General features: G+C 58.1%; 104 protein-coding genes and 11 pseudogenes (1 of these 115 running past the window's edge). 53 read left to right on the top strand and 62 right to left on the bottom strand.

Going from position 1 to position 113,027, the window contains the following annotated elements; genetic code table 11:
- A protein-coding gene (locus BJF91_RS24515) for an aromatic ring-hydroxylating dioxygenase subunit alpha (protein WP_075617158.1) crosses the window boundary here: on the top strand, positions 1-874 show its 3' portion. The gene continues 170 nt to the left of window position 1, outside the view; only the last 874 of its 1,044 coding nucleotides appear in the window; its start codon lies off the left edge, out of view; the stop codon is at positions 872-874.
- A 483-nt stretch (positions 875-1,357) separates the two neighbouring features.
- Entirely contained in the window at positions 1,358-2,329 is a 972-nt protein-coding gene (locus BJF91_RS24510; protein ID WP_075617157.1) for a PDR/VanB family oxidoreductase, read from the top strand.
- A gap of 185 nt (positions 2,330-2,514) precedes the next feature.
- On the opposite strand, the gene BJF91_RS24505 is transcribed toward BJF91_RS24510, so the two are convergent.
- Positions 2,515-3,282 (bottom strand): coniferyl-alcohol dehydrogenase, encoded by a 768-nt coding sequence (locus BJF91_RS24505; RefSeq protein WP_075617156.1) that lies wholly within the window; start codon positions 3,280-3,282, stop codon positions 2,515-2,517.
- Positions 3,283-3,370: 88 nt separating this feature from the next.
- Positions 3,371-4,843: a benzaldehyde dehydrogenase gene (locus BJF91_RS24500; protein ID WP_139310846.1), complete on the bottom strand. Its 1,473-nt coding sequence runs from the start codon at positions 4,841-4,843 to the stop codon at positions 3,371-3,373.
- A gap of 301 nt (positions 4,844-5,144) precedes the next feature.
- Between BJF91_RS24500 and BJF91_RS24495 the strand changes: the two genes are divergently transcribed.
- On the top strand, positions 5,145-6,941 hold the full coding sequence (locus BJF91_RS24495) for a sigma-54-dependent Fis family transcriptional regulator (protein ID WP_083943475.1): 1,797 nt from the start codon (positions 5,145-5,147) through the stop codon (positions 6,939-6,941).
- A 26-nt stretch (positions 6,942-6,967) separates the two neighbouring features.
- On the opposite strand, the gene BJF91_RS24490 is transcribed toward BJF91_RS24495, so the two are convergent.
- From BJF91_RS24490 to BJF91_RS24470, 5 genes and pseudogenes are all read right to left on the bottom strand, one after another.
- Positions 6,968-7,849, bottom strand: coding sequence for a dihydrodipicolinate synthase family protein (locus tag BJF91_RS24490; RefSeq protein ID WP_083943478.1), 882 nt, complete (start codon positions 7,847-7,849; stop codon positions 6,968-6,970).
- Between the two features lie 51 nt (positions 7,850-7,900).
- Positions 7,901-9,499, bottom strand: a pseudogene (locus tag BJF91_RS24485) (ABC transporter ATP-binding protein); the annotation flags it as partial.
- Positions 9,492-10,415, bottom strand: a complete 924-nt coding sequence (locus BJF91_RS24480; RefSeq protein WP_075617155.1) for an ABC transporter permease — start codon at positions 10,413-10,415, stop codon at positions 9,492-9,494. The gene BJF91_RS24480 and the pseudogene BJF91_RS24485, both read right to left, overlap by 8 nt.
- A gap of 10 nt (positions 10,416-10,425) precedes the next feature.
- Positions 10,426-11,340 carry an ABC transporter permease gene (locus BJF91_RS24475; RefSeq protein WP_075617154.1) on the bottom strand — a complete coding sequence of 305 codons (915 nt, stop codon included), beginning with the start codon at positions 11,338-11,340 and terminating at the stop codon, positions 10,426-10,428.
- A 59-nt stretch (positions 11,341-11,399) separates the two neighbouring features.
- Positions 11,400-12,908, bottom strand: coding sequence for an ABC transporter substrate-binding protein (locus BJF91_RS24470; RefSeq protein WP_075617153.1), 1,509 nt, complete (start codon positions 12,906-12,908; stop codon positions 11,400-11,402).
- Between the two features lie 338 nt (positions 12,909-13,246).
- On the opposite strand from BJF91_RS24470, the gene BJF91_RS24465 reads away from it, so the two are divergent.
- Genes BJF91_RS24465 through BJF91_RS24455 form a run of 3 tightly spaced genes read left to right on the top strand, consistent with a single transcriptional unit; the run spans position 13,247 to position 16,520 of the window.
- Positions 13,247-14,443 carry a sialidase family protein gene (locus BJF91_RS24465; RefSeq protein WP_075617152.1) on the top strand — a complete coding sequence of 399 codons (1,197 nt, stop codon included), beginning with the start codon at positions 13,247-13,249 and terminating at the stop codon, positions 14,441-14,443.
- Positions 14,440-15,396: a 4-hydroxythreonine-4-phosphate dehydrogenase PdxA gene (gene pdxA / locus BJF91_RS24460; protein ID WP_075617151.1), complete on the top strand. Its 957-nt coding sequence runs from the start codon at positions 14,440-14,442 to the stop codon at positions 15,394-15,396. The genes BJF91_RS24465 and pdxA overlap by 4 nt, the downstream gene beginning before the upstream one ends.
- Positions 15,397-15,401: 5 nt before the next feature.
- On the top strand, positions 15,402-16,520 hold the full coding sequence (locus BJF91_RS24455; protein ID WP_139310845.1) for an iron-containing alcohol dehydrogenase: 1,119 nt from the start codon (positions 15,402-15,404) through the stop codon (positions 16,518-16,520).
- A 48-nt stretch (positions 16,521-16,568) separates the two neighbouring features.
- Here the strand turns inward: BJF91_RS24455 and BJF91_RS24450 are convergent, their stop codons facing one another.
- The 3 genes from BJF91_RS24450 to BJF91_RS24440 form a co-directional block, all read right to left on the bottom strand.
- The gene (locus BJF91_RS24450) at positions 16,569-17,276 is read right to left on the bottom strand and encodes a FadR/GntR family transcriptional regulator (protein ID WP_075617149.1); all 708 of its coding nucleotides are present in this window, start codon (positions 17,274-17,276) and stop codon (positions 16,569-16,571) included.
- Between the two features lie 2 nt (positions 17,277-17,278).
- Positions 17,279-18,310: a four-carbon acid sugar kinase family protein gene (locus BJF91_RS24445; RefSeq protein ID WP_075617148.1), complete on the bottom strand. Its 1,032-nt coding sequence runs from the start codon at positions 18,308-18,310 to the stop codon at positions 17,279-17,281.
- A 398-nt stretch (positions 18,311-18,708) separates the two neighbouring features.
- The gene (locus BJF91_RS24440) at positions 18,709-19,734 is read right to left on the bottom strand and encodes a GlxA family transcriptional regulator (RefSeq protein WP_075617147.1); all 1,026 of its coding nucleotides are present in this window, start codon (positions 19,732-19,734) and stop codon (positions 18,709-18,711) included.
- Between the two features lie 229 nt (positions 19,735-19,963).
- On the opposite strand from BJF91_RS24440, the gene BJF91_RS25215 reads away from it, so the two are divergent.
- Positions 19,964-20,935, top strand: coding sequence for an alpha/beta fold hydrolase (locus BJF91_RS25215; RefSeq protein ID WP_075617169.1), 972 nt, complete (start codon positions 19,964-19,966; stop codon positions 20,933-20,935).
- 252 nt (positions 20,936-21,187) lie between these two features.
- Positions 21,188-21,421 (top strand): annotated as a pseudogene (locus tag BJF91_RS24645) (DUF983 domain-containing protein); the annotation flags it as partial.
- A gap of 32 nt (positions 21,422-21,453) precedes the next feature.
- Here BJF91_RS24645 and BJF91_RS24425 read toward each other — a convergent pair.
- The 6 genes from BJF91_RS24425 to BJF91_RS24400 all read right to left on the bottom strand — a co-directional run bounded on the left by BJF91_RS24425 (position 21,454) and on the right by BJF91_RS24400 (position 26,691).
- Positions 21,454-22,344: a LysR family transcriptional regulator gene (locus BJF91_RS24425; RefSeq protein ID WP_075617146.1), complete on the bottom strand. Its 891-nt coding sequence runs from the start codon at positions 22,342-22,344 to the stop codon at positions 21,454-21,456.
- A gap of 74 nt (positions 22,345-22,418) precedes the next feature.
- Positions 22,419-22,724, bottom strand: a complete 306-nt coding sequence (locus BJF91_RS24420) for a hypothetical protein (protein WP_075617145.1) — start codon at positions 22,722-22,724, stop codon at positions 22,419-22,421.
- A gap of 24 nt (positions 22,725-22,748) precedes the next feature.
- Complete coding sequence (locus BJF91_RS24415) at positions 22,749-23,213, bottom strand: nuclear transport factor 2 family protein (protein WP_075617144.1); 465 nt, start codon at positions 23,211-23,213, stop codon at positions 22,749-22,751.
- Positions 23,214-23,289: 76 nt separating this feature from the next.
- Positions 23,290-23,838, bottom strand: coding sequence for a carboxymuconolactone decarboxylase family protein (locus BJF91_RS24410; RefSeq protein ID WP_075617143.1), 549 nt, complete (start codon positions 23,836-23,838; stop codon positions 23,290-23,292).
- 124 nt (positions 23,839-23,962) lie between these two features.
- Positions 23,963-26,020 (bottom strand): 2Fe-2S iron-sulfur cluster-binding protein, encoded by a 2,058-nt coding sequence (locus tag BJF91_RS24405; RefSeq protein WP_075617142.1) that lies wholly within the window; start codon positions 26,018-26,020, stop codon positions 23,963-23,965.
- 59 nt (positions 26,021-26,079) lie between these two features.
- The gene (locus BJF91_RS24400; protein WP_075617141.1) at positions 26,080-26,691 is read right to left on the bottom strand and encodes a glutathione S-transferase family protein; all 612 of its coding nucleotides are present in this window, start codon (positions 26,689-26,691) and stop codon (positions 26,080-26,082) included.
- 85 nt (positions 26,692-26,776) lie between these two features.
- Between BJF91_RS24400 and BJF91_RS24395 the strand changes: the two genes are divergently transcribed.
- Positions 26,777-27,049: an MBL fold metallo-hydrolase gene (locus BJF91_RS24395; protein WP_075617140.1), complete on the top strand. Its 273-nt coding sequence runs from the start codon at positions 26,777-26,779 to the stop codon at positions 27,047-27,049.
- 135 nt (positions 27,050-27,184) lie between these two features.
- Here the strand turns inward: BJF91_RS24395 and BJF91_RS24390 are convergent, their stop codons facing one another.
- Positions 27,185-28,099, bottom strand: a complete 915-nt coding sequence (locus tag BJF91_RS24390) for a LysR family transcriptional regulator (protein WP_075617167.1) — start codon at positions 28,097-28,099, stop codon at positions 27,185-27,187.
- Between the two features lie 99 nt (positions 28,100-28,198).
- On the opposite strand from BJF91_RS24390, the gene BJF91_RS24385 reads away from it, so the two are divergent.
- Positions 28,199-29,614, top strand: coding sequence for an aldehyde dehydrogenase family protein (locus BJF91_RS24385; protein WP_075617139.1), 1,416 nt, complete (start codon positions 28,199-28,201; stop codon positions 29,612-29,614).
- A gap of 224 nt (positions 29,615-29,838) precedes the next feature.
- Here the strand turns inward: BJF91_RS24385 and BJF91_RS24375 are convergent, their stop codons facing one another.
- The 4 genes from BJF91_RS24375 to BJF91_RS24360 form a co-directional block, all read right to left on the bottom strand.
- Complete coding sequence (locus BJF91_RS24375) at positions 29,839-30,255, bottom strand: organic hydroperoxide resistance protein (RefSeq protein WP_075617138.1); 417 nt, start codon at positions 30,253-30,255, stop codon at positions 29,839-29,841.
- A 184-nt stretch (positions 30,256-30,439) separates the two neighbouring features.
- Complete coding sequence (locus BJF91_RS24370) at positions 30,440-31,771, bottom strand: sensor histidine kinase (protein WP_075617137.1); 1,332 nt, start codon at positions 31,769-31,771, stop codon at positions 30,440-30,442.
- On the bottom strand, positions 31,768-32,508 hold the full coding sequence (locus tag BJF91_RS24365; protein WP_075617136.1) for a response regulator: 741 nt from the start codon (positions 32,506-32,508) through the stop codon (positions 31,768-31,770). The genes BJF91_RS24370 and BJF91_RS24365 overlap by 4 nt, the downstream gene beginning before the upstream one ends.
- A gap of 123 nt (positions 32,509-32,631) precedes the next feature.
- Complete coding sequence (locus BJF91_RS24360; RefSeq protein WP_075617135.1) at positions 32,632-33,690, bottom strand: alpha/beta fold hydrolase; 1,059 nt, start codon at positions 33,688-33,690, stop codon at positions 32,632-32,634.
- 345 nt (positions 33,691-34,035) lie between these two features.
- On the opposite strand from BJF91_RS24360, the gene BJF91_RS24350 reads away from it, so the two are divergent.
- Together BJF91_RS24350 and BJF91_RS24345 are read left to right on the top strand one after the other, a co-directional pair.
- On the top strand, positions 34,036-35,808 hold the full coding sequence (locus tag BJF91_RS24350; RefSeq protein WP_075617133.1) for a cytochrome c biogenesis protein DipZ: 1,773 nt from the start codon (positions 34,036-34,038) through the stop codon (positions 35,806-35,808).
- Between the two features lie 36 nt (positions 35,809-35,844).
- A complete protein-coding gene (locus BJF91_RS24345; protein ID WP_075617132.1) occupies positions 35,845-36,603 on the top strand; it encodes an alpha/beta fold hydrolase in 759 nt (252 codons plus the stop codon).
- Between the two features lie 53 nt (positions 36,604-36,656).
- Here BJF91_RS24345 and BJF91_RS24340 read toward each other — a convergent pair whose 3' ends face one another.
- Complete coding sequence (locus BJF91_RS24340) at positions 36,657-38,249, bottom strand: ABC-F family ATP-binding cassette domain-containing protein (RefSeq protein WP_075617131.1); 1,593 nt, start codon at positions 38,247-38,249, stop codon at positions 36,657-36,659.
- 224 nt (positions 38,250-38,473) lie between these two features.
- Here BJF91_RS24340 and BJF91_RS24335 point away from each other — a divergent pair.
- The 13 genes and pseudogenes from BJF91_RS24335 to BJF91_RS24280 form a co-directional block, all read left to right on the top strand.
- Positions 38,474-38,668 (top strand): annotated as a pseudogene (locus tag BJF91_RS24335) (epoxide hydrolase N-terminal domain-containing protein); the annotation flags it as partial.
- Positions 38,669-39,013: 345 nt separating this feature from the next.
- Positions 39,014-39,829 carry a DeoR/GlpR family DNA-binding transcription regulator gene (locus BJF91_RS24330; RefSeq protein ID WP_075617130.1) on the top strand — a complete coding sequence of 272 codons (816 nt, stop codon included), beginning with the start codon at positions 39,014-39,016 and terminating at the stop codon, positions 39,827-39,829.
- Between the two features lie 57 nt (positions 39,830-39,886).
- Positions 39,887-41,035, top strand: a complete 1,149-nt coding sequence (locus tag BJF91_RS24325; RefSeq protein WP_234801719.1) for an ABC transporter substrate-binding protein — start codon at positions 39,887-39,889, stop codon at positions 41,033-41,035.
- Positions 40,999-41,451: a periplasmic substrate-binding domain-containing protein gene (locus tag BJF91_RS25415; protein ID WP_234801718.1), complete on the top strand. Its 453-nt coding sequence runs from the start codon at positions 40,999-41,001 to the stop codon at positions 41,449-41,451. The genes BJF91_RS24325 and BJF91_RS25415 overlap by 37 nt, the downstream gene beginning before the upstream one ends.
- 68 nt (positions 41,452-41,519) lie before the next feature.
- On the top strand, positions 41,520-42,467 hold the full coding sequence (locus BJF91_RS24320; protein WP_075617129.1) for an ABC transporter ATP-binding protein: 948 nt from the start codon (positions 41,520-41,522) through the stop codon (positions 42,465-42,467).
- Positions 42,464-43,477, top strand: coding sequence for an oligopeptide/dipeptide ABC transporter ATP-binding protein (locus BJF91_RS24315; RefSeq protein WP_075617128.1), 1,014 nt, complete (start codon positions 42,464-42,466; stop codon positions 43,475-43,477). Before BJF91_RS24320 ends, BJF91_RS24315 begins: the two co-directional genes overlap by 4 nt.
- Positions 43,477-44,394, top strand: coding sequence for an ABC transporter permease (locus BJF91_RS24310; RefSeq protein WP_075617127.1), 918 nt, complete (start codon positions 43,477-43,479; stop codon positions 44,392-44,394). Before BJF91_RS24315 ends, BJF91_RS24310 begins: the two co-directional genes overlap by 1 nt.
- A gap of 1 nt (position 44,395) precedes the next feature.
- Positions 44,396-45,262, top strand: a complete 867-nt coding sequence (locus BJF91_RS24305) for an ABC transporter permease (RefSeq protein WP_075617126.1) — start codon at positions 44,396-44,398, stop codon at positions 45,260-45,262.
- A gap of 15 nt (positions 45,263-45,277) precedes the next feature.
- Positions 45,278-46,081: a glycerophosphodiester phosphodiesterase gene (locus BJF91_RS24300; RefSeq protein ID WP_075617125.1), complete on the top strand. Its 804-nt coding sequence runs from the start codon at positions 45,278-45,280 to the stop codon at positions 46,079-46,081.
- Positions 46,074-46,880, top strand: coding sequence for an inositol monophosphatase family protein (locus BJF91_RS24295; protein WP_075617124.1), 807 nt, complete (start codon positions 46,074-46,076; stop codon positions 46,878-46,880). The genes BJF91_RS24300 and BJF91_RS24295 overlap by 8 nt, the downstream gene beginning before the upstream one ends.
- Positions 46,881-47,060: 180 nt before the next feature.
- Entirely contained in the window at positions 47,061-47,663 is a 603-nt protein-coding gene (locus BJF91_RS24290; protein WP_234801717.1) for an NUDIX hydrolase, read from the top strand.
- Entirely contained in the window at positions 47,660-48,019 is a 360-nt protein-coding gene (locus BJF91_RS24285) for a hypothetical protein (protein ID WP_075617123.1), read from the top strand. Before BJF91_RS24290 ends, BJF91_RS24285 begins: the two co-directional genes overlap by 4 nt.
- 185 nt (positions 48,020-48,204) lie before the next feature.
- On the top strand, positions 48,205-48,435 hold the full coding sequence (locus tag BJF91_RS24280) for a hypothetical protein (RefSeq protein ID WP_075617122.1): 231 nt from the start codon (positions 48,205-48,207) through the stop codon (positions 48,433-48,435).
- Here BJF91_RS24280 and BJF91_RS25610 read toward each other — a convergent pair.
- Positions 48,349-48,531 (bottom strand): annotated as a pseudogene (locus BJF91_RS25610) (Tn3 family transposase); the annotation flags it as partial. The gene BJF91_RS24280 and the pseudogene BJF91_RS25610 overlap by 87 nt on opposite strands.
- 8 nt (positions 48,532-48,539) lie before the next feature.
- Positions 48,540-48,943 (bottom strand): annotated as a pseudogene (locus tag BJF91_RS25605) (Tn3 family transposase); the annotation flags it as partial.
- 13 nt (positions 48,944-48,956) lie between these two features.
- On the opposite strand from BJF91_RS25605, the gene BJF91_RS25460 reads away from it, so the two are divergent.
- The gene (locus tag BJF91_RS25460; RefSeq protein WP_267890194.1) at positions 48,957-49,085 is read left to right on the top strand and encodes a hypothetical protein; all 129 of its coding nucleotides are present in this window, start codon (positions 48,957-48,959) and stop codon (positions 49,083-49,085) included.
- A gap of 293 nt (positions 49,086-49,378) precedes the next feature.
- Here BJF91_RS25460 and BJF91_RS24270 read toward each other — a convergent pair whose 3' ends face one another.
- Together BJF91_RS24270 and BJF91_RS24265 are read right to left on the bottom strand one after the other, a co-directional pair.
- Entirely contained in the window at positions 49,379-52,492 is a 3,114-nt protein-coding gene (locus BJF91_RS24270) for an efflux RND transporter permease subunit (protein WP_075617120.1), read from the bottom strand.
- A complete protein-coding gene (locus BJF91_RS24265) occupies positions 52,492-53,601 on the bottom strand; it encodes an efflux RND transporter periplasmic adaptor subunit (RefSeq protein ID WP_075617119.1) in 1,110 nt (369 codons plus the stop codon). The genes BJF91_RS24270 and BJF91_RS24265 overlap by 1 nt, the downstream gene beginning before the upstream one ends.
- Before the next feature lie 97 nt (positions 53,602-53,698).
- Between BJF91_RS24265 and BJF91_RS24260 the strand changes: the two genes are divergently transcribed.
- Complete coding sequence (locus BJF91_RS24260; protein ID WP_075617118.1) at positions 53,699-54,289, top strand: TetR family transcriptional regulator; 591 nt, start codon at positions 53,699-53,701, stop codon at positions 54,287-54,289.
- A 76-nt stretch (positions 54,290-54,365) separates the two neighbouring features.
- Positions 54,366-55,634: a beta-ketoacyl-ACP synthase II gene (gene fabF / locus BJF91_RS24255; protein ID WP_083943474.1), complete on the top strand. Its 1,269-nt coding sequence runs from the start codon at positions 54,366-54,368 to the stop codon at positions 55,632-55,634.
- Positions 55,635-56,578: 944 nt separating this feature from the next.
- Here the strand turns inward: fabF and BJF91_RS24250 are convergent.
- A complete protein-coding gene (locus BJF91_RS24250; protein ID WP_075617116.1) occupies positions 56,579-57,130 on the bottom strand; it encodes a TetR/AcrR family transcriptional regulator in 552 nt (183 codons plus the stop codon).
- A gap of 78 nt (positions 57,131-57,208) precedes the next feature.
- Here BJF91_RS24250 and BJF91_RS24245 point away from each other — a divergent pair, with 78 nt between their 5' ends.
- Positions 57,209-57,955 (top strand): SDR family NAD(P)-dependent oxidoreductase, encoded by a 747-nt coding sequence (locus BJF91_RS24245; protein ID WP_324615732.1) that lies wholly within the window; start codon positions 57,209-57,211, stop codon positions 57,953-57,955.
- Between the two features lie 344 nt (positions 57,956-58,299).
- Positions 58,300-58,389 (top strand): annotated as a pseudogene (locus BJF91_RS24905) (transposase); the annotation flags it as partial.
- On the opposite strand, the gene BJF91_RS25150 reads toward BJF91_RS24905, so the two are convergent.
- From BJF91_RS25150 to BJF91_RS24220, 6 genes are all read right to left on the bottom strand, one after another.
- Complete coding sequence (locus BJF91_RS25150) at positions 58,365-58,595, bottom strand: hypothetical protein (protein WP_162843922.1); 231 nt, start codon at positions 58,593-58,595, stop codon at positions 58,365-58,367. The pseudogene BJF91_RS24905 and the gene BJF91_RS25150 sit on opposite strands and share 25 nt — an antisense overlap.
- A 210-nt stretch (positions 58,596-58,805) precedes the next feature.
- Positions 58,806-60,473, bottom strand: a complete 1,668-nt coding sequence (locus BJF91_RS24235; protein WP_075617115.1) for a glycoside hydrolase family 13 protein — start codon at positions 60,471-60,473, stop codon at positions 58,806-58,808.
- Positions 60,474-60,579: 106 nt separating this feature from the next.
- Entirely contained in the window at positions 60,580-62,241 is a 1,662-nt protein-coding gene (locus BJF91_RS24230; RefSeq protein WP_075617114.1) for an alpha-amylase family protein, read from the bottom strand.
- Positions 62,242-62,303: 62 nt separating this feature from the next.
- On the bottom strand, positions 62,304-63,281 hold the full coding sequence (locus BJF91_RS24225; protein WP_075617113.1) for a TIGR03885 family FMN-dependent LLM class oxidoreductase: 978 nt from the start codon (positions 63,279-63,281) through the stop codon (positions 62,304-62,306).
- Positions 63,282-63,418: 137 nt separating this feature from the next.
- The gene (locus tag BJF91_RS25455) at positions 63,419-63,541 is read right to left on the bottom strand and encodes a hypothetical protein (protein ID WP_267890193.1); all 123 of its coding nucleotides are present in this window, start codon (positions 63,539-63,541) and stop codon (positions 63,419-63,421) included.
- A 78-nt stretch (positions 63,542-63,619) separates the two neighbouring features.
- Entirely contained in the window at positions 63,620-63,916 is a 297-nt protein-coding gene (locus tag BJF91_RS24220) for a PRC-barrel domain-containing protein (protein ID WP_075617112.1), read from the bottom strand.
- Positions 63,917-64,490: 574 nt separating this feature from the next.
- Between BJF91_RS24220 and BJF91_RS24215 the strand changes: the two genes are divergently transcribed.
- From BJF91_RS24215 to BJF91_RS24200, 4 genes and pseudogenes are all read left to right on the top strand, one after another.
- Positions 64,491-65,285 (top strand): SDR family NAD(P)-dependent oxidoreductase, encoded by a 795-nt coding sequence (locus tag BJF91_RS24215; RefSeq protein WP_075617111.1) that lies wholly within the window; start codon positions 64,491-64,493, stop codon positions 65,283-65,285.
- Between the two features lie 178 nt (positions 65,286-65,463).
- Entirely contained in the window at positions 65,464-67,491 is a 2,028-nt protein-coding gene (gene tkt, locus BJF91_RS24210) for a transketolase (protein WP_075617110.1), read from the top strand.
- Positions 67,492-67,654: 163 nt separating this feature from the next.
- The gene (locus BJF91_RS24205; RefSeq protein WP_075617109.1) at positions 67,655-68,950 is read left to right on the top strand and encodes a cation:proton antiporter; all 1,296 of its coding nucleotides are present in this window, start codon (positions 67,655-67,657) and stop codon (positions 68,948-68,950) included.
- Positions 68,951-69,047: 97 nt separating this feature from the next.
- Positions 69,048-69,427, top strand: a pseudogene (locus BJF91_RS24200) (response regulator transcription factor); the annotation flags it as partial.
- A 190-nt stretch (positions 69,428-69,617) separates the two neighbouring features.
- Here the strand turns inward: BJF91_RS24200 and BJF91_RS24195 are convergent.
- The gene (locus BJF91_RS24195; RefSeq protein WP_075617108.1) at positions 69,618-70,313 is read right to left on the bottom strand and encodes a FadR/GntR family transcriptional regulator; all 696 of its coding nucleotides are present in this window, start codon (positions 70,311-70,313) and stop codon (positions 69,618-69,620) included.
- A gap of 173 nt (positions 70,314-70,486) precedes the next feature.
- Between BJF91_RS24195 and BJF91_RS24190 the strand changes: the two genes are divergently transcribed.
- The 5 genes from BJF91_RS24190 (at position 70,487) to hydA (ending at position 75,493) form a co-directional block, all read left to right on the top strand.
- Positions 70,487-71,266: an ABC transporter substrate-binding protein gene (locus tag BJF91_RS24190; protein WP_407639908.1), complete on the top strand. Its 780-nt coding sequence runs from the start codon at positions 70,487-70,489 to the stop codon at positions 71,264-71,266.
- Positions 71,267-71,330: 64 nt separating this feature from the next.
- Positions 71,331-72,002: an amino acid ABC transporter permease gene (locus BJF91_RS24185; RefSeq protein ID WP_075617106.1), complete on the top strand. Its 672-nt coding sequence runs from the start codon at positions 71,331-71,333 to the stop codon at positions 72,000-72,002.
- Positions 72,002-72,751: an amino acid ABC transporter ATP-binding protein gene (locus tag BJF91_RS24180; RefSeq protein ID WP_075617105.1), complete on the top strand. Its 750-nt coding sequence runs from the start codon at positions 72,002-72,004 to the stop codon at positions 72,749-72,751. The genes BJF91_RS24185 and BJF91_RS24180 overlap by 1 nt, the downstream gene beginning before the upstream one ends.
- A gap of 28 nt (positions 72,752-72,779) precedes the next feature.
- Positions 72,780-74,042 (top strand): cysteine desulfurase-like protein, encoded by a 1,263-nt coding sequence (locus BJF91_RS24175; RefSeq protein ID WP_075617104.1) that lies wholly within the window; start codon positions 72,780-72,782, stop codon positions 74,040-74,042.
- A gap of 29 nt (positions 74,043-74,071) precedes the next feature.
- Positions 74,072-75,493, top strand: a complete 1,422-nt coding sequence (gene hydA, locus BJF91_RS24170) for a dihydropyrimidinase (RefSeq protein ID WP_075617103.1) — start codon at positions 74,072-74,074, stop codon at positions 75,491-75,493.
- A 155-nt stretch (positions 75,494-75,648) separates the two neighbouring features.
- On the opposite strand, the gene BJF91_RS24165 is transcribed toward hydA, so the two are convergent.
- Both BJF91_RS24165 and BJF91_RS24160 read right to left on the bottom strand, forming a co-directional pair.
- On the bottom strand, positions 75,649-76,902 hold the full coding sequence (locus BJF91_RS24165) for a type II toxin-antitoxin system HipA family toxin (protein ID WP_075617165.1): 1,254 nt from the start codon (positions 76,900-76,902) through the stop codon (positions 75,649-75,651).
- Positions 76,895-77,206 carry a helix-turn-helix domain-containing protein gene (locus BJF91_RS24160; RefSeq protein ID WP_075617102.1) on the bottom strand — a complete coding sequence of 104 codons (312 nt, stop codon included), beginning with the start codon at positions 77,204-77,206 and terminating at the stop codon, positions 76,895-76,897. Before BJF91_RS24160 ends, BJF91_RS24165 begins: the two co-directional genes overlap by 8 nt.
- Positions 77,207-77,470: 264 nt before the next feature.
- Between BJF91_RS24160 and BJF91_RS24155 the strand changes: the two are divergent.
- Positions 77,471-77,740 (top strand): annotated as a pseudogene (locus tag BJF91_RS24155) (hypothetical protein); the annotation flags it as partial.
- Positions 77,741-77,744: 4 nt separating this feature from the next.
- A pseudogene (locus BJF91_RS24150) lies at positions 77,745-78,423 on the top strand (acyl-CoA dehydrogenase family protein); the annotation flags it as partial.
- Positions 78,424-78,856: 433 nt separating this feature from the next.
- Here the strand turns inward: BJF91_RS24150 and BJF91_RS24140 are convergent.
- The 10 genes and pseudogenes from BJF91_RS24140 to BJF91_RS24095 all read right to left on the bottom strand — a co-directional run.
- A pseudogene (locus BJF91_RS24140) lies at positions 78,857-79,090 on the bottom strand (LLM class flavin-dependent oxidoreductase); the annotation flags it as partial.
- Positions 79,091-79,123: 33 nt separating this feature from the next.
- Positions 79,124-79,549, bottom strand: coding sequence for a DUF1622 domain-containing protein (locus tag BJF91_RS24135; protein ID WP_075617101.1), 426 nt, complete (start codon positions 79,547-79,549; stop codon positions 79,124-79,126).
- A 47-nt stretch (positions 79,550-79,596) separates the two neighbouring features.
- The gene (locus BJF91_RS24130) at positions 79,597-80,274 is read right to left on the bottom strand and encodes a YoaK family protein (RefSeq protein WP_075617100.1); all 678 of its coding nucleotides are present in this window, start codon (positions 80,272-80,274) and stop codon (positions 79,597-79,599) included.
- A gap of 820 nt (positions 80,275-81,094) precedes the next feature.
- Complete coding sequence (locus BJF91_RS24125; protein WP_075617099.1) at positions 81,095-81,577, bottom strand: DoxX family protein; 483 nt, start codon at positions 81,575-81,577, stop codon at positions 81,095-81,097.
- Positions 81,578-81,601: 24 nt separating this feature from the next.
- The gene (locus BJF91_RS24120) at positions 81,602-82,228 is read right to left on the bottom strand and encodes a hydrolase (RefSeq protein ID WP_075617098.1); all 627 of its coding nucleotides are present in this window, start codon (positions 82,226-82,228) and stop codon (positions 81,602-81,604) included.
- A 144-nt stretch (positions 82,229-82,372) separates the two neighbouring features.
- Positions 82,373-84,355, bottom strand: a complete 1,983-nt coding sequence (locus BJF91_RS24115) for an amidohydrolase (protein WP_075617097.1) — start codon at positions 84,353-84,355, stop codon at positions 82,373-82,375.
- On the bottom strand, positions 84,355-84,642 hold the full coding sequence (locus tag BJF91_RS24110; RefSeq protein ID WP_075617096.1) for a XapX domain-containing protein: 288 nt from the start codon (positions 84,640-84,642) through the stop codon (positions 84,355-84,357). The genes BJF91_RS24115 and BJF91_RS24110 overlap by 1 nt, the downstream gene beginning before the upstream one ends.
- A 68-nt stretch (positions 84,643-84,710) precedes the next feature.
- On the bottom strand, positions 84,711-85,400 hold the full coding sequence (locus BJF91_RS24105) for a hydrolase (RefSeq protein ID WP_075617095.1): 690 nt from the start codon (positions 85,398-85,400) through the stop codon (positions 84,711-84,713).
- Positions 85,401-85,877: 477 nt separating this feature from the next.
- Positions 85,878-86,571 (bottom strand): annotated as a pseudogene (locus BJF91_RS24100) (LysR substrate-binding domain-containing protein); the annotation flags it as partial.
- Between the two features lie 90 nt (positions 86,572-86,661).
- Positions 86,662-87,594 (bottom strand): VOC family protein, encoded by a 933-nt coding sequence (locus BJF91_RS24095; protein ID WP_075617094.1) that lies wholly within the window; start codon positions 87,592-87,594, stop codon positions 86,662-86,664.
- 117 nt (positions 87,595-87,711) lie between these two features.
- On the opposite strand from BJF91_RS24095, the gene BJF91_RS24090 reads away from it, so the two are divergent.
- Positions 87,712-88,611: a LysR family transcriptional regulator gene (locus BJF91_RS24090; protein ID WP_075617093.1), complete on the top strand. Its 900-nt coding sequence runs from the start codon at positions 87,712-87,714 to the stop codon at positions 88,609-88,611.
- Positions 88,612-88,630: 19 nt separating this feature from the next.
- Here the strand turns inward: BJF91_RS24090 and BJF91_RS24085 are convergent, their stop codons facing one another.
- The 4 genes from BJF91_RS24085 to BJF91_RS24070 form a co-directional block, all read right to left on the bottom strand.
- Entirely contained in the window at positions 88,631-89,350 is a 720-nt protein-coding gene (locus tag BJF91_RS24085; protein WP_075617092.1) for a gamma-glutamylcyclotransferase, read from the bottom strand.
- Positions 89,351-89,424: 74 nt separating this feature from the next.
- Positions 89,425-89,883, bottom strand: a complete 459-nt coding sequence (locus tag BJF91_RS24080; RefSeq protein WP_075617091.1) for a RidA family protein — start codon at positions 89,881-89,883, stop codon at positions 89,425-89,427.
- Positions 89,884-89,986: 103 nt separating this feature from the next.
- Positions 89,987-90,967, bottom strand: a complete 981-nt coding sequence (locus BJF91_RS24075; protein WP_075617164.1) for an alpha/beta fold hydrolase — start codon at positions 90,965-90,967, stop codon at positions 89,987-89,989.
- A 260-nt stretch (positions 90,968-91,227) separates the two neighbouring features.
- Positions 91,228-92,757 carry an MFS transporter gene (locus BJF91_RS24070; protein WP_075617090.1) on the bottom strand — a complete coding sequence of 510 codons (1,530 nt, stop codon included), beginning with the start codon at positions 92,755-92,757 and terminating at the stop codon, positions 91,228-91,230.
- A 146-nt stretch (positions 92,758-92,903) separates the two neighbouring features.
- On the opposite strand from BJF91_RS24070, the gene BJF91_RS24065 reads away from it, so the two are divergent.
- A complete protein-coding gene (locus BJF91_RS24065; RefSeq protein WP_075617089.1) occupies positions 92,904-93,833 on the top strand; it encodes a LysR family transcriptional regulator in 930 nt (309 codons plus the stop codon).
- Positions 93,834-94,003: 170 nt separating this feature from the next.
- On the opposite strand, the gene BJF91_RS25525 is transcribed toward BJF91_RS24065, so the two are convergent.
- From BJF91_RS25525 to BJF91_RS24035, 7 genes are all read right to left on the bottom strand, one after another.
- Positions 94,004-94,141, bottom strand: a complete 138-nt coding sequence (locus BJF91_RS25525) for a hypothetical protein (protein ID WP_184412788.1) — start codon at positions 94,139-94,141, stop codon at positions 94,004-94,006.
- Between the two features lie 178 nt (positions 94,142-94,319).
- On the bottom strand, positions 94,320-94,913 hold the full coding sequence (locus BJF91_RS24060; protein WP_075617088.1) for an alpha/beta hydrolase: 594 nt from the start codon (positions 94,911-94,913) through the stop codon (positions 94,320-94,322).
- A 67-nt stretch (positions 94,914-94,980) separates the two neighbouring features.
- Positions 94,981-95,238, bottom strand: coding sequence for a hypothetical protein (locus BJF91_RS24055; RefSeq protein WP_075617087.1), 258 nt, complete (start codon positions 95,236-95,238; stop codon positions 94,981-94,983).
- Entirely contained in the window at positions 95,238-95,411 is a 174-nt protein-coding gene (locus BJF91_RS24050; protein WP_075617086.1) for a DUF3606 domain-containing protein, read from the bottom strand. Before BJF91_RS24050 ends, BJF91_RS24055 begins: the two co-directional genes overlap by 1 nt.
- Before the next feature lie 418 nt (positions 95,412-95,829).
- A complete protein-coding gene (locus tag BJF91_RS24045) occupies positions 95,830-96,501 on the bottom strand; it encodes a GNAT family N-acetyltransferase (RefSeq protein WP_075617085.1) in 672 nt (223 codons plus the stop codon).
- A 187-nt stretch (positions 96,502-96,688) separates the two neighbouring features.
- Positions 96,689-97,480 (bottom strand): aldolase, encoded by a 792-nt coding sequence (locus BJF91_RS24040; protein ID WP_075617084.1) that lies wholly within the window; start codon positions 97,478-97,480, stop codon positions 96,689-96,691.
- A gap of 14 nt (positions 97,481-97,494) precedes the next feature.
- Complete coding sequence (locus BJF91_RS24035; protein ID WP_075617083.1) at positions 97,495-98,196, bottom strand: haloacid dehalogenase type II; 702 nt, start codon at positions 98,194-98,196, stop codon at positions 97,495-97,497.
- Positions 98,197-98,283: 87 nt separating this feature from the next.
- On the opposite strand from BJF91_RS24035, the gene BJF91_RS24030 reads away from it, so the two are divergent.
- The gene (locus tag BJF91_RS24030) at positions 98,284-99,138 is read left to right on the top strand and encodes a LysR substrate-binding domain-containing protein (RefSeq protein ID WP_075617082.1); all 855 of its coding nucleotides are present in this window, start codon (positions 98,284-98,286) and stop codon (positions 99,136-99,138) included.
- A gap of 550 nt (positions 99,139-99,688) precedes the next feature.
- Here BJF91_RS24030 and BJF91_RS24025 read toward each other — a convergent pair.
- The 4 genes from BJF91_RS24025 to BJF91_RS24010 form a co-directional block, all read right to left on the bottom strand.
- Positions 99,689-99,919, bottom strand: a complete 231-nt coding sequence (locus BJF91_RS24025; protein ID WP_075617081.1) for a hypothetical protein — start codon at positions 99,917-99,919, stop codon at positions 99,689-99,691.
- A 261-nt stretch (positions 99,920-100,180) separates the two neighbouring features.
- Positions 100,181-102,325 (bottom strand): catalase, encoded by a 2,145-nt coding sequence (gene katE, locus BJF91_RS24020; RefSeq protein ID WP_075617080.1) that lies wholly within the window; start codon positions 102,323-102,325, stop codon positions 100,181-100,183.
- A gap of 94 nt (positions 102,326-102,419) precedes the next feature.
- On the bottom strand, positions 102,420-102,923 hold the full coding sequence (locus BJF91_RS24015; protein ID WP_075617163.1) for a YciE/YciF ferroxidase family protein: 504 nt from the start codon (positions 102,921-102,923) through the stop codon (positions 102,420-102,422).
- 198 nt (positions 102,924-103,121) lie between these two features.
- Positions 103,122-104,492 (bottom strand): aminotransferase-like domain-containing protein, encoded by a 1,371-nt coding sequence (locus BJF91_RS24010; protein WP_075617079.1) that lies wholly within the window; start codon positions 104,490-104,492, stop codon positions 103,122-103,124.
- Between the two features lie 263 nt (positions 104,493-104,755).
- On the opposite strand from BJF91_RS24010, the gene BJF91_RS24005 reads away from it, so the two are divergent.
- From BJF91_RS24005 to BJF91_RS23965, 9 genes are all read left to right on the top strand, one after another.
- Complete coding sequence (locus tag BJF91_RS24005) at positions 104,756-105,238, top strand: MSMEG_0572/Sll0783 family nitrogen starvation response protein (protein ID WP_075617078.1); 483 nt, start codon at positions 104,756-104,758, stop codon at positions 105,236-105,238.
- A gap of 72 nt (positions 105,239-105,310) precedes the next feature.
- A complete protein-coding gene (locus tag BJF91_RS24000; protein ID WP_075617077.1) occupies positions 105,311-106,300 on the top strand; it encodes a Nit6803 family nitrilase in 990 nt (329 codons plus the stop codon).
- Complete coding sequence (locus tag BJF91_RS23995) at positions 106,293-107,414, top strand: MSMEG_0568 family radical SAM protein (protein WP_075617076.1); 1,122 nt, start codon at positions 106,293-106,295, stop codon at positions 107,412-107,414. The genes BJF91_RS24000 and BJF91_RS23995 overlap by 8 nt, the downstream gene beginning before the upstream one ends.
- Positions 107,411-107,950 (top strand): MSMEG_0567/Sll0786 family nitrogen starvation N-acetyltransferase, encoded by a 540-nt coding sequence (locus BJF91_RS23990; protein WP_075617075.1) that lies wholly within the window; start codon positions 107,411-107,413, stop codon positions 107,948-107,950. Before BJF91_RS23995 ends, BJF91_RS23990 begins: the two co-directional genes overlap by 4 nt.
- The gene (locus BJF91_RS23985; RefSeq protein WP_075617074.1) at positions 107,950-108,921 is read left to right on the top strand and encodes a sll0787 family AIR synthase-like protein; all 972 of its coding nucleotides are present in this window, start codon (positions 107,950-107,952) and stop codon (positions 108,919-108,921) included. Before BJF91_RS23990 ends, BJF91_RS23985 begins: the two co-directional genes overlap by 1 nt.
- On the top strand, positions 108,914-109,192 hold the full coding sequence (locus tag BJF91_RS23980) for an MSMEG_0570 family nitrogen starvation response protein (protein ID WP_075617073.1): 279 nt from the start codon (positions 108,914-108,916) through the stop codon (positions 109,190-109,192). The genes BJF91_RS23985 and BJF91_RS23980 overlap by 8 nt, the downstream gene beginning before the upstream one ends.
- Before the next feature lie 11 nt (positions 109,193-109,203).
- Complete coding sequence (locus tag BJF91_RS23975) at positions 109,204-110,460, top strand: MSMEG_0569 family flavin-dependent oxidoreductase (protein ID WP_075617072.1); 1,257 nt, start codon at positions 109,204-109,206, stop codon at positions 110,458-110,460.
- Positions 110,457-111,299 (top strand): Pnap_2097 family protein, encoded by an 843-nt coding sequence (locus tag BJF91_RS23970; protein ID WP_324615731.1) that lies wholly within the window; start codon positions 110,457-110,459, stop codon positions 111,297-111,299. Before BJF91_RS23975 ends, BJF91_RS23970 begins: the two co-directional genes overlap by 4 nt.
- Positions 111,300-111,997: 698 nt before the next feature.
- On the top strand, positions 111,998-112,387 hold the full coding sequence (locus BJF91_RS23965) for a BRA0787 family protein (protein WP_075617071.1): 390 nt from the start codon (positions 111,998-112,000) through the stop codon (positions 112,385-112,387).
- 193 nt (positions 112,388-112,580) lie between these two features.
- Here the strand turns inward: BJF91_RS23965 and BJF91_RS23960 are convergent, their stop codons facing one another.
- Positions 112,581-112,997 (bottom strand): alpha/beta fold hydrolase, encoded by a 417-nt coding sequence (locus tag BJF91_RS23960; protein WP_139310844.1) that lies wholly within the window; start codon positions 112,995-112,997, stop codon positions 112,581-112,583.
- Positions 112,998-113,027 lie beyond the last annotated feature (30 nt).

The raw sequence follows: 113,027 nt of genomic DNA, 5'->3' as shown, positions 1-113,027 counted from the left end.
GTCTAAGGGTGAATTGCACGGTGATAATGTCATCTGCGGCTATCACGGCCTTGAATTCGACGACACGGGCCGCTGTGTATACATGCCGTCGCAAGACACGATCAATCCATCTGCCTGCGTGAAGAGTTACCCTCTGGAGGAGCGGCATCGGTTTCTGTGGATATGGATGGGTGACCCGGCTCTTGCCGATCCGGCCAAAATTCCGGATCTGCATTGGAATGACGATCCTGCTTGGACCGGCGACGGCAAAGTTATTCAGGTCAAATGCGACTATCGCCTCGTCGTCGACAATCTTATGGATCTCACGCATGAGACTTTTGTCCATGGTTCCTCCATAGGAAATCGTGCCGTAGCAGAAGCGCCATTCGAAGTTACCCATTCCGACACGAGAGCGACCGTGACGCGCTGGATGGAGGGGATTGATGCGCCTCCTTTCTGGTCTGCTCAATTGCAGAGGCCGGGAAAGGTCGATCGCTGGCAGATCATCCACTTCCAGGCGCCGTCGACGGTGGCGATCGACGTGGGTGTGGCTGTGGCCGGCACCGGTGCTCGTGATGGCGACCGCAGCCAAGGGGTCAACGGTTTCGTTCTCAATACAATGACTCCGGAAACGGACGGCACCTGCCATTATTTCTGGGCTTTCGTTCGCAACTGGGAACTTGGCGACCAGGCTTGGACCCATAAATTGCGCGAGGCGGTCGCCGGCGTTTTCATGGAGGACGAAGTGATTCTCGAAGCGCAGCAAAAGGCGATCGAGGCGAACCCCGATCATGTTTTCTACAATCTCAATATCGATGCAGGCTCGATGTGGGCAAGGCGGCTTATCGATCGTATGATTGACAGCGAGCAAGTGACGCGCCTCGCAGCTGAATAACGTATGCAAGTCGTTGAACGCAGAGGGGATCCAGACACTGAAGGCGCCATTGGCTGCTCTTAATCTGGTGCTGGTTGGTCGTATGGCGGATTGGCGGCTGGCGGCAATTGAAGCTTCGCCTCAGGTCCTCCGCATATCGGTTGGAAAACCTGCGGTGGGTCAGCCACGTGGAGCTCGACACGCTGTTTCTTGCCCCATTGGCGAGCAGTGAGACGTTGCGGCGGCTCCACGGTCGCTCGCGCGCCCGCAGGATGCGTCACCGAGCGGTTTGTTGGAAAGGCAGGAGGGCGCATCGGCCCTTTGCCATTCTTCGATTTGTTTCGCTTGCGCAAGCACAGGGATGTCGTTCACGTCGTAGTATGGATTTTATCTTGGGCTTGATCCGCAGCCTTATGACACGGCTGGCTTGCCAAGTTCTGGTTTTGCAATGAGCGCCGGCATTCGCTGAAGGGTCGGCATAGCAAAGCATTTAGGGAGGAAGTTATGCGTATGAACATGGATTGGCGCCAGGCGCAGGTCTCTAGTGTAGAGGAGATCGCACAGGACGTCAGAAAGGTCGAGTTCAATATCGAGGGACTGTTGCCGACATTCGATCCCGGTTCACACACCAATGTCATCGTGATGATCGAAGGCCAACGCGCGGTAAGGACTTATACGTGCATTCCGGCAGCTCCTGGCAGGCTTGCGATTGCGGTCAAACGACATGCCAATAGCCGCGGTGGATCGCGGTTTATTTGGTCGCTCAACCCCGGCGACCATGTTGAGATGACTGTACCGGAGAACCGGTTTGAGCTTTCCTGGCGGGCGGGCCACTATTTGCTGATTGCGGGCGGTATCGGTGTTACGCCGATTTACGGCATGGCAAAGACGCTCGCTGGGTCGGCACAATCCTTGCGGATGGTCTATGGCGCAAATTCTCTGGCGGCGATGCCGTTTCGCGCCGAGCTTCAAGATCTGCTCGGCGACAAGCTGGCGGTTTTCCCAGCCGATCAAGATATGTTCATTGATCTTGATGCCGAAATCGCGGTGCTGCCAGACGATGCCGAGCTTTACGTATGCGGGCCAATTGGAATGTTGAACGCTGTCAAGGAGGCTTGGGCGAAGGCTCGTCGCCCTGTTAGTCGTTTGCGCTACGAGGTGTTCGGCGACAACGGCAAGTTTGCCGAAACATCCTTCGAAGTTTCCGTCGCCAACAGGGGCGTCACTGTTCAGGTCAGGCCCGATCAGTCGTTACTCGATGCGTTGATCGGTGCAGGAGTGGAGATGATTTACGACTGTCAGCGCGGCGAATGCGGACTATGCGCCGTTAAAATCCTCGAACTCGAGCACGCAGTGGTCGATCATCGGGATGTTTTCTTCAGCGAAGAGGAAAAGCATGAAAGCCGAAACATGTGCAGTTGTGTATCGAGATTGACGGCCGGGCGGGCGGTCATTGATGTTGGCTACAGGTTATAGGGGCCAGAGCATCCTGCCCAACACCCTTCTGCAAACAGAGGTTCTCAGGTGGTCTAGAGCGTCGGGCGATCAATCGGAAACTGCCCGCCGCTCTAGAGTCTTTGTTGTCGCACCGGGTTAACGCAAAGCCGGTTTCCACTTTCGCGACGCGCCACGTGTTGGTGGCGGGTGACGATCCGTGAAGGTCACACGCCAGCTGCGGCAACGCCTCCGTCAATGGGAAGGTTTGCGCCCACAACCCAGCGCGCCTCATCGGAACACAGGAACAAGACTGGCCCTGCAATTTCGTCCGCCAGTCCCGGCCGTTTCATCAGGCCAGCATCGCGCTGAACACGCTCTTGCCCAAGCATGGTAACGAAATCACCGAGAATGGGTGTAAATACTGGCCCGGGGGCCACAGAATTCATCCGCACATCATGGCTCAGGAAAAGCTCATGTCCGCGCTTCATGGTCCAGACGATCAGCGCCTCCTTGAAGTACTGATAGCAAGTATCCTGCGGCACCGGATGCGCAGCCAACCAGGCGAGGCCTTTGGCAAAGCTGGTAGTTGCCACCAGCTCCTTATGGAGGGCAACTCTATGGGGCCATTCGGCACCGAGAATGGAGGCGAAATTGACGATCGACGCACCTTTTGGCATGCGCGGGACCAGGGCTTCGGTCAGATGACGTAGCCCGAGGAAATTTACTTTTGCCACCACGTCGCGATCGACGGTGCCGGGAACGCCAGCGGCATTCACCAGCCCGTCGATCTGCGCGGGGAGATGGGATATGGCCGTATCGATTGCGGCCGGATCACTTAAGTCCATTTTGACGAAGCCATCGAGCGTGATCATCGGGTCGTTGCGGTCCACGCCGATAACGCGTGCGCCATTGAAGCGCGCAAGGCGCGCGACTTCCCCGCCAATGCCCGATGAAGCCCCGGTAATGACAATTGTTTTGCCCTGCAAATTCATCTGTAAATTCCCTGCTTGAGGTGCTGTCCTACGCAAGGCCAGGCGTGGCCTTTTCTGCGGGACGCATGGATATTGTTGGTGCGGCTGATCAGAAGGGATATGGCGTTGCGGCCTGCTTCACCGAAACCCACTGCCACTGCGTGAACTCCTCGATGTCAGCAGGGCCACCCATCCGGCTTCCATTGCCGGACTTTCCGCGTCCGCCGAAGGGCGCATAGGGGCCGCCATTGACGGTCTGATCGTTGATGTGCAACTGGCCGACGTTGAGTTGGTCGCCAATTTTCATGGCGCGTCCCATATTGTTGGTGATGACGCCAGCGGCGAGACCATAGTCGGAGTGATTGGCAAGCTCGACGGCCTCTTCGTCTGTATCGAACGTGGCAATGCAGGCCACGGGGCCAAAAATTTCTTCTTCGAACGCCCGCATTCCCGGCTTCACGCCAGCCAGAACGGTTGCCTTGTAGAAACGCCCGTCATGCGTACCACCAGCAAGCAGTTTGGCACCTTTTTCCAAGGCATCGTCCACAATCGCCTGGATTGAAACGACCTGGGCATCGGAAATGATTGGCCCGAGCGCAACCTGGTTGGACGATGGGTCGCCCACCGGCAGGTGCGATGCTCTTGTTGCCAAGCGGTCCGCCAACGCATCGGCAATGCCGGACTGGGCAAGGATGAGTCCTGTTGCCATGCAGATCTGGCCCTGGTGCATGAAGGCCCCCCAGGCGGCATTGGACGCGGCGATGTCGATGTCGACATCGTCCAGCAGGATCAACGCGTTTTTGCCGCCAAGTTCAAGCTGCACCTTTTTGAGGTGCTTACCGCAGAGTTCCCCGACTTTCGAGCCGCCGCGAGATGACCCGGTAAACGAAATCATCGCCACATGCGGATCCGTGCACAATGCTTCTCCGGCGTCCGCGCCGCCGGGAATGACATGGAGAACACCTTGAGGAAGGCCTGCTTCCTCGAAGATCCGGGCAATAATGATGCCGCCCGAAATCGGGGTGCGGGGATCCGGTTTATGAACCACCGTATTGCCGAGGGCCAGAGCGGGCGCTATGGAGCGCACCGAAAGAACCAGCGGGAAATTGAAGGGTGAAATGACGCCGACGACGCCATGGGGCACTCGGCGTGCGTAGTTCGTCCGCTCATCCATGCCCGGCAGGAACGTTCCGCTGCTGGCGGTCGCAAGCGTTGCGGCATGGCGGATGAACAGTGCACCATGCTCGATTTCGATCATGGCCTTTGGGTGAATTGAGCCGGATTCCCGGACGATCCAGTCCGCAAGTTCCGCGCCATGCTCTTCAAGAAGATCTGCCGCCCGGTTCAGAATTTTCGCGCGCTCGGCAGGCACCGTGGCGGCCCAGCTCTTTTGCGCTGCTTTTGCTTCTTTGGCGGCGCGGGCAATATCTTCAGGGCCGCCAAAACCGACAGAAGCGATGTCCGCTCCGTTCGATGGATCGATCACCTGAATTGTTCCAGCTTTCGTCTGTCGCCAGCCGGAAGCGTAAGCGAAGCCGCTCCAGAGAGCGGAATTGAGAAAGTCATGGTTCATCGCGTTCATTGCTAACGTCCTCCTCAGCATAATGTCATGGAGAAAGCAAAGCTTCGCCGCTCGGCGAGAATGATGTTTCCGCCGGCAAACGATGTTCGATCTTGCTTATCCTCCAGGCCGTCCTCCAACGGCGCCAACCATTAAGAGCAAGCAGCGTGCCAATACGATTTTTACGTTGGGAGTGCTTGATAATCGTAGCAATTACAAAGTCGAAGGTAAAAATGTAGCTTGACGGCGGCGTTAAGAAGCGCTCGACTGGTTTCATAAAAGGATGAGAAAATTCACCAAATAATGAATTTTGGGAAATTCAATGCCTAATGATCCAGACCTGTCGCGGCTTATCTCATTGGCCGAAGCCCAGCGGTCGACCGGCAAAATGCTGTCCCGTGGCGCTTTCAGCCAGTTGGATACAGGTGCATCTCCCACCCTCGAGGAATTGACAGAAGCGCTGCATTTTTCGCTCGGCGATGGGCGCATCTGGTTGAATGACCAGCGTATGTTGTTGATGCAAAGCCAGGTCCTGGGGCGTCTGCGGCAGGAAATCATCGAAGCATTCGGTGTCGAAGTTGCCAAAGGCATTTTCATGCGTGTGGGCTACATGCAGGGAGTGCGTGATGCAGAACTCATCCAGAAGCGATTTCCGGGACAGGATCTGACCCATGCACTCGCAGCCGGGCCGAGAATGCACACGCTCGAAGGGTTCGTGAAAGTCACGACGAAGCAGTTTCGCTTTGACGGTGAAAAGGGCACCTACTACGGCGAATTTCTATGGCATGACTCATCCGAGGCTGAGGAGCATGTCTCATATCATGGCCTCTCCAATGAAGGGGTGTGCTGGATGCAGACGGGCTACCCTATCGGCTATACCAGCACTTTGTTTGGCCGGACGGTCATCTTCCGCGAGATCGAATGTGCCGGAATGGGCGCGCCGCATTGTTATGTCATCGGTCAAAATGCCGAGGAGTGGGGAGACGATGCGCCGGAACGCGCCTATCTCGGTCTGCAATGGAACCGATCGACGCGGCGCAGGAGCCGCGCTGCAGAACAGGAGAATCCGAAGGAGGATCTGAGGAAGGAAGGCTCCGAGACTAAGCCGGCGAACGGGCAGGTCATCGGAGTTTCCGCGAGTTTCCTGCGCGCGCGCCTTTTGGTGGAGAAGGTGGCCGATACCGAGGCGACGGTACTGCTGGTTGGTGAATCGGGCGTCGGAAAGGAGTTGTTTTCGCAGCAGCTCCATCATCTGAGTGCACGTGCGAGCGGACCTTTCGTGCCGATCAACTGTGCGGCCATTCCCGAAAATCTTGTGGAGTCGGAGTTGTTCGGTGTGGAAAAGGGTGCGTTCACCGGCGCCGTCGTTTCCCGTGCAGGCTATTTCGAGCGCGCGTCCGGCGGCACGATATTCCTCGATGAGATTGCGACACTCGCCTATGCCGCACAGGGCAAGTTGCTGCGTGCCATTCAGGAGCGACAAATCCAGCGCGTCGGCGGCGGAAAGACGGTGCCGGTCGATGTCCGTGTCGTCGCCGCATGCAATGTCGATCTTGCTGAGGAGGTTAAAGCAGGGCGCTTTCGTCAGGACCTTTATTTCCGGCTCTGCGTGTTCCCCATAACGATCCCGCCCCTGCGTGAGCGTCGCGATGATATTCCGTTTCTGGTCGAGCACTTTCTGCGATTGTTTCGCGACCGTCATCGTCGCAGCTGCGGCGCCCTGACCCGCCGGGCGATGGATGCTTTGCTGGCCTACGATTTTCCGGGCAATATTCGCGAATTACAAAATCTGATCGAACGCGGCGTCATCTTTGCGGAGCCGGGTGACCAGATTGACGTGCAGCACATGTTCCAGGGCCAAGAGGGTTCGCCTGTTTTTCCACAAATGTTGACAAGGGATGGGCGCATTCAGCCGCGCAGTGCTTACGACCAGAATGGTGGGAATGGAGCGGTGAAGCCCATCCTATCTCCTAACGATCTCGCCGTTGCAGAGCAGGAGCTTTATCGGCAAGCTCTGAAACAGGCAGGCGGCAATGTCTCGTCTGCCGCGCGAATTCTCGGGATCAGCAGAGCCAAGCTCGACTATCGCCTGCGAAAAATAGGGCAGGACAGTTCATGATGCGACAACGGAAACTGGCGATCGCTTCAAGCAATCTCGTGCTTCCGCAGCAGAAGGCGGATAGCATCGTCCTGTTCTTCATTCGGAAGAAGTGCCGGTTGACGGCTCGCGCCCACGGACGGGTCCTTTAGATAAAGCGACCTCTTGACCATGGCCGGCGCAAAGCCGAGGGCATACAGATCTGTTCGGAAAGCGGCGAACCGTGCCTGCTGGCGTTCCGCTTCGGCCAGGTTTCCGGCGTTGAACGCGCTCAGGATGCCTGCAAGCACATCAGGCATGGCATTGCCGAGGCCCGAGATGCAACCGGCGGCGCCGTTTTGCAGCGCCCATAGAACAAGGTGGTCGGGTCCCGAATACACCTCAAATCCCGGGTTGTCCTTCGAGACCTGCAGATAGGCTTCAAGCGTCTGTTGCGCGCCGCCTGAATCCTTTATTCCGGCAATGTTGCCGTGCTTAGCGAGTGTATCGGCGGTCTGTGGCTCGATATGGTTCTGGGTGCGGGCGGGAATGTCGTAGAGGTACACAGGAGTTTCGACAGCATCGGCGATTGCAGAGAAGTGGCGGACAAGGCCGTCTTGGGTGCAGGCGATGAAGAAGGGAGTGATAACGGCGATCCCATCGACACCAATCCGGTCGAATTCACGTGCAAGCTTGATCGTCTCGAATGTAGCGGGCATGCCTGCGTTCACGATCACCCTTGCGCGTCCAGCCACTTCATCGACGACCTCTTCGGTCAGTCTGACTTTTTCCTCAAAAGTCAGTGCAGTGAAATCGCCATTGGTACCGGCACACATGATATTGTTGCCGGCCGCAACCTGGCGCCGAACCTGGGCGCGGGTTGCCTCGAAGTTGATCGTCTCGTCTTTGTTGAAGCAGGTCACGAGCGCGACGAAGGCGGATTTGGACATGGGGAAACTCCAGCTGGGAAGGTGATCGGCCTTAAGAGGCGCGTTCGAGACGGGGGCCCGGTGGGCGGCCTGGATATCCGGATCCGGATCCAGACTGGCTGCAAACAATGCGCGGGTATAGGCTTCGCGCGGCGCTTCGAAGACTTGGCGCACTGGCCCCATCTCGACCACCTCACCCTTTTTCATGACCATCACATGGTCCGCGAAGTCACGAACAACAGGCAGGTCGTGGGCGATGAAGATGAAGGCGATCCCCATCTCCCGGCGCAGCTTGTCGAGAAGCGCGATGACCTGCGCCTGCACAGAGACGTCAAGCGCCGAGACAGCCTCGTCGCAAACGATCAGGCGCGGCTCGAGCGCCAGGGCACGCGCGATCGCGATGCGCTGGCGCTGCCCGCCGGAGAACTGGTGCGGATAGCGCGGCATATGCTCTGCCGTTAGCCCCACCTGAACAAGCAGCTCTGCCACCCGCTCACGCCATTTAGGCTTCGGCAGGATATCCGGATGAATGGCCCAAGCCTCCGAAATCAACTGGAACACCGTCATTCGCGGATTGAGCGATTGTGTCGGATCCTGAAAAACCATCTGCAGCTCGCGGCGCAGTTTGTAGAGTTCCGCAGGCGAAAGCTGGAAAAGGTCCCTTCCCTTCCAGTGGGCAGTACCGGCGTCCGGCTCGTCCAGCCGCAGCAGCATGCGCGCAAGCGTCGACTTGCCCGAGCCGCTTTCGCCGACGATGGCCAGTGTTTCACCAGCCGCAAGATCGAACGAGATTCCCTTCAGCGCTTCGAAGGCGCCAAAGCGCTTGCGTACGTCCCTTACCACCAGAAGCGGATCGGCTTTTGCCGCAGGGCGATGCATCTCCCCTTGGCCTGGCGCGGCAGCGATGAGTTTCTTGGTGTATGGGTGTGTCGGGTTCTTGTAGACCTCCCGCACAGTTCCCTGCTCGACGAGAACGCCCTTCTCCATGACAACGACACGGTCAGCGATCTCTGCCACCACACCGAGGTCGTGGGTGATGATCAGGACCGCCATACCCGTCTCGCGTTGCAACTCCTTCAGCAGCGCGAGGACCTCAGCCTGAACCGTCACGTCCAGAGCTGTCGTCGGCTCGTCGGCAATCAACAGGTCCGGGCGCAGTGCAAGGGCCATGGCGATCATGACACGTTGCCGCTGTCCGCCTGAAAACTCGTGCGGATATTTCGTCATGGCATGGGCGGGATCTGGAAGACCCACCCGGCCAAACAGCCGCAGCGCCTCCGCCTCGGCCTTGGCTGCATCCATACCATGCGTCGTCATCGCCTCGCGGATCTGCCAGCCGACGGTATAAACCGGATTAAGGTGGCTCAGCGGATCCTGAAAGATCATCGCGATCCGGCGACCGTTCACCTCGCGGCGCTCATTTGCCGGCATGGTCAGCAGGTCTTCCCCATCCAGCAGGATCCGACCGGAACTGATCTTGCCCGGCGGAATATCGATCAGGTTCATCACTGCCGACGATGATACGGACTTGCCCGAGCCGCTTTCGCCCAGGATAGCCAGCGTTTCGCCCCGGTCGAGGTGATAGGAAATATCGCAAACCGCATGCACCACGCCGGCCGCAGTAAAGAAATCAACCGACAGGTTACGGACTTCAAGCAGGTGATCAGCCATTCTTGCGGCCTTTCATTTCGAGCCGCCAACGCTGAACCGGATCAAGCGCAATTCGCATCCAGTTCGACAGGAGATTGAGCGACAGCGTGGTCAGGATGATGGCGAGCCCTGGCCAGAACGACAGCCACCACGCATTGGTGAGATACTGGCGCCCCTGCGAGATCATCAGGCCCCAGGTAATCTCGGGAGGCTGGATGCCGATCCCGAGGAAGGACAACGCGCTTTCGGCCAACATGACATATGCAAAGTCGAGCGTGGCGAGTGTCGTGAGCGTCGGGATAACGATCGGAAGAATATGACGGAACAGGATACGCCGGCTTGAGGCGCCCATCACCCGCGCCGCCTGCACAAACATCCGCTCCCGGATCTCCAGCACCTCTGCCCGTGTTGTGCGCAGATAGACGGGGATGCGGGTGATGGCGAGAACAGCGATCAAATTCAGAATGGAGGAGCCGAGCAGATAAAGGACGATGACCGCGATCAGCAGCGACGGGAAAGACATGATGACGTCAGCGAGCCGCATGATGATCTGGCTGGTGCGCGGGCCAGAAACGCCGGCGACCAAGCCGAGAATGGTGCCGATCACCGAAGACAGGAGAACAGCACCGGCTGCAATCAGCAAGGTGTTTCGCGCCGCCACGATGATGCGCGCCAGCAGCGGGCGACCGAGCGCGTCGGCTCCGAGCCAGTAGACCCATTCCCGCTGCCAATCGAAAGGCGCTAGATTGCGGCCACGCAAATTCTGCTTGCCGGCAAGATCACCCAGCCATTCGGGCCCAACGAGGGCGAGGATGACGACGAGGATGAGGAAGAGCGCCGCAACGAAGGCGAATTTATCCGCCCAGAGCATGCCGAGGATCCTCTTCCAGGCCGGTGGATCGGACGCGATCATCGTATCTGTGCCTGACAGACTCATGCCCACCTCCTCAGTGCCGGATCCGTGGATCGAGCAAGGCATAAGCCAGGTCGATCAGAACGTTCATCAGAAAAATGGCGATCGCGGTCACGAGAATCGCCGCCAGCACCACATTGAAGTCGCGCTGCAAAATGGAATCGATCATCAGCTTGCCTACGCCGGGAAAGCCGAAGATCGTTTCCACCACAACAGCGCCGTTCAGAAGGCTAGCGGCCTGATCGCCCATCACGGTGATGACAGGCAGCATGGCGTTGCGCAGGGCATGCACGAAGATGATCGGGCCAGCCTTCACACCTTTGGCGCGCGCGGTTTTCACATAGGCGGAAGATAGCGCGCCGATCATGGAGCCGCGCACGACCTGAACGATGATGCCGAAGGGTCGAACGAAGAGAACGGCAATCGGCAGGATCCAGTGCAGAACGGATCCGGTGCCTGACGTCGGCAACCAGACGAGCTGGATCGAAAACACCACGATCGCAACGATTGCGAGCCAGAAGTCTGGCACAGAAGCGCCGATCAGCGAAATCATGGAAGAGAACCGGTCGAAGAAGCCGCCGGAGCGGAATGCGGCGAGCGAGCCGACGACGATCGATGCGACGGCGACCAGCGTCATGGTAATTGCAGCAAGCCAGAGCGTCCATACGAAGGCTTCCAGCACGACGTCGAGAGCGGGGCGGGCCTTGCGAAGGGATTCGCCCAGATCGCCGGTGAGCACATTGCCAACATAGTGACCGAACTGCACGAGCAGCGGATCGTTCAAGCCATGGAGTTCGCGGAACTGCTGCTTCATTTCGGCGGATGCCTCGACGGGCAGGAAAAGCGCTGCGGGATCGCCCGTGAGCCTGGATAGAAAGAAGACCAGCACCACCAGGCCGATCAGAGAAATCAGACTGGACAGCGAACGTTTTCGAATGAAACTGAGCATGGCATCCTCACGTCGAAGAAGCGGCGGATCATCCGCCGCTATAGTCGCGGCTTAGGCCTCTATTTGATGCCGATCTCAGACAACTGCAGCATCGAGTTGGTAGCGATCGTCGGCTTGAAGTCCAGCCGTTCGGAGACGCGCGAGAAGCCGACCATGTGGAACAGGAGCACGTCGGCGACCACGTCATCATGCAGATAGGCGATCAGCTCAGACCAAAGCTTGGCGCGCTCGTCACCCACGGCCGCCGTGGCGCGCTGGATCAGATCATCCACCTTTGGGTCCGAAAAACCGGATTGAGTGCCTTTCGTGGCATATTTGAAGAACATGGTGAAGGACGGATCGCCTTTTGAATTGTCATGCGATGCGGCAACCAGAATGGGCCCCCGACCTTCCTTGAAGGGCTTTGAATAATAGCCCTCATGCTCAGCAACCTCCACGAACTTGAGATCCACCTTGAACCCTACGTCCTGGAGCTGCGCCTGAATGGCTTCCATGATCTCAGTCACGTTCGGGAAATTCGCGGTACGCGCAATGATGGTGATGGGTGTATCGACCGGAACACCGTCAGCCTTGGCTTCTGCCAAAAGCTTTTTGGCGCCTTCGGGATCAAAGGGGAATACCTTGACCTTTGGATTCCATCCAAGCGTCGTCGGCGGTACAAGCGCCGTCGCAGGCACCGCCCCATCCGGCACCAGAGAACCGACAAAGGCCTGCCGATCAATCGCCAGATTGAGAGCACGGCGAACGCGCACATCGTTCAGCGGCGCGATGTTGTGGTCGATACGCAGATAGGTGGTTTCGCTATCGAGATAGGAGAAGTCGGTCTTGGGATTGGTGGCATCAAGCTGCGAGATAGACGGCGATAAGTCAGCTTCGCCGGTCTGCACCATTGCAGCCCGGACAGCAGGGTCCGCGCGAAACAGATAGGTTGCCTGAGTTACCTGGGGCTTGGCACCCCAGTAGTCGCTCCGAGCGCTAAGGACAATCTGCTGACCCGGCGTCCAGTTGGTGAGTTTGTAGGGGCCTGTACCGATCGGTTCACGAATGAACTCCATGGGCGTCTCTTCCGGCACGATGGTGATCAGGGAAACAAGAAGAGGGAGAATGGGCTGTGCAGGCTCAACCTTGAAGTCGATCGTGTAATCGTCGACGACATTGGTCGAAATGTTCATGCCACCGAAATACCGCCGGGATTCGCAGGCATTCTTGTCGCTCATGATGCGCTCGAAGCTATGCTTCACATCCTTTGCGTCAAAGGCGGTCCCATTCGAGAAAGTCACGCCGTGGCGAAGATGAAAGCGCCAGCTGCCGTCGGCGGTTTGCTCCCATTTCTCGGCCAGACGCGGCATAATACCCTTCTTGCCCCGCACATCGAGTTCGGTCAGCGTCTCGCTGACATTCTCCATGATGACTCGACCAATATTTGATCGGGTTGCCATACAAGGTTCGAGTAGATCGGCCTCCTCCGCAAGCACGATCTTGACCGGACCAGATCCTGCCGAAGCAGGCGAGATACCGGTCGCAAGCGAGGCGGCAAAGACTACCCCCATCATCACATTCAATTTCATCGGATCCTCCTCCCAGCAAAACGAACCCTCGCAAGGCTCTCTGCGCGGATGAGGCGTCCATCACCAATCTTCCCGCAGGCCCTTGCCATCAACCCCTCACGAACGCTCCTCGACGCCGCAACAGCTCAACTAAGGTCGCCGGAACCATCGGGCTTTCTGATTACTTTGTCAAATCAAATGTCTCTCATCCTGAATATAGGATTTACATCTTTATTTTTTCCCTATATTTTCAATTATTTAATCGAAATTTTATTCCCAAACCGGAATATTTAGCTCTCACACAAACTTGACAACTTGATATTTTTTCTGATCCTGTGACGACAGGGAGGAAACATGTAATGACACCTGACGAGATAGCCCGCGCGATGACGGGTGTCGTTCGCGACGCTGGGGAAGGACGACAGGAAGCCTTCTTGCCTTCGCCAATGATCCAGAATCATGCGAGCTTTCTCCATAGGCTTTCCGATGGCACTGTGATCTGCGCATGGTTCGGAGGAACGCTTGAGGGAAAGTCCGACATTTCAATCTTTGCTTCGGCTCTCCCGCCGGGTTCACGGAATTGGGGTCCGGCCCAAAGGCTGAGCCGGGATCCAAGCCATTCGGAGCAGAACCCGGTTTTGTTCACCGCCCCTGACGGCCGTCTTTGGCTGTTCCATACCTCTCAGCCTTCTGGAAACCAGGACGAGTGCCGCATCCGCATGGCCGAGGTTTTGCGAGACACCGCCGATCCGACAGCACTTGCCACGGGTGAAGGACGTTATCTGGATCTTCCCCGCGGCTGCTTCGTGCGTGCATCTTTGTGGGTGCGCGAGGACGGAGCGATCATGTTGCCGATCTTTCGATGCCTGCAGCGACCTGGTCAAAAGTGGAACGGCAGTCACGACTATGCGGCAGTCGGCGTGTCGATGGATGGAGGAGAGACCTGGCGGCTGGACGAACTCGCGCACTCGACCGGGTGCGTGCATATGAGCCCGGTCAACCTTGGCAACGACCACAAGGCGGCATTTTTCCGCAGACGCCAGGCGGATCATGTTTACCGAGCAGAGAGTATCGATGGCGGGAACAGCTGGAGCGTTCCGGAGGCGACAGATCTGCCGAACAATAATTCATCCCTTGCTGCTGTCACTCTTGCTGACGGTCGCATTGCCGTCATCTGCAACCCGGTGAATGCAGATCAATCTCTAGACCGCCGCGTCTCGCTGTATGACGAACTCGGCGAGGACGACGCCCGTCCCGATGCGGATCCCAAAGGCGGTTGCGTTCCGGTATGGGGTGTCCCGCGAGCGCCTGTCATCGTCTGCCTGTCCGAGGATGGCGGAAAGAGCTTTCCCCTGCGCGTCCTCGTCGAGGACGGCCCAGGCACCTGCCTTTCGAATGACTCGACAGATGGGCGAAACAAGGAGATGTCCTATCCCTGGTTGCTGGAAGATCCCGAAGGCCACCTCCACATCGCCTATACCTATCACAGGCGAGCTATCAAATACGTGCGGCTGGCGCCTGGCTGGGCAGATGCTGCGGAAAGGTACGATCAATGAGCACGACCATCGGCATCACCATGGGCGATCCTTGCGGGGTTGGCCCAGAGATTACGGTTCGCGCCCTGGCGGAAATGAGCGGTGCCGATCAACAAGCGACCCGCATCTACGGCAACCTCGCCACCCTTGAGGAAGCGCGACACGCCCTGGGCATCAATTTCGATCTCGAACCCTTCGTGGTGGATTTCCCGGTCGAGGGGGCACCGCTTCCCTGGGGAACGCTTTCGGCCAAATCAGGCGACGCCGCCTTTCGCTTCATTGAAAAGGCAGTGCGAGATGCTCAGGCAGGCAATATCGGTTGCATCGTCACCGCACCAATCAACAAAGAGGCGCTTAATATGGCCGGTCATCACTATGACGGCCACACCGGCATGCTCCGGAGCCTGACCGGCTCATCTGCGGCCTATATGCTCCTGGCCTCGGACCGCCTGAAGGTGATCCATGTCTCTACCCATGTCTCCCTTCAGGAGGCAATTCGCCGGGCCACCACCGAACGCGTGCTGGCGACCATTCGAGCGGGCGACCGCCACCTGAAGCGCGTGGGCTATACCAAGCCGCGCATCGCCGTGGCTGGAATCAACCCGCATTGCGGCGAGAACGGCCTTTTCGGTAAAGAAGACGATGACCAGATCGCGCCGGCCGTTGCCGCCGCGCGGGCGGAAGGGATCGACGTCCAGGGGCCGATCTCTGCAGACACCGTCTTTCACCGCGCCTATTCCGGCGCCTTCGACCTGGTCGTCGCACAATATCATGACCAGGGGCACATCCCGATCAAGCTCGTGGCTTTCGACACCGCAGTCAATGTCTCCGTTGACCTGCCTATCGACCGTACCTCGGTTGACCATGGAACCGCCTTCGATATCGCCGGCAAGGGTATCGCCAACCACGGCAACATGAACTCGGCCATTGCCTATGCGCGCAAGCTGGTCGCTGGTCGTACACAGCAAGGATGACAGCCATGGCCTTTGCACCCATCACCATCCACCAGCCACGCCGTCTCGCGGTTGGTGCTGGCACAATCGCGCAAGTCGGCGCGTGGGCTGGCGACGCCGGATCCGTGCTGGTTCTCGCGACACCAATCACTGCAGGGTTTGTGGATCGCCTGCAGCTTTCCGGCCGCGTCAGCCTGTTTGATGCCATCCCCGGCGAGCCGGACACTGCGACGCTCGATGCAGCCCTGACGGCCGCCCGTCAGGCAAAACCGGACGTCGTCATCGGGCTTGGCGGCGGATCGGTCATGGATGTCGCGAAGCTCGTTGCCGCTCTTTGGGACCAGGATCAGACTCTTGCCGATGTGGCTGGACCAAATCGCGTCGGAGGACGCAATACGCGGCTGGTTCAGGTTGCAACCACGGCCGGCACCGGATCGGAGGCCGGGATACGTTCGTTGATCACGGATCCAGCCAAAGGCGCCAAGATTGCGGTCGAAAGCCCGCACCTCATCGCGGATCTGGCGATCCTAGATCCGGAACTCACCTACTCCGTCCCTCCGGCCGTGACCGCAGCCACGGGAATAGATGCGATGGCGCACTGCGTGGAGGCGTTCACCAACAGGCGCGCCCACCCGATGATCGACGATTTCGCGCGGATGGGCTTTCGGCTGGTAGGTAAATTTCTCGCACGGGCGGTACGAGATGGGGCAGACACCGAGGCTCGCGAGGGGCTCATGCTCGCCTCCTATTATGGGGGGATCTGCCTCGGACCCGTCAACACGGCTGCAGGTCATGCTATTGCTTACCCGTTAGGAACGCTGCTTCACATGCCGCACGGTCTGGCGAATGCGGTTATCTTCCCGCATGTCCTCGCCTTCAACCAGCCGGCAGTGCCGGACAAAACGGCAGAAGTGGTGACTGCTCTGGGTGCAGCACGAGCGGATTCGCCCGAGGCGGTGAATGAGGTTGCCAAGGGCTTCTGTCTTGATCTCGGAGTGGAAATGGCTCTCTCGGCACATGGCGCGCAGGAAGCGGATCTCCCTCGGTATGCCGCCGACGCCCATGCCATTCGCAGGCTGATGGACAACAATCCGATCGACATGAGCGTCGACGATATACTTGGAATTTATCGGGCAGCCTACTGACTGCCTAGCGGAGCAATAGCCTCTGCTGCGGCTGCTGCTCCCCTTGCCTCAATCCCGATGTGACGTCTGGAACAGACGCTCGCGCGATCCCTCCAGATGCGACTTCATCAATGCCATTGCCGCCGGTCCGTCGCCGGCTGCGATTGCATTGGCAATTGCCTCATGCTCCCCGAACACGCGCGACAATCCGGCAGCCTCGCGCTTGACGGAAATGCCGTGGAATTTCATCCCCGCCGAGATGTGGTCCTTGAGCGCTTCCATCGCCGTTGAAAAATAACCATTATTGGCTGCGCGCGCTATGGCCAGGTGAAATTGGTAATCCGCGTCTTCGCGATGGGACTGCCTGTTGGTCGCGTCGCGCATCAACTCCAAAGCCTGACGAATGGCGGAAAGCGTCGCCTCATTATGCCTAGCGGCCGCTGCCGCTGCCGCACCAGGCTCCAGCGTTAGCCGAAACTCGTAGCAGTTGAGCAGATCTGCGACATTCTCAAGCTGGCCAAACCCGAGCGGCTCGCGCAGTCCCAAAACCCGCACGAAGCTTCCCGCGCCGCGCCGCGAGTAGATGAGACCTTGCTCACGCAAGCGCCTCAGGGCCTCCCGGATGACCGGCCGCGACACTTCGAATTCGATCGCTAGGTCATGCTCCGTCGGCAGCCGTTCATCCGGTTTATAGGCACCCGATTTAATGGCCCGATGTATGCGTTCAAACACAATGTCAGGCAGCGCCTTGCGTGCCGTTCCGCCGACCAGTCCCATGCTCACCTAGCCCCCATTATTCCTGCTACAACGCGTGTCAGCGTATCCGGCGTACCGAAGCCGCCGGACTTAGCGATGATGCAACGTCCCTGAGCTTCACCAACTCCCAGGCCAGGCAGGCACTCGCCAAGTAAGGTAAACTCGCTGATGCCCGCTCGCGAAAGTACTGCGTCTGCAGTGGCTCCGCCGGAAAGAAGCCATGTTCTGGCTGCCTGCGTCATGCCGGGTACAACCCCTGCTGCCAAATTCGCGGAAACCTCCTCTGGCGAGGCGTTCAAGGCTCCGGGCAACGCCTGCACCAACGCCACCACAGGATGCTCAGACCAACCCGCGTCTCCCATAACGCCGTTTGGAGCTTCGACGTAGCCTACGCAGAAGTCCCGCCTCAAAATATCCACCTGCGCAAGAGTGATTGGATCTCTCGAGCCGATGACAAGAAGGACTTTGCCAGCCGGGAGAACCACCGGCTGTACTTCTGCCCTTCCGGTCATGGAGAATGCAAGCGCCTCGGCCAGCCCCCGCGCGCCGATCAGCAGATCAACCCCTTCGGCTTGCGCATTTGCCAACGCGGCATGCATATCCTGCTCCGTCAGAATATCGGGAACGAGAAAGCGATCTCTGTCCCCGCCGAGCGCTGCCAGGACGGAGATCGGCCTGTCGACACCGAACCCTTGAACATGCCCGTTCTTGACGACACGGCCGAAGGCCGGAATCGCCGGTGCAACGAGCGCTTTCCGAAAGTCGATGGCATCCAGCTCCGCTGCAATATTTCCCTTAAGTCTGGAGTCGATCTTCTTGAAGAGAGTGGCGCCGGGAGGAAGCAAGGACATAACCTTGGCCATCTCGACCCGTGCCTCATCCGCCGACACCTCCCGGCAGTTCAGATTGACCGACAGAACATCGACGTCGCTGCTGCACAATGCGCGCCTAACAGCGTCGGCCCTCAGCGCCACGCGCGTAGCTAGCCCTCGGCCGGCGAAGGGTGCGGCGGCATCCAGTGCGCCGGTGACGTCGTCAGCCACGATTGCGAGCATACAGACTACCTGTTGTCATCTACCAATTACATTTTTGTTATTTTATCCAATGGGGTAAAGGAAAACAATAACAAATATATGTTTGATATGACCCGCAATTCTTTAGCTGAGCGAACGGGTAGCTCCGGGGTTATCCTCAACGCCCGATGATGGCTGCCTCATTGAGCGGGATAAAAGCAAGATTTTTACGAAGTTGCCAAATAGAGGCGCGTTCCTCTGCCTCGGCTGGACGTATGTTTCCGACGGCTCTAGTATGGGCGGCGCACGGCAGATTCTTAGGGCGTGTCAGCCGGAGATAAGTGCTCCGTGGTGTCTACTGCTGCCGCTCATCTTGCAGTCGAAAGTTGCCACCCCCGGCCGGACTATGCTCCTTAAACGGGACCTGCGTCGGCTGACGATCAGTGTGCAACTACATCATCGATACGATCAAGGCGCGTGTCGCCGCGATAGACATTTGGCTTTGCGCCCGTCAACCGGCCGAATATCTTCCGAAATGCCGCCGGATCCGCATAGCCTACCGCCCACGCGATGCTCTCGACGGAACCATTCGTTGTTTCCAGCAACTGCCGCGCCTTCATGATGCGGACGTTTTGCAGATATTCGGTCAGCTTCAGCCGCGTCGCGCGGTGAAAGCGGCGCTGGAGAGTCCGTTCCGAAAGACGCACGCTGTCTGCCAGCTCGCCGATCGACTTTTGCAGCTCCGGTGTCGCATGAAACTGATGCTGCACCTGCAGGACTTCCTTGTCGCCATGATCGAAGCGCGGAAGGAAAGCCTTGTACTGACTCTGACTGCGACGCGGCGGATCGACGACGAGAAAGCGTGCCGTCTCAAGCATCACGGCCTGTCCGAGCAGCTTCTCGACAAGCAGCAGGCCGAGATCCGTCCAGGCAAGGATGCCGCCGGCGGTGATGACGTCACCATTGTCGATAATCATATTGTCAGGCGAGACGTCGATATTGGGAAATTGTTCGGCAAGCCTTTCGGCAAAGGCCCAGTGGGTTGTGGCGCGCCGGCCGTCGATGAGGCCGGTTTCGGCCAGGACAAACGCTCCGGCACAGATTGAACACACGGTCACGCCACGTGCATGCTGTGACGTGAGCCATTGCGCGGCGGGGCTCATGCTCTGCATTTTTTCCGGCATGATGATGCTCGGTGGCACGATGACGTAGCTCAGCGCGTGCGGGATTCCAGGGCGCGAATCCCACGTGCAGGACACATCCCCGTCCTCCATTTTCCAGTAGCTGACGCGGATGTTGCGAAGGCTTGTTGGCGTCTGCAGATCCGTCGACCATTTGCTGGCGATGCGAAACAGATCGGTCAATCCGTAGACGGCAGCCAACTGGCAGTCCGGGTAAACTAGTAACCCCACCTCTATGAAATCAGTTTCTTTGCGCTTTGCCACTTTTGCCTCGGATAAAGTCATTTCCGCCACGTGTTTCCGCCTAAAGATGGCGATACTTTGTCTTTGTCAAATACGAAATTCGCAAACACAGCGCGACAGGAGAAATGCAATGGCATCCGATACAGATCGGTTTTTCGTGTCGAGGCGCAGCGTACTGATCGGAAGCATCGCACTTGCCGGCGCGAGCATTCCGGCGCTCGCCTTCTCACACAACTCTTCCACCAACAATTCATCGCAAGGAGATATCGACATGGGCTTCGTCACAACCAAGGACGGCACTGAACTCTTTTACAAGGACTGGGGTCCGAAGGACGCGCAGCCGATCGTCTTCCACCACGGCTGGCCGCTGTCGTCGGACGACTGGGATGCACAGATGCTGTTCTTCCTCTCCAAAGGATACCGCGTCGTTGCCCATGACCGGCGCGGCCATGGGCGGTCTGCCCAGGTCGCCGACGGTCACGACATGGATCATTACGCAGCCGATGCGTTTGCCGTCGTCCAGGCGCTGAACCTGAAGAATGCCGTGCATATCGGCCATTCCACAGGCGGCGGCGAAGTCGCCCGCTACGTCGCCAAGCATGGCGAGCCTGCCGGCCGCGTTGCCAAGGCCGTTCTTGTCTCGGCCGTTCCCCCGCTGATGCTGAAGACGGCTTCCAACCCGGAAGGTCTGCCGATTGAAGTGTTTGACAGTTTCCGCTCGGCGCTTGCCGCCAACCGCGCGCAATTCTTCCGCGACGTGCCCGCTGGTCCTTTCTACGGGTTCAACCGTGAGGGCGCCACGGTGCAGGAAGGCGTGATCCAGAATTGGTGGCGTCAGGGCATGATGGGCGGCGCAAAAGCTCATTACGATGGCATCAAGGCCTTCTCTGAAACCGANGCTGGTCCTTTCTACGGGTTCAACCGTGAGGGCGCCACGGTGCAGGAAGGCGTGATCCAGAATTGGTGGCGTCAGGGCATGATGGGCGGCGCAAAAGCTCATTACGATGGCATCAAGGCCTTCTCTGAAACCGACCAGACGGATGACCTGAAGGCGATCACCGTACCGACGCTCGTTCTTCACGGCGAAGACGACCAGATCGTGCCGATCGCTGATGCCGCCAGGAAGTCGATCAAGCTTCTGAAGAACGGCCAGATCAAGACCTATCCGGGCTTCTCGCACGGCATGCTCACCGTTAATGCCGATGTGCTCAACCAGGACCTGCTGGCCTTCATCAAGGGCTGATCCCGACGCGGTGTGGTTGATCCATGCCGCGGCCTTCCGGGCGATCGGAACGCGGGAGGGGCGTCAGCGTCCATCTTTGAAGACCGCCGCCCGGCAGGCCGCTCAGCCAGTGCGCCGGCGGCGCGACCGCCGTGCTCGAAACCTGTCAAAATCTCAATGCGGCCCTTAGTTGACCCCTGATGACGTCTCTAATGACGGAATTAGTGACGTAACTTCAGATGTTCGCCGGAAATCTCAAAGGCAGTTTCACCGGACGCTTACGACGGGCCGGTTTTTTTCGTCATCTGTTTTGCCTGCATACCCATTTTGCTCCTGGGCGTCTGGCTCAAAGTGGCGTTCCAAGCAGCCTGGTGGGTTCACCTTTAGTAACCTAATACACTGCCATTCATGCTGGTGACATGCCCGCTGCGACCGCTGCAAGGCTGGCTCGTGAACAGCCAGTATTTTATAAGGCGAAAGAAGTTAAACTGGATCGGGGCTGTGTGAGGGAGAGGAAATAACCCTTCCCCTGGGAGGCGTTAATTCAAAAGTCTGTTCTCACGTAGTCGCGTCGCAGCCATATCGACAAACGCCCTGATCTTCGCCGGAGCGTGTCTTCCTTCGGGATGCAGCAGGTGAATTGGCAGGGGCGGTTCTTCATAGTCGCTGAGAACGATCTGCAGCTCTCCAGTGACGAGCGCTGGACCAATCTGATAGTTCAACACCCTTGTCAGGCCCCATCCCTCACGTGCCGACTGTATAGCCGCTTCATTGGTGTTGCATTGCAGAACCGCATCAACATTGACACGCAGATCGTTGCCGAACTTCCATTCGGGTGATGCCCAGGCAGCAGTCGACGCCGCGATGCGGTGGTTTTCGAGATCGGCCGGCGATTGCGGAACGCCGTAGCGCTCGAAGTATTTTGGCGAACCGCACATGACGCGACGGACCGATCCGACTTTCACGGCAGAAAGATTCGAGTCAGGAAGATGGCCAATGCGCACGGCAACGTCGATCCCTTCCTCGACGATGTTGACAGGTCGATCGATGAACAGCGTCTTCGCTTTCATCGTCGCATATGTGTCAAGATAATCCGTCACGATCGGAAGGACGTACATTTGCCCGAACAGCGCTGACGCGGTTACGGATAAGGTACCGGTCGGCGTAGCATATGAACCGCCGGCAGCCGCTTCCGCTTCGGCGATATCGGCAAGGATCCTCCGGCAGTCTTCAAAATAGCGAACCCCCGCTTCGGTCATCTTCACAGAGCGGGTGGTCCGCACGAGAAGCCGTGCGCCGATCAGGTCTTCGAGCGAAGCAACTGCGCGCGTGACGGCTGGAGCGCTCATGAACATCTGTCGCGCAGTGTCTGCGAAACTTTCAGTTTCAGCGACCTTAACAAAGATCCTCATTGCTTGCCAACGATCCATTTATTCCCCCAAAGCACTCGCGTTTCCAAGACCTTAAGTGGTTGGAGCGGAAGCCTCAAGGGGCTTACCCTTGGTCATGTGTTTGGCGAATGGTCAGCCTGCGAAATGCGTTCGATTTCCGCACAGGCTTTCTCGGACAGGCCGGTGCGCAATGCGCGCTGGCGTGTTTCGCGGCAGGCATTCAATGCAAGCGATACGGCCGCTGACGTATTGAAGTCGAAGCTCGAGCCCCGTCTTGCGATGTCCATCTCTGCGCCGGTCATGCCAAGCGCACGACCAGACCCTTCCTGTTTCGCTAGCAGCGCTTCGCTCGCGGTGGTTCCCGTGAGAGCCAGCTCTATTGAAAGCCTTACCCGCGGATCAATGGACGAACTGGCCATGTTTGCATCTCCTTGTGCAGCTGTCTAAAAGCCGAAATCACTCAGGCCAGGATGGTCGTCCGGGCGGCGTCCCAGCGGCCAACGGAACTTGCGATCGGCTTCAGCGATTGGGTGTTCGTTGATGCTTGCATGACGTTCCTGCATCAGGCCGTCCTCGGCAAATTCCCAGTTTTCATTGCCATAGGCGCGGAACCACTGGCCGCTGTCGTCACGATATTCGTAGGCATATCGGACGGCAATGCGGTTGCCGGTAAAGGCCCAAAGTTCCTTGATAAGGCGATAGTCGAGTTCCTTGTTCCACTTGCGCGTCAGGAAGGCCTCTGCCTCGGCACGGTTCTTTGCGAACTCTGCGCGGTTGCGCCAGCGCGTATCCAGCGTGTAGGCAAGCGCTACCTTTGCAGGATCGCGGCTATTCCAGCCATCTTCGGCAAGGCGGACCTTTTCGATGGCACTCTCTCTGGTGAACGGGGGAAGCGGGGGACGAGACATGGAAAAGTTCCTTTGAGGTTTATGGTCACTCGTGGGGCGGGAGGCGGTACGTCTCGCACCGCCTTCGGGCCAGGCGTCAGGCAGCCGCGCGATTAATGCGGGGGAAGTCGATTTCGGTTTCGAGCGCCTCATTTACGTAGTTCGTGAAGGTATTGAGGGCGACATGGGCGATGATCTCGACGATCTCAGCGTCGCTGTAGCCAGCATCACGGACCTTTGCGATTTCGGCTGGCGCGACGGAACCGCGGGCCACTGTCAGTGCCCGGGTGAATTCGACTGCGGCAGCTGCCTTGGGATCGTTCGAGGTGCCGCTGCGGTTGGCAGCGATCTCGCTCTCGTCGAGCTTGGCGAACTTCGTACCGGTGAAGGTGTGGGCGGAAAGGCAGTAGTCACAGCCGTTGGCTTCAGCCATCGCAAGCGCGATGCGTTCGCGGGTGGCCAATGGGAGCTTGCCTTTGCCGAGTGCGCCCTGGAGCGAGGTCAAGCCCGTCAATGCGGCGGGGCTGTTGGAAACCAGCCGGAAGATATTCGGAACAGAACCCATCTGCTTCTGGATGGTCTCGAGGATCGGGCGGGAGGCTTCGGGCGCTTCGTCGATGGTTGCCGGGGTAGGAATGCGTGACATTGTATTCTCCTTTTCAGTTGTGAGAGATGTCGCTCTCTGAGACCGAATATGGCCCTGTGGCGCTGATCGCTGAAGATCGAAAAGGAACAAAGGACTGTTACGCTGGACGCAGCAATCCAAGTCCTTAGACAGCGAGTTGCAGACCACCTTCCTGGTCGGCAGGAACGGCGCAGCACAGAAGCACTTCGTCCGCGTCTATCTTGGCGGTGGAATGCTTGACATAAGCGACGGCACCCTTGACGAGCTTCGTCCGGCACGTCCCGCAACTGCCTTCCCGACAACTGAATTCGGGCTCAAGGCCACGTGCTTCGGCAAGTTCCAGGAGAGTGCCGGAACCAGGGATCCATCGCGCTTCTTTCAAGGAATTGGTGAACACGACAGCTACGGGCTTTTCTGACGGCTGCTTGGCGGAAGACACAGCTGCTGGTGTGGGTTGCCCCGTGCGAATGAGCGAGGACGGACCGAAGGCTTCAGCCTGAATTCGATCGTCAGCAATGTTGAGCGTCCGCAGCCCGTCATAGAGCCCTTGCGTGAACGGTGCAGGACCGCAGAGATAGAAATCATAGTCGTTGAAGGGAAGGAACCGCATCAGCATCGCCATATCGATCCGCCCTGCGGCGTCGAAGTCCCTCCCCTCTTCCGCATCCGTGGTGTCGCTGAGGATCCTGACCAAGCGCACGGCACCCCTGGCTGCGCTAATCAACTCCGTGATCTCTTTGTCAAACGGTCGATCAGCCCTGGAACGGGCTGCGTAGAATAAGGTGACTGGACGGACTCGCTGCTTGCGGAGCCCTTCGTAGACGACGTGACGAAGCATGGCGAGCAACGGCGTGATGCCGATACCCCCTGCAAGAAGTACAGCCGGCCGTGTCGAGCGTGTGTCAATCTTGAAGTCACCGGCCGGCGCGCGCGCCTCGATAACGTCACCGATTGCAACAGTATCATGCAAGAACTGCGAAACCCGGCCGTCTCGCTTGACGCTAATGCGGTAGATCCCGTCGGACGGCGCGACCGAAAGCGTGTAGGTGCGTATGATCGCGTTTTCTTCGCCGGGTAGCTTTATGCGTATAGGTAGATGCTGGCCGGCGTTGTGAGGGAGTAGCCCTGCGCCATCGCTCGGCTGCAGATGGAAAGACTTGATCGTCGCGCTTTCATCGACAATTGCAGTAACGGTCATAGGCCGCCAGTTTGTGGCAAACTCTGCTGCACGGAGACGGGCGGCCGCTTGGCTCCAGCTGCCTGTCATCAGGGAACTCGGAGACCAGCCGTCTTTCTGGAAAGCACATCTTAGAGCCAGTGCATTACGGCGCCTGACGATGCGTGTCGGCTTGAAGGTCCAAAACCGCTCCGCACCCTGAAAGGCGGCAACCTCGGGTGAATCGAAGATGACCTCGGCTGTCCCCGTCATCTGGAGCATATCGCCCGTATTGAAATCCACGAACAGAAGTCCCGCCTTACCGTTTACGAGGATGTTGCCGAGCGTCGAGAAGAAGAGATTTCCATCGAAGTCAGGGATCGTAAGGATACCGTCGTCACCGATGCGGACGAATCCGGCGTTTCCACCGCGGTGGGAGACATCCACCTGGCGCCGGTCTTCGCGATCGACGTAGGAGGCAACGAAGAACGCATCAGCTTCCCGGATAATCGTGCTTGCCTGATCATCAAGTGCAGGCAGCTCTTCAACTTCACCGTTAAACAAGGTTCCCGGCTGGCGTTCGAACGCGAAGTCGCGCAACTGAATGTAACGCGGGCAATTTCCGAAACTCTGGTCAACATCCACGCGGAAACCGCTATCGGTCGTCGAGACGAAACCGTTCATACGGTTGCGGCGCCGCGTGTGCATCTCGATACCGAGGAGACCGATCGGCAAGCCATCGACAAGTCCTTCACTTGCCGGATCACTTGGATCTCGGATCGCGGCAATGTCCAAAACGACAGGAGAGGGTGACGACATGAAGCCCGGCTGGCCTTCGACAAACGTTGCCCAAGCATCATCGGACCGGTCAACGCTACCTAGAACGATGAAAGGCAGTTGGGCATAAAAGTCGCGATGCTGGTCCGGCATGAAATCGCGAATGACGCGCTGCCCGACAGAGGCCATGCGCTCCTTTACGCCAAGCTTTTCCTGGATCAAGGTCTCGCCTTCGTGCCACACCGGCAGTTTTGTAAACGTCTCGGACATTTGCGTTCTCCAGAAAAAGAGGCAAAGAGCGTGCGAGGCATCGCACGCCCTATCGAGGCTCAGGCGGCAAGGCCAACCGGCGTCTTGACGAAGTCGACAAAGCCTGGAAGTTGTTCAACCCGGGTCAGCAGGGCATTGACGGACGGATAGGCGCTAAGGTCGACATTGCCTTCCGGAGCACGCGCGACATAGCTGTAGATCGCAACGTCGGCGATCGTCGGGCGGTCGCCGACCAGCCATTCCCGCCCTTGCAGCTGGCTCTCGATCCGGCCGAGGATGGTATGTGCACGTCCAATGACCTCTTCCGGATTGAACTTGGCGCCGAACACCGTCACCAGACGAGCAGCTGCCGGTCCGTAAGCGATTTCACCGGCAGCAACCGAAAGCCAGCGCTGAACATCGGCCGCCCCTTTTGCATCTTCCGGAAGCCATTCCGTCTGACCTGCCTTCTTGGCAAGGTAAACCAGGATCGCGTTGGAATCGGAGATGAAGATATCGCCATCCGCCAGTACCGGCACCTGGCCGAAGGGATTCATCTTGAGGAAGTCGGGCTGCTTGTGGGCGCCAGCCTGCAGATCGACCTCCACCAACTCGTGGGGGAGCCCGATCAACGAGAGAAATAGCCGGGCACGGTGCGCGTGGCCTGACAGCGGATGGTGATAAAGTTTCATGTGATCGCTCCTGATGAAGGTCGGGTCCGTTCCCGATCCGTGACCACAGGATGCAACGAGCAGGCGGCCAGCTGAATATTCATGTTTGGCACTGGACCGTTACGCTGAATGCAACAGTGCCAAGCTCCGCGTGGCAAGGTTTGGCGTTTCAGTGCCGGCTTCGCTCAGGGATGCAGCCACCCGTACTGACATCACGACCTACCAAGTTCGCGGCAACATCGCCGTTCTGACGGGCAAGAATGGCAAGGTTCTTGTCGATGCTGGTATCACAGCATCTTACGCTCGGATCGAGCAGGCGTTGTCTAAGCTGAGAGATCAGCCTGCCAGGCATCTCATCAACACCCACAGGCATTTCTGAACGCGGATATGCTGGCGTTCATCCGAAAGTGCTTCAGGTTTCAAGGAGGGAGGCTAGCCATAACCGAACTTCCCTCCTGATACGCCCTTCAAGACCTGGTTCTAAATCCCATACGAGCCGACTGAAACTTCTGATTCAAGATAACCTCTCCATATCGCTGAGTTGCCGGACCTCGTGCACCAAGTCCACGAGCCGGCGCAGCTTGGCCGGAATATTGCGTCTTCCGGGATAGTAGAGACACAAGCCGGGATAGGGCGGCGTCCAATCGGCTAGAACCTGCTCCAGCCTTCCAGCGGCAATATGGTCCTTCACCTGCCATTCGTTCAGATAGGCAAGACCCGCTCCATTAAGGGTGGCCCGAAGCATAAGATCGCTGTCGTCGAGCACCAGTTTGCCTGGAACGTCCAGTGCGAAACTCTCGCCCCGCCGCTCGAACTCCCATCGATAGATTGCCCCACTCGCCATTCGGGCGCGGATGCATGTATGCTTCTGAAGGTCTGCCGGCACCTCTGGTTTTCCGTGCCGATTGAAATAGGCGGTCGAACCGACGATGGCCGGGAGGATGTTATCGCCGATAGGGACGACCACCATATCAGGGGGGACGGCTTCCCTGATCCTGATGCCCGCGTCAAAACCCTTGGCGTTCACATCGATCAGCGCGGCCTCCGTAACAATCTCCACTTCCATCTGCGGGTTTCTCTGCATGTATTCCAGGATCAGCGGCGCCAGAATCATGCGCGTTGCGCCGATGGACGTGTTGATACGCAAGGTGCCCTTGGCTTCCGCCCGGTGTTCATCCACGTGCTCAACAGCGCTACGGATCGCCTCAAGCGCCGGTCCGACGCTCGCCACGAACTGCTCGCCAGCAGCGGAAAGAACAACGCTCCGAGTCGAACGGTTGAACAACCTCACGCCCATGCGCGTCTCCAACGCTGCGATCTGCTGACTGAGCGACGATGACGAGATCCCAAGCTCGCGAGCTGCCGCCCGAAACCCGCCTTGGACAGAGACGGCGAGGACTGCCTCAAGTTCAGCAAGCGAGCCACGCATCATTGTCCGTAATCTCCTATCACGCTGAGTGCTTTTGGCCAGCTTATCAGGACAGTGCCGAAATGCCAGATAACGCTCAACAGCCGAAAGGAGCTTAGAATGTACGACATCGACAAGATTTACATCGACGGGCAATTCGTCACGCCTCGCGCGACAGAGACGGCCGATCTCCACAATCCGTCAACGGAAGAGAAAATCGGCACGGTCAGACTGGGTGGCGTCGAAGATGCGCGAGAGGCTGTCGCGGCGGCGAAACGTGCTTTCCCGTCATTCTCACGGACGACGAAGCGTGAGCGCATCGACATGCTAAAACGATTGAACGTCACCGTTGCCGCCCGCGTCTCCGATCTCACCGAAGCCATGGCGCTTGAATATGGTGCGCCGCAGACGTTTACGCGATTTGCCATCCCTCATGCTGCTTCAAGCTTCCTGACCATGGCAAACGTCCTGGAGGACTACGACTTCGAGCGCCAGATGGGCCGTGCTCGTGTGGTCATGCGGCCCTCCGGCGTCGCCGCCGCTATTACGCCTTGGAACAGCAATATCAGCTTCATCACCTCAAAGCTCGCGACCGCCATCGCCGCAGGTTCCACAATCGTCATCAAGCCCAGCGAGATGAGCGCGTTACAGACGCAGATCTTGACCGACTGCCTTCACGAAGCGGGTCTGCCGAATGGCGTCTTCAACATCGTCAACGGGTTCGGAAATGTCGTCGGCGCGGAACTCAGCAAGCATCCGGACATCGCGAAGCTGACATTTACGGGTTCTACCGCTGTCGGCAGAGAGATACTGCGCAACGCGGCCGACACCTTCAAGCGCGTCACGCTGGAGCTTGGCGGCAAGGGTCCGAACATCATTCTGGACGATGCAGATTTGGACGTGACCATCCCCGCTGTCTTGAGGATGGGTTTCGTCAACAGCGGCCAGGCCTGCATTGCCGGAACCCGTATCCTGGCTCCCAAGCATCGGCTCGAAGAGGTGCTGGCCAGGTTGAAGCAAGAAATCGAAGCCTTCAAGGTCGGCTCACCCGATGATCCGGATGCAGTTATCGGCCCGATGGTCAGTCAGAAGCAGTACGATCGAGTCCAATCCTATATCGAGTTGGGGACACGAGAGGGCGCCGACCTTCTGACGGGCGGCCTGGGGCGGCCTGCCGGGCTTGATCGTGGCTGGTTCACGAAGCCGACCATATTCGCCAACGTCGACAACCAAATGAGGATCGCCCGCGAAGAAATATTCGGTCCGGTCCTGTCAGTCATTGCCTACAGCGACGATGACGAAGCCGTGTTGATCGCCAATGACACTTCCTATGGGCTTCAGTCCTATCTTCATGGCACTGACGCCGCGCGGATGCAGGAACTTGCGGATCGGCTCGACAGCGGTCGCGTTGTCATCAATGGCGCGCCGCATGAACCGCTCGCTCCCTTTGGCGGCTTCAAGCACTCGGGCATCGGTCGCGAGTACGGCGTGTTTGGCCTGGAGGCATTTCTGGAGCCAAAGGCTATCATCGCGTGATGATAGCCACGACGGGCGGAGCTTTAGTTCCGCCCGTCACCCGCCAGACAAGGCGCGACTGACAGCGCCTGCTCCATCCAATCAAACGCATTATACGCCCGACCGGCGGACGCGCGCATGGCCTTTGGATCGTCTTTCGCATGACCGCGCAATAGGGGGCGGACAATCTCCAAAGCAAACAGATCGCGCGTGTAGTTCTCGAACTCGCTTACGCGCTGCGAGCGTCATGCGAGATTGAGTTCCACAGCAATATTGCCGCGCGTCGCTTTCGAATAGGGGCAGATCTGATGTGCGTCATGGATGATAGCCCGCGCGGTTTCCCGGTCCATGCCTGGCAGGCTGACATTCAGGCGCGCCTGCAGAAAGAACTCTCCTTCTGTCGTCCCGAGATCCACTTCGGCGTCGACCGCGACATCTGCGGGCAGTCGCAACTGCCGCTTACCGGCGGCTCGTGTCATGGCACCGACGAAGCAGGCCGACCAGCCGGCTGCAAAAAGTTGCTCGGGGTTCGTGCCCGGTCGTCCGCTACCGGGAGGAGACAGCTTGATTTCCAGCGCCGCGTCATCGCTACGCGCAAAGCCTTCGCGGCCGCCCGTGGTATGGGTCCGTCCGGTATAAAGAACAGTGTCGATCTTCGTCATGGGATGCTCCTTGTGTCTCTCTCTTCAGCCAGCGCTATTCGCTGACAGGAGGCGTTTTCGCTCACGGGAGTATCTGCACTGTTTCAGGAAAGTCAGTGAAGTGTATCAAACGGTAGCAATGGCGCCGCAGCCAAAACAGCAGCGATCTCAGGGAAGCCAGCGCACTGATTGGCTCTGGCGGCTGTCATCGCAAGGTCAGTTCGACGGCAAGTCCGCCGCCGTTGCGATTATAAAGGCGAACATTGCCGCCGAGAGCCGTCGCCAGCTGCTGTGCGATCGCAAGCCCGAGCCCCGTGCCACCGGTCTCGCGGTTGCGCGATTGCTCCAGCCGCACGAATGGCTGCATGGCAGCCACCAGCATTTCCTCCGGTATGCCCGGCCCCCGGTCAAGGACGGTCAGCACCGTTTCGCCACCCGTTCCACGCTCGACGCTCAACTCTGCTGCTCCGGCAAACTTTACCGCGTTGTCGATGGCGTTTGTCAGGATGCGTCGCAGTGCATGTGGCTTGGTTGAGATCGTACCGTATACTGGCCCGACAACCGCGACCGCCTTCCCGGTGTCCTGATAGTCGTAGGCAATGCTGTCGATGAAGGACGAAAGGTCGATGCGCGATGTCTTCTCGCCATTGCCGTGGGAACTGCGCGCATAAGCGATTCCATCCTTCACCAGCATTTCGATTTCGCGCAGGTCACTCACCAGCTTGTCGCGTTCCGGGCTTTCGTCCGCCATCTCGACGCGCAGTCGCATTCGTGCAATCGGTGTCTGCAGGTCATGGGAGATAGCCGCAAGGATTTGCACCCGTTCCTCAAGATGATGGGCGATGCGGTCGCGCATGGCGTTGAACGCCCGCGCCGCATGAGCGACCTCCCGGGGACCGCTCTCGCTGATCGGATCGCTCTTGGCATTGGGATCAAGCGCATCGGCGGCCGCGGCGAGATCGCCAAGAGGACGAAATGCATGACTTACGACGAGCCAAGTGCAGGCGACAAGCAGCAGCATCTGGACAGCAAAGACATAAGGCAGCCAGCTCGCCAGCGGCATCACACCCCGCGGTGTTACGTCGATCGTCAGCGGTGAACCATCGGAGAGTGTCAAATGCCCCTGTAATCTGCCGTTCGCGCCGGGAATGGCTTCTACCGTCAGCGGGAATTGATGACCCGCCGCCTCCTCGATCCGGGCAGCAATCTCAGCTCCGTGGCCCGACATATCGGGAATGCCGGGAATGCCGGCCCCGAGTTCCAGCCGATAATTGCCGCGACTGAGGCGATCGAGCCATGCCGGACGTTCTGCCGCTGGCAGCCGGTCGATCACGGCGATCGAGGTTGCAAGGTCGCTTTCGAGCGTACCGAGCATGACGGCCTTGGCAGAGGTGTACCGTTCAAAGAACAGGATGCTGAAGGAAAGGCCGTAGGCAACCGCCAGGCCCAAAAAGAGGATGAGAAAGAGGCGCGCGCGCAGGGTGCCCGGCCAGAAAGCGAAATGCAGGCCAGCCTTGTCCACCGCCGGGTTGGTCATGTCCTAGGCTCCGAAATTTCCACCGGCACCGCGAAGACATAGCCTTCCGCACGCACCGTCTTGATATAGGTTGGCTCGCGCGCGTCATCGCCCAACCGCTGGCGGACGCGGCTGACGAGAAGATCGATCGAACGGTCGAACAATTCCGCATCGCGGCCCTGCGTCAGGTTCAAGAGCTGGTCGCGGTTGAGAACACGCTGCGGATGGTCGATGAAGACGCGGAGCAGCCGATATTCCGCGCCGCTCAGCGCAATCTCCGTGCCCTCGGGATCAAGCAGATGCCGGCCGACGGTATCGAGGCGCCATGTTCCGAAGGTCAGGACCTGGCCCGCCTCGCTGATCTGCAGGTTTGGCGGCAGCATCCTTGTGCGGCGCAGGACGGCCTTGATTCGAGCGAGGAGCTCGCGCGCAGCAAAAGGCTTCGCGAGATAATCGTCGGCACCCATTTCCAGGCCGATGACACGATCCATCTCATCGTCGCGAGCGGTCAGCATCAGGATCGGTGTTGCCTTATGCTTGCCGGCCCTTAGCTCCCTGCAGAGAACCAGCCCGTCATCGCCGGGAATCATCACGTCGAGCACGATCAGATCGACCACATTGGCATCCAGGAAACTGCGCATCTGCCGCCCGTCGGCGGCAACGCTGGTGCGCAAACCATTCTTCTTCAGATAGCTCGACACCAGTTCACGGATCTCGCGATCGTCATCGACGATCAGGATATGGTCGATATGCTCCATCTGGGTTCTCGCATCCTCTGTATGTTTTGCGTGTCGAGGCATTGTTATTTAGCCTTGGATGCGGCCGCCGCGAAGCCGGGAAATGCCGCGTCGCGACCTGTTGCATCCGGAAATTCGTCGCGGCTAAAAATTCGCGACGTCGAGTACGGCCCGAGCGAATTCCGCCGGTGCTTCCTGCGGCAGGTTGTGGCCGATGCCGCCGCCGATCGTGCGATGCTCGTAACGCCCCGAAAACCTGGCCGCATAAGCAGACGGATCGGGATGCGGCGCACCGTTGGCGTCACCCTCCATAGTGATCGTCGGAATGGTCACGACGGGTGCCTTGGCGAGACACGCTTCATAGGCATCGTATTTCGCTTCGCCCTCAACCAGTCCGAGCCTCCATCGATAGTTGTGGATAGTGATATCGACATGGTCGGGATTGTCGAATGCTTGGGCCGAGCGGTTGAAGGTCTCGTCATCGAATTTCCAGGTCGGTGACGCCGTTTGCCAGATGAGCCGAGCAAAATCATGGGTATGCGCGGCGTAACCGGCGCGGCCGCGTTCGGTGGCAAAATAGAACTGATACCACCAGGCAAGTTCAGCCTTGGGTGCAAGCGGTGCGCGATTGGCGTCTTGGCTGCCGATCAGATAGCCGCTGACGGATACCAGCCCCTTGAAGCGCTGCGGCCAGAGCACGGCCATGATATCTGCCGTACGCGCACCCCAGTCATAACCGGCAACGATCGCCGTCTCGATCTTGAGTGCGTCCATCAGCGCAATCATGTCGACCGCAAGTGCAGCCTGCTGGCCATTACGCGGCGTTTCGGAAGAGAGAAACCGTGTCGTGCCATAACCGCGCAGATAGGGAATGATGACCCGATACCCGGCACCGGCAAGGATCGGCGCAACATCGACATAGCTGTAGATATCATATGGCCATCCATGCAGAAGCAGGACGACGGGACCATTTGCCGGGCCGTCCTCGGCATATCCGATATTGAGAACACCGGCATCGACCTGTTTCAGGGCAGCAAATTTCGTATGCCCGCCCGGCCTGCCTTGCTGATGGCCTGATGACCCGGCAGCGGCTGTGGCGGATTGGGCATTGGCCAGCGACGTGGCGCCGAGCTCGACGGCCGCGACGGTCATGGCTGCCAGGCCAAAGAAGCGGCGGCGTTGAAGCTGAAACATATCGGTCATTGGTTTTCTCCGGTCCGTGTTGATTACGATCCCAAAAAAGCGGCCTGCATGTATCGCCGATGTGTCCCGCTCCTCACGCAATTGCATTGGACTGTAACCGCAGGCTACCGAGATACAGTTCGATACAAAGCGGTCGCCTCGCCTGCGCGAAAAACGGCCGGATGGCCGGCCCCACCCTTCCGATTGTTTCCCGCTGTAGCGGCGTGGCGTCTCCTACACTCCGATACATTTCTCCCTGAAATCGGACACACCCGCGATACTTGCCAGCGACCAGATTGGCGTAGTTGCCGATCACGCCCATGTCGGCGGCGCCAAGATCCACCAAGGGCTTCAGAGGACAAGATCATGACGCTTCTCGTCATTGCCTATCTCGGGGGGGCGCTCACCATCCTGAGCCCCTGTATCCTGCCGATCCTTCCGTTTATCTTCGCCCGCGCAGAACAGCCGTTCCTGCGCAGCACTCTGCCCATGCTGGCGGGCATGGCGGCCACATTTTCGCTCGCCGCCACATTGGCTGCGATCGGCGGCGGCTGGGCCATCGAGGCCAATGCATTCGGACGGCTTGCCGCACTGCTACTCCTTGCATTGTTCGGCCTCGGCCTGCTCTCTCCCCGCATCGCCACGACCCTGAGCCAGCCCGTGGTCGGGCTGGGCAATCGCCTGATGAATGCAGCCGGCAAGCCGGACAAGGTTCCCTCCGTCGCGGGGTCTCTTCTTCTCGGCATTGCCACCGGCCTTCTCTGGGCCCCATGCGCCGGGCCAATCCTCGGCCTCGTGCTGACTGGCGCCGCCTTGCAGGGAGCCAATTTTGAAACAACGGTCCTCCTTGGCGCCTATGCTGCAGGGGCCGCGACCTCGCTTGCCCTTGCTCTTTTTGCAGGTGGCAGGATTTTCGCCGCCTTGAAGCGGTCGCTGGGTTTCGGCGAACGCATTCGCCAAGTCCTCGGAGCGGCGGTCATCGCAGGTGTCGGCGTCATCGCGCTCGGCCTCGACACTGGCTTCCTCGCCCGGTTTTCCTACGCCAGCACATCATCGTTCGAACAGGCGGTTGTCGATCGTCTCCATACCCAGCCAAGCGAAAGCGGCATGAAGGAGGTGGCAAACGCCGACCATTCCATACCCACCGGCAATGGCAAGCCATTCCGTGCCGACCTTCCCGTCGAAGGTACCGCACCTTCGCTGGCGGGCGCCGTGGATTGGCTGAACTCCCCTCCGCTCTCCGCTGAAGCTCTGAAGGGCAAAGTCGTGCTCGTCGATTTCTGGACCTATTCCTGCATCAACTGCATCCGCACAATTCCCTATGTCCGTGCCTGGGCCGAAAAATACAAGGATCAGGGGCTGGTCGTCATCGGCGTACACGCCCCGGAATTTGCCTTCGAAAAGAAGATCGACAACGTCAAGAAGGCGATCGGCGACTTTAAGATTGGATATCCCGTCGCCATCGATAACGATTACAAGATCTGGCGTGCCTTCAACAACAGCTACTGGCCAGCCAGTTATCTGATCGATGCGAAGGGCAATGTCCGCTACCACCATTTCGGCGAAGGCAACTATGGCCGGACCGAGCAGGCGGTACAGGATCTCCTGCGTGAAGCCGGCAGCGACGCCGCCACCAGCGCGCCCGTAAAGCCTGAGGCGAAGGGAGCCGAAGCCAGTGCTGACCTGAAGGACATCCGCTCCGGCGAGACCTATATCGGCTACCGGCAGGCCACCGGCTTTGCCTCGAAAGAAAGCCTGCGCGCCGATACGTCACGCACCTATTCGATCAACAAGCTCGGCCTCAACGAATGGGGGTTCTCCGGCAGCTGGACTGTCGGTGCAGAGGCAGCCACCCTCGACAAGAGCGACGGCGGCATAACCTACCGGTTCAGCGCCCGAGACCTGCATCTAGTGTTAGGGCCAGATGGTTCGGGAAAGCCGATCCGCTTTCAGGTGATAATCGACGGCCATGCGCCCGGCGCCGATCACGGGGCGGATACCGACGCCGACGGTAACGGCACGGTCACCTCCACCCGGCTCTACCAGCTCGTCCGCCAGTCGGGCGGCGTCGAAGAAAAGACCTTTACCATACTCTTTCTCGACCCGGGTGTGCAGGCCTACGCCTTCACCTTCGGCTGAAACCTTAGCCCCCTAACATCCCAGTAGGAGCATGACATGAACCGCCGTCTTATTTCCCTGGCAGCGATCGCCTTCGCCACCAGCACCATCGCCTTCGCCGCGCAGGCCGCGGAGGTGAAGAATATCGTCATCGTGCATGGCGCCCTGGCCGATGGCTCCGGCTGGCGCAAGGCAACCGAGATCCTCGAAGGCCGGGGATATACAGTCACCATCGTGCAGGAGCCGATCACCTCGCTGGCCGATGATGTTGCTGCCACCAATCGCGTCATCGACCTGCAGGATGGCCCATCACTTCTGGTCAGCCATAGCTATGGCGGGATGGTCATCACCGAGGCAGGCAATAATCCTCATGTCGCAGGCCTCGTCTATGTCGCGGCATTTCAGCCTCAAGCGGGTGAAAGCCTGTTAGATCTGGCGAGCTCCAAGCCCGCCGGCAGCATGGACATCCGAGAGACCAAGGATGGGAAATATCTCTATCTGGACCCGGCCGCCTTCGCGAACGACTTCGCCGGCGACCTTCCGAAAGAGGAAGCCGACTTTATGGCGAGGTCGCAAGTCTTTGCCGCCAAGCAAGCCTTTGCGGCAAAGATTACGGATCCCGCCTGGAAGACAAAGAAGAGCTGGTCCATCGTTGCCACCCATGACCGGTCGATCAATCCCGATCTCGAACGGGACATGGCGAAGCGTGCCAACAGCGACGTGAGCGAGATCGCGGCAAGCCACGCTGTCTTCGCCTCCCAGCCGGAAAAGGTCGCCGACGTCATCGAGAAGGCTGCGAAGGCTCTCTCCCGATAGAGACTTGCAACCTTTCGAATCCGGAAGGCCGCGCCTGAAAAGCGCGGCCTTTCTCATGTCCGGCTTCGTCGGCCAAGCTCAAACCGCCGGGTTACACCGATACCCTCCAGAAATGCCTCGTCATGGCTGACGACCAGCATTGCGCCGTCATAGGCTCTCAGCCCGGCCTCCACAATCGCGGTGGAATCGAGATCGAGGTGATTGGTCGGTTCGTCGAGAATGAGTAGCTGCGCCGGATTTTGGTTGCCGAGGACGCAGGCAAGACCAGCGCGCAGCATCTGGCCGCCCGACAAATGCCGTACCTCCTGCAAACCGGCATCGCCGCGAAACAGAAAACGGGCAAGAGCGGCCCGACAGGCATTCTCACCGGATCCAGGATTGAGACGCATGAAATTGTCCCGGATAGAAAGCTCCGGTCGTAGCAGGCTGACCTTCTGGTCGAGGAACGCGTATGCAACCTCAACCCGAACTGATCCAGAAAATGGCGCGAGAGATCCGGTGATGACGGAAAGCAGCGTTGTCTTACCCGATCCGTTCGGCCCTGCCACCGCGATCCGCTCCGGGCCGGTGATTGCAAGCGACAGATCGGACAGGACCGGCGCATCGCGTCCATAACCTGCGGTTACCTCTTCCAGCCGCAGAACTGTTCTAGATGCCACCAGGCCGGTGGACGGCAGGGAAAGCGTGAATGGTTCGAGAACCTCGATACGCCGCCGAGCCTCAACCACATCTGCCCTGGCCTCCCCCGTTACTCGACGTGCGGTGGCGGCATTGTCGCCGCCTGTCTGCTCGGCACGCATGGCGCGCCCCCCGGCTGAGATCCTCGGCATTCCCCCCTCTGCGGCCTTCTTCTTGCCTGCGCCATCGCGACGTGCCTGCCTCTCTGCCGTCTCCTGCGCCTTTCGCTCCACTGCCCCAAGGTGCTTCTCCGCCTCGACCAGATCATGCCGGGCTCCTACAAGCTCCAGCGCCTTGCGTTCGCGGTAATGGCTCCAATTGCCGCCATAGCGGCCAATACCAAAGGATGTGAGTTCGGCGATGCTGTCCACCGTTTCCAGCAATTCGCGATCATGGCTGACAATGATCGCGCCCTGCCGCCAGCCGTTCAGAAGCTCGATCACCGCAGTCCGGCCGTCGGAATCGAGGTTGTTTGTCGGTTCGTCGAGGATCAGGAACTCAGGCGCACGATAGACTTGAGCAGCAAGCGCCGCGCGGGTGCGCTGCCCACCCGAGAGCTTTGCAAGCGACGTGGTCAAGGGCATGGACAGTCCGAAACGCGCCAGTGCCGCCTCGATAGTCGCCTCAAGCATCCAGTCGATGTCGGCCAGTTCCTCTAGCATTGCGCTGCCCGCCTGAGCCCGCGCGAGCAGGACCAGTGCATGCCGCGCGCCGAAGAGATCGGCAACCGTCTCCTCCTCGCTCACCTGCACACTTTGGCGCAGGACATGGATACCTGATGGCGCAGAGACGGATCCCGATGACGGCGACAATTCACCTGAAATCAGCTTCAGAAGCGTCGTCTTGCCGATGCCGTTGCGACCAACAAGTCCAGCGCGTTCAGGACCGAAGACAATATTCAGATTGGAAAAAAGCGGCCGCCCGTCAGGCGTGGACCAGGACAGGTTGGAAAGAGTAATGGAAGGCATGGACAAGGTTTTCCCGTATGGCAAGGCAAAGTGGCGTTGCGAGCGGGTTAAAATCCATCGTCGGCTATCCTGTTTGAATCGTTACATTCACCAGTATAAGCGCAATATCCGAGGAGCTCAAGTTTCACGGCAGTCGCCATGAGACGCGATGGCGGAGCAACTTGAAAACGGAACATGAGAGCACCTAGCCTCATATGTGCGTATACGACGAGCAGCGTCGCCATATCACCGACACACGTTGGCCGGACAAGGAGACTGTCGGAGACATCTCACAAGGTAGCCAACTCGAACGGGTCCAGAAGCTGGTTCGGTACTGGGGAACCCACTATGACTGGCGCAAGGTCGAGCAGGAACTGAACGCACTGCCGGAATTCATTACGACCATCGACGGCGTGGACACCCAGTTCATCCACGTCCGCCCAGCGCGCGCGATGCTCCATCTTTGACGAGCGCGAGGCCGAATAGCAGCAGCGCAATCGTCCCCAGCAGACTTACCATGACAACCGTCGAATTCAATTATCGAGCCTGCCCGCGTTAGAATGAAAAGTCATTACAGCAGTGTAGCGTCATGAGGAGATCACGCAGGCACTGCCAACGAGCGCCTTACCGCTTGATTTTTGTGATCGATATCGCTCACCATCTTAATCGAGCGCGTGATTTCGCTTGTATATAAATGAGCATCTTCAAATTCTCCTTCAAAATGCTGCGAAGCGACGTGATTGTCGTAAATCTGTTATTTGATAACGATAGATATCGCTCATAAAATGATCGAAATAGATCATCAAAGATTGAGAGATTCTGTGCATACACCTGCTCAAGAACGCCAGGCGAAGATTGCAGAGCTGCTCCGCGAGGAGCAATTTCTGGCAATCAACACGCTCACGGAACGTCTTCAAATTTCCATTGCGACCGCGCGACGTGATCTCGACGAACTGGAACAGGCTGGCGTCCTTCGCCGTACGCATGGTGGTGCTGTCAGCGTCAACCAGGTTGGGCAGGACACAACTTATGCTTCTCGCGCCATCTCCCGTCAGGCCGAGAAGGCCGCAATCGCCGCCGTGGCGGCAAGCATGATCGCTGAGGGCGACGCAGTATTTCTCGATGCAGGCACAACCGCGCTCGAAGTCGCGAAGATCCTGTCGGGCCGGAAGGGGCTGACCCTGATTTCCAACGGCCTTGATATCGTCGCCGAGCTCTCCCGCGGGGAAGGAAACAGCATTTATTCCGTCGGCGGCGAATTTACCGACACGAACCGATCCTATCGTGGCCCACTGGCTGAAAGCTTCATCCGCCAGTTCAATGCCGACAAGCTGATCCTCAATGCGAGCTCGATCGACCTTGATCGCGGCACGATCTGCACGTCGACACCAATGAACGCGAGCGTTCAAAAAGCCATGATCGAAGTCTCGAGCCGGGTGATCGTCGTCGCCGATCATTCGAAGTTCACCAAATCGAGCCTTTCGGTCACGGCAAAGATCGAGGACGTCGGGGTGATCATCACCGATGTCGGCACAAGATCGATCATCGACGCGGCGCCAGAAAAGCTTCGGAGAAAGTTCGTGATCGCGAACCAGAGCTAGATGTCCCCGCCAAATAGCAACCAGCCCATATAATTCTCTAAGTCCGGGAGAGCGCCAATGGTAAAGACTGATCGCAGACGTTTCCTTATCGGTGCCGGCGTTGCTGCGCTCGCATCGACAACAAGCATGAAATTCGTCTTCGCAGCTGACCGCAAGGCGCTCAAGATCGGGGTCAACGGGCTCCCGAGTTCGCTGGAGCCGATCAATGGCATCAGCAATACCGGGCCGCGCATTATCAACCAGATTTTCGACAGCCTGATCCGCCGTGACTATTTCGCGGACGGTGCCAAGGGTAACGGCATCAAGCTGGTCCCAGCGCTCGCCGAAAGTTTTGAGCGCATTGACGACAAGTCGGTCCGCTTCAAGCTCCGTCAGGGCGTCAAATTCCACAACGGCATCGAAATGACTGCCGAGGACGTCGCATTCACCTTCTCGTCCGAGCGACTCTGGGGCGACGAGGCGATCAAGACCGTCCCGAATGGCCGCAACTTCTCGCCCAACTGGGATGAGCCTGTTGTCGAGGACAAGTATACGGTCGTCCTGCGTACCAAGACGCCGTCATACCTCATCGAGAAATATCTCGGTTCCTGGCTCGGCCCGATCGTTCCGAAGGAATATTACAAGAGCCTTGGCGCGGTCGCCTTCGGCAATAAGCCTATCGGTACCGGTCCCTACAAGTTCAAGGAACTCGTCGCCAACGATCACGTCACACTTGAAGCCAACGATGGCTACTGGGGCGAAAAGCCAGCCGCTTCGACCATCACCTATCAGGTCGTTGCCGAACCCGCGACCCGCGTCGCCGGCCTCATCAGCGGCGAATACGACATCATCACGACGCTGACCCCGGACGATATGGCCTTAGTGGACGGTTACTCGGATCTCGAAACGCGCGGCTCGCTGATCGAAAACGTCCACATGTTCACCTTCAACATGAACCAGCCGATCTTCCAGAACAAGACGCTCCGTCGCGCTTTCGCTCTGGCAGTGAACCGTCCCCTGATGGTCGAATCCTTGTGGAAAAACAAGGCATCCATCCCGAACGGTTTTAACTTCCCGCACTACGGCGCAAGCTTCGATCCAAACCGCAGGGCGATGGAGTACAATGTCGAAGAGGCCAAGCGGCTGGTGAAGGAAAGCGGCTATGAGGGCACCTCGTCACCTACCACACGATGGGCAACTACTACGCCAATGCCGTACCAGCCCTGATGATGATGATCGAGATGTGGAAGGCCGTCGGTATCAACGTGGTGCCGAAGATCTACGCTCCGGGCACGACACCCAAGGATCCCGACATCTTTATACGCAACTGGTCGAATGGCCAGTGGCTCACCGATGGTCTGACGACGATGGTTTCCGAGTTTGGCCCTGGTCGCGGCATCCAGAAACGTTGGGGCTGGAAGGCACCGGCAGAGTTCAACGAGCTTTGCGACAAGGTTGCGCAGTTGAAGGATGGTGAAGAACGTTCGGCAGCCTTCAATCGCCTGCGCGATATCTTCGAAGACGAAGCTCCGGCTGTTCTTCTTTACCAGCCCTATGATGTCTATGCGGCCCGCAAGGCTGTCCAGTGGAACCCAGTTTCCTTCGAGACGATGGAGTTCAGAGGCAACCTCAGCTTCAAATAACAACACCGGGCGGACGACCGGTGCGCATCCGTGCGCACCGGTCGTCTGCGAAGTCGGGGGAGGATGAAATGCCAACAATATTGAATGTCCGCGATCTCGTGGTTGAGGTCCCGGCCACAAAAATCAAGATCATTGACGGCGTTAGCTTCTCGCTTGAAGCAGGCCAGACGCTCGGCCTCGTCGGAGAGTCAGGCTGCGGCAAAAGCATGACCTGTTATGCGGTCGCAAACATGCTGCCGCGCGGCATTGCAAAGACTGGCGGATCGATCGAGTTCGGCGAAGGTAGCGCAGTGTCCGGTAAATCCGGAAAACCGACCATCGCGATGATCTTCCAAGACCCGACCAGCAGCCTCAATCCGGTTCATACCATCGGCTATTATCTCGAATCCGCTCTTTATCGGCACCAGGGGTTGAGAGGCAAAGATGCCCGGATGGAAGCCATGCGGCTCCTTGAGCGTGTAGGTATAGATCGCGCTAATAGCCGATTGCGTTCCTACCCGCACCAGTTCTCCGGCGGCATGAACCAGCGTGTGATGATTGCTCACGCACTGGCCGCGAAACCGCAGCTTCTGATCGCTGACGAGCCGACAACAGCGCTCGATGTGACAATGCAGGCCCAGATCCTCCATCTGCTCGAAGAGCTCAAAGACGAGACTGGCATGGCGCTGATCATCGTCTCGCATGATCTCGGCGTCATCGCCCGGCTCGCCGACAAGGCAGCGGTCATGTATTGCGGCAAGCTCGTCGAAACGGCGCCAGTGGCAGAACTTCTTGCACGTCCCGCCCACCCCTACGCGCGTGCGCTTATCGGCTGTATGCCGAGCATCGACGCGGAAGAGCTTGAGCCACCCGTTCCAATTCCCGGATCCGTTCCACTCCTCGATAGTCTGCCGAAAGGCTGCTACTTTCACCCGCGCTGTTCGCGCGCAAGCGCCGAGTGTTCGGCGCTGTTTCCCAAGTCCTCTAATGTCGGCCTTGCCCATGAAACAGCCTGTTACCATCCGGTGGCCGCATGAATACCCCCTTCCTTAAAACACAAGATCTCTCGAAGGCGTTCGGCCAGAAGACCAGCCTGTTTTCGAAGTCCAGCAGCTTTTTCGCATCCAAGTCCATCAACATCGAGCTGGCGCCTCGCGAACGGCTTGGAATCGTCGGCGAGTCAGGAAGCGGAAAGTCGACGCTAGGCCGCCTGCTCCTTGGTCTGACACATCCAACATCAGGAGATATCTGGTTTGAGGGCGTCAACCACAAGGACAGAAGCGCCCGCGACTGGCAACAGTTCCGCATACGCACTTCGCTTGTCCAGCAGAATCCTTTGTCCGCTCTCAACCCGCAAATGACCATTGGTGAGCAGGTGGCGGAAGGGTTGCTGGTCCATCGCATCACCAATCGTGCTGGAGCCTATGAGCGAGCCGCCGCCATGCTCGAGCGGGTTGGCCTCTCTGCTGCAATGATGAGCCGTTATCCGCATCAGATGTCAGGCGGCCAACGGCAGCGCGTGGTGATCGCACGCGCTCTTATCCTCGATCCAAAGCTGGCCGTTTTCGATGAGGCGGTATCGGCCTTGGATGTTTCGGTCCAGGCACAGGTCGTGGCTTTGCTGCGCGAACTCTGGCACGAGCTCGATCTTGCCTACGTCTTCATCACGCACGATCTGCGAATTGTTCGTCACCTCGTAGACCGGATCGCCGTGATGTATCTCGGGCGCGTCGTCGAAACAGGTGATATCAAGTCAGTCTATCAATGGCCAAGACATCCCTATACGCGCGCACTTTTGGCTTCGGTCCCGACGATGGACCCGACTGTCCGCAACATTGAGCCTCCGATCAAGAGCGAACTCGATGCCAGCAAGGTCTCGCAAGGCTGCGCATTTCGGTCCCGCTGTCCCTTCGCAGTCGAAAGATGTTCGACGGAAGCGCCGCTTCTCAGACCGGTCGGAGGACAACAGGTGGCGTGTCATCGCGCCGAGGAATTCCCACAATATATTGCCCCGTCTGCGGTCAATCTGGACAAGGAGATCGCGTGATGGGGTCATTTATCCTTGCCCGGCTTATCCGGGCGATTATCGTGCTGATGGCCACTGTTACAGTGGTTTTCGTCGTGTTGCGGATCAGCGGTGACTCGGCGCAGCAAATGCTGTCAGACACCGCGAGCCCGGAAGCACTTGCGGCTTTCCGCGCCAAATGGGGCCTCGACCGCTCGATTTTCGAACAGTACCTCATTTATGTCGGCAACGCGTTCCGCGGCGACTTCGGTACATCCTATGCCGATGGGCGCGACGTGTTTGAAGTGGTAAGCGAGCGCATTCCAAAAACGCTTTTGTTGACCGTCTCTGCCTTCATCCTCAGCATCATGATCGGCATACCCGCTGGGGTAATTGCAGCGGTACGACGCGAGTCAGCGATCGACAAGGCAGTCATGGCAGGAGCAGTGCTCGGCTACAGCATACCGAACTTCCTGCTCGGCCTTGTCTTTGTCTTCATTTTCGCAGTCTGGCTTCGGGTTCTTCCAAGCTCAGGAAGCAGCACATGGAACCACATGATCCTGCCCGTTACGACCTTTGCTTTGTTCAACGCTGCTGCGATTGCGCGTTTCATGCGCTCCACGTTGATCGATGTACTCGGCCAACCCTACATCGCCGCAGCGCGCGCTGATGGCATACCGCAGTGGGAGATCATCCTTCGACACGCCTTGCCTAACGCTGCAATTCCTATGGTGACGACACTTGGCTTCACCGCCGGCGGCCTGCTGGGCGGTGCAGTCCTCATCGAGCCTGTTTTTGCATGGCCAGGGCTTGGGAGCGGCTTCGTGACAGCAACCAGCAGCGGCGACCTCTCCGTAGTTCAGGCGATGATCTTCTTGTTCACTGCATTCATGGTGACGGTCAATCTGACCGTCGACGTGCTCTATGCCGTTCTCAATCCCAAAATCAGGAAGCACTGACATGACAACCGTGACAGCTTCCCGCTCGTTCAGAAGTGCCCTATGGGCACCGTTTCATCGCATGCCGATCAGTATTGGTCTTTGCTGCACATGGATCGCAATCGTCATCATCGTGGGAGTTTCCGCGAGATGGGCGGCCCCATACGATTATTTGCACCAGGATCCGCTTGCGCGATTTGCTAAGCCCTTCATGTCCGCCGCGCATATGCTGGGAACGGACTATCTCGGCCGCGATGTGGTAAGCAATTTATTGGTTGCAAACCAGACGACCCTGATGATCGCGATTGTCGGCTCACTGATCTGCGCTCTGATAGGAACCAGTCTGGGGCTTGTCGCAGCTCATTTCGGCGGTTGGGTCGATAATGCGATCATGGGCTTTTCCGATGCGATGGCCTCCATCCCCTTCATCATCGTCGCACTTGGCGTTCTTGCAATCTCCGGCTCGAGTCCGCTTCTTTTTGTGTTCCTGGTCGGATTTGCCAACTGGGAGCGGTACGCACGACTGACGAGAGGGTTGGTTCTCAGCGCCAAGGAAGAAGGATATGCGGAGGCGGCTCGTATTGTTGGCGTCCCACCGATGCGCATCTACCTGCGGCACATGTTGCCGAACATCGCCGGTCCGCTGATCGTCCAGTTCACTGTCAATTTTCCAGAAATCATCTTGCTTGAAAGCGGTTTGAGTTTCCTTGGTCTGGGCATTCAGCCGCCGACGACGAGCCTCGGCCTGATGGTCGCCGACGGGCGCAATTATCTCGCAATCGCCTGGTGGCTGGCTGCATTTCCAGGGGCGGTGATTGTGCTGACAACCCTGTCTATCAGCCTCCTCGGCGACTATCTCCGCGATCGCCTCGACGCGCGGCTCCGTTAAACGAAGGGAAGCAAAATGAACCCGCTGAGAATGACGCCACAGACCATGCGTCTTGCAGGCCATCGCGGCCACAGCGAAGGCGCACCGGAAAACACCTATGCCGCGTTCCGAGCGGCGCGGGAATTTGCAGGGCTTGGCGTGACCTGCGAGACAGACCTGCGGGTTACCAGCGACGGCGAACTCGTGCTCATCCATGATGAAACAGTCGATCGCACAACCAATGGTCATGGCCTGATCCGGAACATGAGCTATTCCGAGATTGCCAACCTCAGTGCCGGCCGTTGGTTTGGTGAAGAGTTTGCAGAGGAGCGGGTTCCCCGTCTGAGGGACGCTCTGCAATTCGCGCGTGAACACGGCATCATCTATCAGCTTGAATTGAAGACTTACGGTCAGGACGAGGTGTTCTTCCCAAAGTTGCGGGCGCTCATCGACGAGCTTGGCTGCGCTGATCTGTTGCAGTTCTCGTCGTTCGACTTCGTACAACTGCGTGCCCTGAAAAAAGCGATCCCCGACGTGCCGACCGTGGGCCTCTCGCACTCACGCCTCATTGACCCCGCCGCCATTGCGATCGAGGCAAACGTTGATGCGATCAATCTGGAGATCCATCACTTTCCGAGCGGTGAAGCAAAACAGTTGCATGAGGGCGGGATAGCGACCTTTTTGCATGTCCCGCCGCCGAGCAAGCTGAAAAACCTGAAGAACTATGGCGTCGATATTGAAGCCGATGTGATTGGTTGGATCCGGGATGGCCAACTCGACCAGTTGATCAGCAACGACGTCTCTCAGGTCGCGAGGCTCAAGGCAGAAGCCAATGGCTAATGTGCAGTCGCAAAACGCGATGGCAGTGATAGTCGAAGATATTGCACGCAAGGCCGGAGAACTGGCTCTCGTGCACTTCCGGTCGCTAGCCGACCTTCCGGTCGAGAAGAAGGGGCACCTTGACCTCGTGACTAAAGCCGATTGGGAAGTCGAGGACTTTCTGATCGCCCAGCTCCGCGAGGCCTTTCCTGAGGACGGTATATTTGGTGAAGAGGGCGGCGAAATTGTTGGCAAGTCAGGGCGTATCTGGGTCATTGACCCGATCGACGGCACATTCAATTTCGTACGCGGTGGCCAGAACTGGGCGATTTCGATCGGCCTGTACGAAAACCGGCGACCAACCTTTGGTGTCATCTTCGCCCCTGCCCGCGATCTGATGCTCGTGGGGGGAAATTCGGTGCCAACCAGACTCAACGGAAAGCCGATGGCACCGCTCAAACCGCTCGACATGTCGCAAGCGGCCATGAGTTTCGGGATCCACCCTACTGTCGCCACCAAAGACCGGTTGGAACTGATGCGGTTCATGTCGGACGAACTGCAGATCAGTTTCCGCATTTGCGGGTCGGCAACCGCTTCGTTTATTGAAGTGGCGCTCGGAGAGACCGATGGTTACGTGTCGCTTGGTGACTCCACCTGGGATGTCATGGCGGCGTTGCCCATTCTGGCCAATCTCGGCGTCGCCCACACGATTGATTGGGACAGGACCGAACTCCTTCAAAAGCTACGCTTCGCATGTGGAACCGACGAATTCGTCTCTCGGCTTCGCCCGCTGCTGGAGTCTGTGTCCCAGGCGGCTTAGTCGGTCGTTGCGGCACCATAGAAGTCAAAGTCGAAACTGGGGATCAGGATCCGACAGTGACGGGACTGCAAAAACCGAACATCCGCCATCAGCCGTTGGCGTACTGAGGCGCTAGATCCTCAAGGCCAGCAATGCCAAGGTGAACCAGCAAAACGCAGTGGCCTTTCGCAGATAGCAAGCGTGGCGGACAAACCGTTACAGGGAGATGTCCGATCCCACTATGCTGCCATCTGCTATCGTCACACTGACCACAACGATGGATCGATCGAGGTGCTGCTGATCACCGGCAGAAATAGTGGCCGTTGGGTTATTCCGAAGGGATGGCCAATGCGGAAGAAAAAGCCACACGAAGTCGCGAGCAAGGAAGCTTGGGAAGAGGCCGGCGTCCGTGGCCGCATCCAGAAGAAGGCTTGGGGACACTATACCTATGTCAAGAAGCTCGACGACGGTGAGCTCGAGCCAGCCATGGTTCAGGTGCACATCATCGACGTGCAGACGATGAAAGCTGAATTCCCAGAATGCAAACAGCGACGGCTTGAGTGGTTCTCGCCCGCCGTTGCAGCGTCTGCTGTCGGTGAGCCTGAACTGGGTGGCCTGATTGCAAACTCGAACCGCGCGAGAACCACGACTCGTCGACCAACGAAATTATTGTATTTAAAGTACAATTTCGACGACGATTATTATCGATATGTCCCAGCCTCCTGGGGTTCTTTACGGCAAGCCGAAAAGAATGCTCTTATTAAAGCAGGCTTGTTTATGTCAAAAGGACGCACAATAAAATGAAATATGAAGCGCCAGAGCCGAAGACAGATACAGAAATAAAGCAAATAATTTCATACCCTGAATACAGCTTTAAAGAGAAAATAAATTCGGCGCTATCTGCTATATATTATAGTCAAGATATTGAATTTTGTGCTGACATAATTATTTATTTTTTTAATAATTCTAATTTAGAAGAAAATCTATTTATAAAAAATCTATTCGAAACCTTCTATGGAATACGCAGATCTATTTATAAATTGCAAGAGATAATCGAAATGTTAAATGATTATAAATTATCGGAAAATAAATATGCCGAAGAATTTGACGCAACCATTGAAGTGTTGATGGAATATAAAGACATGTTTAAGCTTAAGTAGTTAAAATACCCTTGTTATATAAGTATTCGATAATAATTCGTATCAAGTTATAGAAATCTCATAACTCGACAAATCGGCACGAACTCATTTGCCGCCGCCTCAACAAGGGCACGGTCAAGGGTGACTATGGTAATGTCACCGAGCAGAGCGGCATCAATGCCGGCGCCGGCGGCTACCACGCCGCGGTGGGCAACGGCGTCGAGCTGAAGGCCGGGGTCATCACCGCCACGGCGGACAAGGACAAGAACAGTCTGTCCGCCGATCACCTGACCTATTCTGATCTTGCCAATATCTCCAAGGCGACCTCCTCCAGTGTGGGGATTGCCATCGCTCGAGTACCACTCGATCATGAACAGGGTTCGCTCGACACGGCCGATTTCTCGGAGCGCTCTGGCCAAGTCGCTGGATTTTTATGAGGCCGACAACCTTTTGAGGATCGTCGAGGGAGAGACGGTGCGCATCGTGATCGACGCTGCCAAGTGCAAGAGATCGTCCTAGTGATCGAGAATCAAAGCCTCGGCCATATATCTCTGGAATTTAGCCGGTCACGCAAATGCGCGAGTATGGCGATCGCGGCAAGCAATGGGTGGTGCCGGCGGCGTGAGTGGAAGGTGAACGTCTGGAGAAACGCACCGGCATATTTGCGAACGATCGCGTGCTCGGCCGCCGTCACCAACGGCGACGCATCATTGCTCTTCACCTCACCTCAAGACCGGGTTTGACCTGTAGCAACCGATGCCACCCGACACGCTGATCCAGGGTCTTCATCGGATCTGCATCGGTGTCGTCGGCTGCCTGCAGGGGCTCGATCGTTTCGAGAAACAGCCGTAATACTTTCGGCGTTTCCAGGCGGGCACCTATATGACGCTGCTTCTTGCGGTTGTTGGCCTGGGAGAACAGCCAGCCCATCAACCTGATGAACATCCAGGAGAACGGGATGCAGATATGCCAGCATGACTGTGACGACACCTCTGACCATTGTGGTGAAGGCATGGTTCGGCAGGTGGTGCATGTCGGCGTCTCATCCCATCATGGGCGCAAGCCCGTCGTCGAGCACTGGAAGTAGGCGTGAGGCGCCTGCTAATCTTCGCGTGCCGCAGCCATCCACAGGGCATGCTCGTTCCGCCGGGAAACAACCGGTGCCCGCGCGCGCTGATTGAGCCTGGTCAGGAGTGGCCGATGTGGCAGCAGAGTTTTTCCGCCACATCCAGAAGTGCGTCGTGCACCTCATGATCCGTCTCATAGACGGGGTCGAAGAGAGAAATCCCTTGGCCCCGCAGCAACGTTTCGTAGATCTGAGGCTTGCACGACCATGTTTCCCGCAACGGCATCAGAGCGCACAGGCTTGTCGAATGTTGCTCATTCAGCCGCGAGCCGGAGCGGGTGATGCTCCACCTCTCCTTCGGACTGAGGCTGCGTGCCCGCCTTTGGCGGCTTGATCCTGAACCAAGTCGCATAGAGCGCTGGCAAGAACAGCAGGATCAAGACCGTACCGACCGCCGTGCCACCGATCAGTGTGTAAGCCATGGAGCCCCAGAAGACGGAATGTGTCAGCGGGATGAAGGCCAGCACGGCGGCAAGGGCCGTCAGTATGACAGGCCTCGTTCGCTGCACGGTTGCCTCGATGACCGCATGATAGTCGTCCAGCCCAGCCGCCTTGTTCTCCTTGATCTGCTCGGTGAGGATCAGGGTGTTGCGCATCAGGATGCCCGCCAGTCCGATCAATCCCAGAATGGCATTGAAGCCGAAAGGCTGATTGAAGATGAGAAGGATGGGAACGACGCCAGCCAGTCCCAGTGGCCCCGTCAGCATCACCATCGTCATCGTCGACAGGCTGCGAACCTGCAGAATGATGACGATCAGCATAGCAGCGATCATCACGGGAAAGACCTGAACGAGGGCGGTATTCGCCTTCACGGACTCCTCGATATTGCCCCCCATTTCAATGCGGTATCCGACCGGCAGCGACGCGATGAGCGGCTGAAGAGCCTGCATGACATGCTGCGAGACTTCCGGCGGCTGCGTTGCTTCGTTGATGTCGGAGCGGACCGTGATGACCGGCATGCGGTCACGCCGTTTCATCACTGGCTCTTCGAAGCGCACCTCGGCGTGACCGATCTGGTCCAGCGGAACCGCGCGACCTTCCCGGCCTATGAGAGAGAAGTTCGACAGCTTCGACGGATCAAGCCGTGTGTCGCCGCCGCTTCGCGCAACGACGGCAACATTGCGGATGTCTTCGCGAACCTGCGTGATCGGAACACCCGTCAGCAGGAGCTGGAGTTGCTGGCCCGCCTCGGCAGGCGACAGACCGATCAGGTTAAGGCGCTCCTGATCCGGAATAAAGCGCAGAACCGGCGTACGATTGCCCCAGTCACGGTTGGCGTTGCGCACATCCGGAACGCTCTGCATCAGGGAGATTGCCTGTTCCGAGATCTGGTAGAGCTTGTCCGGATCCGGTCCCATGATCCGGAACTCCACTGGGAACGGTGTGAACGGTCCAAAGACGAGCTGCGTCACCCGCACGAAGGCTTCCGGAGCAAGTCCGCCTGAGACTGCGTTGCGCAGGCGCTCTTTCAGCACTTCGCGGGCTTCCGCGTTGGGGGTGAGCACGACAATTTTAGCGAAGGCCGGGTCGGGCAGTTCCGGAGACATCGCGAAGAAGAAGCGCGGAGCGCCCTGCCCTACGTAGCTGGTGACGATCTTCGTCTCCGGCTGCTTCTGCAGCCAGCTCTCTAACTTCGCAACGGTGGCAGTCGTCGTCTTGATGCTCGCTCCCTCCGGCAGGCGGACCTCAACGAGCACCTCCGGGCGGTCCGATGTCGGGAAGAACTGTTGTTTGACGGCCCCCATGCCGAGGATGGACACGCCCATCATCACGACAACAGTGCCGCAGGTGAGGAATTTGTGGCGGACGGCAAATTCGATTGCGCCACGCAGCCGGCGGTAATTCGGGGTGTTGTAGATGGCGTGGTGTCCGCCTTCGATCGGCTTGATATTCGGCAGCATCTTGACGCCGAGATAAGGCGTGAAGATCACGGCCACGAGCCAGGAGACGATCAAGGCAAAGCCGACGATCCAGAAGATGTTGCCGGCATATTCACCGGCCGCCGACCGCGCAAAGCCAACCGGCATCAAACCGATGATGGTGACCAGCGTGCCCGACAGCATAGGAGCGGCTGTATGGCTCCAAGCATAGGCGGCCGCCTTGATGCGGTCCATGCCCTCTTCCATTTTAACGACCATCACCTCGATCGCGATAATGGCATCATCGACGAGCAATCCAAGCGCCAGGATCAGTGCGCCAAGCGTGATGCGGTCAAAGAACCTGCCCGTATCCAGCATGATGATAAACACCACACCGAGTGTGAGCGGAACGGCGAGCGCCACAACAATCCCGACGCGCCAGCCGAGGCTGACCAGGCTGACGAACAGCACCACACCGAGTGCCATGGCGAATTTCAGCATGAATTCGCCGACGGCTTCCTGAATGTTGACGGCCTGGTCGCTGACTTTGGCAAGCGTGATGCCGAGCGGCAGCAACTGGGCGATCTTCGAGGACCGGTCTTCCAGCGCCTTGCCCAGTTCAAGGCCGTTCCAGCCCTGCTGCATGACGACGCCCAGCATGATTGAAGGCTCGCCGTTGTGCCGGATGACAAAGGTTTCCGGATCCTGATAGCCGCGCCGGACTTCGGCGAAATCAGATAGCTTGAGGGTGCGTCCCCCTGCAACGATCGGCGTATCCGCCACGGCCTGGACGCTGTCATAGGCGCCATCGAAGCGCATGAAGACTTGCGGTCCCCGCGTATCGATCGTGCCAGCCGGGGTTACGGTGTTGCGGCGCTGCAGCGCAGACGTGACATCCTGCGGTGAAATGCCAAGCGTTGCGAGCTTCGGATAAGAGAACTCAACAAAGATCTGTTCCGGCTGTTCGCCAAGGATGTTAATCTTCTTGACGCCGGGCACATGCAGCAGATCCTGACGGATCGTCTCGGCCTGGCGAACAAGCTCACGCTTCGGCATGCCCTGTGCCTTGAGAGCATAAAGAGCGAAACTGACGTCGGAATATTCGTCATTGACGAACGGGCCAAGCACGCCCTGAGGCAGATTACGCGCCTCATCGCCGAGCTTCTTGCGTGCCTGATAGAATTCGTCTTCAACCACCGAAGGTGGCGTATTGTCCTTCAGTGTCACGGTCATGTACGCAAAGCCCGGACGAGTAGTGGTCTCCACACGATCATACCAAGTCAGTTCCTGGATACGTTTCTCCAGCGGTTCCGCCACGAGATCCTGCATCTGGCGGGCAGTGGCTCCGGGCCAAACCGTGGTGACGGTAAGGGTCTTGATCGTGAACGAAGGGTCTTCAGCGCGCCCCAATTTGATAAATGCGTATGCGCCCGCTGCCGCCAGCAGGACGATGAAGAACAGGGTGATGGCGCGCTCCCGCACAGCGAACGCAGAAAGATTGAAGCTCATCAGTTTGCGGCCTCCGCCTTTTCGACTTCGGTACGCACGCTAGCGCCGTCCTGAAGCAGATGGGCTCCGAGAGCTACGACCCTTTCACCGGATCTGACATCAGTGATAAAGGCCGTCTCATCACCGATCCGTTCAACCGCGATCGGGCGGAAATGAACCGTGGAGGTCTTGTCATTAAAGACCCAGATACCCGTTCGGATCCCATCGTCAAGTACGGCGCCGAGCGGCACCTCGGCATAGTGTGAATGGGTGCTGTTTTCGACGCCGATCGTCACCGTAGCACCCAAAGGTGCGGCCGCGGCGGCCCCTTGCAGGACCCAGCGCGTCTCATAAGTGCGTGTCTGCTGATCAGCGGCATCAGAAATCTGCCGCAAGACCGCCGTTTCCTGTCCGGTTTGGCCATAGATCTTGGCGCGCGCGACCGTACCAATGGCAGGTCTCATGGTCTCGGGCATCCAGACCAATGCCTCACGCGGATCGGCCTTCGCAAGCCGTATGACCGGCTGTCCCGCGGAGACCACCTGACCGGGTTCTGCGAGAGTCTCGACGATCGTGCCATCGGCATCGGCCAGTAGCACGGCATAGGTCACTTCGTTTTCAGCGACTGTCGCATCGGCCTTGGCTGCAGACAGTTGCGCCGCCGCAGTATCGAGGGCTGCCTTCGCTCTTTCGTACTGCTGGGTGGAGGCCGCATTGGATTTGACCAGAGCGGCGAAACGCTTCTCATCCGCTTGCACCTGAACAAACGTTGCGTGCGCGGCAATGACAGTGTTGCGTTTGGCTGTGAGGGACAGGCTGAGGTCGTTGCTGTCGATGCGCAGCAAAGGCTGACCGGCCTTCACCTGCTCGCCCACACTGACGAGTCGTTCAACGATTTTGCCGGGCACCCGGAATCCAAGATCGCTCTGCACCTTGGCCGCCACAGTCCCGGTGAACGTTCTGTTGGCTGCTTCGGGAGTTTTGACAATTGCCAGGCTGACGAGCGGCGGGAAGGTCCGAGGGTCGGCAGCATCGACTTCATGAGTTGCTGGCTGGAGGAGAACAATGACAGCCGCAACGCCGGCAAGGGCCGCCAGCGTGACCGTTGCAAGCGGGAATTTTCGTTTCATGACACCAACCTTCTTGACGGGAGCACCCCAATTTATAGATTGCACTTTAACTCTAAAAATATTATAGATGTCAATTAAAATCTAAATGGAGACCGTCATGAGAGTGAGCCGAGCCCAAGCCGAAGCTAATCGGGAGACAGTCATCAACGTCGCGAGCCGGCTCTTTCGCGAGCATGGATTCGATGGGATCGGACTTAAGGACTTGATGAAAGGAGCAGGCCTCACACAAGGCGGCTTCTATAAGCAGTTCAAGTCGAAAGATGATCTTGCAGCACTGGCGTCGCAGCGAGCGATGGAGAGCGCGACGCGCCGATGGTCCTCTGCCGCGGCATCGAGCACTGACCCGATGCAGGGTGTTATTGACCTCTATCTCTCGACCGGCCATCGCGGCGACACGGGCGATGGCTGCCCCCTGGTGTCGCTCGGCTCCGATGCCGCACGCCAAAGCGAGGATGTGCGTAAACCGTTTGAGGACGGGATCAAGGCTCACCTGCAGATCCTGGAGGATCTTCTGCCGGCCTCGGACAGCAGAGAGATCAAGGTGCAAAAAGCGCAGATCATGCTCGCCCTCATGGTTGGGGCTGTGACACTGTCGCGTATCGCAACGGATGAGACACTTGCCACCAGTCTCTTGGAAGCGGCGGCTACGGAAGCCAGAAGCCTGGCATCCGCAGAGACTGTCGCGTAGCGGCCTCCTGCTTTCCTTTTTTACGCTTTGAACGTCCGGCATCCGCGCGACCGCGAATCCCGGCGATGGAGTTGTCATGCGTCGTATTGTTGTCACGGGAATGGGTGCCGTCAGTCCGCTCGGCGCCAGCGTTGAGAGTTCCTGGAGCCGCCTTCTCGCCGGTCAATCCGGCCTTCGTCGTCTGCCCCACGACATGGTCGGTGATCTGCCGTCAAAGGTTGGCGGTGTCGTCCCGACGATCCAAGAGGATCCAGAGGCTGGTTTCGATGCAGACCGCATCCTGTCCCTCAAGGATCAGCGCAAGGTGGATCGCTTCATTCTGTTCGCACTCGCGGCAGCAGACGAGGCCCTCGCACAGGCCGGATGGAGACCCGCCTCAGAAGCGGACCGCCAGAGAACGGCAACAATCATCGCCTCGGGGATCGGTGGTTTCCCGGCGATCACCGAGGCCGTCCGGACCGTTGATGATAAAGGCCCCCGGCGCCTGTCTCCATTCACCATTCCGTCCTTCCTCGTCAACCTTGCAGCGGGCCAGGTGTCTATCCGCCACGGGCTGAAGGGCCCGCTTGGCGCGCCGGTAACCGCCTGCGCGGCGGGGGTTCAGGCCATCGGTGACGCGGCCCGCATGATCGGAGCGAACGAAGTCGATATTGCCGTTTGCGGTGGAACGGAAGCCTGCATGAACATCGTGAGCCTTGGCGGGTTCGCGGCAGCTCGGGCATTGTCCACCGGTTACGCCGACAAGCCGGCCGCTGCCTCTCGCCCCTTCGACATGATGCGAGACGGCTTCGTGATGGGCGAAGGCGCCGGCATTCTCGTCATCGAAGCACTTAGCCATGCGCTGGCGCGTGGCGCGACACCGTTAGCGGAGCTGGTCGGCTATGGCACCACGGCAGATGCCCATCATGTCACGTCCGGCCCGGAAGACGGATCGGGGGCCGCCAGAGCGATGCAGATTGCCATCCGACAGGCAGGAATTGTGCCGTCTGACATTCAGCATCTGAATGCCCATGCGACATCGACACAGCTTGGTGATCGTGGAGAAATTGAAGCGATCAAGTCGCTGTTTGGAACGCAAGGCGGCATAGCCGTCAGCGGCACTAAATCCGCAACCGGTCACCTTCTCGGAGCAGCCGGAGGCCTCGAAGCGGTCTTCACCATCCTCGCTCTACGAGATCAGGTGGCGCCCCCGACGCTGAACCTAAATTCTCCCGATCCCGCCGGTAATGGCATCGATTTCGTCGCCAACAAAGCAAGACCACACCCCATGGAATTCGCAATCAGCAATGGCTTCGGGTTCGGCGGTGTGAATGCTAGTGCAATATTCCGGCGCTGGGGCGCCTGAAGGCATGACGCCAAAACCAACGCCATCGCGTGGAGTGAGTTCCTGGGCGCCGAGATTGCCGTTATCGGCGTTGGCGGAGGCGGCGGAAATGCGATTAACACCATGATCGCGCACAGCGAAGCGGATGTGAGGTTCAGCGTATGGCAAGCCTTGAGAACCGGCAGGCGGGGTTAGAGCAGGAAGTTGCCTTGATGCAGACTGTCGAACAGCGCAAGAAATAGATGCGCGCCTCTCGACAGATGCCGGTCGTCTATGGGGACCTGCGATCCACAGCCGGGCAGCGATTCCTGCGATGGAGTGGAATGGTCAGCAATTAGGCGGAACATGTGGTTCGACACACCAAGGCGTCACCCTCTTGCCCGCAGCCGGCGGGCAAGAGCGACGTCAACAGGCGCCATTCTCGTCTCCCGTACAATCAGCGCAAGTCGGGCGCCTCGTTGAGCAACGCGGGGTCCCAGTGCTTTGCCGCCTTCCCATCTTTGATGCGCCACATGTCGAACCAGGTCGTGTTGTAGATTTTGAAGGGATGTGAACCCACGACCCGCCGTAACATCGGGTGCAAGCCGGCAGATAAACGAAGCAGATCAAGCATTTGGTCTATATGAAGTGTCCGGAAGGGGACCGGAGCTGACAAGTCCCAAGTAGCGATGCCGAGAAGCGAGAGCAGACGTTGAAGGTTCGACTGCCGTCGTCCGAATTCGGCCCGAAGCAGACATTGCGAAACCAACCTAAAGTTCTCTGAGATGGGTGAATACCTGACGGTCCGCCTCTAGGGTAAGATGATGAGTGGTTCCAATCCGCGGTTGCGCAAAGCCTCAAGCGTCCTGGAGACAATCAGGTAACGGGGTGACAACGCTGGCGCGAACTCTAGTGCCGGGTCGATCTACAGAACCGGGCCCGCGTGCGAAACCCGCAAAATCGGATTTCAAGTGTCATTGGATATCTCAAAGCACCCGCATACCATTAAAGAGCACATCCACCAGATGGGCAACACGCGGCGCTGGCTCGCTGTCCTTTTCAACCGCGATGGCGATTGCACTCACAACACAGACAATGTCGTCAAATCTTATGTCTTTACGCACGACCCCGGCTTCCTTGGCGCGCTGGAGCAGTCTATGCCCCTCCTCGGTAATCGCGTTACAGCCAGGCGTTCCGTGTTGGATGACAGTCCCCAGCGAAGCGGCAAGGCTTTGGTAGACACTCGTGTTCAGCGCGAGCTCCTCCAGAAATTGGCATAGCGCCTCCCCGGGCTTATAATCCGCATCGCGTGCGCGGCTCGCCTCGGCAACCGACGTGAAGCGTTCGTCGCTCGCAGCCGCCAGGAGCGCCTCTCGCGTCGGAAACCGGCGGTAAAGCGTGCCCGCCCCAACCTTGGCGCGCTTGGCTACTTCGTCCAGAGAGACAGTAGCCCCCCGTTCCAGAAACAGCTCCTCCGCCGCCACGAGAATGCGTTGGCGGTTTCGTTCCGCGTCGGCGCGTAGACCAACTTCAGACATTTTTACTCCATGGCTTGCTAAGTGGAGAGTTTCTCCATATTGAATTTGGAGACATTCTCCATTTATGCGAAGGATTATATGATGGCAAACCGGTTCGAAGACAAGGTTGTAGTGATCACCGGCGGGAGTGACGGCATCGGGCTCGCATCCGCGCAGCGCTTCGCGGAAGAAGGCGCCCGGGTTTACATCACCGCACGGCGGCAGGACTTGCTCGATCTGGCGGTCGACCAGATCGGTCATGGTGCAATCGGCGTGCAAGGTGATGTCACGAACCTCGCTGACCTCACATCGCTCTACAAGAGCGTCGAGCGTGACCACGGAAGGGTCGATGTCGTCTTTGCCAATGCGGGTATGCACCAGCCCGTTGCGCTTGAGGCGATCGAGGAAGCGCATTTCGATTCGACCTTCGGTCTCAACGTGAAGGGTCTGCTTTTCACGGTGCAGAAGGCACTGCCGCTGATGACGCACGGGGGCGTGGTCGTCCTCAACGGCTCGATCGCAGGATCAAAGGCCTATCCCGGACAGTCCCTCTACAACGCCAGTAAGGCAGCGGTCCGCTCCCTCGCACGAAGCTGGACTATCGATCTGAAAGAACGCGGCATTCGCGTCAACGTCGTCTCTCCCGGCGCCACAGAGACCCGGCTGATGCGTGGCTACTTCGATGCGGCACCGGGGGCTGAGGAACAAGTGGTCAAAGGCGTTCCACTTGGACGCCTGGCACACCTTGAAGAGGTCGCGAATGCCGTGCTGTTCCTGACGTCAAGTGAAAGCAGTTACGTCGCCGGCCATGAGCTATTCGTCGATGGCGGGGTCGCGGCGGTTTGACCCCGAGCGGGATTCCCAGGAGCGGTGAGGCGACGCTCGGCGTACTCCTAAATGTTTGGAAGGTATCAGAATTTCCATGATGAGAACTTTGGCTGCCGCCCTACTGGCACTGTCAGTTGCGGACCTTGCCTACGCCGAGGGGGCCCGCTAGCGCTCAAGCACCCAACAAGCTTGTCGCATCTGCCACAGCCCCGGCAGGCAACGTCGTGCTCGTGCACGGCGGGACGACTGATGGCTCGGGGTGGAAAGATGTCTTTGAAATCCTACGCGCAAAGGGGCTGACGGTCACCAGGCTGCCGCGCCAGGACGAAGCCAGCGGCGTGAGCTGCGCGCCTGAGGCACCGAAAAAGCTGACGATCATTGAGCAGAGTTTCGAACCAGGCGAGACGGTATATTCGACCGCTCGCCGTCACGGTGTCGCGCCCAGTCTACTTTGCTCAGCTTTGTCGGATTGTCGATCAAAGAGGTTCGGAACGATAACCGTGAGAGCAGGCTCCGGGGCATTCGGGATCCCGCTAGCAGACTCATTAAGGTTGCCCTCCGGCCTATCCAGCTTCCAACCATAGATCACCAAAAGTGCCTTTTGATCGCCCACTGGATATTCGCGAACGCGCTGCATGCCAAAATCCGTTAGGTCCATGCCGACTTCCGCCCGACACGTAAATCTATTGCCAGCAAAAACGTTCAATGAGCGAGGTGAATACCAAAGCGCTTCAGAAGGCCGGAGTCGCGCGCGCTGCTATCGAACGGGTGCCGTCAGACTTCGATGTAGCGAACGGAAGGAACGGGCATTGCCGCGCTTTTGCTCCTAAACGGGTGATGCCTATAGCAATCATCAAATTCCGCCTCATTACGTTCCGGTCAGAAGGCCGATGGCTTCATAAGGTCTGAGAACCAGCTCGGCCTCGATACTCACGATGGGGTCGTAGTTCCAGATAAGGCAATCACCGCGCGCAATGAGTTCCCTCGGCATTTTGAGACGGATCTCCACTGGTTTGAAACTCGCGACAACAATAAGCCGGACCTCATCGAGCGTGCGGGTATATACGTAGACATCCGGATGCTGTTCGAGCCACGGCTGGTAGTGACCGTAGACGACAACCGGGTGCGCTTTACGCAGCGCGATGAGCTTGCGGTAATGATTCCATATCGAAGCCTCGTTGGTCATCGCCGTCTCGGCATTGACGTTAAGGTAATTGGGGTTCACTTCAATCCACGGCGTTCCCGAGGAAAAACCACCATGCGGTGCGGCGCTCCACTGCATCGGCGTGCGCGCGTTGTCGCGCCCACTTTCGTTGGCACCTCGGATGAACTCTTCAGGTGACAGCCCGGCCTCCATTTGCAGCCGATACATGTTCAGTGTCTCTATGTCGCGATACTGATTGATCGAGGTGAACGGCATGTTCGTCATGCCAATCTCCTCGCCCTGATAGACGAAGGGCGTTCCTTTCAACAGATGCAGCACCGTCGCCAGCATTTTTGCGGATTGGCTGTGGTAGCCGACCGCATCGCCGTAACGGGAAACGGCGCGGGGAAGGTCGTGATTGCCCCAGAACAACGCGTTCCAGCCGTCGTTTGCTAGCGCCAGTTGCCACTTGCCGAAGACTTCCTTCAAGCCTGCGAGATCAAACGGCTTGGGGCGCCATTTTCCGAAAACCGCGTCCCATTGCTGGGTCACATGTTCGAACTGAAATACCATGGATAGTTCCTTGCGGTCCCTCCCCGAATACAGTAGCGCAGATCCCGGCGTGGCGCTCCATGTCTCGCCGACCGTCAGGATGTCGCGGTCACCGAAGGTGCTGGCATTCATTTCCTGGAGATAGTCGTGGAGGTGGGGTCCGTCCGTAACCACCTGTCGGTCGACCTGCTTGCCGATATAATCGATGACGTCCATGCGGAAACCTGCAATTCCGCGATCCAGCCACCAGTTCATCATCGCGTAGATTTCAGCGCGGACCTTCGGGTTTTCCCAGTTGAGATCGGGCTGCCGACGCGAGAACAGGTGCAGATAATATTCGCCAGTCGTCGGGTCCAGCGTCCAGGCCGGCCCACCGAACGAGGATTGCAGGTCATTGGGCGGCCCGCCGTTATCGGCCGGCTTGCGCCAGATGTAAAAATCGCGGAACGGGTTGTCGGTGCTCTGGCGCGACTGCAGGAACCACGGATGTTCATCCGATGTGTGATTGACCACGAGATCGAGAATGATACCGATCCCGCGCGCCCTTGCCTTGGACACCAGCCGATCGAAATCCTCGAGCGTCCCGAATTCCGGCGCGACCCCACGATAGTCCGAAATATCGTAGCCGTTGTCGTCCATGGGCGACTGGTAGATGGGCGAGAGCCAGATGATGTCTATGCCCAGCTGCTGCAGATAATCCAGCCGCGACGTGATGCCGGGGATGTCGCCGATGCCGTCGCCATCCGAGTCGCAGAAGCTGCGCGGGTAGACCTGGTAAACGGTCGCGGTGTGCCACCACTTGATATCGTGAACCGGATTGTCGGGAGCAATTACAGGCATTTCGGATCTCGCGGGTTTGAGCCGGCTGGCGGAATGACGGATGGCAAGAGCTGCGTCTTCGCCTGATCGGGCAACGGCAGAGCTAGGCCGAGGTTCCGATGAGCGGTCAGATGTCGCTTCTCTTGAGGAGGTAATCGAGCCCGCCTGCGCGGTACCAGCGATAACCGAATGGCTCGAGTACCATGTTATGCCGGCCTTTCTCGTCAGCCGTGCTGTCGCCGCCGTCGGCGATGTCGATCAGGACGTGTCCACTGTCCCCTACGCCGGGATCGAACGTGATCTCGACCGGCTTGTCATGGAGATTGTGAATGATGACAACGGCATTGTTGCGCCAGTCATAGCGCATCGCCAGCACGCCGGTATCGCCGCAATCAAGAACGCTGAAGGTTCCCCAGCCGATTTCTGGGGCTTCTTTTCGCATACGGATCATCCGTTCCGTCCAGTTCAGCATCGATTCCGGGTCCCGCCGCTGCGCCGCGACATTGACGTGTTCGAACCCGTATGGACCTTCGTTGATGACTGGCAGGACGGGTTTTTCCGCCTTGGTGAAGCCGCCGTGCGGCTCGGTTGACCATTGCATGGGCGTGCGGGCGCAGTTGCGCTCCTCCAATGCAAGATCGTCTCCCATGCCGATCTCGTCGCCATATCGCAGCACCGGCGTGCCCGGTAGCGAATACATCAGGCTATAGGCAAGCTTGAGACGCCTGGGATCGCCGCCTAGCATCGGCGCCAGGCGACGGCGTATCCCGCGATCATAGAGCTGCATGTCCTTGTCCGGGCCGAAAGCCGAAAACACGGCTTGCCGCTGTTTTTCCGTCAGCCGGCCGAGGTCGAGTTCGTCGTGGTTTCGCAGGAATATTCCCCATTGCCCCGTTTGCGGTCGCTCGCGGGTCTCGTTCATCGCCTTGGCGAGGGGGCGGGTATCGGCACTTGCAAGCGCGTAAAACAGAGCCTGATTGACGTGGAAATTGAACATCATCTGCATGCGGTCGCCGTCATCGCCGAAATATTGCAGGTTTTCCTTGGGCACGACATTGGCCTCTGCCAGGATGATGCTGTCACCCTTTCGCCACTGCAGGAACTCGCGGAAACGGCGCAGCAGATCGAACTGCGGCTTCGATGCCTTCACATCTGCGCCTTTTTCGGCAATCACGAAGGGAACGGCGTCCATGCGAAAACCTGATACGCCGAGCTGTATCCAGAAACCCATGATCTTGAGAATTTCCGCCTGGACATACGGATTGCCGGTGTTGAGATCAGGTTGGAATTTGAAGAAGCGGTGAAAATAGTATTCGCCGGACTTTTCGTCCCGTGTCCATGTGGTCTTCTGTACACCGGGAAAGACCATGCCCTCATCAGCATTTTCCGGCTTCTTCTCGGACCATACGTACCAGTCCCTATATCGAGAACTCTTGTCGGCGCAGGCCTGCTTGAACCAAGGATGCTGATCGGACGTGTGATTGACGACGAGATCGATCAGCACCCGAATACCTCGTTGCTTGGCACTATGGGTAAATTCGACGAAATCGCCGAGCGTGCCGTATCGGGGATCGATGTTGTAATAGTCGGAAACGTCGTAGCCATCATCGAGACCTGGCGAGGCTTGAAACGGCATCAGCCAGATGGCATTGACGCCGAGGCCGGACAGATAATCCAGCCGTCGTTGAAGACCCTGGAAATCGCCCACTCCGTCACCGTTGGCATCCATGAAAGTCTCCACGGATAGGCAGTATACGACGGCGTTCTTGTACCAGAGGTCGTTAATCAAGGTCGCTTTCCTTCTCAAAAAATCATCTGCAGGCACTCAGCGTGACGGTGTTCCGCCGATAGTCAGGTGTCGAATGCGCATAGGACGGGAAGCACCTGACGCTTCATGAAGTCGAGGAAGCCCATTTGGTCGCGAGAGACGTTGTGGACAAACACCTCCCCGAAGCCGCAGGCTTCGGCTACCGAGATGAGCTCGATCAGCCTGTCCGGTCTCGTGACAAGCGGGATGACTGCATCGATGTCATCGGGCTGAACGTGCTGCGTGGCCCTCTCAAAATCCTCAGGCATTGGAAGGTCTGAAAGGGAAACGGGCGGCAAGGCTGCGTTGCGCCATTCCTTCCACGCCGCCGCCCTCGCCTCGGTTTCGGTCTCGGCCCAGCTAATTTGTATCTGCAGTGCCAGCGGCTTATCCTCACCGCCACCAAGGCGATAGGCCTCCCTCATATCGACGAGTTTCTGCTTCGGCTTGTTGATCGTAACCAGTCCATCGGACCATCCGCCCGCCCATTGCGCGGTCTCCTTCGACAATGCAGCGGCCAACAGGGCCGGTGGCTTAGCCGGAGCCGACCACAGGCGTGCCTTGTCAACAGCAAACCAAGGATCACACCGATCAACCTCTTCACCGCGCAGAAGGCCACGGACAATCTCGGTGCCCGCGAGAAGGCGCGCATTGCGTTCTGCCTTGGCGGGCCAGCCGCAGCCGACGACATGTTCGTTGAGAGCCTCTCCGCTCCCCATTGCGATCCAGCGCAATCGATTGGGAAACATTTCGCTGATCGTTCCGATGAGATGCGCCAGGACGGCGGGGTGATATCGCCAGCCGCCTGGGATTGCCAAACTGCCGAATGGAAGCGACGTTTTGGCCATAGCAGCACCAAGCCACGCCCAGTTGTTCCCGGAATTACCCTGATGGCTCAGCCATGGTGCGATGTGATCGGAAGTCATGATGGCCTGAAAACCCGCATGTTCCGCAGCTTGCACGTATGATAAAAGTTCGCGGGGCGCAAACTGCTCATGAGATGCGTGATATCCGATGATCATGCGCAAGTTCCTGTCATCCTCGCTCTCCGTGGGAGCTTGGCCGGATCCTCCGACGTAAGACCACCCGCACCCCAACCACAGAAATCGGGAACGCGCTGGTTTTTCGATGGTTCCCTGTCAACGGGACGAGTGTGGCGTTAGGCCTGCTCGGTAAGATGTTTTTCACCTGCTGCCGAAACTAGACCAGCAAGGCCGGGAAATGGTTGCGTTGGCTTGCCGAAAGGCGGTTTGGGATAGGCAGTCGTCGGATTAGTCGTCATTGGTATTCTCCGTCATCTGCGCGGCACGAAGAAGAGCCCGGCGTGACAACCGGGCTCGCGTTTCAGGCCTAAACTCTATCATTCCTTGTGTTCGGGCATGTCCTTGAGCTGGTCCTTGGTCCAAGTCGTCACCGCGTGGACGTCACCGTCCTCGTCGCGCATGAACTGGAGATCAACCAGTGGCACGGCGACCGGCTTGGCGCCGATCCCAAGGAAGCCACCGACGTCGATGACGGCGCGGCCGCCAGTGCCGGCTCCGTGAATATGGTCGAGCTTGCCGACCTTATGATCGTCGGCTCCATAGATTGTCGCGCCCTCGAGAATAGCGGGGGTGAGCTCAGTCTGGGCGAGTTTTACATGATTGGCATGGTTCATGGTCGTTTCCTCCTTCTGTTGTTCTTGGAGCAAGGGTAACCCATCGCTGGTAGCAATTGTTCCGCCGGTGGATTTCCTCGAGATCAATTCCGACGTGGGTTCGTCTTGCCTTCTAGGCCCTTCACCAGCTTGAAGCGCCGCTGGACCGTCGCATTAGCTGGGCCGAGCGCATTTAACCTGCGCCCTGGTCATTTTCGGTATTGAGGTCCGCCGGCCGCACGCCTTCGTTCTGGTCTGGATCCGGGCTATCAGGACCGACGCCCCCAACGTGGTCTGCCGACCATGTCTGCGGGGGTGCCTGTCGATTGTGTGTGCGCTCGGCAGGACCGATTTCAGGCCCGACCTCAAGGCCTTCACCACCCCACGCTAGTTATTCACGGGGCCTCTGACAAAACGCTCCGATCAATCCGGCAGGCCTTGCCGCTGCAGCCGGGATCATCCTCGAACGGGAGCGGTGGCTAGCGGTCCGGCAGCGTGCGAAATCCTGGAAGAGCGGTGCTGAAAGCTCTGGAACATAATTCGAGGCCGACCCGTTCCAGCCTTGGGAGGCCATTGCATTTACAAGGAGAATTCCATGCAGCGTTTCGCGGACAAGGTCGTCATCGTCACGGGTGCCGGCTCGGGTATCGGCAAGGCAACCGCCGAGCGTTTCCTCGGTGAGGGCGCGTTCGTGACGCTGGTGGGGCGGACGAAATCCAAGCTTGAGGCTGTCGCAAAGCCCTACCCTGTCGACAAGGTGACGATCGTTGAGGCCGATATTTCGAACGAGGATGATGTCGCAAGCCTTGTGGCTCAGACGACAAAGAAGGCAGGTCGTCTCGACGTACTGGTCAACAATGCTGGCGTCGTCGCACAGGGCGATGTCGGATCGCTGTCTTCGGACGATTGGCGCAAGGTCATGGCGACCGATCTGGACGGCGTCTTTTATGCATCCCGCGCCGCCATTCCACATCTCAAGGCATCGAAGGGATCGATCGTCAATGTTAGTTCCGTCTCCGGGACGGGGGGCGACTGGGGGATGGCAGCCTACAACGCTGCCAAGGGAGCGGTCACCAACTTAACCCGTGCAATGGCCATGGATCACGGCAAGGATGGCATTCGGGTAAACGCCGTCTGCCCCAGCCTGACGCGCACCGGGATGACCGAGGATATGATGGGCGACGACAAGGTCATTGCGAAATTCAATGAGCGGTTCGCCCTACAAGGACCCGGAAAACCAGAGGACGTGGCGGCTGTCATTGCATTTCTAGCCAGCGACGACGCTCGCTTTGTGACTGGCGTCAATTTGCCTGTCGATGGCGGGATTTCCGCATCCAATGGACAACCCCGCAGTAAAGCGCTGAAGCGTGCCGATAAAATGACAGAGTAGGCAGCGTCAGTTGCGTAGGTGGCAGCCTCGCTCCATCGGAAGAAGAGCCCGATTTGGGGAACTCGCGCTCCGCCGCTTCGTTCAACACCTCGCATCATCAAGACACCAGAGCACTAGCAATGCTTGCAATCTGCATCGTTCCAAGGATTGCAGGCGCAGGCAGGCAAAAGGAGTGATTATGTCCGATATCGCCAATCGAGACCGTAAGACCGTACCAGCGCCAAAAGATCAGCATCTGCGCGATATGGCCAATTGTATCCGCTTTCTGTCAATGGATGCCGTCCAGGCGGCCAAGAGCGGCCACCCCGGCATGCCGATGGGAATGGCCGATATCGCAACCGTGCTGTTTTCCGAATTCCTCAAATTCGATGCAGCCGATCCTCACTGGTTTGATCGGGATCGGTTCCTGATCTCCAACGGCCACGGATCGATGCTGCTCTACAGCTTGCTGTATCTAACCGGATACGAGGACATGACGATCGAAGAGATCAAGCGTTTCAGGCAAATCGATAGTCGCACTGCCGGTCATCCGGAATATCACCATGCAACAGGAATCGAGACCACCACCGGTCCACTCGGCCAGGGGCTCGCGAACTCGGTTGGTCTGGCTCTGGGCGAACGCATCCTGAATAGCTCGTTCGGCGATGATCTCGTCGATCACCATACTTATGTGTTCCTAGGTGATGGCTGCCTAATGGAGGGGATCAGCCATGAGGCCATTTCGCTTGCAGGTCACCTGAAACTCGGCAAGCTGATCGCGTTCTGGGACGACAATTCGATTTCCATCGATGGTGCGACCAGCCTTGCGGAATCCGACAACCAGCCGGCACGTTTCGAGGCCGCCCGATGGCACGTCCAGGAAATTGATGGTCATGATACCGACGCCATCCGAGCCGCAATTGTGCAAGCTCAGAAAGTAAAGGACCGCCCTTCCCTGATTGCCTGCAAGACAGTGATCGGGTTTGGCTTCCCGACCAAGGCGGGTACGCAAAAGGCCCACAGTGACGCACCAGGTGAAGACGAGATCGCCGGCGCCCGTGAAATCCTTGGCTGGTCATCGCCGCCCTTCCAAATCCCGGCGGATCTGCTGGACGCCTGGCGTGCGATCGGCAGGAAAGGCCGTGCGGCTCGCGCCGACTGGGCGAAAGCGGTCGAAGACAGCGGAAACCGTGATTTCGCGCGGCGCATGAAGGGTGATCTGCCGCCGGATTGGCGCTCAGCCATCGATGCCGCTAAAGCCGAGCTCCTTACATCCGACAAAGAACTGGCGACCCGTCAGGCGAGCGGTATCGTCCTCAACCACCTTTATGACGCCATTCCGGAACTGCTCGGCGGCTCCGCCGACCTCACGCCGTCCAACAATACCAAAGCGAAAAATCAGGTCGAGATTACGCCTGATGATTTCGCAGGCTCCTACATTCATTATGGCGTGCGAGAACACGGGATGGCGGCGGCCTTGAATGGTTTGGCGCTGCATGGCGGGATCATCCCTTACGGCGGCACATTCCTGACGTTTTCAGACTATTGCCGGCCATCGATCCGGCTGGCAGCGATGATGGAGGTTCGCTCTATCTTCGTCATGACCCATGATTCCATCGGACTCGGTGAAGACGGCCCGACCCATCAGCCCATCGAGCATCTCAGCGCATTGCGCGCGATTCCGAGGCTCGCCGTCTATCGACCGGGCGATCCGATCGAAACGGCAGAATGCTGGGAAGCTATTCTGGATACTCCGCGTGAGGCAGCGCTGATCGCGCTGTCGCGCCAGCCAATGCCGATGCTTCGAAAAGACGGGTCTTCGGAGAATCTGTCGGCGAAAGGCGCCTATGTGCTGCTCGATGCAGAGGGCGGCGAACGACAGCTGACAATCTTTGCCACGGGTTCCGAGCTGCACCTCGCCGTCGAGGCCCGCGATGTTTTGCAAAAAGACGGTATTCGGACGGCAGTCGTGTCGATGCCATGCCGTCTGCTGTTCGAGCGGCAAGATCCGAGTTATCAGCGCGAGGTCATCGGAGACACGCGGGCGCGTGTGGCCGTCGAAGCGGCGGTGCGCGATTCCTGGGACCGGTATCTTGGCCTAGACGGCGAATTCGTCGGGATGCACGAGTTCGGTGCGTCGGGCAAGATCGACGATGTTTACAAGAAGTTCGACATTACCATCGATGCCGTTGTAAGAGCCGGACGAAAAGCTGCCGCTCACGCGTGACCGGCACTGCGGCAGACCGCCTGCTGGGGTTGGCCCGCCGCCGGCCAATCATCGACGGTTCCTCGATCTGGACCTTTGAGGCAGTGGGCACCTCGCAGGCAGCCTGTATTCGTTTAAGGAACAGCCCTCCCCGATCGACGTTGTCGGATATCAAGGAGCAGCAATGAACCACTACGTCGTCACACTCTTCATATTTGGCGCCGTCGTGCTTTTGACGACCTGGCTTCCGCTTTTTCTGAAGCGGATGCCATTGTCGCTTCCGATCTGCTGCATCGCGATCGGCATCGTTGTGGCATGGTCGCCGTTCACTCCTCTTCCTCAATGGAACCCAATCAAAAACCCCATTTGGGCCGAACACCTCACCGAGTTTGTTGTCATTGTCGCCCTGATGGGTGCCGGTCTCAAAATCGACCGGCCCTTAGGCTTGAAGAGCTGGACAACGACATGGAGGTTGCTCGGTATCGCCATGCCTCTGTCGATTGGGGCCATCGCCATCCTGGGCTGGGGTATGCTCGGTCTTGGGTCGGCTTCAGCCCTCCTCCTCGGGGCCGCCCTCGCCCCGACGGACCCTGTTCTCGCCTCGGACATCCAGGTCGGACCTCCACAGACAGGCGAAGAGGACGATATTCGCTTTGCGCTCACCTCGGAGGCTGGGTTGAACGACGGGCTGTCATTTCCGTTCGTGCTAGCCGCCGTCGCCATGACAAAAGCCGGTTCTGCTTGGGACTGGGTCGGGAACTGGCTTCTGTTCGACGTTGTCTGGAAGCTGGTGGCTGGGATCGCCATGGGATGGTTGGCTGGTCGCATTCTGGGATATTTCACGTTCAGGGTGCCGGAGACAGGCCGGATTGCGAAGACGGGCGATGGCCTGGCCGCGTTGGGTTTCACCTGCCTTTCCTATGGTGCGACCGAGCTCATCCATGGCTACGGCTTCGTCGCGGTCTTCGTTACCGCACTGACGTTGCGTAGCGTCGAGCGCGAGAGCGCGTTCCACCACCAGCTTCACGACTTCGGAGAACAGATCGAGCGGCTGCTGACGATGGTGGTGCTGGTTTGCTTCGGCGCAGTAATCGCAGATGGCGGTCTGTTCGCGGAGGCGGACTGGCGCGTCATCGCTGTCGCAGTGCTCGTCCTCGCCGTCGTCCGGCCGCTGGCGGGCTGGATCAGCCTTTTGGGGTGTCGGCGTCCCGCGTCGGAGAAGCTCATCGTCTCCGTATTCGGTATCCGAGGACTGGGCTCGATCTACTATCTGGGCTTTGCGACAGGTGCCGCATCTTTCACCGGTATGCCGACGATCTGGGCGACGGTCTTCATCGTTATCCTGCTTTCAGTCGTCATGCATGGTATCACGGTCACGCCGGTCATGCGGTGGATCGACCGGGCGCGCGGCGTTGACAGTATGCAGCCCACGCGTCCGGCGGAGGAAACAGCATTAAAAAACGACGGGCTGCCTGGGTGACTGTTCAGGGCCTATATCGCGATTGCGACCCAACCACTCTTCTCAACATCGGCGCGATATGCGGCCCGAACCTCGCGCTCGGATAGTCGTCGACCTGCCCAGATCCGTCGTCCTAATAAGTGCCAACGTCGATGTGCCCATGCCGTGCGGGCAATGAAAGCTGGTGCCATCGACGTGCTGACCAAACCTGTTCGTGAAAAGGATTTGCTTGAAGCCGTAAACCGCGCAATTGCAAATTATGCACTTCGCAGACTGGACAGAACCACAAAAACCACCGCCCAAGCCGGGTACATGTCGCTAACCCATCGGGAACGCCAAATCATGGCGCTGGTCGTTGCCGGAAAGCTAAATAAACAGATAGCAGCTGAGCTGCAGCTCGCCGAGCCCACTGTGAAACTCCATCGAGGCCATATGATGCAAAAGATGAAGGCGACCTCGGTCGCTCACCTCGTCAAAATGGCCGGCGGACTGTTGTAGGCCTTGCGAAGTGGAAACTTGGGGTAAGCTGGAGCAATTTTTAGCGCCGTGAACAGAGTCGAACCTGCGACCCACGATTACACACAACTGAAGAGGGAGTGTAATATCGCCGAGGTAGAGAGGGGATAACGGAGTTATAGCTTGCGAAGAAGCGGATCTCGGTCCCCGGCAACCCGATATTTTTTTATCCTTATGGCTGCAATCCCGCGCAGCGTGCGGTATTTCGGATATGAGCCTCCATTTCGCTGCATGCCCCATCTCCGTTATTAGCCTTTAAAGCGGCAATGATGCGGCGGTGTTCCGAAATGGATTGCCGCATTCTTTCCGGATCGGTGATCGGGATGGGCTGGCGCTGGGTCTCAGTGACCTGATCTCGGACGGTCTGGTAAAGCGCTTTCAGCATGGTGTTGGAGCATGCTGACACGATGATGCTATGAAACTCCAGATCGGCATCAACATTGGCGAGCAGGTCTTGTTTGGCCCAGCAGTCCTCCATGGTTTTTGTCGCCTGTTCCATCTTATCCAGCTGTGCCTGGGATAGTCGTCCAGCGGAAAGGCGCGCAATCTCGCCCTCGAGCAGGATACGGGTCTGGAAGACATCAAAAACAGAATAGCTTTCGGAATAACGCCACGGTGCCATGTTGCCCGTTTGGCCGGCCGTCCCATCACTGGCGGCCACGAATGTCCCTCGCCCGGCTTCCGTTTTGAGCAGCCCTAATGTCTCAAGCGTCAGTAGCGCCTCGCGTAACGACGCCCGGCTGATGCCGAATTTCTGTGAGAATTCACGCTGAGAAGGGATTTTCTCACCTGCTTTCAATTGCCCAGACTGGATCATGGCCTGGATCTCGCGGGCAACCGATTGTGGCAAAAGCGTTTTAGTGAGCATCCGATCCTCGTTCTCTGAAACCCACACTGCCTCTTTCGATAGATTTTTCAAATGACATCTTGCAAAGGATTGAAGCGCGTGCTTGTCTGGTCATACTGGTCTGACCAGTTAGACCAACGTAGATTGGCTGGATTTATAAAACAAGGGGTTCTCAAATGCTTCACGTCTCGCGCATGAAAAGCACAATTTTAGCCGGGTTGATCTCGGCGCTCGGCGTTTTCAACGTCCAGGCTGCCGATCTGACGGTCGGTGCCAATATCGGCAACGTTCCATGGGAATTCCAAGATGCCAGCGGCAAGGTCGTCGGCTTCGAAGTCGATCTCGTCAACGAAATCGCAAAGCGCCTCGGAAAGTCGGTGGAGTTCGTCAACACACCGTTCAACGGTCTCTTTCCCGCTGTCCAGTCCGGCCGTATCAACATGGCTATTTCATCAATCACCATCACTGAAAAGCGTTTGGCGTCGGTTAGCTTTGCCCAGCCATATTACGATAGCGACCAGTCTCTGACCGTGACAGCAGCTTCCGGCATCACCGGCCTCAAGGACATGAGTGGTAAGGTCGTCGGCGTAGATACCGGTTCGACGGGCGATATGTGGGCAGAAGCCCATAAGGGTGATTATAAGCTTGGCGAAATACGCAAGTTCGAAGGCCTGCAGCCCGCCATGCTCGATCTCGTTGCCGGCCGCGTCGATGGCTATATTTCCGATATTCCGGCACTGCTTTACTACGCCAAGGATAAGCCGGAGCTGAAGGTTGTCGAGCGCATTCCGACAGGTGAAAAATACTCGATCATGTTCAACAAGGGCGATCCGCTGACCGCAGAGGTCAACGCAGTCGTCACCACACTGAAGGGCGAAGGCTTCATCGCCAAGCTGCATGAAACTTGGTTCGGCGCAAAGGCCGAGGACACGACCTCTACCGTTGCCGTCCTTGACATGCCCAAGGCCAAGTAAGCCTTGCACTGCATCCGGCGGGACCACTCGTGTCCCGCCAGATTGCCAAGGGAGCCCGTCCGGCATGAACCTCATCAATACCTTCTTTAATGTTCCCGTATTTCTCAACAGCCTGCCGCAGTTGCTTTGGGGCTTGGTTGTCACCATTCAGATCGGTATTACCAGTATCCTTTGCGGCCTCATCGGCGGTTTGTTTCTGGCGGTGGCGCGCCTATATGCCCCGGCCGTTTTCACGCTGCTGATCCGCATCTACATCGACATCTTCCGGTCGATCCCGTTGCTGGTGCTCTTGATCGTCGTCTATTACGCGCTTCCGTTCGTCGGCATCCGACTGTCGCCATTCCTGTCTGCTGTCACCGCTTTGTCTCTGGTGTCCGCCGCGTATACTGCGGAAATCTTTCGCGCCGGCATCGAGGCTGTTCCCCACGGTCAATTTGAAGCATCCGCAGCGCTTGGCCTCTCCAGCCGCAACACGATGGTGGATATCATTCTTCCGCAGGCCATCCGGATCGTCATTCCACCGCTCACCAACAACTGCATCAATGTCATGAAAGACACCGCCCTCGCCTCGGTCGTCGCCATGCCAGACTTGTTGAAACAGGCAACACAAGCGCAGGCGCTCAACGCCAACCCCACGCCACTGATCGGTGCAGCCCTAATCTACGTCGCACTGCTCTGGCCGATGGTTGCCGTCGTGGCGCGTCTCGAAAGACATTTCAATCGGGGGAAACGTTGATGGAAAAGACCACATCTTCCCTGATTTCAATCCGCGGGCTGACTAAAGCCTATGGCACGTTCACCGTGCTGCATGGCATTGATCTCGATGTGGCTGAAGGCGAAGTCGTTTGCGTTATAGGTCCTTCCGGTTCCGGCAAATCGACCCTCATTCGCTGCATCAATCATCTGGAAGCCTTTCAGCCAGATAGCACCATCACCGTAGATGGTATTCGCGTTGCGCCCGGCCCGGCCCTTGCGAAGGTGCGTGCCGAGGTCGGCATGGTGTTCCAGTCGTTCAATCTGTTTCCGCATATGACCGTTCTAAAAAACGTCATGATCGCCCCTATGCGGGTTCGAAATACACCGGCAGCGGAAGCCGAACGCAAGGCGCGCGAACTTCTGTCCCGCGTCGGCATTTCCGAGCAGGCAGAGAAGTTTCCCGGTCAACTCTCAGGCGGCCAGCAGCAGCGCGTGGCTATCGCCCGGGCGCTCGCCATGGAGCCACGGGTCCTGCTGTTTGATGAGCCAACATCGGCTCTTGATCCGGAAATGGTCGGCGAAGTGCTGGATGTTATGCGCAAACTGGCTGGCACCGGAGTGACCATGGTGATTGTCACACACGAGATGGGTTTTGCCCGTCAGGTGGCAGACCGCGTCATCTTCATGGATGGCGGGCGCCTTGTCGAATCCGGGACGCCTTCAGACATCTTCGACAATCCAAAAGAAGCAAGGACGCGTGGCTTCCTTCGCGCCGTCCTCAATCACTGAATAAAAGACCATTCTGGAGACACTAGGAATGACCACCTCATCACCGCTTGACCTCGATTATGTGCGCAGCCAGTTCCCTGGCCTGTCCCGCGGCTGGACCTATTTCGACAATGCGGGTGGATCGCAAATCTTGAAAGGTGCGCTGGAGCGCATCAATACGTTTCTGATCGAAAAGAACGTGCAGATCGGCGGCTCCTATGCCGTATCGCAGGCAGCAGCCGAAGCGCTCTACGAAGCGCGGACTTCAGCCATGCACCTGGTCAACGCTTCGCGTCCGGAAGAAATCGTGTTCGGCAATTCCACCACGGCGTTGCTGCAGAACCTTTCCCGCGCAATGCAGAGCCAGCTGTCGCCAGGCGACGAGATCATCGTCACAGTCAGCGATCATGAATCCAATATTGGCCCCTGGGACCGGCTGAAAGAGGCCGGCATCACGCTGAAGATCTGGCCGCTCAACAAGGACACGCTGACGCTCGATCTCGCCGACCTGGCGCCGCTGATGAGCGATCGCACCAAGCTAGTCTGCGTGACACACGTTTCCAACATTCTCGGATCGATCAATCCGATCCGCGAGATCGCCGATTTCGTGCATGCGCGTGGGGCAAAGATTTGCGTCGATGCCGTGGCTTATGCTCCGCACCGCGCCGTCGACGTGCAGGCCCTGGATGTCGATTATTACGTCTTCAGCCTCTACAAGACCTATGGTCCACATTATGCGCTGATGTACGGCAAACATGATCTGCTGCTCGAACTCGATACGCTCTACCATTATTTCTACGGCAAGGACAAAGTGCCGGGTAAGCTGGAGCCGGGCAATCCCAACTATGAACTGGCATATTCCACGTGCGGCATCGTTGATTATCTGACCGCACTCGGCGAACAGGCAGGCGAGACCGGCACGGTGCGCCAGAAAATCGAAGCTGCCTTTGCAGCCATCACAGCCCAGGAAAACCTTCTGACGGAACGGCTCTTGAGCTATCTACGCTCCCGAAACGATTGCCGGATCGTCGGGCAGGCCAACCAGGACGAGACACGCGTGCCAACGATTGCCTTCCGCTTCGATGGCCGAGAGGCTGGTGAGCTATGCAAGGCGATGGACAGCGAAAATATCGCCATGCGTTTCGGGGATTTCCATTCGAGACGACTAGCCGAGTATCTTGAGTTGACCGATCATGGCGGTATGCTGCGGGTATCCATGGTCCATTACAACACGCTGCAAGAGGTCGATCGTTTCACGGCAGCGCTTGACCGTATTCTCGCTGGCGATGCGGGATTTGCGAAAGCAAGTTGAGCTGTGAGCGGCAACAAGGACAAGAAACGATGCGTTTTGATACGGTGATCAGGCACGGAACCGTGGTGACGGCAAGCGACACATTCTTCAGCGACGTCGGCATCAAGGATGGTCGTATCGCTGCACTTGCCGCTGACCTGACCGATGCCGACGAGGTAATCGACGCCACCGGCCTGTTCGTGATGCCCGGCGGTATCGACAGCCATGTCCATCTCGACCAGCCCTCGGGCGATGGTATCGTCATGGCCGATGACTTCGACAGCGGCACCCGCTCCGCCGCCATTGGCGGCAACAGCACGGTTCTAGCCTTCTGTATGCAAGAGAAGGGACAGTCGCTTCGGGAGGCGTTGAAAATCTATCATGCCAAGGCAGAAGGAAAATGCCACGTAGACGTTGCCTTCCATCTGGTCATCACCGATCCGACCCCGGAAGTCCTCGGCCAGGAACTGCCAGCGTTGGTGGAGGACGGCTATACCTCGTTGAAGGTCTTCATGACCTACGAAGGTCTAAGGCTGCGAGACGACGAGATCCTCGCGACGCTGGATACGGCACGCCGCACCGGCGCTCTCGTCATGGTTCACTGCGAGAACGAGGATGCGATCCGCTACCTGATCGGCCGGCATGAGGAAGAGGGCAAGTTCGCGCCGAAATTTCACGCCGCGACGCGGCCCGTCGCCGCCGAGCGCGAAGCCACCCACCGGGCGCTTTCGCTTGCCGAAATCGTCGATGTGCCGATCGTCATCGTTCATGTTTCCAACCGTGAGGCGATGGAGGAAATCCGTCGTGCGCGTCAGCGAGGTCAAAAGATCGCAGGCGAGACGTGCCCGCAATATCTGATGCTGACCGCCGACGATCTGGATCAGAGCGAGATGGAGGGTGCGAAATATGTCTGCTCTCCACCGCCGCGTGACAAGGCAAGCCAAGATGCCTGCTGGGAAGGGCTGGAACAGGGCGTGTTCGATCTGTTTTCATCCGATCATTGCCCTTTCCGTTTCAATGATCCGGAAGGAAAGTTGAACGAAAAAGGCAAACGGCATTTCCGCTGGATTCCGAACGGCATTCCCGGCGTTGCCACACGCCTGCCGATTCTTTTCTCGGAAGGCGTCATGAAGGGTCGGATCAACCTCAACCAGTTTGTTGCCGTCACCTCGACCAACCACGCCAAGCTTTATGGTCTTTATCCGCGCAAAGGAACGATCGCGATCGGAGCCGATGCTGACATTGCACTTTGGGACCCGGACAAAAGAATAACCGTGACGAACGATATCCTGCAGCACGGCGCGGACTACACACCTTATGAAGGGCAGGAAGTCCGTGGCTGGCCAATGCACCTACTCTTGGGTGGCAAGACGATCGTGAAGGATGGACTGCTCACTCAGCAGAAAGTACGCGGCAGCTATCTGCACAGAAATCGCTCTTCCCTTGTGCCGAGAGGCGAGCGACACAGGTAGACAGCGGGCCGCAGAGGCGAGACCTTCCTCATCGGTCAGGCGCCCTGCTCAGCGACGATGATCTACATTAAGGTCTTGAAGGGATTCGAACCGGCAACCCGATCGGTACTGGGGGGCCACGAAACTACTAAAGCGTTACGGAAAAATACCAATTGCTAATCAGCGCATGTGCCAAGGACCGGCGACATCAGCTTGATGTGGGCATCAACCCGTTCCAACACTCTATCGGGTAGAACAGCTCGTTCAGGCAAAGACCACCAAGACTGGTTGACGCGCTCGACCGTCTCCGTAACAGCCTTCAGCACAGCAGCTTCCGGCAGTCGCGCACGATGAGCGAAGACTTTCCATCGCTGCGCGTTCACTGCCTTGAACGGCCTTTCACCGGCCAGCGACAGTGCCATAGCGTCCGACGGAATGTAGGGGACAGTCGAGAGCACGTCATAGACGGGGGCGAGTGCTGGCGTGTCACCCTTCCCATGATAAATCAGCGACCAATTCTTAAGGTGCATGTCGCCATTTCCTGTCAGCACAGCCAAAGCCAGTCGTCGCACGAACTCGAGGGCTGCAGCTGAAGAAACGGCGACCCCAAGGGCCGCAGCGATATCATGATAGGCGGCACCCTCATATTTTCGAGACGGATAGACGCCAAATACTTGAGCGAAATCTTCGATATGGACGCGCTCACCACCCGCAACCCGATCGAAACGTTTGACGAGGAGGACTTTGCCGTCGGACAACGTTTCAAACTCCTCCGGGATACCCTCGAACTGCGATTGTTGCACGAGCTCGCGTTCCGGCACCTCCATACCAATCGCCTCAGCCAATGCAAGGTTTGCAAATTCGTTTTCCGAGACACCGGGAAATGATGTCGAAGGAAACTTGGCGATATATGAACCCTGCTTGTCGCCTAAGGGGATCGTCAGCCCGCCGCCCTTACCTGTGTTTTTGATGACGGAGAGTTTCATCTGCACGCCGGCGAGCGAAAACCGGGCCTTCGGTCTGGGGGATGTCAAACCCTCACTACCAACAACGGTGCCTTCGCTCGGCACAATTCGGACAGCCCCCGGCAGATCCGATCCGAGTGCTGCAAGCAAATCGAAATCATTTCCCGCTCGCACGCTACCTGAATGGTGCTTCTCCATTGCCTCGCGCAGTTTATCCTCTGGAAGAAGGTTCGCAAAGAACGGTGGCAAAGCCCTCGCGACAGGCTTCGGGTCTTTCCGCAAACCCCCATGTGCCGCGCGAAATGACAGACTGAGCACTGGGAAACCGCCCGTCTGTCGATAGCTCTCCTCAAAGCTGAACGCGTTGAAGTCTCCAGGCGTCCTCACGAGCATGCCCACCTTCAGGTCATTCAGCCGCACGTCCAGTGAGGTTATAGATCTTGGATCAAGAGGCGCATCAGACATTGCCATCACCATCAGGGCTGGCGACGAAAGCAGGAAGATCATCTTCGGCGCCAACTGGCTGCAGCAAAGCTTCAACCGCCGGGACAATGGCCTGCGGGATGAGCATCAGTTCCAGACCAAGCGCACGACCAATGTTGATCAGTGTGGTCGTACGGGCAGCGCTGGCTCCAGCCTCAACCTCGCGGTACCGCGGACGCGATATACCCGCCAGATCCGAAACCTGCTCCTGGGTAAGTCCCAGAGCCTTTCGTGACGCCTTGAGCAGCCGACCTATCTCCTGAAGAGCCTCCGAATCCGACTTCATTTGACACCTTAACGCTTCATTTTTTCCACCATGATACGTTTACATATCTCATACGAATGCCTATGTCAAAATAAATGACGCTAATAGGGATCATACGAAACTAAAACGATCTCCTTACAGATCAATTTTGCTTCCTCTACTGTTAGGGCGTTAGGCAATCTGGGCACCGAAACTGGAGACACACCCACAATAAACGCTTCTTTAAATGTCCGCTCCTATTCCCGCCCGCCCTCGGCACCGTTGCCGAGAGAATGGAATAAGGACATGGCAAAACACGATCTTTCATCTCATCACTTCCAACAGAAAATCTCGACCTTCTGCGAAGTGCGCATTGCGCCAGTCGCCTCAAAGCGGGTGGTGGAAAGCATTCGGCCCTATCTCATAGGTCTCGTCATCCACCGCCGGCCACCACCGATCGTGAATCGCCGTATGGACTGGACGGCCATTGGCCAGGCATGCGGGATTGAAGGCGAAATGACGGCAGAGTTGAAGAGGCAGCTGCGTCCAGGTTTGGATGCGATTATCCGCTGGCTCCCACGATGAGCCCAGCCCGCGTGTCGGAACCTTCGTCGTTCCGAACGGCCTGCCCGGCATCACCGTCATCGAGAACTGGAAAAGCCTCGGAATCCGGGCCACCGGCTCCCATGACGTCGAGTATAGCAATGTGGAAATCCCGGCGGAAAACGTGCTTGATCTCGTCGACCCGTTGGTCGCCGAACAGAACAATCGCGGTCACGCCGCCATGACGCTTGCGCTGACTGCAATCTATCTCGGCGCGGCGGAAGCCGCCCAAGAAGCCTTCATCCGTTTCGCCCATGAACGTGTCCCAACCAATCTTGGCCGTCCTATTGCAACGACCGAACGCTTCATCACACTTTCCGGTGAAATCGACCTTCTGGTGTCCGGCGCACGCCAGATGATCTCGGCGCGCTCGATGGCGATCTGAGTGAAGCCGAGCGTCTGATCCGCGCGCCTTCTTGCCGGACGGCAGATCAGGGCCGCAGTTCAGATCGCCGTTCGCGGCATGGGTAATCCAGGCCTCAATGAAGACCTCGGTCTCGAACGCCACCTCTGCGACGTTCAATCCGTCCTCGTCCACGCACCCCAGGAAGATACCTCCGTTGCCTTGCTTGGCAGGGCCGCCCTTGAGCGTTGGAACAAGGACGACAGAGCGCGAACATACCCCCCACGGTCTCGCCATCGTGAAGACGGCGTGAAGCGTAAAGCTCACGCCGAAATCTCATCATCGGCTTCTCCGGCGACACGACACGCCCTCCAGCACAAGGCGTTTTGTCGAAGACGTTACTGAAGCACCGGCACAGCGCACTGGCCTCGACCACGTCGTTTTCGATATCGAGGACCTTGGACCCTCGCTACTCTCTGCCCGCTCGGTCGCAGATCTCGACACGCAGGCTCAAAAGCTCGTGAAAACAATCATTGACGCAGACGCGCTCGTCATCGGCTCGCTCGCCTACAATCTGCGCCTCATCCCCAAAGATATGGCCTTCCGGTGTTCCTGTATCCTGGCTGCCATCCGCAACGCACAAGCCAAAACCGCATAAACGAATACTTCGCCAGCACCACCACACCGCACAAAATCAATGCCTTCCGAATCGGTCAGGGCGGACTATGCAGCTTCAAAGTGTAGCCACGTATCTTGCTGGTGCGCGCCGCGATGGCAGCCAGTACCACCTCCGGCGCGGAGACGGCAAAATCCTTACGGTGATGTTCGCCAATACCGAAGAAGTCGATGCCGTGTCGGTCAGCCAGAACTGCCTCTTCGACGACATTGCGGATCACCTGTGGCTGCGCAAGCAGGTCTCCGTCTGAACCTGTGGTGACGTCGCCGAACGTATCAAGGCCGAATTCCAGGGATTGTGTCATGGTATATTCCAATCAGATAAAAAGAGGATATTGTTAGCGCACATCTGAGAGCGACGATGAACTCGAGCGGGAGCCTGCTGCGGACCTCGCGTTTTTCGTCCACGGCCACTGCCCATCGATCTCGGCTTCAAGGGAAAAACTGAGAAATGTCCGGATGAGCACGATTAGTCCGAGCAATCCGACGCTTTCCCACGTCAACGGCGCGATGATGGTGGCAATGATGTCTGCGCCGATCAGGACCTCCAACCCCAGCAGGATCCCGCGGCCGAGATTGGCGCGATAGCGCTCATAGGCTTGGCGCTGGTCGATCGAGAAGACATCCCTGATGTAGCCGATAGTTGCGATCAGAACACCGATCAGGATCACACCCACGCCGAAGAATTCCAACCCGGTAGCCAGCGGCTTGAGGATGGGTGCAATTAGACTGGCGATGCCACTCGCTTCACTTCCGATATCCATGATGATGTCCTCTTCAATTCAACGGATCGATGCTGAAACGGGGAGTTTCAGGACTCGGCCGCGGCGCTGCTTGCAAACAGAGCAACGACTGCGATGATAGCCGGAAGGGTGAATGCGACAGCTGCTGCGTACATGTAGCCGAGGGCACCAATGCCGCAGCCGAGCGCAAATGTCGCCACGGCAGCCGCCATCTTCTTTACCCGTGCCTTGGCCGTTGCGACCTCCTCGGCTTTCGGATCGGCCAGAATGTCCGCGAGATCGAGCATGATCTGCGTGGTCGTGCCGGTCATCAGGGTAGACGGCGGCGCTTTCGACAGATGCGCCTTATGAAGTCCGTTCTGAATGGCCATCGCGGAAACCAGCGCCATGCCGACCGCAAGAGTGACGGCGCCTTCGTCTGCACGGAACGGACCGTGATAGAGCGCGTAGGCGGCAACGCCGACGAAGAGCAAGAGCTTGACCACCAACATCGGACGAATCGGCGAGCGATTTTGGTTCTGAAGTTTCAGACACACGAGGCGGGAGCAAAAGACGACCAGGCAGAACACAGGCAGCGCCAAAAGTTTTGACAAGGCGCCATCCAGACCGTGTGCGAGGGTCGCGCCCAGCGTCACAAAATTGCCTGTCACATGGGCGGTAAACAGTCCCGACAGCGATAGAAAGCCAAGCGTATCGACGTAACCGCCGTTGAAGCTCAAAATGGTGGGGAGAGAGATCCTCTTCATCCGTCTTTATCCTTTTGCGTCCTGTTACCAGGAGAATTTCAGCTCTGCGCCGAGATAGTTGCTGTTGTGCCCCCCAGCTTGGCGGATGGTGTCGCCAACATCGTAGTGAACGGCTTCGACAGGTTTGGGTGGTAATCTGCTGAGAGGGATATTGCTCCGAGACAAAGCGGCGGACAATTACAACAGTTGTTCAGAATTAATTGCGTTTTTTGTAATTATCAGGAGCGCCTTTTAATTGACGGCGCTCTCGTCCCGGCTTTCCCTAACTTCGGTTTTCGGCAGCCATCTCCTGCAGATCCAGGTCATGTTCCAGTTGGCGCATGAAGGTGTCATGGATCTCGCCCGCGCGATGCATCCTTAAAATCTCCGCGCGGACGGCTTTCACGGCGGCGAGCACGGCTTTGAAGTGCTGAGACCTGATGCTGTCATGCGTGGTCGGATCCCGTTCGTGGGATGCCGCAACTTTTGCACGATGATCCTATTGCTCCAGAAGACGAGGAGGTTTGACGACACCATTGTCACCGACGGATAGCGATTGGATGGCTCGATATTGAGCTTCGGCCATCCGCCTCCAGGCAGAGGCTTCGTTGTCCTTGATGGAATTTGCTTCCTCGGGATTGATGATGTTGAGGAGAGCAACGAGGTTTCCCAGCGTACTCCCCTGCAAAAGTACCGTGACTATGATGACAGCGAACGCGGTAACCAGAATGACGTCTCTTCCTGGAAAAGTTGCTGACAGCGAAAGAGCTCCACCAACGTCACGACACCGCGCATCCCGGCCGAACTCATGATCGTCGTCGTTGCGAAGGCGGAGCTCGGATCAAGTGGTTCTCGTTTGCCGCGCAAGAGTCGGTGGCCGGTGCCGGCGCCAGTCATCCAAGCAACGCGAGCGCAGGTCATTGAGAGCAACGAACACGAACGCGCCACTGAGCCCGACATGCTCGAAGAAGCCGTTCATTGCGGCCGAATGCTCGGGGCCTGCCGGGATCTCCCAGAACCGCAGGGCAAGGTAGGTCGCCATCAGGGTGAATACGGCCAAAGCGAGCGCACCCAGCCAACGCAGCCGTCCCGAAAGGATAAGGGCTGACATTGCGAGCTCGAAGATCGGAACGGCTATCGCGAAGAACGGCGCTGGCGGGAGGCCAAAATGGTTCATCTCGGCGATAGCGCCCTGGAAATCGAGAGCTTTGGTTAGCGGTCCCTGGATATAGGCCGAACAGAGAGCGAGCAGAGCGAGGAACTCTGCGGCATGCGCGTTGCCGGCCGGGATGCTGCCAGAATCCCGCGTGGTTACGGTTTTCATATAACGACCTCGAAGCATCCAGCGTTAAAGCGGGTGGATCATGTCGCGAGCATAGCTGAGACCGATGCCATAGCCGCCTGCATGGGCCTCGACAATCGCCCGGGCGTCGCCGTAGGTCTCCTTGCGAGTCCAGTCGCGTTGCAGCTCAAGAAGAACCTGGAGCCAGGACGTCATTGTAGCACCCGCGGCCTCCATCCGGCGCAAGGCCAGAGCGTGGCTGTCGGACGTCACGCCGCCGCAAGCGTCTGCCACAACAGACACATCATAACCATCGGCGATGGCCGACAGGACAGGAAAGGATACGCAAGCTTCCGTTAGAAGGCCCGAGACAAGCAGTCTCTTGCGCCCAGTCTGGCTGACTGCTGCGACCACGCGATCGTCTTCCCAGGCATTCATGTTATGTCGCTCAATCGAGGCGACATCCGGCAATACCGATTGGATCACCGGCATGACCGGACCACTGTAGACCTTGGATGCCGATGTCGAGACGACGACCGGGAGGTCGAACGCCTTGGCCGTTTTTGCCAGCGCAACCATGTTGCTGAGAAGAACCTGGCGATCGGTCGATCCGACGCCGAATGCGAGCCCCGCCTGCTGATCGATCAGCAGCAAAACAGGGGCCGAGGGTTCGAGTAAGGGAAGTGTAGACATGGATAGCTCCGGACTGGACCGATCACCCTGGTGGACTGACGGTAAAAGGTGAAGAGATAGTTGGGACACACAGCCAGCATCCCGACGGATCGTGGTGTCGATTGAACGGACCGAGAGCATCCGGTCCGTTCAGTCTTGCTTGCTTCAAACCGCCCAGCAGGAGCAGCCGAGAGCGCCGAAAAAGCCCTTGAGGTCGGCGATTGGCAGTTTCGATGTCCATGCACCGGCATGGTCATGGCCATGCACGCCGCAATCGCTGGCACAGCCGCAGGTCGAGATGGCCGTGCGGCGCAGCGAGCGGGCGCCTGCACCATTGGGCTCACCCCAGGCCGCATAACCGCCGAACTTGCGCACCGGAGACCAGTCCGGCATGGCCGGGGGAATGTCGTTTTCGTCCAGTGCACTGAAGTCACCCGCACCGTAGACGATCTTGCCGCCGACCATGGTGAGTTCCGAGACGAGGAACGAGATCTCGTCCTCGGCGCAGGCGAAGAAGTCCTTGTCGGGTACGACCAGATCGGCGAACTGACCCTTTTCGATACGGCCCTTCTTGCCTTCCTCGTTGGAGAACCACGTAACTTTTTCGGTCCACATGCGCAGTGCGGTTTCGCGGTCGAGGCAGTTGGCCCGCGGGTAGAGCTGCATGCCACCGACGGTCTTGCCCGTCACCATCCAGGAGAGCGATACCCATGGATTATAGGAAGCAACACGGGTCGCATCGGTGCCCGCCGAGACGTTGACGCCCTTGTCGAGCATTTTTCTGATTGGGGGCGTCGCCTCTGCCACGCCATGGCCGTAGCGCTCGACGAAGTATTCGCCCTGATAGGCCATGCGGTGCTGGGTTGCGATACCCCCACCAAGCGCCGCGATGCGATCGATCGAACGATCCGAGATAGTCTCGGCATGGTCGAAGAACCAGTTCAAACCTTCAAGCGGAATGTCCTTGTTCACCTTCTCGAAGACATCAAGCGAACGGGAGATCGTCTCGTCATAGGTGGCGTGCATGCGCCAGGGCCAGCGGTTCTCGGCAAGCACCCGCACCACTTCTTCGAGTTCGCCTTCCATCTCCGGCGCCATTTCCGGACGCGGCTGGCGGAAGTCCTCGAAGTCGGCGGCAGAGAAGACCAGCATCTCTCCGGCGCCGTTGTGGCGGAAGTAGTCGTTTCCCTGCTTGTATTTGACCGACTGAGTCCAGTTGAGGAAGTCTTCCTTCTCTTCCTTCGGCTTCTGCGTGAACAGGTTATAGGCCAGACGCACCGTCATCTGGTTTTCGTCGGAGAGTTTCTGGATCACCTCGTAGTCATCAGGGTAGTTCTGGAAGCCACCGCCTGCATCAATCACACCCGTCACGCCGAGACGGTTCAGTTCGCGCATGAAGTGGCGGGTGGAATTGACCTGATAATCGAGGGGCAGTTTTGGTCCCTTGGCGAGGGTCGAATAGAGAATGCCAGCGTTCGGCTTGGCGAGAAGCATGCCGGTCGGGTTGCCATTGGCGTCGCGGGTGATCTCTCCGCCCGGTGGGTTCGGTGTATCTCTGTTATAGCCAACGGCACGAAGGGCTGCACCATTGAGCAAAGCGCGGTCATAGAGATGCAGCAGGAAGACCGGCGTGTCGGGGGCGACCGCATTGATCTCCTCGATTGTCGGCAGGCGTTTTTCTGCGAACTGATGCTCGGTGAAACCGCCGACGACGCGAACCCATTGCGGAGCCGGCGTGATCGCCACCTGGCGCTTCAGCATGTCCATCGCATCGGCAAGCGAGCGCACACCATCCCAGCGCAGTTCCATATTGTAGTTCAGACCGCCGCGGACGACATGGGTGTGGTTATCGATCAATCCCGGAAGAACCCGCTTACCCTTGAGGTCGACAATCTTTGTCTCGGGTCCAGCAAGCGACATGATCTCGCTGTCCGCACCGACCTCTTGAAACAGGCCGTCTTTGATGGCGACTGCTGTCGCGTTCGGATTGCTCCGATCAAGCGTGGTGAAGCGGCCGTTGTGAAGGATAAGGTCGGGATGCATCGTATCTACTCCGGTCTGTTTGGGATCGGCGGCATTGGCCGTTGCCAAGAGGTTCGAAAACGCCAGGCTCGACGCGCCTCCAGGGAAGGTTCGGCGTGTCGTCATCAGCCTCTGTTCTCCGGGCTGGTTTCGTCACGATGGGCGACTTTCACATCATCGGCGCCCTTCGGCATGTGACCGAACATGTGCGGCTTGATCTGATGCAGCCATGAGACAGCTGCCGGCTCTTTGCTCCAGAGCGATTTGGCCAGCGGGATGACCTGTTCACCGACAAGGATGCCAAGAAGACCGACGAGTGCAATCACCGGCGGAGCGGGCGAGCGGACGTTCAGGAGGCTGTAGATGATGCCGACGAGAAGGCCAGCGCCGAGAGACAGGAGGTAGATTTTCATGGGAGAGCTCCTCTGGGGAAAGAGAAAACCACTCCGACAAGGTTAGCCGGAGTGGTCTGACCGGCATCTTACTTGGCGGGGTTCGGACCGATCCGCTTGCCATGGGTGACGCGCTCTGCGCCCTTGTGAACGTGGGTGACGGCATAGTCGATGCCCATGCCATAGGCCCCGGAATGCTCCTTCACCAGAGTGGTGACGGCGGCATAGGTTTCCTTGTGCGCCCAGTCACGCTGCCACTCGAGCAAAACCTGCTGCCAGGTGACCGGAATGACACCGGCCTGAACCATGCGGTCCATCGCATATTTATGCGCGTCTGAAGTCGTGCCGCCGGAAGCATCGGCGACCATGTAGATTTCGTAGTCGGGAACATCATGGAGGGCGGAAAGCGCGAAGGTCGTGTTGCAAACTTCCGTCCACAGGCCGGATACGACGATCTTCTTGCGACCGCTGGCGGCATTTTTCGCAAGCGCGTCACGAACGTTCTGATCGTCCCAGGAGTTCATTGAGGTGCGCTCGAGAATATCGTTCTCCGGATAGACAGCAAGCAGTTCTGGAAACGTGTTGCCAGAAAAGGAGTCCGTTTCGACAGTGGTGATGGTCGTCGGGATGTTGAAAATCTTGGCAGCCTTGGCGAGACCCACAACATTGTTCTTCAGCGTCTGGCGGTCGATCGACTGGACACCGAAAGCCATCTGCGGCTGCTGGTCGATGAAGATGAGCTGGCTGTTTGCAGGGGTCAGGACTTCGAGCTTGGACATGGTACTTTCCTTTTCGTTTGTTTGGACCGCGAATGCGGGTGGCTATGAGCGCGTCTTGGAGAGCCGATTGGCGGTCCGGTTGTTTCCGGCTTCGGCTGCTGACAGAAAAACTAGCGCGATAAATGCTTTCGCAAAATTGCAATATTAATTGCGAATGAATTGACTTAAACGCAACAATAGGCTCTGGATTGGACGTGATATGCGTGTCGCTCGCGCCCTGAAGAAACCGCCAGTCGTTGGATAGATTTTCTCGGGGAAATGTCATTCAGGCAGGCAGCTTGGCAGCCATTCGCAGGACCACGTTCACGCAGCCTGCTGATTACCCTCAACAAAATTAATTCCACACCAAAGGTCGACATACACCCGGGCTGCGTTCCTACACCAGGAGACAGAGATCCCTTCCCTGGCGCGCTCTTTCAAAAAATCGCACACATCGGCGGGGAATAGATTCAAACAAGAGATTGGGGAAGCCTGTGATTATGGAGTAGCATCCATGAACTTGGGTAGACCCGTAGAGGTGCTTGAACCATCGTCGTAATGGGAAAACACGCCCGCGACCCAGTCTGCGAAGACCTGGTATTTTACGTTTGGAAACCGGCCCGCTGGCCTGACGATGTGAACAGGATAACGTGGCGCAGCCCAGTCGTTCAGGATCGCAACCAGGTCGCCCCGGGCGATGTAGGGTCGTGCCAGGAATTCAAACGTCTGTCCTATGCCCAGCCCAGCCAATATCCCTTGCCGATGCGCCGTTGCGTCACTGGCGGATAGCTTGATCGGGCTATAGATCTCTATTTTCCGTCGCCTTTCATCAGGCGAACGGGTGTCCGCTTCAGACTGCGCGCGACAAAAAATGAACATGCTCCAGATGCGAGGGAGAAGCAGGCAAGTCATGTTGCTTGAGGTATCCCGGCGTCGCGCAAGTGATGATTTCAACGCCGCATAATTTCCGCGCAACAATAGATCGACCGGGTAGATCGCCGGCCCGTATGACGCAGTCTATCCCCTCTTCGGCAATGTCTGCCTGGCGTTCCGTTACACCGAGATGCAACTCGATTTCCGGGTAAAGCGTGTAAAACTCCGGTAACCGGGGGATTAGAATCGCATTCGCAAAGGCGCCTACAACCTCCACGCGACGTTTGCCACTCGTGGGCAGGCGCCCACGAGTGGCCTCAATTGATCCACGTTTCTGCATCGAAACTCGCGCAAGCAGTTGTCTCGAACTCGAGCAATCCCTTGCGGGGGCCAAGTTTGACTGGCTTTGTCAAGCAGCCAGCGGCACGAGGTTGGCCTGGATCTGGTCCCGGAATTCCTCGTATCGGCTCGGCAGCTTCAGTGCTTCTCCCAGATGCGCAGTGTCTTCATCGCGATTGAAGCCGGGCTCGTTTGTGGCGACTTCGAACAGGACGCCGCCCGGCGTGCGAAAGTAGATAGCCCAGAAGTAATCGCGGTCGATGACCGGAGTTACCTGATACCCAGTGTCCATCAAAGCCTTGCGTACCTCAAGCTGCTTCTCACGGTTATCGACGGCAAAGGCGATATGGTGGACCGATCCTGCGCCTTGGCGAGCGAAGGCAGTCTTTGGCAACTCGGCGAGATCGATCGTATCAGCGCCATTGCCGCCCGGAATGATGAAACGGGTGACATCGCCTTGCTTTTCGAAACGCTGATAGCCCATGAAGCCAAGCAGCTCTTCGGTCGCAGCGATATCGTGCAGGCTAAAGCGGGCGCCGGCAAAACCGCGTATCGCTGCATCGCCGGGAATTCCGTCGGCGAGCCACGGCGCGCGAGTGTCGTCAGCAGATTCGATCAGTGCAAGACCATCTCCATCGGGCCCCATGAAGCGAAGACGGTTGGCGCCGAAGATGGTATCCGTCTCCAGACCATCAACTCCCTGCTCATTGAAGCGATCCTGCCAGAATTTTAGCGCACCCTTCGGCACCGAAAACTGTGTCTCGCCGACCTCGCCCACACCGGGACGACCCAGCATCATATTCTGGAACGGGAAGTAGGTCATGACCGTCCCGGCAGAACCATTCTCATCACCGTAATACAGATGATAGACGCTCGGGTCGTCGAAGTTGACTGTCTGCTTGACGCGACGCAGGCCAAGCGTTTCCGTGAAGAAGCGGTTGTTCTGCCGCGCATCCGACGCCATCGAGGTTACGTGATGCAGTCCCTTAATATCCTTAATCATGGCGGTGCCTTTCCAATGGCGCTGATGTTTATGTTCTGGGGTAAAATTACGCCTGTTGATCGTGAGGCGGAATTGCAATATTCCTTTTGACTGAATTGCAATTATTGAAACAATGGCATGAACAACTACAAGGCACTTCGGACCTTCCTTCTCGCCGCAGAAAAGCGGAATTTTGCCCAGGTCGCCCGCGAACTGGACATGACACCTGCCGCCGTCACCCGTGCTATCTCCGCACTTGAGGTGGAACTCGGGGTGCAACTCTTCGTGCGCACTACGCGGCAGGTGTCACTGACGACAGACGGCGCAGTCTTCGCTGCGCAAATTCAGCCGGCGATGAAAACGCTGGAGGATGCGCGACGCGAGGTGATGAATGCCAACAAGGCCGACGAAGGGCGCCTGCGGATTAGCGCGCCGACATGGTTCGGCAAGACCGTGTTGCCGCCGATCCTGTCGGGGTTCAAGGAGCGATATCCGAAAATTGGCTTCGAGATCTCTTTATCTGATGGACTGGTGAACATCGTCGACGACGATTACGATCTGGCAATCCGGATTTCGTCGCAGCCCTCCGACAAGTTCACGATCTGGCGGAAGATCCGGGTGGTGCCGCGAATTCTTGTAGCGGCACCTGGCAGCCGCTTTGCCGCCATGGGGCACCCGAACGAACTGAACCCGGATGACTGCCTCGCCTATAGCGGTGAAAGCCGTCGCGAGAACTGGGTGTTGTCGGACGGTGGCGCGAGCATGACCATCTCTGCGGGCCGGGCATTCAGTGCCAACAGTGGCGAGGTTCTGGCAGACATGGCTGCCGATGGCGCAGGCGTTGCATTGCTGCCGGGGTTCAACATTGCCGATCACATCAGGAGCGGTCGCCTCGTCCATGTCTTTAAAGGATGGTCACCACCGGATCTCTGGCTGACCTTGTTCTATCCGCCCTATCAGGCGCTCCCTCCCCGGATCGCATCATTCTCGAAATTCTTCGAGGAACAGGTTGCGGCTCATATGGTGATGCTGGACTGACACGGTCTGAGGACTGACCTCAGTCTTCAGGTATCGCGAGAAGCTTGCTGGCAACCATTTCCTGAAGCTGCCACAAGTTTCGATCGTGGATGTTGCGATCCACCAGATCCGACACCGTCCGATGTAGATATTCCGCGCATGATCCGGCAGGTCCGCAGGCCTGCGCGATCAGCACAGCGGCATCATCAAGCGAGATTTTCTCTGTGAGTTGGGATTGGTTCGCGCTTGCCCAGAAAGTCAGGGCGCGACGTGTGCCCGTAGAAGTCTTGACTGTGACCCATCGAACCATATCGCACACCTCCGAATATCGGATCTCGCGCGCAAGAAGAGTGCGAAGATCCTGCCTCTTGGTCGCACACGGAAGTTTGAGGATGAGGCCCTTACAACTCCCTCCCGACCGAAGCGCCAGCATGAGGCCCGGCGCATCCGAGGTGGCCCTCAGACGTTCTATCCTCAATGAGAATGCACGGTGCCATCCGTGGGCAACCGCTTCCTCGCTGGCGGACACGTCGAACCCCGGATTCCACATCAGGGATCCGTAAGCGAACACCCAAATCTCCTCATCACCAGCCTCCTTCTCTACCCTGCTGACGAGTTCATCGAGTTGCCGGGATGAGATCGGGGTCCAGTTGGGTTCCGGGCCTTCGTCGTCGACAACCCTGAGCGTTCTCGCAACAAGGTCAGTGGTTAGCTGCATGGCGACAGGCGCACGTGACTTATGTGTGGGTGTCTTGAGCATCGTGTTACCTGATACAACGAGGATACCGCCAGAGCACGTTGGATCCGGCGGGCTATGATATTACGGCTATCGGATCAGTTCACGGAACCGTCGATCACCGCGCGAAAAGTGATCTCCACGATCTGTTCCGGAAAAGCTAGCGCAGTTATCCCGATCAGGTTGCTGGCGACCGGAGGAATGTCCCTTCCATACATTTCCTTGCGGACCTTGGACCCGGCTGCGAATGCGCTCGGGACATCGAGAACGAAAAGAGTTTCTTCAACGACATCGTCGAGCGTCGCTCCATATTCGGCAAGAAGCGTCTTGGTGTTGACATAGGTCTGACGGATCTGCGCTTCCATCTGCGAGAAATCGGCTGGTCGACCATTTTCGTCGAGTGTGGCCGGGGCGATAAGCTTGCCTTCGGAATCGTGGCTCAACTGCCCCGAAATGTAGATCGTGTCCTTGACCTGTACGGCCTGCACGTAACCGAATGCACGTTCCCACGCGACACCGAGGTTAGCGACCTTCTTGGCAGATTGAGGGTTTGTCATAATGGGTTCCATAGGCTGGCGGAGAAGCGCTGTAAGCGCATATAAATCTTGTGGTTCGATCGGCGACGGATGCTTGGGAGGCAGCACCCGTCGCCTGTGCCGATCAAGCCTGTACGAAGGCCAGCAGATCGGCGTTGAGGACATCGGCATTGACGGTAAGCATGCCGTGCGAGAAGCCCGGATAGGTCTTGAGCGTGCTGTTTTTCAAAAGCTTCGCTGACTTCAGCGCCGAATCCACAATCGGTACGATCTGGTCGTCCTCGCCATGCAACACCAGCGTAGGAACAGTGATTGCCTTTAGGTCATCCGTCTGATCGGTTTCAGAAAAAGCCTTGATGCCATCGTAATGAGCTTTTGCGCCGCCCATCATGCCCTGACGCCACCAATTCTGGATCACGCCTTCCTGCACCGTGGCGTCCTCACGGTTGAACCCGTAGAAAGGACCAGCGGGCACGTCGCGGAAGAATTGGGCGCGGTTTGCTGCGAGTGCGGAACGGAATCCGTCAAACACTTCAATCGGCAGGCCTTCCGGGTTGGAAGCCGTCTTCAGCATCAGCGGGGGAACGGCCGAGACAAGAACGGCCTTGGCAACACGACCGGAAGGCTCGCCATGCTTGGCGACGTAGCGGGCGACTTCCCCGCCGCCTGTGGAGTGGCCGATATGCACGGCATTCTTCAGGTCGAGCGCTTCTACGACAGCGAAAGCATCGGCGGCGTAGTGGTCCATGTCATGACCTTCCGAGACCTGAGCGGAACGACCGTGACCACGGCGATCGTGGGCGACAACGCGAAACCCCTTGGAGAGGAAGAACAGCATCTGCGCATCCCAGTCGTCCGACGACAGCGGCCAGCCGTGGTGGAAGACGATCGGCTGGGCGTCTTTTGGACCCAAGTCCTTGTAGAAGATTTCGACGCCGTCCTTAGTGTTTACGTATGCCATGGTCTTGTTTCCTTCGATTGAGTTGGTGGCGGATGCAGCCTTGGCTGCGAAGTTGAAAACGGGTGACATTGCGACGGCTGCGGCGGCAGCACCTGCGGAAAGCAGCGCGCCTCTGCGTGTCATGGAAGAAATGTTCTTGGTCATCTCGCGTCCTGCGATTTCGCCATTGAAAACTTCAGGCGGGAGTGTGTTCGTCTGACGGGCTGATATTGCCGTCATACGCATACGCTCACAATTGCAAGAATAATTTCGAATTTTTTGCGATTTTTGAAATAGTCGCTACCGCACAGAGACAGCGGAAGACGAAGGGGCCTCCGTCGTCCGCTTTGCCCTTGATGCCGAAATCGGCGGTGCGCTTGCCTGCTGAAACGAGCGTGACGATGCGATGATTTTCTGAGTAACAACTACACCGCACCATCGACCTGATGTTTGAGCGCGTCATGCGCTTCTGTCTTCAGAAACAGGAACACCACGAGCGCCGTGAGAACGGTGATGGCAGCCAGAAGCAGAAGAAGGTCGCTGAACGCGTCCGAATAAAGCGATACCAGCACTCCCGGTTCCGCACCGGGCATGGTGCTGGCCGCCATGAGAACATCACCGGCGGCGAGCCTCTGGGCGGTAATAATGATGTCGCCATGCGCCGCCAGTCCAGCCATCCTGTCCGCCACCAGCATCGACAGGATCGCGCCGACCACCGCAAGGGCCACGCCCTCACCCGCTACCCGCGTGGTGCTGAAGATGCCGGTCGCCATGCCTGCGCGTTCTTTTGGCACCACGCTGACCGCCAGCCCGTCCATCAGTCCCCACGGCAGGCTGATGCCAGTACCGATCACCAGCATCGGCAAGGCTGTCGCCCAGACAGGCGCGCCGACCGGGATCTGCGCCAGCCAGAACAGGCCTCCGGCCGAAATCAGCAATCCCGTGCCGCATAGCGTCGCTGGGTGGAACCAGCGCGTCAACAATCCAGCCGCAACGGGCAGGATCAGCAGCGGGGCGGACAGCGCGATCATCAATATGCCCGCCGCAACTTCGTGCATGCCTTCAATGCCGATGAAGCGTGCCGGAAGTAGGATCAGCAACACGACGAAACCATAGGCGGGAGCAGCCGCCAGCAATTGGACGCCAATGAAACGTGGATAGGCAAACAGGGAGAGGTCAAGCATTGGTCGGGAGACCAGACGTTCAATCATGACAAACAGGATGAGGAACAACGCGGCGCCGATAAGCAGCCCAACGACCCTCCCATCGCCCCAGCCGAGATCGGGCGCAAGCAAAAGACCATAGGTGACGAGACCGAGTGCGGCCGTGAAGGTCAGCCCACCGCACCAGTCGAGTCCGCGGGCATCCGGATCCCGGCTCTCCTTCAGCATACACCAACCAAGAGCAAAGGCGAGAACTGCGAGGATCACCACAGCCACAAAGATGCTGCGCCAGCCGAAGGCCTCGATCATCAAGCCTGACGCGACCGGGCCGAGCGACAGACCGACGCCGAAACTGGTGCCGACAATGCTGAAGGCGCGAAGCCGTGTGGGACCATCGAACTCCTGCGCCAGCGCTGCCATTCCACCCGAAAAGGCCGCTGCCGCCGCAAGTCCCTGGGCCGCGCGCAGCAGGTCGAACAGCAGGATGTCAGGCGCTGCGACCAGCGCCAGCGAGAACACCGCAAACAATCCAGTCCCGGTCAGAAAGATCCGCTTGCGGCCATAGCTGTCCGCCAGCGCTCCCGCCGCCATCAGGGTCGATCCGAAGGTGAGCATGAAGGCGTTGGTTACCCAGGCGATAGCAACGGGGCTGCCACCCAGCACCCGGCCAATGGAGGGCAGTGCCACCGCCGTGCCTGTGAATGTCAAAGGCATGGCGGCGGCGGCAAGGCACACCGCGAGCAGCGCGAGCCATTTCGAGGTTCGCTCAGATGGTTTCGAATGCGGGGACATGATTGCTCCTGAAGCTGAAAACAGCCGCAAGGACGGCTGCCTGTTTCCATTTCAGTATATCTGTGCTTGAATATGAAGAAATACCGGCCCGTTTCCATTCATAACGGAACATAACGCTTGAATAGAACTCTGATGGATCACTTCCCATGGATCGACTATCCGGTCTGATGGCCTTTGTGCGAACGGCGGATCTCGGGAGCTTCGTGGCCGCCGGACGTGTGCTCGGCCTGTCGCCGTCTGCCGTTGGCAAAGCCGTCACAAAGCTCGAAAGCCAACTTGGCATCAGACTGTTGCAACGTTCGACCCGCAGCCTGCGTCTGACGGAAGAAGGTCAGGCCTTTCATGAGCGATGCCGTGGCATCCTTGACGATCTCGACGATGCCCAGGAGACGCTCCTGCAAACCCGGGGAACCCCGCGCGGACGCGTCAGGGTCAGTGCTCCAATCGTCGCCTATCATCTGCTCTTGCCGGTACTCGCTGAATTCCTGCAGCTTTACCCGGAGATCGAACTCGATCTGGATTTCAACGACCGCATCGTCGATCTGATCGACGAGGGCGTCGATGTCGCCATCCGCAGCGGACAGATGCCCGATAGCCGCATCATGATGCGCGCGTTGCGGCCGTTCCAGCTGCTCCTTTGTGCGTCCCCCGCCTATCTGGAGCGACAGGGGACACCGACATGCCCGCGAGATCTCTTATCCCATGTCGGGATCGGATTTCGCTTCCCCAATAGCGGAAAGGTTCAGGAGTGGCCGCTCGTTCTTCCTGCGAACGAGCCGGAGTCCCGGATCCGCCATATCCTGACCTGCAACAACATGGAGGCCTTGCGTGGCGCGGTGCTGCGCGGCCTGGGCATCGGCTGTATGCCCGATTTTCTGGCGGCAGCATCCCTAAAGACGGGCGAACTGGTGCCGCTTTTGGTCGATCACCTCGATCTCCCCGGCCAGTTCAACCTGATCTGGCCCTCGAGCCGGCATCTATCGCCAAAGGTTCGAGTGTTCGTCGATTTCGTCAGTGCGCGGCTATTTTCAAGCGAATGTCGGCTGCCACCCGTACCGCAAAGTCCTGAGCCATAGTAAGAAGGCGCCAAGAAACCGCTCATCTGTGCGGATCGCGCAAGAGTTCACGGCCATAAAGGATACAACGGCCGACACACCTTCGGTGAACTGTACCGGTTTACGGGCCGACAAAGGCGCTATAGTCCTCGACCAGGAGATTGTCTTTGAAAGACCGTGGTACTCGGGCCTTAAGTTGCAGCTTGCAGGTAAGGGCTGAGGATCGGCTCGAAAGCGTCGCGGCCGCGCTCCTCTTCGTTGGGTTTCCGCCGGTCGGCTTCCATCGCGAGCGATTGTTCTATGCGCTTGCGATCCATCTTGCCGGGCATCGTCCAAGCCTGAAGGCGGTCGTTCCACCTGGCATTTAGGAAGGTCTCCCTGAAATGCGCGGCGGTAATCGGTCGAATGTGAATGAAACCGCCTCCTGCGGTGGGTGGTCTACCTCCGCCTGTTTCTGGTGGTAGTAGGTCATGGAAGAAGAACGATCCGCCCGCTGTCGAGTTTCGACTACAGCAGGGTCTTCTGCAGAAAAGACACCGCTTTTTTAGCGCCGGTGCTGGAAATCGTGTGTCCGCTGCCCCGTTCGACATCGAGCTCGACTTTGAAGCCGGCTGTTGCGATCTGCGCGGCCGCGAGCCGCGCGGCCATGGGAGGGATGGTGGTGTCGTTTTCTCCATGCACCAGAAGCACCGGCGTACTGTTGCTTGCGGGCGAAACCGGCTGCGGGGGAAGCAGGCCGGAGAACGCCACAATTGCGCCGACCTTCCATCTCCCCGAGGCAACGGCGTCGAGCGCGACGATGGCGCCTTGCGAAACGCCGACAAAGGCGACCCGATCATGGGTGTCCGTAAACCCTTCCCGACGGACGACGTCGTTCATAAGTCCGTCGAATGCTTCTCGGGCGCTTTCTATACGGTCCGGGTCTAGGGGATTGCCCTCCGTGCTGAACCACTGATGTCCGTACCTGTGATGCATCGGGGCATCTGGAGCAACAAAGCGCGTGTTTGGAAGGCTGGTGCGCCAGGACGAAGCCAGTGGCATGAGCTGCGCGCCTGAGGCACCGATCCCATGCAGGAAGACGATCAAGGTTTTCTCGGACAAGGGCTCTCGCTTTCAGGCTGTGACAAGCCGAGGGCGCTCTTCAAGATCGCGTCCAAGCAAGCCTTCGTCACCGCCAGAGGCTTTTCGACCGGCCGTCGCGCGTGGCGACATGGACGAGAACGGCCGTCGATAGAAGTATGCTGGAGACGAGAGCGGCGATCGAAAGCAGGCCGCCGCTCGAGACATCGACGCTTGCGCGCAAACCTACGTTCTTCGTGACACTGATCTCGACTTCCGCCCGTTGTCGTTCGCCGTGTGTCGGAATGGATCCTGCGCGAGCGTCAATCGCAGAACTCGAGACGCTTTTATCGAAAATATGATCCATCAACCTTTTAGATCCGCTTCGACCTTGTTGCGGCTATTGCCGACCTTTTTGATGGTGTCTTTCACTTCAACTTTCGAGACGCCTTCCTTCTTCGCTTCGTATCGGACCTCATGATCCTGTCCGCCTGCGACCTTCGCTCTGTCCTGCGCCCGGCCGCGTGATGTGGTCGCCATGTCGATATCTCCTTGCCGACTACGTGAACCTGTCCCTAAACGTTTGATGATTCACGTTGTTCCTGGCCTTAAGTGTCGATGGTCCCATCCTCCGTAAGTGCCGGCCGGCGCACCCCGGAATCCACTTAGCAACAAACGCGCTAAGCCATTGAACAAATTATTCCTTTTTAATCGGAACAAGTCACCTTTTAGAACCTGATTCGCGAGTAGCGATTTGGAGTAGCTGGTTAAAGTCGAACGATCTGCTTGCCGCCCTGCGGGAAACCGCCAGTGTGCTAAAGGCCACCGGAGAAAAACCGAAACACACCGCCGCCGGTGCCAACGCTAGCGCCGGTCAGCAGCACGCCGCGCGCGGAACGGCTGCCGTATTATGTTTGACGCGCCCGCAGAGGAACTGAAGAAACTGGCGCTTTAGCACCTACAGCTGAAATGCTTGGCGAAGCGGTGTTCTCTGGTGGCCGCCTTTCTCGAAATTCTCTGGCTCGAGCCATTTGAGATATCCCCGACGCAACGCTTCCCACTCAGAATCAATGATCGAAAACCAAGCTGTATCGCGGTTTTCGCCTTTGACCACCATGTTCTGGCGGAATACGCCCTCAAATTTGTATCCAAAACGTTCGGCCGCCTTCCGCGAGGGCGCATTTCGCGAATTGCAGCGCCACTGATAACGACGATATCCTAGCTGAAATATATAGTCCGCGAACAGAAAGAAAGCTTCAGTAGCGAGGCGCGTGCCTGCCATTCCTGGGCCCCATAAAATATGGCCAATCTCTGCGCAACCGTGTGTGGTGCTAATATCCATCAACGCTTGCCGCCCCACCACCCTGCCGGTTTCCTTGTCTATGACGACGAAAAAGAGAGGGTCGATAGATGCCGCCTTTTCTACCAACCAGCTCTGAAAGGCGTTCCTGTCTTCCGGTACTTTGTCTGGAAGCCAGCGGTGAAGACGTTCGGCGTCCGGCCCACTGACGGCATCAAACAACTGGTCACCATGTGTGTCGACGTTCAGTGGCTCGAGACGCACATAACGCCCCTCCATAGCTAGTTTTTCTGGAGCAGGTACACCATTCCAGTTTGTCAGGTCATTCATTGTTCAAACTCCAAACGCGAGGGTCGGCATCAGCCACAATCTTTACCTCCGCTTGCTTTCGTTTTCGTCTCACTTGCGAGTACATGCCGGCAGTTACTCTTGAACCACATCGACCAAGCTCCTGCCCCTGAAATCGCTCAGATCGGCAGGAGGATTTCTAGACGTACCTGACGGCGCGAATAGATTATCAATCTCGATAGTCCGGCGCTTGCCGGTCCAGTACCCGACGGATGCTCGCCAGGTGCATCCTGGCGCTTTCCGGGTCGCCCTCGCGCATCTGCTTGGCTGCCTGCGAGGCGATTTCTGGCAAAACTGGCAGGAGCTCGCGACCTGAACTCATCGCCTTCAACTGAACTTCGGCCGCACGTTCGAGATAGTAGAGATCATCCCAGGCTTCGGCGATGTTCGGCGCACAGACCATGACGCCATGGTTCTTCATGAACAGGATATCCTTGTCGCCGAGGACGGAAGCGATCCTGTCACCCTCGCTCTCATCGAGCGCGAGACCGTTATAGTTCTCGTCCACCGCCACGCGGCCGTAGAACTTGAGCGCTGTCTGGCCTGCCCAGACCAAGGGTTCGCCTTCCACCATGCTGAGAGCGGTCGCATTCGGCATATGGGTATGAAAGGCAGCGCCGACCCGGGGTGACATCTTGTGTAGCCGCGCATGAATGTAGAAGGCCGTCGCCTCCGGCACACCATCACCTGCAACCACATTGCCTTCGAAATCGCAGATCAGCAGCGATGAAGCAGTTGCCTCCTGAAACGCCCAGCCGAGGCGGTTAACGATAAAGAGATCGGGGTGGCCGGGCACAACGGCCGAGAAATGGTTGCAGATCCCCTCTTCAAGGCCCAGCTGAGCAGCCATGCGCAGGCAGGCAGCAAGATCGACCCTCGCCTGCCAGATGTCTTCGCTGTCCAGCGGGAGATTATGCCGGAGAGTGTGGTTGGACTCGGAAATATTCAGTTCATGCGCCATGCTTGTCTCCTTGGTTACATCCAGCCTGCCGCAGCAAGGATGGCGGGCACCTTGTCGAGCGTCGGGACGATTGCATTCGGCTTGTAATCAGACAGTGGTTTGCGGCCCGTGCCACGGTCAACCCAGACGGTGCGAAATCCAAGCTCACGCGCGGCGGCGAGATCAAGATGCGGACTGGCGCAGATGTGGACGAGATCGTTCATGCCGATGCCAAGGCTTTTCCATGCGTGATGAAAAATCTCGCTGGAGGGCTTGTAGGCACCGCCCTGCTCAGCCGTGATGACGCGGTCGATGGAACCGCCCAGCTGGGCGACATTTCCGGCGATGATGGCGTCGTCAGTGTTGGAGATGATCGCCAGGCGGAAACCGGCAGCCTTCAACGTTTCCAGAGTTGCCACGACCTCTGGAAACGGTGGCATTTTGCCGATGGAAGAGGTCAGGATATCGGCATCCGCAGCCTCGAACGGAAGGCCGAATTCAACCATGGCCCGTTCCAGCGCCAGGGCGCTGACATTGGCAAAAGTGCGGTGAGGGCGCTCCGCTTCCAGCGCATGTTCATGCCGGTCATAAACCGCGATGAAAATCTTCTGATCGATATCGCCGCCTTTTGCGGACAGTATCTTATCCATCGCCGCCAACAGGCCCTCGTCCCACTGGATCAGGGTTCCGTAACAATCAAAGGTCAGCCAGCTCGGCTTGGGTCCGGTCAAGGTCATATGTATTCTCCTAGCTTTTCCCAAGATTGACAAAACCAGTGTAGATTGAGAAATTAAATATTATCATCCCTGTCATTGGCAAATCAAATGAGCTTCGGCTTCGATCTGGACCTCCTGAAAACCTTCGCCGCCGTCGTCGACTGCGGCGGCTTTACCAAGGCTGCCGAGCGGGTGCACCTGACGCAATCAACGGTGAGCCAGCAGATCAAAAAGCTGGAGGTCAATATGGCCACCTCGCTGCTGCATCGGAACAAATCGTCCGGGACTGTCGAGACGACTGAGGCCGGGGAATTGCTGCTGAGCTATGCGCGCAGGATACTTGCAACCGCGGAGGAAGCCAACGAGGTCATGCGGAAACCTATGGCACCCCGAACCGTGCGCCTGGGGGTGCCGGAGGATTTTGCCGGGCGTCGCCTGATTGACCTGCTGTCGGGATTTTCCGCCGCGTCACCCCATATCAGGCTTGATACAATCAGCGGCTGGAGCACGGAGCTTCGCCGCCAGCTGGATGCGGGCGAGATTGATCTGGCATTGATCAAGCGCGAGCCCGGAGATGGGGCATGTCTTGCCAGCTGGAAAGAACAATTGATCTGGGTAGAAAGTGCCACGCGCTCCGCCGAGGCCGACCCCGTGCCACTCGCGGTATTTCCCGTCGGCTGCATCTACCGGGATCGTGCCATCCGCTCCATCGAGCGCAGCGGTCGGCGTTGGCGGATCGCCTATACCAGCCAAGGCCTAATGGGCGTGCAGGCAGCTGTCGCTTCCGGCCTCGGGATCAGTCTTCTTCCGTCTAACGCGGTGCTTCCCGAACATCGTCAGCTCGGCCTCACGGACGGGTTCGACGATCAGCCAGCATCCGAGATCGCACTGGTGGAAGGTCGGGCGAGCCTCTCTGCAGAAGCCCAGACCGTCGGGCAATTTCTGGCGAATATCCTGTCATAGCGGTGTCTATTCAATCGCTATTCACGTGCCGTCCGTTGTTAAGAAGCACGAGCAAGTGACGGACGTACTTGAGCGTTACCGGGAAGGCCGGAGGCCAACGATCCGGCTAGGGAACAACCGATGTTAGATGGACGGAAGGGAATTTCGTTTCGATGTCGGTCGATGTCACAGAAAAAAGAGAGAACCACGCAACTGCAGGCACATACGGTGATTATAGGTGTCTCGAAAGGATACGCACCGATGACCCGTTCGCTCGGTGACTGCGTGACGTTAATTGTTGTAATTTTGGCAACATGCGCCGCTCGGTAATGGCCGATATGGCCGATAGGAGACCGTCCGCTTGTGGCCGCCGTTAATCGAAAAGCAGCCGCAGAATGATAGCTTCATGCCGTTGATACATGCGGCATACGGGCCGATCGGCAATGCCAGCTAGAAACTCTTCCCTGCCGTCAACTGCCTCTATTCTCTCTCCTCGGACGGACCGATGCCGATATCGGTTCCTGCTGTTGCAGTGTGAACAGAAACCCGGCAGAGGTGAATAGGACAACGATCAGGGGGCCAATAATGAATTACTGAGGCTGAAGAGTCCAATTCCCCTGCCGGTCGAAATCAGCACGACATAATCCGGCAGCCTGGCACCCTGTCCCACCAGCAGAGGACGTAAGAGGTTGTTGATGAGCCCTATCACAAAGGCCCCGATCACCATCATCAGGATGCCCTTGATCCACGCGCCGGTGAGTGATTTGGTGCACCAGTCTTCCGGCGAGACAAGCAGCCTCATGCCACACAGCGTAAGCCAAGGCTGTCGACGGGTTATGAAGCGCTGGACGCTGATGACGCGGAAAGGGCGATCCTCAACCTTGAAGCACCGGATGACATTGATCTCTTACGCATCGATGTCCAGATACCAAGCCCTTTGAATGGCGTGGCATCCGGTCCAGCGATCACCGAAACACTGGCGCGCTTGCTCGCGAGCGATGGCCTGAAGGCTCACTCGCGAGCATAGACGATGGTCCGCCCCCAAACGCCGGGGCCGAACCCATTACTTCGGCACGGAAGCCTTGCCGAGCTTCACGGAAGGCTCCCTTCCCCAGACCCGCAGTTTGCCAAGGGATGATACAAACCCATCCATACCTTCGTCACCGGGCAAGGGGATAATTCCCTCGTCAAGAGCCTCCGCAACGCCCGCCTTTTCAAGAAGAGGCATGGCCGACTGGTCGTAACCAATGAACTTGCAATGCTGGAACGCATCCGCCACGAAATCACGTGCGGTCGCTTCCTTGACGAGATCATCCATTGCCTCGGCCGATGTCAGGAGCGCGATGGCATCGAAGAGAACTGATGGCCCGCCGTCGATCATGTGCTGTACCCCGATCCATGATCCATCCGCCGCCTTGACGCCCCCGACCTTTGGTGCGATCAGCTCGAAGACGGCTTTCTCCTTGGTTATCGCCGCTGTCAGATTTTTCAGCAGCTTCGCATCGACTCCGTCGGTGATCAGGATACCGAGCTTGCGGCCTTCGAAGCGTTTCGGGCCGCGTTCCACGATGCTGAGCGAGGGCGATGGCTCCAGATCCTGGCGCGTCGGCATCGCGGCATCCGCCGCTTTCGGCATCGACTGGAAGCCGAGCTTCTGGGCCACGGTATTGGCCAGCGTCTCATCGATGTTCAGGAGATGGGAGACCATGCGCTCGCGGATCACGGCCGTTTCTACCTTGCTGAGCTCGAAGGTCAGGGCAGCCGCGATATGCCGTTGCTCCGGCGGTGTCTGGCTGATGTAAAACTGTCGCGCCTGGCTGTAGTGGTCGGCGAAGCTTTCAGGGCGGAGACGCGCCTTGGTCCCCTGCTCTTCCGCCGGGAAATGACTATAACCACGCGTCGGCGATTCCCGAGGCCCTTCACCGAAGGAGTTCGGCTGGTAGTTCGCCCTGCCCACCGGATTGCGCATCGCCATGTGGCCATCCTGCTGGAAGGTCGCAAAGGGACATTTCGGCGCATTGATCGGCAGATGGGTGAAGTTCGGTCCGCCTAGACGTTTCAGTTGTGTATCGAGATACGAGAAATTACGGCCCTGCAGCAGCGGATCATTGCTGAAATCAATGCCCGGCGGCACGTTCTGGGTCATGAAGGCAACTTGTTCGGTCTCCGCAAAGAAGTTGTCGGGCATGCGGTCGAGCACCAGCCTGCCGATTGCGACAGGCGGTAGGATTTCCTCGGGAATGATCTTCGTCGGGTCGAGCACGTCGAAGTCGAAGCTATCGGCAAACTCCTGATCGAATAGCTGAACCTGCAATTCCCATTCCGGAAAATTGCCGGACTGGATGGATTGCCAGAGATCACGACGATGGAAATCGGGATCGGCGCCGTTGATCTTGACGGCCTCGTTCCAGGCGACCGACTGGAGACCCAGCTTCGGCTTCCAGTGAAATTTGACGAAGGTGGATTCGTCCTTGGCGTTGACGAAGCGGAAGGTATGCACCCCAAAACCTTCCATGAAGCGGAAGGAGCGCGGAATGGTCCGGTCCGACATGATCCACATCACCATGTTCATGCTTTCCGGCGTTAGGCTGATGAAATCCCAGAAAGTGTCATGAGCGGTCTGTGCCTGCGGGAACGCGCGATCGGGTTCCTGCTTGGCAGCGTGGATCAGGTCCGGGAACTTGATAGCATCCTGGATGAAGAAGACAGGGATGTTATTGCCGACAAGGTCCCAGTTGCCCTCCTGAGTGTAGAGCTTGACGGCGAAGCCGCGGACATCGCGGGCGAGGTCGGCGGAGCCCTTGTTGCCGGCAACCGTCGAGAAGCGAACGAAGGCTTCCGTCCTTTCGCCGGGACGCTGGAAGAGATCGGCCTTGGTGTAGGCGGCGAGCGATTCATAGGTTTCGAAATAGCCATGCGCGCCATAGCCGCGGGCATGAACCACACGCTCGGGAATGCGCTCGTGGTCGAAATGAAAAATCTTCTCGCGGAAATGGAAGTCATCCATAACAAGCGGACCACGCGGCCCCACGCGCAGAGAATTCTGGTCGTCGGAAACAGGACCGCCCTGCGCTGTCGTCAGCAGGGGTACGTCGCCATCGGCGATCTGATGCAGTTCGCCGCCCTCGCCGCGCTGCATTGTTTGGTCATGAATTTTGCTGGTCGTAGTTTTAGACCCAGCCGGCCCACGGGTTGATGTCTTGGCCATGAAAATCTCCTGGAGCACTTGTTCTGATGGGGGAGGAAGTTGTGAAAAGCAGAAGACCGCCTCAAGAGGCGGTCTCGCAGAGCTTGGAGCCGGCTTAGCTGGCTTTCTTCATGCCCTCGGTATTTGCTAACGCCTCGCCCAGAGCCGTCAGCTTCTGGTCTGTGGCAATCTCTTCCTGGAGATTGGCATCCAGCAACGGTATGGCTTCTTTCAAGCCGAGCTGCTTTGCCCAGGACTTGAGGGTGCCGTAACGGGCAATTTCATAGTGCTCGACAGCCTGCGCAGAAGAGATAAGGCCGGCATCGAGAGCGGCTGTGCCTTTGTATTCTTCCAAGATCTCCTCTCCTTCAGCGAGGATGCCCTGAATGGCTTCGCAGGTCTTTCCACGGGCTGGCTTGCCGAGCAGTTCGAAGATCTGCTCAAGGCGTTCGATCTGGCCATGGGTTTCTTCGCGATGCTGGAGGAAGGCCGCCTTTCCCTCTTCTGACTGCGCCGCGCGCGCTAACTTCGGAAGAGCCTTCAGGATCTGCTTTTCGGCAAAATAGATGTCCTTGAGCGTGTCAAGGAACAGGTCGGATAATGTCTTTTCGCTGGGCATTGGGGAACCATCCAAATCTTTGAAGTATGGGATGCCCAACCTTTCAATGTCGCGATGGTTCCCGCGTTGCGACAGCCGACGGATGCTTATTTCTCCGCGATCAAGGCGAAAGGCATAGTCTTCCACCGTCCTCCCCATTGTTTTTCTTTTCTATTCTGGGATCTGCAATGCGCCACATGGCTGCTAGAAGTTCGCGCCTCACCCCATCCAGCCTGCGTCGGACAACGAGTTTGCAATAAAGAGAAGGCCGGCCCGCAACTCTTCCCTATTTATAACGCCTCCCAGGCATACGCGAACATGTTCGTCGGGGGCGCCAAGCACAGTAAAGGCATCTGATGGCATCAGCCCGACATGGCGGCCTGTCATGCGTCCCATCAATTCCGCTCTGCTCGCGCCCACCGGCAACTTGAGCCATATGTTGAAGGCTTCCGGCTCACCTTTAAAACTGTAACCCGCCAATGTCTCCGTCGCTATGATTTGGCGAGCGGCACTCTCCGTCCGGATGAAGCGTCGAATTGCGTCTGCGGTTCCATCTTCGATCCAGCGGGTCGCAAGCGCCATGCAGATCGGCGACGGCATCACTGCACTGGCGCGCAAGGCCTGCGCCAGCGTATAAGCGGCGCGCGCATTGGGGGCAACGGTATAGGCAAGGCGAAGGCCGGCACCAAGGCATTTGGCAAGACCGCCGATGTGCCAGGTCAGATCCGGCGCAAGGGTCGCGAACGGTGCGGGAGCGATCGCCGGGATGAACCCGTAGGCATCATCTTCGATCAAAGGGAGCCTGTGGCGTATCAGAACCTCAGCGATCTCCATTCGGCGCGCCTGGGGGATAGTGAGCGTTGTCGGGTTCTGGACGGTTGGGTTCAGATAGAGCGCTTTGGGCTGATGCAGATGGATAGCTGCATCGAGAGCCCCCGGCAGTATACCGGAATCATCCATGGGAAGGCCAACCAGCTGAAGGCTCATCCTTGCTGCGATGGCGCGCAGTCCAGGATAGGTCACGCCCTCACATAAGATTACATCTCCCGGTCGGGTCATGGTCGACAGCAGCGCCGTCATGGTTGCATGGGCGCCCGGCGTGATGGCAATGCGTTCCAGGCTAGGCACCATGCCGCGTTTCGAAAGCCAGGAGGATGCTGCCGCCTTGTCCTGCGCTCCGCCCGTGGTGGACTGATAGCGAAGAAGCGAGACGAGATTGGCCGCGACAGTTCTCAAGCCCTCCTGCATACGCGCGATCAAATCGGGGTCTTGCGGTTCCGGTGGCATGTTCATCGAAAGATCTTCGTCGCGTGTCCGCCGCGGGTCGACTTCATGACGCGCATAGGCAGGTGTACTGACAAAGGTTCCGCGTCCGACATGGCTCTCGACCAGTCTGCGTGCATTTGCCTCTGAATAGGCGCGGCTGACCGTCGTGAAATCGATGCCCAACTTCTCCGCAAGCTTCCTCTGGGGCGGCAATCGCTCCCCCATGTTAATTTCGCCTGTCTTGATCGCTGTTTCGATCGCGTCTGCAATTTGGAGGTAACGCGGTTTGCCATCGGGCTTGAGAACCGGAAGCCATTTCATCATGCCGTCTCGAATCCTGTCTTTCATTAATTGTTGCTAATTGTATGCATTGATTTCAAACCACGCAACCTGGAAACTGAGAGGATTTTGTTGCGTAAAAATATCGCATCAATGCCTTTTCAAAGGGCATCGTGCAGATAAAAAATGCAATTTGAGGGTCGTTACTCAATAAACATACTAATATTGTATGGATATTGCACTTAATATTGATTCATACAATTTTTGTCGTAGGCTCAGTCATCCCCACTACAACAGGAGCGACAGAAATGCCTCAAGTCACGCATGAAGCTCATAAGGATGGCGACTTCTTCGTTGATTATGAATCCAAGGTCTTCGAGGATGTGAAGGCCGATCCGGGCGAGAAAGCCCTGGTGACATTTCATACTGTCGCCTTCGAGGGCTCTATCGGCCTTGTCAACATTCTCAACGCCATTCGCCTGCAGCGTAAAGGCTATGAAACCTCGATCCTGCTGTACGGCCCTGGCGTAACGCTTGGCATTCAGCGAGGCTTTCCCAAACTTGGCGACGAAGCGTTTCCGGGGCACCTGAATTTTAACAAGAACCTCGAGCGCTTCATGAAGGAAGGCGGCAAGGTCTATGCCTGTCGCTTCGCGCTGCAGGCGCTTTACGGCCACGGTGAGCCATCGCTGATCCCGGGCATCATTCCCATCCTGCCGCAGGACGTGCTCGATTGCATTCTGCTGCACAAGAAGGCCAACGCGCTGATCATCGATACCTGGACGGTCTGATTCCCGCCGGGATGCCCGGGCTCTGTGACAGCTCGGGCATCCCGCACCCTCACCGTTGCGAAGGAGCTTGCCATGTCCCGAACAGTCCGTGCTGCCGCCGTCCAGATCGCGCCTGATCTCACATCGCGCGCCGGGACAGTCGAGCGAGTCCTGAATGCGATTGCAGAAGCGGCCGAAAAAGGCGCTGAACTTATTGTCTTTCCAGAGACCTTTGTTCCCTGGTACCCCTATTTCAGTTTTGTCCTGCCGCCGGTGCAGCAGGGACCGGAGCATCTGCGGCTGTACGAGGAAGCCGTTACGGTTCCCTCCGCCGAGACCAGAGCCGTGGCAGAAGCGGCGCGCAAGCGCAATATTGTGATCGTGCTAGGCGTCAACGAAAGGGATCGGGGATCACTCTACAATACCCAGCTGATATTCGATGCCGACGGCAGTCTCAAACTCAAGCGCCGCAAGATCACCCCCACCTATCATGAACGGATGATCTGGGGGCAGGGCGATGGGGCCGGTCTGAAGGTTGTCGATACTGCGGTCGGACGTGTCGGTGCGCTTGCCTGCTGGGAGCATTACAATCCCTTGGCGCGCTATGCCCTTATGGCACAGCATGAGGAGATTCACGCATCGCATTTCCCGGGGTCTCTCGTCGGCCCGATCTTTGGTGAACAGATCGAAGTGACCATGCGGCATCACGCGCTGGAATCCGGCTGCTTCGTCGTTAATGCGACCGGTTGGCTCAGCGAAGAACAGATCCATTCGATCCACCCTGACCCTGCTTTGCAGAAAGGGCTGCGGGATGGCTGCATGACCTGCATCGTCACGCCAGAGGGACGTCATGTCGTACCGCCGCTGACATCGGGCGAAGGCATTTTGATCGGTGACCTCGACATGCGTCTTATCACCAAACGCAAGCGGATGATGGATTCGGTCGGTCACTACGCACGGCCTGAACTGCTGCATCTCGTCCATGATGCGCGTTATGCCCGGGCCCTGGAGCAGATCGGCGACGATCGCGCACCCAATGACGATCTCAACATTGCCAGTTTTCCGGAGGTTCAAGATGCTTGATCTGCAGCCCGCGACTGATCCCGTACTCATCAACGATCTCCAAACGAAAGGCATGCGTCTTGTCGATCCGCGCGCGGGCCACGAAAGCCGACGCGGCGGCGCAGGTCCTTCCGATCATAAGGCGGTTAGCTTTGGCGATACGACGGTCATGGTGCCCGTCCATACCGCGCCCGCCTTCGATAGCCCCTATCTGGTTGAAGCGCCCGGGGCCGATGGCCAGGCGCGCATCACGCGGGACGGTGCTGAGGTCGCTCGCATTCGTTTTCCCAATCGTCCCAAGTTCTATGACCTCGTGACCGCAGACGGTATTGCCTACAACAAGATCGCGGTGTTGCATTCGCGAGATGTGCTTGCCACCACGGTCCTGCAAACCTGTATTCGCTACGAGAGCCGCAGGAAAACCTGTCAGTTCTGTTCGATCGGACAGAGCCTCGCGGCCGGTCGCACCGTCGCGCACAAGACGCCGGAGCAATTGGCCGAAGTCGCCAAGGCAGCTGTCGAGCTGGATGGCGTCAAGCATATGGTCATGACCACGGGTACGCCGCCGGGTAACGATCGCGGGGCTGCAATTCTTTCCGAGAGCGCACGGGCCGTGAAAGCTGTTGTCGACCTGCCGATCCAGGTTCAGTGCGAACCGCCGGAAGATGATCTCTGGCACCAGCGCATGAAGGATGCAGGCGCCGATGCGCTCGGCATGCATCTGGAAGCAGTCACGCCTGCGGTGCGCGAACGCATCATGCCCGGCAAGGCCAGCGTGCCGCTGGAAAAATATTTCTCCAGTTTCGACGCAGCGGTGAGGGTGTTCGGGCGAGGTCAGGTCTCGACATACATCCTCGCTGGTCTCGGCGACACGCGCGAAGCGATCCTCGACATGTCGGAACGGCTGGTCGCCATGGGTGTCTATCCCTTTGTCGTGCCCTTCGTGCCAATTTCGGGAACGCCGCTCGAAAGCCATCCGGCCCCCACGTCCGAGTTCATGGCTGATATTCTCGAGCCGCTCTCTCGCATCGTGATCGACGGCGGCCTCAAGGCGTCGGATATCAAGGCCGGATGCGGCAAGTGCGGCGCCTGTTCCGCCCTCTCGACCTATGAGAAGCTGAGGGTTCCGGCATGAGCCATATGGATCAATCCGCCTTCATCAGTCCCGAATTCATCATTCGCGCAGCAACCGAAGCCTGGGAAGTGGCGGGCGCTCTGCGCCTGCGCCATCAGGTTTTCGTCGAGGAGCAGAAGATCTTTGCCGAACACGACCGCGATGCCGTCGATGAGATCGCGCTTCCGCTGGTGGCGATTGCCACTGTGGCGGCGGAACCTTCCGATGTCGTGGGCACGGTGCGCATTCACCAGTCATCCTCAGGCATCTGGTGGGGCTCGCGGCTTGCCGTTGCTCCCGATTATCGAAGGGTTGGTCGGCTCGGCGCCGAACTGATCCGTCTGGCCGTCAGCACGGCGAATGGCGTCGGCTGCCATGAGTTCAACGCGCATGTTCAGATGCAGAATGTTCCGCTCTTCCGGCGGCTTCACTGGGAGGCGCTTGGGCAGGTCGACCTTCACGGCGTGCCGCATATGCGCATGCAGGCGGCACTCTCTTATTATCCGGCCATCGGCAATCCGGCTACCGGCTGGTCTGCCAGAGCACGGAGGGAGTAATGAATCTCCACGATATCGCCGCTCAACTGGCAGCCCATCCTTCAATCCGCGGCAAGCTGGATATCGCGGCGTCGACGCGTGCGCTTGTCTTGACCGCGTCTGCGACCGGTCAGCCGGGCGATGATGCGGCGGCGATTGCGCGGCCTGAAGGCGGCTGGGACCTCTTCGCGGGAGAGGGCTTCATGCCCCAATTCGTGCAGGATGATCCCTGGTTCGCAGGTTGGTGCGGCGTGATGGTCAACCTGTCGGACGTTGCCGCGATGGGAGGGCGCGCAACCGCGCTTTTGGACGCCATATGGGCGCCGGATGCAGATTCTGCCGCCGCCTTGCTGAAAGGATTGCGGGATGCAGCCGAGGCATATGGCGTGCCGATCGTAGGTGGCCATACCAATCTGCGAAGCACTGACCTCAATCTTGCGGTCTCCGTCACGGGTCGGGCGAGTCAGTTGATTTCCAGCTTTGCTGCCCAACCAGGCGACGCGCTGATCGCCGCCATCGATCATCGTGGAGAATACAGGCAGCACTTCGACAACTGGTGCGCTGCCCTAGAGGCGCCGCATGACCGTCTGCGCGGAGATTATGAACTCCTGCCTTTAATGGCCGAACGTGGCTTGGTCGATGCAGGCAAGGATATCAGTCAAGGCGGCATCGTCGGAACGGCGCTAATGCTTGCCGAGTGCTCACGCTGTGGTTTCGACATCGATCTTGCGGCCCTTCCACTTCCCCCCGGCGTAGAGATCGTCCGGTGGTTGCGAACCTTTCCGAGCTACGGCTTCCTGCTGTCGGTTCGAAAGGAGAAAGCATCTGAAGTGTGCGCCGCATTCGCGGAGCGTGACATCTGCGCGGCCGTCATCGGGAATGCCCATGCCAAGCCGGAGATCGGTCTCGTGCTGGAGGAGGACCGCGCGATCTTCTGGGACTATGTCGCTTCGCCTTATCTCTCCCTCTCCAAGGAGGCTACACATGCCTGAGGTCCGTTTTACGATCCGCTGGCCCGACGGAGCAGAAGAGAAGTGCTACTCGCCTTCGACTGCAATCCATCGCTATCTCGCCGCCGGTGAGACCTATCCCCTTGCCGACTTCGTGGAGCGCGCCCGTGCCGGATTGAATGAGGCGTCCGACCGGGTCGCCGCCAAATACGGCTTCGCCTGTTCTGCCGCCATGGACCAACTGGCCCTCATCGAGCAGGTCGCAAAGAACCAACCATCCGACGGGCATGTCACCTGTCTCACCCTGTTATGAAAGGGCTTCCCATGATTGAGATCATTCCGTCTCGCATTCCGGTTCTGATCATCGGTGGCGGACAGGCCGGGCTTTCCGTCAGCTGGTATCTGACGCGAGAAGGCATCGAACATGTGGTGCTGGAACGGCATCGCCGTTTCGAGAGCTGGCGGAACAATCGCTGGGACAGCTTCTGTCTGGTCACGCCCAATTGGCAGTGCCGCCTGCCGGGCTGGACCTATCGTGGAGAGGATCCTGGCGGCTTCATGTTGAAGGATGAGATCGTCGACTACCTCGACGGCTTTGCAGAAAGCTTTAATCCACCATTGAAGGAAGGCGTGGACGTGACCCGTGTCGTGTCGCGTGAAGGGGGTGGATACTTGATCGAAACGACTGCTGGACATTGGATCGCCGATCAGGTCGTCATCGCCACGGGCGGTTACGACAACCCCATCGTGCCATCCTGTGCCACGGATCTTGATCCCACGATCGTACAGATGCATTCGCGCGATTATCGCCGCCCGTCACAGCTGCCTGAAGGCGCGACGCTGATCGTGGGCACAGGCCAATCCGGCGTGCAGATCATGGATGATTTCCATTTGGAAGGCCGGTCTGTCCATCTTGCCGTCGGCCCTGCACCGCGCAGTCCGCGCAAATATCGCGGGCGCGATGCAACCGATTGGCTCTATGACGCGGGCACCTATGCGGTCACCATCGATCGCCATCCTGATACCCTCAAGGCACTGACGCAGACCAACCATTACATGTCCGGGCGTGATGGCGGCAAGGAAATCGACCTGCGGAAATATGCGCTCGAAGGCGTCCGGTTATACGGTTCCGTGGATGGTGGCGCCGGGACGAAAATGACCTTTCTGCCGGATCTGGAAAAGAACCTGGATGATGCGGACCGGAGCTATCTCGGTATTCGCACGCAGATCGACGCCTGGATTGCCGCACAGGCAATACAGGCGCCCGAAGAACCGCCGTTCGAGAAAGTCTGGCGGCCTGAACGGGAAGTCACGGAAGTTGATCTGGTCGCCGCCGGCATCACCTCGATCATCTGGGCGATCGGCTTTCGTCCCGACTATTCCTGGTTGGAGGTCGATTGCCTGGATGAACGTGGCAAGCCAAAATACCGTCGCGGTGTGACCGAGGCACCGGGGTTATACTTCATCGGACTCGGTTGGCTGAATACCTGGGGCTCCGGGCGCTTCCTCGGGATTGATGAAGACAGCCGTTACCTCAGCGAGCAGATCGTGGCGCGCCAGAAGCGAGCGGTCGCAGCATGATGCTGCCGGCTTCCACGCCTTCCGTTCGACCTGCTCTCAAGGAGCGACATATCCTTGGCATGGCGGAGATGGGTTACTTCGGCCTCTCAGAGCAATGGTTGCTGCGTCGCGCCGGCGACCTGCACTGGCGGCTCATTGCCCGCGCCATGGGGCAGCAGGAGGCGGTGTTCACCTGTGCTGCGGGAGAGCCTCTCTATGCCGCATTCTGGGCGTCACGTTTGTGTTTCACCTCTCCTGAGCGTCCCCGGCTTGGTGGTGAGTTGACGCTTGCCGCTGATCTTTACCGGGTGGGGCATGGCCGACTGGCGTCGGTGCAGCACATTGACGTAGATGGCAGGCAGATTGGCCATGTCATCCTGATCTCGACCTTCGTCGGGCGAGCGGCCCCATCGAGTAATCGCTCTATTGTGCGGCGCGCGCCTAGGGTATTGGTAGTACCATCCGACGCGCCGGCTCTCGTCCAGAGAATGGCAAGTAATGCCAGCGAGGTGGCGTGTTCAGCTGGCAAACGGGAATGGCTGATGCCAGCGACACTACAATCTTCCATGGTCCTACCCTGCCCATCGAACGACTTTAACGCCGTGGGGCTTCTCTATTTCCCTAGCTTTAGCGCATTGGTCGAGCGGGCGGTGTTCGAGACGGGCGCCTCCCATTTGCGTGTACTTCGATCCCGCAACGTTGTTTATCTCGGCAACCTGGAGCCGGGGGAGCGCGTCAGAGTCACTTTTGACCAGCATCCGCTCCGGCAATGCGCTTCCCTCCACGGTGAGAATGAACGACTGATTGCCGTCATGCGGACTCGCTATATTGACATGAGCGCACAAGCTTTTGTCAGGTAGCGTGACCGCAGCGTGGAGGGGAAACGCCCCCGGCTACAACCTCGCCATCTCCGCTTGCTCCTCCAAGATGGCATTGAGCGATCACGGATCGAGTGTGTTGCGACATTGTTGTCCATCACCCGGTTCAGTAGAGGCACTGTTGCAAAAATTTTTAGAGGTGCGAAATCCGAGAAAATGCAACGTGAACGGAACCTGATCGCTTATCCGATCAACAAGGGTTCCCCGGCGCAAGCCAATTGTGCTTCCCCGGATCAAGGGCGACAACAGCGTCGCAAATCCGCGTCACATCTTCGGCCAATCGTCCGGCGGCTCTTTTGATGGCTACGATCCTACCCGTCTTGATGGTGGTATTCATGATCGCTCCACATGGCTCTTTCCTTCGGACTTGAATGGAGATTCTCAGGCCTTTTACGGATCCGATATTGTTTCACTGCGGGTTAACTCATTCAAATATAAACGGAATCGCAGAAAATTGTCATTGAGGCTTTTCAAGTCGGGATTAATCTATAAACTTGATCAAGTTAGATGGCTGGCGGACACAATTCGTGTGTGCCCCATGTCACGCCGCTCACGAGGTGGTTTGCCGCGCCGCTCACTCGATTAAGGCGCGCCAAACTGAAGCATCATCGCTTGGGTCTCGGAGGAGAGACCTTCAACTTTCTTATATGTGCCGGACTTCCAATTGAAAGGAGACAGACATGTCGAATGCCTTGCCGCCCCTTCATGAGGGTCATGCCCCCATTACCCTGCAGCAGCTCTTCCGCGAGGCGCTCTACGCCTTCGAGGAATGGGATACCGAAGTAACCGAACCGATCGTAACGTTTGAAGGGCGTATCTATCCTATCAGCGTCGTGTTCGAAGCCATGCGTGAATGCACCGATATCGTGCCCAACAGTATCGTCTCAGCCGTGACCGAGCGGCTGACCAAGCCTTGGGAGGGCGAGGGTCCGCTCGACTCAATGACCTTTTCGACCGCCGCCCGCGTTATGGGCGTTCTGGTTCGCAAAAGGCTACTGATCGTGAATAACGGCATCAACGTCGCAGCCATTGGGGCAAATATCCAGGCAGCGGAAACATCGGATCGTTAACAGCAGAGATTGGTTATGGAAGGTCCGTCGGCATGTGCTCGCGGGCCTTCTGCCTTTCATCGGCCGCCGATATCAAACTCCGGATCGACAGAGCTCTGAATCGCCGTCACAAGATGATTGCATGGTCTCAGCCAGCCTAACAACTGTGTTTCCGCGTGCAAAATCCCGCGCAGATTGGGGCGAGGCAATACATTCACAGGCGAGCGTGTTGGTCTCTCCTTAGGGTAAGCCATGGCACCACCACGTCGATAAAAGCGTGCGGCGCTTCGATTGGAAGCATATGCCCTGACTTTGGTATGAAGACGAGTTCGGCATTCTTCATCCCTGCTGCTAGCTCCTCGGCTTCGTCACGGCTCCGAAGCCGGTCCTCGGCGGCTGCGATGACGAGCGTGGGACAGTGTATCTCGCCGAGCCGGTCGCCATCTCCCTGCCGTCTCAATAGTGCCTGGCGAATGAATGCGTCCCTCCCGAGGTCGATACTCATTTGACGCACACGATCAACCATCGCCGCATTCTCTGCATTTTTCAGGGAAAGCGACTGCTTGACGGTCGTCCGGCTTGTGTTTCGGCGTGCAAAATTGACCCCATTAGCGGGGTGATCGGCGTCCAATTTTGACCCCCTTCGGATTTATCTGACCAT

Origin of the sequence: Gillisella taibaishanensis, assembly GCF_001938985.1 — a bacterium.
GTDB classification, from domain to species: Bacteria; Pseudomonadota; Alphaproteobacteria; order Rhizobiales; family Rhizobiaceae; genus Allorhizobium; species Allorhizobium taibaishanense.
Note: the sequence above shows the minus strand (reverse complement) of the source record. Positions and strands in the feature narration are given on the sequence as shown.

Excerpts from the sequence above, each read along its gene's own strand:
- BJF91_RS24510 (WP_075617157.1), top strand. The coding sequence starts at position 1,358 with ATGCGTATGAACATGGATTGGCGCCAGGCGCAGGTCTCTAGTGTAGAG.
- BJF91_RS24505 (WP_075617156.1), bottom strand. The coding sequence starts at position 3,282 with ATGAATTTGCAGGGCAAAACAATTGTCATTACCGGGGCTTCATCGGGC.
- BJF91_RS24500 (WP_139310846.1), bottom strand. The coding sequence starts at position 4,843 with ATGAACGCGATGAACCATGACTTTCTCAATTCCGCTCTCTGGAGCGGC.
- BJF91_RS24495 (WP_083943475.1), top strand. The coding sequence starts at position 5,145 with ATGCCTAATGATCCAGACCTGTCGCGGCTTATCTCATTGGCCGAAGCC.
- BJF91_RS24490 (WP_083943478.1), bottom strand. The coding sequence starts at position 7,849 with ATGTCCAAATCCGCCTTCGTCGCGCTCGTGACCTGCTTCAACAAAGAC.
- BJF91_RS24480 (WP_075617155.1), bottom strand. The coding sequence starts at position 10,415 with ATGAGTCTGTCAGGCACAGATACGATGATCGCGTCCGATCCACCGGCC.
- BJF91_RS24475 (WP_075617154.1), bottom strand. The coding sequence starts at position 11,340 with ATGCTCAGTTTCATTCGAAAACGTTCGCTGTCCAGTCTGATTTCTCTG.
- BJF91_RS24470 (WP_075617153.1), bottom strand. The coding sequence starts at position 12,908 with ATGAAATTGAATGTGATGATGGGGGTAGTCTTTGCCGCCTCGCTTGCG.
- BJF91_RS24465 (WP_075617152.1), top strand. The coding sequence starts at position 13,247 with ATGACACCTGACGAGATAGCCCGCGCGATGACGGGTGTCGTTCGCGAC.
- pdxA (WP_075617151.1), top strand. The coding sequence starts at position 14,440 with ATGAGCACGACCATCGGCATCACCATGGGCGATCCTTGCGGGGTTGGC.
- BJF91_RS24455 (WP_139310845.1), top strand. The coding sequence starts at position 15,402 with ATGGCCTTTGCACCCATCACCATCCACCAGCCACGCCGTCTCGCGGTT.
- BJF91_RS24450 (WP_075617149.1), bottom strand. The coding sequence starts at position 17,276 with ATGGGACTGGTCGGCGGAACGGCACGCAAGGCGCTGCCTGACATTGTG.
- BJF91_RS24445 (WP_075617148.1), bottom strand. The coding sequence starts at position 18,310 with ATGCTCGCAATCGTGGCTGACGACGTCACCGGCGCACTGGATGCCGCC.
- BJF91_RS24440 (WP_075617147.1), bottom strand. The coding sequence starts at position 19,734 with ATGACTTTATCCGAGGCAAAAGTGGCAAAGCGCAAAGAAACTGATTTC.
- BJF91_RS24425 (WP_075617146.1), bottom strand. The coding sequence starts at position 22,344 with ATGGATCGTTGGCAAGCAATGAGGATCTTTGTTAAGGTCGCTGAAACT.
- BJF91_RS24420 (WP_075617145.1), bottom strand. The coding sequence starts at position 22,724 with ATGGCCAGTTCGTCCATTGATCCGCGGGTAAGGCTTTCAATAGAGCTG.
- BJF91_RS24415 (WP_075617144.1), bottom strand. The coding sequence starts at position 23,213 with ATGTCTCGTCCCCCGCTTCCCCCGTTCACCAGAGAGAGTGCCATCGAA.
- BJF91_RS24410 (WP_075617143.1), bottom strand. The coding sequence starts at position 23,838 with ATGTCACGCATTCCTACCCCGGCAACCATCGACGAAGCGCCCGAAGCC.
- BJF91_RS24405 (WP_075617142.1), bottom strand. The coding sequence starts at position 26,020 with ATGTCCGAGACGTTTACAAAACTGCCGGTGTGGCACGAAGGCGAGACC.
- BJF91_RS24400 (WP_075617141.1), bottom strand. The coding sequence starts at position 26,691 with ATGAAACTTTATCACCATCCGCTGTCAGGCCACGCGCACCGTGCCCGG.
- BJF91_RS24390 (WP_075617167.1), bottom strand. The coding sequence starts at position 28,099 with ATGCGTGGCTCGCTTGCTGAACTTGAGGCAGTCCTCGCCGTCTCTGTC.
- BJF91_RS24385 (WP_075617139.1), top strand. The coding sequence starts at position 28,199 with ATGTACGACATCGACAAGATTTACATCGACGGGCAATTCGTCACGCCT.
- BJF91_RS24375 (WP_075617138.1), bottom strand. The coding sequence starts at position 30,255 with ATGACGAAGATCGACACTGTTCTTTATACCGGACGGACCCATACCACG.
- BJF91_RS24370 (WP_075617137.1), bottom strand. The coding sequence starts at position 31,771 with ATGACCAACCCGGCGGTGGACAAGGCTGGCCTGCATTTCGCTTTCTGG.
- BJF91_RS24365 (WP_075617136.1), bottom strand. The coding sequence starts at position 32,508 with ATGGAGCATATCGACCATATCCTGATCGTCGATGACGATCGCGAGATC.
- BJF91_RS24360 (WP_075617135.1), bottom strand. The coding sequence starts at position 33,690 with ATGACCGATATGTTTCAGCTTCAACGCCGCCGCTTCTTTGGCCTGGCA.
- BJF91_RS24350 (WP_075617133.1), top strand. The coding sequence starts at position 34,036 with ATGACGCTTCTCGTCATTGCCTATCTCGGGGGGGCGCTCACCATCCTG.
- BJF91_RS24345 (WP_075617132.1), top strand. The coding sequence starts at position 35,845 with ATGAACCGCCGTCTTATTTCCCTGGCAGCGATCGCCTTCGCCACCAGC.
- BJF91_RS24340 (WP_075617131.1), bottom strand. The coding sequence starts at position 38,249 with ATGCCTTCCATTACTCTTTCCAACCTGTCCTGGTCCACGCCTGACGGG.
- BJF91_RS24330 (WP_075617130.1), top strand. The coding sequence starts at position 39,014 with ATGATCGAAATAGATCATCAAAGATTGAGAGATTCTGTGCATACACCT.
- BJF91_RS24325 (WP_234801719.1), top strand. The coding sequence starts at position 39,887 with ATGGTAAAGACTGATCGCAGACGTTTCCTTATCGGTGCCGGCGTTGCT.
- BJF91_RS25415 (WP_234801718.1), top strand. The coding sequence starts at position 40,999 with ATGGGCAACTACTACGCCAATGCCGTACCAGCCCTGATGATGATGATC.
- BJF91_RS24320 (WP_075617129.1), top strand. The coding sequence starts at position 41,520 with ATGCCAACAATATTGAATGTCCGCGATCTCGTGGTTGAGGTCCCGGCC.
- BJF91_RS24315 (WP_075617128.1), top strand. The coding sequence starts at position 42,464 with ATGAATACCCCCTTCCTTAAAACACAAGATCTCTCGAAGGCGTTCGGC.
- BJF91_RS24310 (WP_075617127.1), top strand. The coding sequence starts at position 43,477 with ATGGGGTCATTTATCCTTGCCCGGCTTATCCGGGCGATTATCGTGCTG.
- BJF91_RS24305 (WP_075617126.1), top strand. The coding sequence starts at position 44,396 with ATGACAACCGTGACAGCTTCCCGCTCGTTCAGAAGTGCCCTATGGGCA.
- BJF91_RS24300 (WP_075617125.1), top strand. The coding sequence starts at position 45,278 with ATGAACCCGCTGAGAATGACGCCACAGACCATGCGTCTTGCAGGCCAT.
- BJF91_RS24295 (WP_075617124.1), top strand. The coding sequence starts at position 46,074 with ATGGCTAATGTGCAGTCGCAAAACGCGATGGCAGTGATAGTCGAAGAT.
- BJF91_RS24285 (WP_075617123.1), top strand. The coding sequence starts at position 47,660 with ATGAAATATGAAGCGCCAGAGCCGAAGACAGATACAGAAATAAAGCAA.
- BJF91_RS25460 (WP_267890194.1), top strand. The coding sequence starts at position 48,957 with ATGCAGATATGCCAGCATGACTGTGACGACACCTCTGACCATTGTGGT.
- BJF91_RS24270 (WP_075617120.1), bottom strand. The coding sequence starts at position 52,492 with ATGAGCTTCAATCTTTCTGCGTTCGCTGTGCGGGAGCGCGCCATCACC.
- BJF91_RS24265 (WP_075617119.1), bottom strand. The coding sequence starts at position 53,601 with ATGAAACGAAAATTCCCGCTTGCAACGGTCACGCTGGCGGCCCTTGCC.
- BJF91_RS24260 (WP_075617118.1), top strand. The coding sequence starts at position 53,699 with ATGAGAGTGAGCCGAGCCCAAGCCGAAGCTAATCGGGAGACAGTCATC.
- fabF (WP_083943474.1), top strand. The coding sequence starts at position 54,366 with ATGCGTCGTATTGTTGTCACGGGAATGGGTGCCGTCAGTCCGCTCGGC.
- BJF91_RS24250 (WP_075617116.1), bottom strand. The coding sequence starts at position 57,130 with ATGTCTGAAGTTGGTCTACGCGCCGACGCGGAACGAAACCGCCAACGC.
- BJF91_RS24245 (WP_324615732.1), top strand. The coding sequence starts at position 57,209 with ATGATGGCAAACCGGTTCGAAGACAAGGTTGTAGTGATCACCGGCGGG.
- BJF91_RS25150 (WP_162843922.1), bottom strand. The coding sequence starts at position 58,595 with ATGGACCTAACGGATTTTGGCATGCAGCGCGTTCGCGAATATCCAGTG.
- BJF91_RS24235 (WP_075617115.1), bottom strand. The coding sequence starts at position 60,473 with ATGCCTGTAATTGCTCCCGACAATCCGGTTCACGATATCAAGTGGTGG.
- BJF91_RS24225 (WP_075617113.1), bottom strand. The coding sequence starts at position 63,281 with ATGATCATCGGATATCACGCATCTCATGAGCAGTTTGCGCCCCGCGAA.
- BJF91_RS25455 (WP_267890193.1), bottom strand. The coding sequence starts at position 63,541 with ATGACGACTAATCCGACGACTGCCTATCCCAAACCGCCTTTCGGCAAG.
- BJF91_RS24220 (WP_075617112.1), bottom strand. The coding sequence starts at position 63,916 with ATGAACCATGCCAATCATGTAAAACTCGCCCAGACTGAGCTCACCCCC.
- BJF91_RS24215 (WP_075617111.1), top strand. The coding sequence starts at position 64,491 with ATGCAGCGTTTCGCGGACAAGGTCGTCATCGTCACGGGTGCCGGCTCG.
- tkt (WP_075617110.1), top strand. The coding sequence starts at position 65,464 with ATGTCCGATATCGCCAATCGAGACCGTAAGACCGTACCAGCGCCAAAA.
- BJF91_RS24205 (WP_075617109.1), top strand. The coding sequence starts at position 67,655 with ATGAACCACTACGTCGTCACACTCTTCATATTTGGCGCCGTCGTGCTT.
- BJF91_RS24195 (WP_075617108.1), bottom strand. The coding sequence starts at position 70,313 with ATGCTCACTAAAACGCTTTTGCCACAATCGGTTGCCCGCGAGATCCAG.
- BJF91_RS24190 (WP_407639908.1), top strand. The coding sequence starts at position 70,487 with ATGAAAAGCACAATTTTAGCCGGGTTGATCTCGGCGCTCGGCGTTTTC.
- BJF91_RS24185 (WP_075617106.1), top strand. The coding sequence starts at position 71,331 with ATGAACCTCATCAATACCTTCTTTAATGTTCCCGTATTTCTCAACAGC.
- BJF91_RS24180 (WP_075617105.1), top strand. The coding sequence starts at position 72,002 with ATGGAAAAGACCACATCTTCCCTGATTTCAATCCGCGGGCTGACTAAA.
- BJF91_RS24175 (WP_075617104.1), top strand. The coding sequence starts at position 72,780 with ATGACCACCTCATCACCGCTTGACCTCGATTATGTGCGCAGCCAGTTC.
- hydA (WP_075617103.1), top strand. The coding sequence starts at position 74,072 with ATGCGTTTTGATACGGTGATCAGGCACGGAACCGTGGTGACGGCAAGC.
- BJF91_RS24165 (WP_075617165.1), bottom strand. The coding sequence starts at position 76,902 with ATGTCTGATGCGCCTCTTGATCCAAGATCTATAACCTCACTGGACGTG.
- BJF91_RS24160 (WP_075617102.1), bottom strand. The coding sequence starts at position 77,206 with ATGAAGTCGGATTCGGAGGCTCTTCAGGAGATAGGTCGGCTGCTCAAG.
- BJF91_RS24135 (WP_075617101.1), bottom strand. The coding sequence starts at position 79,549 with ATGGATATCGGAAGTGAAGCGAGTGGCATCGCCAGTCTAATTGCACCC.
- BJF91_RS24130 (WP_075617100.1), bottom strand. The coding sequence starts at position 80,274 with ATGAAGAGGATCTCTCTCCCCACCATTTTGAGCTTCAACGGCGGTTAC.
- BJF91_RS24125 (WP_075617099.1), bottom strand. The coding sequence starts at position 81,577 with ATGAAAACCGTAACCACGCGGGATTCTGGCAGCATCCCGGCCGGCAAC.
- BJF91_RS24120 (WP_075617098.1), bottom strand. The coding sequence starts at position 82,228 with ATGTCTACACTTCCCTTACTCGAACCCTCGGCCCCTGTTTTGCTGCTG.
- BJF91_RS24115 (WP_075617097.1), bottom strand. The coding sequence starts at position 84,355 with ATGACGACACGCCGAACCTTCCCTGGAGGCGCGTCGAGCCTGGCGTTT.
- BJF91_RS24110 (WP_075617096.1), bottom strand. The coding sequence starts at position 84,642 with ATGAAAATCTACCTCCTGTCTCTCGGCGCTGGCCTTCTCGTCGGCATC.
- BJF91_RS24105 (WP_075617095.1), bottom strand. The coding sequence starts at position 85,400 with ATGTCCAAGCTCGAAGTCCTGACCCCTGCAAACAGCCAGCTCATCTTC.
- BJF91_RS24095 (WP_075617094.1), bottom strand. The coding sequence starts at position 87,594 with ATGATTAAGGATATTAAGGGACTGCATCACGTAACCTCGATGGCGTCG.
- BJF91_RS24090 (WP_075617093.1), top strand. The coding sequence starts at position 87,712 with ATGAACAACTACAAGGCACTTCGGACCTTCCTTCTCGCCGCAGAAAAG.
- BJF91_RS24085 (WP_075617092.1), bottom strand. The coding sequence starts at position 89,350 with ATGCTCAAGACACCCACACATAAGTCACGTGCGCCTGTCGCCATGCAG.
- BJF91_RS24080 (WP_075617091.1), bottom strand. The coding sequence starts at position 89,883 with ATGACAAACCCTCAATCTGCCAAGAAGGTCGCTAACCTCGGTGTCGCG.
- BJF91_RS24075 (WP_075617164.1), bottom strand. The coding sequence starts at position 90,967 with ATGACCAAGAACATTTCTTCCATGACACGCAGAGGCGCGCTGCTTTCC.
- BJF91_RS24070 (WP_075617090.1), bottom strand. The coding sequence starts at position 92,757 with ATGTCCCCGCATTCGAAACCATCTGAGCGAACCTCGAAATGGCTCGCG.
- BJF91_RS24065 (WP_075617089.1), top strand. The coding sequence starts at position 92,904 with ATGGATCGACTATCCGGTCTGATGGCCTTTGTGCGAACGGCGGATCTC.
- BJF91_RS25525 (WP_184412788.1), bottom strand. The coding sequence starts at position 94,141 with ATGCCCGGCAAGATGGATCGCAAGCGCATAGAACAATCGCTCGCGATG.
- BJF91_RS24055 (WP_075617087.1), bottom strand. The coding sequence starts at position 95,238 with ATGGATCATATTTTCGATAAAAGCGTCTCGAGTTCTGCGATTGACGCT.
- BJF91_RS24050 (WP_075617086.1), bottom strand. The coding sequence starts at position 95,411 with ATGGCGACCACATCACGCGGCCGGGCGCAGGACAGAGCGAAGGTCGCA.
- BJF91_RS24045 (WP_075617085.1), bottom strand. The coding sequence starts at position 96,501 with ATGAATGACCTGACAAACTGGAATGGTGTACCTGCTCCAGAAAAACTA.
- BJF91_RS24040 (WP_075617084.1), bottom strand. The coding sequence starts at position 97,480 with ATGGCGCATGAACTGAATATTTCCGAGTCCAACCACACTCTCCGGCAT.
- BJF91_RS24035 (WP_075617083.1), bottom strand. The coding sequence starts at position 98,196 with ATGACCTTGACCGGACCCAAGCCGAGCTGGCTGACCTTTGATTGTTAC.
- BJF91_RS24030 (WP_075617082.1), top strand. The coding sequence starts at position 98,284 with ATGAGCTTCGGCTTCGATCTGGACCTCCTGAAAACCTTCGCCGCCGTC.
- BJF91_RS24025 (WP_075617081.1), bottom strand. The coding sequence starts at position 99,919 with ATGAGGCTGCTTGTCTCGCCGGAAGACTGGTGCACCAAATCACTCACC.
- katE (WP_075617080.1), bottom strand. The coding sequence starts at position 102,325 with ATGGCCAAGACATCAACCCGTGGGCCGGCTGGGTCTAAAACTACGACC.
- BJF91_RS24015 (WP_075617163.1), bottom strand. The coding sequence starts at position 102,923 with ATGCCCAGCGAAAAGACATTATCCGACCTGTTCCTTGACACGCTCAAG.
- BJF91_RS24010 (WP_075617079.1), bottom strand. The coding sequence starts at position 104,492 with ATGATGAAATGGCTTCCGGTTCTCAAGCCCGATGGCAAACCGCGTTAC.
- BJF91_RS24005 (WP_075617078.1), top strand. The coding sequence starts at position 104,756 with ATGCCTCAAGTCACGCATGAAGCTCATAAGGATGGCGACTTCTTCGTT.
- BJF91_RS24000 (WP_075617077.1), top strand. The coding sequence starts at position 105,311 with ATGTCCCGAACAGTCCGTGCTGCCGCCGTCCAGATCGCGCCTGATCTC.
- BJF91_RS23995 (WP_075617076.1), top strand. The coding sequence starts at position 106,293 with ATGCTTGATCTGCAGCCCGCGACTGATCCCGTACTCATCAACGATCTC.
- BJF91_RS23990 (WP_075617075.1), top strand. The coding sequence starts at position 107,411 with ATGAGCCATATGGATCAATCCGCCTTCATCAGTCCCGAATTCATCATT.
- BJF91_RS23985 (WP_075617074.1), top strand. The coding sequence starts at position 107,950 with ATGAATCTCCACGATATCGCCGCTCAACTGGCAGCCCATCCTTCAATC.
- BJF91_RS23980 (WP_075617073.1), top strand. The coding sequence starts at position 108,914 with ATGCCTGAGGTCCGTTTTACGATCCGCTGGCCCGACGGAGCAGAAGAG.
- BJF91_RS23975 (WP_075617072.1), top strand. The coding sequence starts at position 109,204 with ATGATTGAGATCATTCCGTCTCGCATTCCGGTTCTGATCATCGGTGGC.
- BJF91_RS23970 (WP_324615731.1), top strand. The coding sequence starts at position 110,457 with ATGATGCTGCCGGCTTCCACGCCTTCCGTTCGACCTGCTCTCAAGGAG.
- BJF91_RS23965 (WP_075617071.1), top strand. The coding sequence starts at position 111,998 with ATGTCGAATGCCTTGCCGCCCCTTCATGAGGGTCATGCCCCCATTACC.